This is a genomic window from Paenibacillus sp. (assembly GCF_031177825.1).
GTDB lineage: Bacteria > Bacillota > Bacilli > Paenibacillales > YIM-B00363 > Paenibacillus_AE.
This window is the reverse complement of the sequence record NZ_JAPSKE010000023.1, coordinates 1-92,899: the sequence shown is the minus strand read 5'-3', so window position 1 is coordinate 92,899 and position 92,899 is coordinate 1. Positions and strand designations below refer to the sequence as shown.

Below are 92,899 nucleotides of genomic sequence, written 5' to 3'. Positions count from 1 at the left end.
CATGTGCTAGGATAGGGGCTCACCTTTAGTGGGATACGCCGTCAGGTCTCCGCCTGGGGTCTGACGGAAGAAGACAATCAGGCTGATCGCGCGCGAAGCCGGTTCCGGGGCGTCCGCGCGATGACAATAATACCGTAACTACACTCGTAGAAGCTTGTGTGCCGTTATTTTCGGACAGGGGTTCGACTCCCCTCGGCTCCATAGGAAAGAGCAAGAAAGCCTCGCCCATCAGGGCGGGGCTTTCTTGCTGTATATGGAGCAGGGAGGAGACTCCGATGGGTCAGCAACTGGTTATTTACCCATAATCTCACTCATGTGTAAGCGCTTTATAAAGTTTTCGTCCGGCAGATTTCCATACTACATTCGCATATCCGCACAACCGGCGAAATGAATACCGGGATCGACCGATTCAGAACTGTACGGTCCTTCAAGGGACTGTCTAGAATAAAAGAATGTCATGTACATCCGATGGAATAAACCATCAACATCAAACAGAAGCCTTAGGAGTGGTTCGTATGTCCATTATTCGCGACTTGGCCAAGAACAAATATTTGTATGCGTTGGCTGCCCCCGGTTTCATTTTTATGATCGTATTCGCTTATTTGCCGCTTTGGGGACATTTGATCGCCTTCCAGAAGTTTTCGATTCACAAAGGGCTGTTGGGGAGCCCGTGGGTAGGTTTCGACAACTTCAAGTTTTTTTTCCAGGGAGACAATTGGATCAAGATTACGTGGAACACCGTCTATCTCAATGGTTTGTTTATCGTGTTCGGGATCGGGACGGCGATCGTCATCGCCCTGTGTCTGAACGAAGTCAGGAGAGCGATCCCCAAGAAAATCGTCCAGTCGTTTGTTTTTATGCCGTACTTCATCTCGTGGCTGGCGGTCAGCATGATGGTGTACATCATCTTGAACTCTACCACCGGGTTACTCAACCGGTTGTTGGGAAGCCTGGAAATAGAGCCGGTTTCCTGGTATAACGAGCCGCTGTTATGGCCGTTCATCCTAACCTTCATTTACGTATGGAAAACGTCTGGCTATTATTCCGTCATCTTCCTGGCTACGATCGCAGGCATATCCGGCGAATACTACGAGAGCGCCAGAATCGACGGAGCGACGCGACTGCAGCAAATTCGGTTCATTACGCTGCCCTTGCTCCGTCCGGTCATTCTGGTTCTGGTGCTCTTATCCGTCGGCCGGATCTTCTACGGCGATTTCGGAATGATATACGGGATCGTCGGAGATAACGGAAACTTGTTCGAGACGACGGACGTCATCGACACATACAGTTATAGGGCGCTTAGGCAGTTAGGCAACTTCGGCATGTCATCCGCCGTCGTCTTGTATCAAAGCGCGATGGGACTTGTCGCCGTATTCATTTTCAATTCGATCGCCAAAAAAATCGACAAGGATTCCGCCTTGTTCTAAGAGGGAGAGGTCTCGAGATGAAACAAGCGAAAATTTGGAAGAACAGACAGGAGATCGCCTTCGAGGCGAGCGTGTATACGTTTCTCGCGCTGTTCGCCGCGGTCTGCGTTCTGCCGTTCTGGCTTGTCGTCATGAATTCGTTCGCTTCGGAACGGAATATAAACGTCAACGGCTTCGAAATCGTCCCGAATGAATTCAGCTTGCTGGCATATGAGTTTTTGTTTGCCGGCGAACAGTTGTTCCGAAGCTACGGGGTGACGTTGTTCGTCACGGCCGTCGGCACCTCGCTCGCCGTTCTGGTAAGCGCTGCATATGCGTACGTATTGGCTCATCCGAAAATCCGAATCCGGGGGCTGCTCGGCTTCCTTACGTACTTCACGATGATATTCGGAGCGGGACTGGTCGGTTTCTACATTACGGTCGGCAAGGTATTGAACCTGCACGATTCCATTTGGGCGTTGATTTTTCCCTATTTGCTGAATCCGTTCTATGCCTTTATTCTCGTCTCCTATTTTCGCTCCTTGCCCTTTGAGCTGAACGAGGCGGCCACGATCGACGGGGCGAACGAGATGACGATCTTTTTCCGGATGATTTGGCCGGTTTCGCTTCCGGTCATCGCGACGGTCGCCTTGTTTTATGCGCTTGCTTACTGGAATGACTGGTATTTGGCGCTCCTGTTTATCGACAATCCGGACCTGCATCCGTTGCAGATCATGATCCGGCAGCTCCTATCGAATATCAACGCACAATCCTATATAGGCGGCAACGCCATGAGCTACGCCGTCGCCGTGCCGTCGACCGGGCTTCAATTGGCGACGGTCTGCGTGACGATCGGACCGATCGTCCTGCTGTATCCGATGCTTCAAAAATATTATGTGAAAGGCATTATGCTAGGTTCGGTCAAAGGATAAAATATCATTAATAGACAGGAGGGCGGGGGAAAGATTCATGCTGCATCTGTGGCCGAAGCAAACCTATTTGCGTATTTTTTTCCTCATTGCGGTTTCATTCGTAGTATTGGTCGTTCCGTTCTCTTTTTATTTGTCCGGCGTCTTCTCCAACCATGCCTATAAAGAGATCGATCGGTTCAACGAGCAACGGCTGAGGCATACGTTGCAGAATACCCAATTTTTGGCGGATAAATTGAAAGCGTACAGCTTACATATCTATTGGGATCCCTATATTCAAAAATGGTTCCAGTCGCCCGATGACCTGAACAGAGGAACCGTGCAAAACGAAGCATTGATCGCGTTGACCAAATATATTACCAATGAACCGTTTATTTACTCCGCTTACTTAGTGAACATTCAAACCGAGTCCGTGATCGACTACCGTTCGAGAAAATACGCATTCGACGAGTTTTTCGATGCGGACATATTGAGCATGATCGGGAGCCGCTCAAGCCGGTTCCTTCAATTTTTCCCTCACGAATCGAACGGTCATCCGGTCTTCGCGTTAATCGTCCCCTCATCCCAATACAACCGGTATGACGGTTATCTGGTTGTCTTGTTGGATCGCCTTTCTCTGGAGAAGTACTTGCTGCAAAACAACGATGAAGAAGGAATCGAAACGGTCGTCTCCGACGCGGAGGGGCGGATTATTCTCGGGACGCAGAACGAGGGGTTGCAGAGCGCATTGAAACCGGCCGGCCCGACGAAGCCATCCGGCCAGTATGACGCCTCGATTGCGGGCCGGACGTGGTCCGTCAATTTCGTCCGGGTTCCGTCGACGGAAAACTGGACGATTTATTACATGACGGAGAAAAGTCGCTTAACGGCCGAGTTGGGCAATATCCAGCGGACCATTCTATGGGGGTCCGTTCTGCTATTGGCGCTTCTGCTGGCGGTGAGCTTCTGGAACGCTAGGATTACGTTCCGTCCTTACAGCGCGCTTGTCGAAAAAATCAAAAACAAGTGGCCGGAAGACTTCGACGTTCCCGACGCTTCCGAATATATGGTGCTGGAGAAAGGTATCCATCAACTGACCGAAAAGGTAGCCCATTTGCGCAGCGCCATCCACCGCCATAAAAGCGTCATCAAGGCCGAATCGATCCGGCAATGGCTGCTGCAAGGGAAGCTGATGGCGGTCAACCGGCAGGAGTTGGCCGAGGAGACGGCATTGTTGACGTATAGCAGATTTTACGTTGCGATATTCCGGATCGACCATTACAAGGCGTTTTGCGAGGCCTACAATTTCGATTCCAGAAAATTGTTCATATATGCAATGCAAAATATCGCGGCGGAAATCTTGTCCGGTGGGGACGGCTGCGCGGAATACGCGGATATCGGTTCGGACCATCTCGCTTTCGTCATCGGCAGCGAGGACGAGACGCCGGACCGGCTCGCGGAATTGCTTGCCGAAGCGGTGGAACAAATCCGCAAATTTTTGAAAATCGACGCAATCGCATCCGTCAGCGCTCCCAAAACGGGGAAGGAAGATTTTCGGGAGGTGTACGACCGCACGTACGAGCTGACGATGTTGAAATTTTTGTCGGGCGATTCGAAAATTTACCGCGAGGAAGACCTGGAATCCTACTCGGACTTCCTGCATTCCTCCGACGAGGATTTGACGCTCGCCTCTTTGATCGAATCCGTCCGATTCGGAAGGATGGAGCAAGTCGAGCGTCAGGTCGCGGACCTGATCCGCCATCTGCAAAGCCTGTCTTACGATAAATGCAGGTTTCAATTGCAAATTGTGTTTTACAATTTGTACCGGGCATTCGGTCACTTGACGTCCGTCGAGTCTTTGACGGACATTCAAAGCTTGATCCAAAAATTCAGCACGCTTTCCGAGCTCCGATCCTGGTTGGAAGAGGAGCTGAAGTCGATCATCGGTCATCTCAACCGCAATCTGAACCAACCATACAACATTAAGGATGAACATGTTAAAGAAATCGTCGGCTATATCAACACCCGTCTGAACGATCCGAATTTGTCCGCGAACGACATCGCCGACCATGTCTCCTTGTCCGTCGGATATATGAGGCAATTGTTCAAGGAGACGCTTCAGATGACCGTATCGGATTATATCTTGACCTCGAGGATCGATTACGTCAAAGAGCTGATGAAGACAAGCTCCTATTCCGTAACCGAGATCGCCGAATCGGCTGGATTTTTGAGCAAAAGCCACTTCTTTACGACCTTTAAGAAAATGACCGGGATGACGCCGAACGAATACCGAAAATACTTGTAGTTCTATTTCTTCAGGTCCGGGTTCTATATTTACAGGTTGCGAATCGGGTACCGGAATTCGGGAAGCCAGAACTAGGCAACGAATTTCGTATCCCTTTATGATGGGAGCTGACGGAAGCCGGACCGCGGCGCGGATCCTGGCGGATGTCAAAGATTCAGAACATGCGTCTATCAGAAAGGGAGGATGAAGTTGAGACATCGAATGGGAAAGGCTTGGTTGCTGCTGGTCGTCTTGATGTTGGTATTGTCCGCTTGCGCTGCCGATCAAGGAGGGGGGAGCGCAAGTTCCGGGGAAACGTCGAAGCCGGCGGAAGACCCGGGCGCCGCCGAGAACGAACCGCTGGAACCCGTCACGTTGAAGATCATGATTCCCGGCGACAGGCCGAAGAGCATGGATGCGGTCGTTGCGGAAGCCGAGAAGCGGATGGCAGGTACGCTGAACGTCAAGTTGGACGTTCAGTTCATTCCTTGGTCGGACATCGATCAAAAGACGAAGCTGGTTCTTTCGACGGGTCAAGAAGCGGATTTGATCTTCGACGCGCCTTGGCTTCACTTGAATGAAATGGTCGAATTTTACGAACCGCTCGATCAACTGCTGCAGCAGTACGGTCCCGACGTGCTAAATACGAGACCGGCGAATATGTGGGAAGCGAACAAAATCAGCGGCAACATCGTCGGCATCCCGCTGGGCGCGTTCCAATCCGGCACGCCGTCCAGCAACCATACGTATTTGGTGAGAAAAGATATTCGCGAGAAGTTGGGGATCGCTCCGATCCGATCGTACGAGGATCTTGTGAAGTTCATGTATGCCGTGAAGGAGAAGGAGCCCTCCATCATTCCTTTTTCGACTTCGAATTCGGCGGCCAGCATGAGCGAAGCCACATTCCGATTCCAATACGATTATGAGACGCATCTGAGAACGACGCACGCGCTCGGTCAAAGCCTTGTGCTTCACTACAAGAACAACGACGGCAAAGTGTACAATTTGTTCGACGAGATGGATCCGAAATTCTGGGAATATGTGACGAACGCCAGAACGTTGTACCTAGATAAAATCATCGATCCGGATATGATGGCGACCAAAGGAAACCACCAATTGTTGAAAGCCGGCAAGCAGGCCGTCGGCTCCATTCCCGACTTCGGCGTTCCGACCGATATTCAGGCGGAGCTGGAGAAGAACGTTCCCGGCGCCGTGCTGGAGGCGGTCACGTTCTATCAATTCGAACCGGGCAAAAACATCTCCAACTTCGTTCAGGGCAATTTCATTTGCGTGCCGGTCGCGAGCAAAAACAAGGAACGGGCCATTCAGTTCTTGAACTGGGCCCATCAGAAGGAAAATTACGAGCTTCTCGCTTACGGCATCCAAGGGGTCGATTGGGAAGAGGCGGGGGATAAGCTGTACAAGCCGCTCGGAGACGGGTATCGCTGGTTTCCGTATGCCTGGATTTGGAACCCGACGCACGACCGGTTGAACGCTTCCCAAGGCGAAGACGCCATCAAAGCGAATCAGTTCATTATGAACGGCGACAATTTCGTCGCGGACATCTTGACCGGGTTTTCGTTCGACAGCACTCCCGTCGCCAACGAACTGGCGCAATACAATTCATTGGAAGCCAAGTACTACATCATCTTGGTGAACGGAGTCGGGGATCCGGATCAAGTGTGGAACGATTTCAAAGGCGAAGCGGCTTCTTACGTGAAGAAAATACAACAAGAGCTGGAAAAGCAAATCAGTGAATTTTTAGCGAAGAAATAAGGAACGAACCTTTCGGGATGCGGCTCTTCCGTTCGTATCCCGAAAGTTTTTAATGCGTAGAGAAGGCGGTATAAACATGCATCAGGTGGTTGTAATAGGTAACGATTTATATCAAATTCGGATCGAAGGCAAGAAGGAGGCTCTATGGACATACGAGCTTCTCGGGACGAAAGAAATGTGGTCGATCCGGCCGCCTTCCTTTGAAATCGACGGCCGCGTTTGCGAGGCGGAACTCATCCTCCAGATCGAGGAACCGGAAAAGCCGCGCCAGCTTGGCAACGGCTGTTGGGAGTATCGGTGTCGCGGCGTGTTTCTGGAAGACGACCGGTTATCGCTTGAGATCGTCTTTCGAATCGCACCGGGAAATCCGGTCGTTCGATTTGCGTATCGGATACGTGCGCAGACGGCAAGATTCCTTACCAAAAGCGATCAACGGGACCGAATTTTATATTCGAGCGTAGATTTCGGGAGATTCGATCGATTTCAAGAGATTCGTTTTTCGGATTTTCATGAACTTACGCACCATTACTGCATGACGGAAACTTTATTGCATCAAGGACAATTCGAGAACGGGCAGATGTTTGCCGGACCGATGACCGTCGCTTCGAACGACCGGATTGCCGCCTTCCTAGCCTACGAACACGGTTCGCAATCCACGGACCTCTATGCGGGATTTCAAGCGGACAGCTCCAAGACCCTTGTCTTGCGCGCCGTGAAGGGTTCCTACTGCCACGGCGATCCGATCCATGCGGGCGACGGATATCGAACCCTTTGGATGCAGTTTGGGGCCGTTGAAGGAGAAGTTTCGGATTTGGCCCGGCAATACAGAAATTTCGTGCTCCGATATTTCAGCGAAAGCCGCTCGTCGCGGAAGCCGTACATTTTCTACAATACGTGGAACTTTCAGGAGCGGAACCGGTATTGGAACCGTAATAAATATTTGGATTCCATGAACCTTGATCGTATTTTGAGCGAGATCGACGCGGCGCACCGGATGGGCATCGAAGTATACGTTATCGACACCGGTTGGTTCGTCAAAACCGGCGATTGGGAAGTGAATGCGGAACGATTCCCGGACGGATTGGCTCAGGTAAAAGAGAAGCTCGACGCCTATGGAATGAAGCTCGGACTTTGGTTCGATCCGAAAGCGGTCGCCTTAACCAGCCGGGCGTACGAGCAATACGCGGATTGCGAAGTGTCGTGGGATGGGATAAAGGAAGAGGCGCATCCGATCTGGGAAACGGAAGCCAGCGTACGGATGTGTCTCGTTAGCCCCTACGGCCAGGCGTTTGCGGATAAACTGATCGAGTTGAGCAGAAAGCTTGGCGTCGTTTATTTTAAATGGGACGCGATCAGCCAATACGGCTGCAACGATCCCGGTCACGATCACGGCGGTCCCGATGCGAGCCCGGAAGAGAGAGGACAGCGCTTTTCGTTTGAACTTTGCTTGAAGCTGGTCGACATCGCGAACCGGATTACCGAAGCGATTCCGGAGGCCATCATCGATTTCGACGTCACGGAGGGGTATCGTTGCGTCGGGCTTTCCTTCCTTGGGGCGGGCAAATATTTTCTGATCAACAACGGTCCGTATTTCCCGAATTTCGACCTTCCGAGGAGCGACGAGGGCGAGTTCTACAACTACAACGTGTTCTTTCAACCGGGTCCGGCCCGCAGCATGCTCTGCCGCACTCCGCTGCGTTACGACAACTGGCTGCCTTCCGTTCTGTTCCTGACCCATTATTTTCCGGACGATCCCGGGCCTAACCAAAACATCAGCGTCGCGTCCCTCATTCTCGGCCACAACGGCATCTGGGGAGATCTATTGTCCGTGTCGGAAGAAGGCGTCCGACGGATCGCGCAGTTGCTTGGTCTATATAAGCAGGTAAGGGAAGATATCACGTCCAGCTATCCGGTATTTTACGGGGAAGCGGGCCGAAATCCCGAAGTTTACGAAAAAATTAATGAAGCGAACGGCCGCGGCGTTGCGGTCCTGTTCGCCAACTCGTTCGGCAAGCCGTTCGATCAAGCGCGTCCGGTCAAGCATACTTACATCACGAAGCATGCGGCGGATGTTAATGTCTGGCATCCGTCCAACGTCAGCGTGACGTTCGATTCAGCCGGAAGGGCCGTGATCGAAGCCGAATTTCATGACGTCGACGCAGCGATTGTTTTTTTCGGCGTAAAGAACGGAGCCGATTTTTCAACCTGAACTGCGTCCCTTAGAGAGCGGGAGCGGACCGAGTACGACAAAGATCGTTACGATTTCTGAACGACCGGGACCCATACTTCGACCTCTGCGTCGGCCGGATTACCGTTTAGCAATACTTCGGCAATAGGGCCCCCGTTGTATTCGTAAGGGGAATTCCCGGTAAGGATCTCCGCGAATGCTTGATCTTCAAGTTTATCGAAGGCAAGGCGGGACAACCCGCCACGGCCGCACAGAATCAGATAGTGACTTCGGGGGAACAACACCTCTTCCGTCCCGTCGCAAGGGGATTGCGAGGTCACGATCCCGGCGTAATAGAACGTGCCGCCATCCTTAACGGCTACGACGCCATACCCATACTTGCTCTCCGAGAGGGGGCGAAGCAAGTCCATCTTACCGCTCTGAAGGACGGACTTGAAAAACTCGGTTTTGGGGACGGAATATCGGTCGGCATGTATGACTGCCTCTTCGCCTAGCAGCGTTGGATACCCTATGAAACGAAATGCATCTTTTTCTTCTACTCTGTAATTGCTCATCTGGTTGGTTCCTCCTTACTTCGGTTGAGTTTCATTGTCAAGCAGTGCAAGTTTGAGATTGCTGATACGTACGGGATCGGAGATCAAGTCGACTTTGGCGATCCTTCCCTGGCGGAAGGCGTATTGAAGCACGTATTGCAAGCGTCCTCGAGGGGCTACGATCACGCCGACGGAGCCGTTAACCAAAGCGGGTTGCGAAGCTTGGATACGCCCGGCAACCTGTCGGGCTAGATGGTGCGCCCCATGAGCGACGCGCAATCCTTCGCTCCGGCGGTCGTCCCGAAGCACGACATCCGGGTCGAGTACGGTCAGCAGCCTGTGGAAGTCGGCATCGCGCGAAGCTGCGAGAAAAGCTTCGATCAGCTCGCGTTGGGAAGCCAGCGCGGGTTTGTCTTCTTCCGGGGGATCTCCTCTCACGCGGCGGCGTGCACGGCTGGCAAGCTGCCTAGCGGCCGCCTCGGATTTACCCAGGATTGGAGCAATCTCATTGAAGGGCATGGCGAAAATGTCGTGCAGGACAAAAGTGACGCGCTCGGACGGATTCAGAGTGCTAAGCACCACCAGCATGGCGAGTCCCACCGAATCCGCCAGTAAGGCCTCGCCTTCCGGATCGCTGTGCGGATGATGCATCGTTGCACGGGGCGAGTACGCTTCCATCGACTCCTCGTGCCGGGATTTGCGGGCTCGAAGCATGTCGAGGCAAATTCGGGAGACAACGGTGGTCAGCCATCCGCCTAGATTCTCTATTGCGTTGGAATCCGACTGGCTAAGGCGCAGCCAAGCCTCTTGAACCGCATCCTCCGCCTCGTTCCAGGATCCCAACAATCGGTAGGCTACCGCGAGAAGATGGTTGCGATTCCCTTCGAATTGTTCCGCGATACGCTCCTGTGCGTTCATCATTCCGCTTCCTCTTTCATGTTCGAATTTTGTATCCATTCTATTGACGTATGGGAAATGAACAATGTGACAGGATAGGTTTGCAGCGGAGCCGAGCGACCGCCGCTTGGCAGACGCCGCCGCATTGCATATTTACGCTTTTACGAGAAACTTACCGATATTTTTGCCGCGAAATAAATCGACGAACGCTTTCGGCGCATTCTCGAACCCATCGATAATGTGCTCTTCCAGTTTCACTTTATTCTCTTTATACCACCGGCTCAGAAGATCCAGCGCCTCCGGAAAACGCGATTCGTATTGGGTGAAAGCGAACCCCTGCATCAGCGCGTTGTTTTTCACCAACTGCATGCCGACCCTTGGTCCCGACTCCGGCGTCGAGGAATGATACTGGGAAATTTGCCCGCAAATCGGGATTCGCGCGCCTGGATTGATGTAACCAATGACCGCATCGGACACGGCGCCTCCGACGTTATCGAAGTAAACGTCCACGCCTTCGGGCGCGGCTTGCCGCACCGCGGCGATCAGATCGGGAGACGTTCGATAATTGATCGTTTCGTCAAACCCGAGCTCCTTCTTCAGATACGCGTTCTTCTCGTCGGAACCGGCGATGCCGATCACCTTCGCGCCGTACAGCTTTGCGATTTGCCCTGCGATCATGCCGACGGCTCCGGCCGCGCCGGACACAACCACCGTTTCGCCAGGCTTCGGCTTTCCAATCTCGATCATTCCGAAATAAGCCGTTAACCCGGATATGCCGAACAATCCGAGCGAAGTGGAAACCGGCCCAAGTTCCGGATTCACTTTCGTCAGGCGACCGGCGTGGACCGCCGCATGCGTCTGCCACCCCCAACCGCCCGAAACATAGTCGCCTTCGCGGTAAGCGCTGCTTCTGGAGGACAATACTTCCCCGGCGGCCAGAACTCCGAAGACGCCGCCGAGCGGAACGGAAGGCCCTACGAAATCTGCTTCGTTCATCATGTTCCTCAGGAAAGGGTCGATGGATAGGTACAACGTCTTCACCAGCACTTCCTCTTCCGCTAGGGTGGGCAGATCGTTCTCGACCACAGCAAAATCGGTTACAGCCGGGGCTCCTGCCGGCCTTTTTTGCAATACAATCTTTTTATACGTCATGGGACTCGAGCTCCTTTAATTGAGGTTTATTGACATTGTACAGGGGGATTATTAGGATGGTAAGAGAGCAAAAGGTTTGGATCTAGTCCGTTTCGTTGGATCTAATTACTATTAGTAAGCAGGTGAAAGCGTGAGGGAACAGGAGCAACATCCCGACATCTGCGAAGTTCTCCAAATTCTCGGCTCCAAATGGGTCGTGTTAGTGCTCGGCGAACTGTCTGCGGGTCCGAAGCGGTTCAAACAACTTCAAAGAGATGTAGCGATCGTAAAAACCCAGTCGTTAACGAGTACGCTCCGTCATATGGAACATAACGGACTAGTACGCCGCGAGGTGTTTCCGACGGTCCCGGTGACCGTAGAATATTCGCTTACGGCGAAAGGGAGCGAGTTTCTGGAGGCTTTAAAGGGACTGGAAACATGGGTGGAGAAGTGGACGGCTCGAGTGCAATAAAGATTGGATAAAAAGCACGCCCCAAGCGATAACCTGACGATTCAGGTTCGCTTGGGGCTTTCTCTTTTCGTATTTCGCTTTACGCGCTCAACGCGGCATCCGTCTTCGCTGTCGCCTGATTCAGCTTCTCGGCCCAGATGCAATAACCCATGCCTACATAAGCGATGCCCCAGAACGCCGCGAAATATTTGTTGTCCTCGATCGGAAGGAAGAGGCTGAGCAGCATCAGAACGAGCAAGGCCGGGACCCAGCGAGGGAAGACGTTGGCCCGGAACGTCAAAATCGCGAATACGAGCGAGCCCAGCATCATGCCGATCATGTTGATCATGCGGGTGACGTCGACCAAGACGCCCTCCGGCATCGGACCGTCGGCGCCGAAGGCGAACGTCGCCCACACCATCGCGGTCGTCACGATGTTCGCGACGATGATCGCGAGCGTCGTAATGAAGCCGGTAACGCCCGTTTCGCGAGATTGCACCATATAGGCGGCGATGGTGCCGACGGACATCAGCACGCAGGCGATGAAACCGCACGTCAGCTCTTGCGGACTGTCCGTGCCCCAGACGATCGCGGTCGGCGTCATGCCGATGCGCGCGATGCCCGCCAAGATGCAAATCATGCCCAACCATTTGATCGCTTGCTGTAGATTCATTATTATCATCCTCCGATTCGATTTCGCGAGGTTCGCCTCGCTTCATGAGTTCATCATAAGGCGCGGGAATTCCCGCGAACTAGAGAAGGGCATTCCCGAAATCGCGGGAAAGGAGGGGCCATTTTCGGGAAGAGGGAAGGAAGAGCGCGGGAAAAGGCGATCCATCCATATCCAATCCGCAGGCGCGGGGCTATAATTAGCTATAACCATCAATCAGGAAGGCGTGGAAGGGATGGCATGGCATGCTAGAAACAAGAAGGATTGGAAAACGGCAAGCCTGCAGCTGCTCGTCCTAGCGTTCTGCGCAGTCGCGGTAGCGATGTATATCGGAGGTATTCCAAAGTATTACGCGGCCTTAACGGAAACCTGTCTCGTTCAAGGCTGCGGCACCATCGTGCCCGCGATGACGATTCCGGCGGAAGGGCTCGCCTTAGAAGGCTACGCCCTACTATTCGTGCTGATCGATTGCGCGTTTACATTCGTGTTCTATGCGACGTCCGCAGTCATGCTGTGGAAAGGAGGGGCGCGCCAACCGATGGGGCTCTTGGCCGTCATGGCGATGGTTTCCTTCGGCACGTCTTTCCCGTCGCTGGCGGCGGTCGCCTCGCAGGGGAGCGCGTTCGCGGAGCAGTGGTTTATGCTGGTCGCGATGGCGGGCTGGATGTCGTTGTCGTTGTTTTTCTTCTTGTTTCCCGACGGATTTTTCGTGCCGAAGTGGACGCGATACGCATTCCTCCTCATCGTCGCCGTGGACGTGCTTCAATTTCTGAATCGAGGCCGAATCTGGGACGTGCTGCAGGTGCCTGAGTACGTTCAATTGCTGTGGTACGTCGGTTCTACAGGCATCCTTATCTATTCGCAGGTCTACCGCTTCAAGAAGGTGTCCCCGCCGATCGAGAGGCAGCGAACGAAGTGGGTCGTATACGGCGTCTCGATCGGCGTCGTCGGCTTTATCGCCATGAGCGTCTTGTTCGACCCGGCCATCAACGACGGGACCGTCATGACCTATGTCTATTTGAACGGGATCCTGAACCTATCGCTAACCGCCATTCCGATTACGCTGACGATGGCGGTGCTGCGCAAGCGGCTGTGGAACATCGACCCTCTGGTGAACCGGACGCTCGTCTATGCGGCGTTATCCGTCTGCGTCGTCCTGTTGTATACCGTGGCCGTACTCTACTTGGGCCAACTGTTCCGGACGAAGGACAACTTCGTCGTGTCCCTTCTGGCGACCGCCGTGGTCGCCGTAGCGTTCGCGCCGCTCAAAGAGTGGCTGCAGCGGCAAATCCACCGGCTGATGAAGGGCCGACACGACGATCCGTACGCCGTACTGCTCGAGCTGGGCGATCAGCTGATCCGGCCGCTGGCGCCGGAGGCGATGCTGGACGCCGTCGTCCGAACGGTGAAGGAGGCGCTGCGCCTGCCGTATGCGGGCATCTCGATCGGCGTCGGGAGCGGCGGACCGGAGAAGACGATCGCTTCCGCGGGAGATCTCGCGAACGAGCTTCACGCCTACCCCGTCATCCATAGAGGAGAAGAGCTCGGCACGCTCTATATCGCGAGCCGCTCCCCGGGGGAAGCGTTCTCGCCGGAGGACGCCAAGTTTCTCGACGTACTGCTGCGCCAAGCCGGTCCGATCGTCGAGAACGTCAACATGACGCTGGGGATGAAGCTGTTGGCGAAAGACCTGCAGGAATCTCGCGAGAAGCTGGTGTTGGCCCGGGAAGAAGAACGCCGGCAAATTCGGAAAAACCTGCACGACGACCTCGCCCCGAGACTGGCCGCGCTGGCGCTGAATGCGGCGACGGCCCGAAAATACGTGGAGAAGCAGCCTTCCACCGCCATCGAAATGCTGGAAGACCTCCGGCAAGTCATTCGATCTACCGTAGGCGAAATTCGGACGATGGTCCATGATTTGCGCCCGCCCGCCCTAGACGAACTGGGACTCATGGGGGCGATCCGCGAGAGGGTCCATGAGCTGTCGAAGCCCGCGCTGCTGCTGGCCGAGGAAGCGGGAACCGAGCCGCTGCGCATCGAGCTCCGCGCGCCTAACCCGCTGCCGGCGCTGCCCGCCGCGGTGGAGGTGGCGGCGTACCGCATCGTCGTGGAGTCGGTCGTGAACGTGATCAAGCATGCGCGAGCGACGTTGTGCACGGTAATGTTAGAGGTTGTGGCGGAGGGTCGTTTGACGGTCGAGATCGCGGACAACGGCGTCGTCGGCGGCGGCGCCTTGGCGACGGCTTCCGCCGCGGCCGGCGGCAAAGGCGGCCTCGGTCAGCAATCGATCCGGGAGCGGGCCGCCGAGTTGGGCGGTCATTGTACGATCGAGCGATCGGAAGAGGGCGGCACGCGGGTGACGGCCGTGCTGCCGTTTTGAATAAAGGAAAGGGGAGCTTCCATGTGAAAATCGTCATCGCCGACGACCATCCGCTGTTTCGGAGCGGCGTTCGCAATTTGCTCGGAACGACGGACGACTTGGAGGTCGTGGGAGAAGCTTCGTCCGGCGACGAGGCGTTGGATCTGGCCGCCGCGCTGCAGCCGGACGTCATCTTGATGGATATCCGGATGCCCGGCTTGAACGGAATCGAGGCGACCCGGCTCATTAAGGAACGGTACCCGCGCGTGGAAGTGCTGGTGCTCACCATGTTCCAGGACGACCAATCCGTGTTTACGGCGATGCGCGCCGGAGCGAAGGGCTACGTGCTGAAGGATGCCGACGAGCCGGAATTGCTGCAATCGATTCGGATGGTCGGCAACGGCGGGGCGGTGTTCAGCGCGGACATCGCGTCGCGGATGATTCACTATTTCGCGGCGCCCAGGGCGGCCGTCAAGCCGGAGCATCCGGCGCTCGCCGAGCTGTCCAAGCGGGAGATGGAAATCTTGGAGCGCATCGCCGAAGGGGAGACGAACGCGCAGATCGCCGCGCGCCTCTTCATCAGCGCCAAGACGGTGGCGAACAATATTTCCACGATCTTGAACAAGCTGCAGGTCGCGGATCGGAACGAAGCGAGACGACTATTGAAGGAGTCGCGGGACCCGTAATCATACGCGATAACCCAACGCGTTCGCCAACCGCGCCAGGCCGCCTAAGAACACCTTCTGGACAACGACCGGCGGCCCCTGAATATATCCGTCGATACTCTCCCAAGCCGCTCCCAACCACAATGGATTCGACGGAACGCCCTTCCTGTTCAGCTTCCCCTCGCATTCTAACTTATGAATGATCTCGAACATATACCAATGTCGTCCCGGGGGACGAACTTCATGGAGCGCAATCAATCGGGTGTCGCTTGCGTTCCAGAATTGGTGAACCTGGTTCGGGGCGATGGCGACCTCGTCTCCCGGTTCCGCAAACTGCTCCTTGCCGTCGATCACGAACCGCATACGCCCCTCCTTCACCGCGAATTTTTCTGTTAGAACCGGATGCCAGTGCGGCCCGTTCATCGCGCCTTGCCGAAAGATTCGATGTTCGACCAACAGGTATGGCCCTTGTTCATCCGTGCCGGCGTCGAGTAACGTAACTGTCCGGCCGTCGGGATGAACGAGCTTCTTTCCGCTCATGAACTGTTCCCCTCCGTCCTTTTAAACATCCAATGTTATCCGTATCCCCATCATAACCCTTTCTGAACGATGTGACGCTCTTTTTTCTACGACTGACCAATGGACTAACAAGTATTTTCCACATGCCTGTCAAGTTTTGTTTCGCACCCTCGAATACCTCGAAAACGGAACATCCCAAGCCGACTGTCCGACAGGCGGGCTTGGGATGTTCCTTCTCCGGCGCGGATCCGCTTCACCGAAACCGCTCCGCCAGCTCGCGGAACCGTTCGGCTCTCGCGAAACATTCTTCCAGGTAAATCGCTTCGTCTTCCAACCCGCTTCGACGCAATACCGATTCTAGCGTGACGTATCCGTCATAGCCGGTATCGACCAGCACCCGGGCGATACCCGTCCAATCGACCGAGCCGGAGAACGGCACCCAGTGCGCGTCGCCGCGGCCGTCATTATCCGTCAGATGCACGCTCAGCAGCCGATCGGCGAAGCGCTCAAGGAACCCGACACGCTCCCCCGTCCCCCGAAAAGCGCAATTGGCATGACCGGAATCGTAGCACAATCCGAGGAAATCTGCGTCGTACCGCTCGAACAGCCTCTCGAACTGCTCCGTTTCCTTCCGGAAGTCCGTCTGCACCAAATTTTCGACTGCGATCCTGACGTCCTTGCCGATACAATAGGGCCGAAGCTCGTCCAGCGAACGAAACACACGGTCGTACAGGTCGTCCAGACGCGGTGAATTCCACAACGCCGTCGGAATCGGCATGTGCAGGACGATAACGCGTGCGCCGCAGCGGGCGGCCAGGTCGACGCGATTTTTGATCAGTTCGACTCCGGCTTTCCGCTCGTACTCGTTGAAAGACATATAGTCCTTCCGGATCCCCTTGCTCGCATGCAGATCGCCCATGACGAGCCCGTAGGTCGACAGCCAGTCGGCGATTTGCTCGATCTCGGATGGCGCATACATATAGTCGCCGTTCCAATCATGAATCCACTGAATGCTGTCGAAGCCCGCCGCCTTGATGCTCCGCAGGCAATGCTCCTCCCGGCCCGTATCCCCCAAATAGCTCGTGTTCAATGAAAGCTTCACTTCGCGCCTCCCGACGAATCGCGGCGGCGCCGAGGCGCCGCCGCTCGTTCCTGTATTATTGGCTGCTGAAGCGATCGTAAGCGGCTTGATAGATGGCGAGCATCTTGTCGAGCCCCATCCGGTTCAGCGTGTCCATATATTCGTCCCATTCGTTCTCGACGTTCCCGTCGATGATCCACTTGGCGTGCATCTTGTTGACGTACGCGTCGACATCGGTAAAGTACCGGATGCGCTCATCGTTTTCCTCCGCCGTGAAGAACAGGTCGGGGTAAATGTCCGGTATCAGATACGGCTGGTACAGCTTGTCGATATCCGTTTTCATCAGGCTGCCCGGTACCGTCTGGCGCACCCGCTTCTCCGCCAATTCCAGCGTGCGGATGAACACCGACTTCGAGGCCGGCGCGGTGGAGTGCCGGAATTCGTTCCCGTTCATCCCTTCCGGCGCCGGGGTGTTTTCGATCGTGCCGTCCGGATGCACGAGGAGGTTGATGCCGACCGGGCCTTCCACCGCCTCCAGTCCGACCATCGGGTCATAGCTGCGGTCGATCCAGCGCATCGTGACCTCGGGGTGCTCGTTCGCGGACGTGATCGCGAACGCGCCCTTGCTCAAGATGCCGACCGGGTACCGGTTCCAGAGCTGGTGGCCTTCCGGCCCCTTGAGCGGGAGCATCACTTCGTAATCATGCGGTTCCGTGCCGAAGACGTCGTAATGGTCCCAACCGATAAATACGCCGACGAGCGACTCCTTGATTTTCGAGAAATAAACGTTCTTGTCGTGCGTCAAGCTCTCGACATCGAGGAGGCCTTCCGCGTAGAGCCGGTGAAAGTATTGGATCCCCTCCTTGTAAGAGGACTGCGCCGCGGTGTACAATACCCGGTCCCCGTCCATTCCGATATGATTCGGCCGATCCGTCATGCCGAAGGCGCCGAAGAACGAATAGATGCCGTAATTTTGGTGGCCGAAGTACGAAAACGGAATTTCGTCGCCGGCGTCGCCGTTGCCGTTCATATCGTTGTCCCGAAACGCCTTCAACACCTCGTAAAATTCCTCCGTCGTCGTCGGCACGGACAGCCCAAGCTGATCGAGCCACTTCCGGTTAATGAACAAGGCGTCGCGGGAATCCGGGTAGCCCTCGTCGATCGTCGGCAGCGCATAAATGTGTCCGTCCGGCGCGGTCAACTCTTGGCGGAAGCTCGGATTGTCTTCGAACACCTTCTTCAAATTCGGCGCATACTGGTCGATCAGGTCCTCCAGCGGGATCAGCAGCCCCTGCGCGCCGTATTTCAACACGTCCTCGCCGGACAGGATATGATGGCCGTAGAAAGCGTCCGGCAGATCGCCGCTGGCGAAGATGAGGTTTTTCTTCTCGTTCCAGCTCGAATCCGGGTTCATGCTCCATTCGATATGAACGTTCGTCGCTTCTTCGTACTGCTGGAAGAAGGGCAGTTCTCCAAAGTCCTTGGATACCGCGCCCTTGGCGCCGGCGAAGCGCAGCGTCAGCTTGTCGTCGACGATCGGGTAGCCGGTCGGGCGGAATCCCGCCGGAGCCGGCGAAGCCGAAGGAGTCGGTTCGGCGGTCGCGCCCGCGGCGTCGTTCGCGCCGGTCCCTCGCTCGGTGCCGGACTCCGTCGCGCAGGCGGACAACAGCAGCGTCGTCGCCAGCGCGAAGCCGGCCGCGGCGCGATTGCGTTTACGTGTAAACATCATATCCAAAGCCCTCCGTTCGATTTTCTAACGTGTCAACCTTTCAACGATCCGATCATGACGCCCTTGACGAAGTACTTTTGCAGGAAAGGATACAGCGCCAGCATCGGGAGGCTCGCCACGACGATCATGCCGAATTTCATGACCTCTACGATCCGCTGCTGGTCGGCGGATGACGCCATGTCCGACGTCATGACGTCCGACACCTCGCTGGCGATCAACAGGTTGCGCAGGACGATCTGCAGCGGCATCAGCTCGTCCCGGTTCAGGTAGATTAACGCCTGAAAATAAGAGTTCCAGTGCCCCACCGCGCTGAACAGCGTCAGGACGGCTACGATCGGCATCGACAGCGGTAACGCGATGCGCAGGAAAAACAACGTGTTCGGACAGCCGTCCACCGCGGCCGCTTCCAACAGCTCCTTCGGTATCGTGCTTTGGAAGAACGTTCTGGCGACGACGATGTTGAAGGCGGAGACGGCGTTCGGGACGACCATCGCCCACATCGTATTGACCATGCCCAGCTCCTTGACGAGCAAATAGGTCGGGATCAGCCCCCCGCCGAAAAACATCGTGAACACGATCGCGAACGTAAACACGGTGCGGCCGGGCAAGTCGCGCCGGGACAGCGCGTATCCGCCCGTCAGCGTCAGCGTGACGTTGATGGCGGTTCCGACGACGGTGTACAGCAAAGAATTCCGATAGCCGTACCAGACCGCGTCGTCGCCGAAGATGCGCTCGTAGCCTTCGAGCGTCATCTCGCGCGGGTACAACCATACCCGCCCCGCGTTCACCAAGTCCGGATCGCTGACGGAAGCGATGACGACAAAGTACAACGGGTACAGAACCGCCGCCAGCAGCAGCGTCAAGATACAATAATTCGCGGCGTCGAACCATCGGTCCGACCGGCTCCGGGCCGACATCGCGGCACCTCCCTACCACAAGCTCGCTTGCTTCATCCGGCGGGCCCATCCGTTCACCGCGACGAGCAGCGCAAAGTTAATCGCGGAATTAAACAATCCGATCGCCGCCGAATAGCTGTATTGGGCATCGAGCAGACCGACCTTGTACACGTAGGTCTGAATGATTTCCGACGAGTCGATGTTGAGCTGATTTTGCATCAAATACACCTTTTCGTATCCGACGGTCATGAAGCTGCCTACGGTTAGGATCCACAGGATGACGACAGTCGGCGCGATGCCGGGCAGATCGATATGCCGGACGCGTTGCCATTTCGAAGCGCCGTCGACGACGGCCGCTTCGTGCAGCTCCGGGTTGATCGCCGTCAGCGCCGCCAAATAAACGATCGTCGACCAGCCGGCGTTCTGCCAAACGCCCGAGAAGACGAAGATCGTCTTGAACCAATCGGGGTTCGCCATGAAAAAGACCGGCGTCCCGCCGAACATCTCGATGGCCCGATTGACAAGTCCGTTCCGCGGGGACAAAAACAAGTTCAACATTCCGACGACGACGACGACGGAGATGAAATGCGGCGCATACGTGACCGTCTGCACGAATTTCTTGAAACGTTCCGAAGCGAGTTGATTGATGAGCAACGCCAACGCGATCGGCGCCGGAAACGCGACCAGAAGCTCGTACAGGCTCAAACCCAGCGTGTTTCGCAAAAGCGTCCAAAACTGGAACGATTGAAAAAAGCGCTCGAAATGTTCCAAGCCGGCCCAAGGACTGCCCGCGACGCCCTCCGCGGCGATAAATCGCTTGAAGGCGATCTGAACGCCGTACATCGGGATATAATGAAACACGATAAAATAGAGCAGCGTCGGAAGCAGAAACAGATACAGCTCATAACTCGCCGCCACCTTCCTAGCGAGCCTGCGAACGTTGCCTCGTACGCTTCGCGCGCTCCGGTCCGTCCGCGCCGGGACTTCGCCGCTTACGATACTATCCCTCTCCTTTCTTCGCCGTTTTACATGTCGGCCGTTCTACGTGTCGGCGACTGCCGTCGGTCGAGCCATGCGCAGCCCGCCGACGCCGACATCCGAAGCATAGCGAATTGCTTCGGGGCTTGCCTATCGGCCGATGCTGCTTAGCGTATGCAGATTCTGACAAATACGATAGGCGCGGCGTATCGGTCGAATCTGAACCGATGTGCCGCGCCTGTCGTTACTCCGCTGGTTTGTACAGCCGCCGGAATTCGCCCGGCGTCACCCCGACGGACCGCTTGAAGGTGCGAATAAAACTGGAGGCGTCGTAATACCCCACTTGTTCGACGATGTCCTTTAACGGACGGTCGTCCCGGGCGAGCAGCTGCTTGGCCCGTTCGACCCGCAGCCGGTGCACGTGTTCGGAGACGTTCTTCCCCGTCTGTTCCTTCACGTACCGGCTGACGTACGATTCGGACAAGGAAAATCGCTCGGCCAGCTGGCGGACGGAAAATTCGGGATCGGCGAATCGTTCCTCGATATACGCCAGCATCGACGCGATCAGCGGCGCTTCGGCCTTCCCGCGTTCGATTAGCCTGCATAGGTCAATGCATGCCGCCATCACCCGTTCGGTCAGTTCCTCCACCGTGTCGAAGCGCATCAGCGACAATACGTTCGGCAACCGTTCCGTCGCCCCGGGCAAGGCGTTCATCTCGGCCACCGTCTTCAATACCGTGTTGACGATGTCGAAACAGAGACAGCGCGCCGCGAACAGCGTCGCGCTCCGGTCGCGGATCGCCGCCGCGATGCCCCCGAGCACGTCGGCGATTCGTTCGGCGTCGCCCTGCCGGATCAGCGTCTCGAGCCGCGACAGCTCCTGCGTCGGATACGAAACGGCGCCCGATTCGCCATCCGACACGTCCTGGAAATGGATGATTTTTCCGTTCCCCCGGATCAACTTGAAATCCGCCGCCGTCGACGCTTCAAGGTACGACTTGCCGATCCGTCCGATGTCCGGATACGCGTTTCCGACGCCGACGGTGGTCGCGATGCCGCGCTCATCGCGCAGCGAGCGGTGCAGCTCCTCCACCCAACCGGCAAGCTCGCCGTCGTCCAGCGACGTCGACACGAGGAACGGAATGCGGCGGTCGTCCAGATCGTCTTTCCCATACGCTTCGATCCATGCCGACGCGCTCCCGGCCACAAGGCTGCGGAGCGTCGCTTTGTGCGCCGCCGCACGTTCCGCCGCCAAGTCGAACATGACGACCAAAAACCGCGGATGGGAGAACGATACGCCGTACTCCCTTCCCCGATCGTTGAACGCCGACACGTCCGAAACCTCCCCCCTGAGCACCTGCAAGAGCAGATGCTCCTGAATCGCGGATCGGTTATTCTGCAGCTTCTGCCCGAGCTCCTGATTCGACTGCCCCATCCGATCGATCAGCGATCGAACCGTATCGAGCTCGTCGGCTTTGCGGTCGGACAAGCCCCAGCGCGCGTCCGCCCACCGCACGAGCTCGCGGATCGGGTGGTAATTGACATAAACCAAACCGTAAATGATCAGTCCGCCGATCAGCACGATCAGCATCAAGTTGAGAAGCCACCGGTCGCGCATCTCATGAACGGGCTTCATCACCTCGGCGACCGGAAGCATCGTCACATACGTCCACCCCGTCAACTTGGAACGAATATGCGATATATAATGGTCCGTCCCGTCGACGGAACGAATATGAAAGCTCGGCCCCGCCGCGTCCGGAAGCAGCTCGGCCGCGTCCGGCAAGCCGCCGGCGGGCTTCAGCGAAGCGACGACGTTGCCGTTTTGGTCGAGGACAACCGTATTGCCGCTTCGATCGATCCGCTCCGGCGGCAGCAGCGCGTCTTCGGGAATAAGAAACAGCAACGTTCCGTACGGATTGTTGCTCTTGTAGGGAATGGGTACGAGGTAGGTCACCAACCGGCTCCGATCGTTCCGAAGACGGACCTCTTCCGCCGGCCGGAACGCCGGTCTCGAGGAGGATTCGATCGCTTGCCGAAACTGCGCTTCGTCCCAATCCCGGTACCGGTAAATTTCGTTAATGAAGCGTTGCGTTTTGTAAGTGCTTACAGAGGAGTATAAATAATCTCCGCCGCGAATATACAGGAGCATCTCGTGCACAAACTCGTTCGCCATTTTGTAATTCAGCAGCGCTTTCGCCCGATACGCTTGATAAAAACTGCGTTCAAGCGAATACGGCGTCAATTCGGGGTTCGCCGCGACCTCCGCGGCGATCTTGTTCATCTGGATTAGCTTGGCGTCGATCTGTTCTTGCCATTGGAGAACTCGGTTCTGGTGGCTGACCGTCACTTCGTCGTGGATCAGATTTACCGTCTGCTCGTAACCGGAAATCCCGAGGAACAAAATCGGCACGAGCAGGACGGCCACGAACGAGGCGACATATTTGTAGAAGATGGGGACTGCTGCTTTCAGCTTCATGATCACACTCCCTTTCCAAACCGTGCGGCTTGTACAGAAGCATTGTACCATTTCTAAATCAGCGGGAGATTAACGGAGTGTTGACCGGATGTAAAAGACGCGGAACAGCGTGCCTCGCATCGCCCGTCCTGTCCGCTTGCCGGCAAGTCGGTCAAGCGTAAAAAACTACGACAAGCCAATGAACGCATAACACTTAGATTCAGCCGCTTTTAGGTACTTTTGCGGGTCGCGACGGAAGGGGAATGCGCTCGAGCATGGAATCAGTACATAAGACATAGGCACGGTTGCAGGGGCACATACGACATGGGCGTAAACAATAAGATGAAGCGGTTTTCGGAAAAGGTGATGGACGCGGCCTTCGCGCGATTTTCGGAGGATCAAGAAGAGTATCGCAAGGTGATGCTTTTATTTTTCTATTTATTTTTCGTAGCGTCGGCTTCGACGGTGGGGCGTACGGCGGCGGATGCGCTGTTTCTATCTCAGTTCGATGCGTCGCTGTTATCCAAGATGTACTTGCCGCAGTCCGCGGCGCTTATCTTGGCCGGCGTCGCCTTCCAACGGTACGCGCTGCGCATTCGCATCGACCGATTCCTCTATGGATTGATCCCGTCCTTGGCGCTGCTCGTCCTCGGTTCAAGGATCGGGGTGGCGTTGGGGCTGGGATGGGTGATACCGGTCATGTACGTCGGATACGATGTGTTCAACTTCCTCATGATCGTATGTTTCTGGCAATTCGCCACGGCGCTGCTCGATCAGCGGAAGGTGAAACGCACGATCGGTCTCGTCGGCAGCGGCGGCATCGTGGGCGGCATCGTGAGCGGGTTCGGGCTGAAGCTGATCGTTCCGGCGGTCGGTACGGCGAACTTGATACTGTTCTATGCGGCGCTGCGAGCGTTGGCTCTGGTCGCGGTATTCGCTTTGATTCGGCGGACGCGCGATCCGGCGGACACGTTCGCGTCGGCGGGCAAGCCGGCGCAGCCGCCTTCGTCTTCGAAGGGGATAGCGCGCCAAGAACGGCAGGCGGAAGGGTTGTTCCAGTCGGTGCCGCATCTCAAGTACGTCGCGATCATGTCGGCGGCGTTGATTCTCGTATTAACGTTCATCGATTACCAATTTAAGATCATCTTGCGAGGCGAGCTGCACAACGACGCTTTGGCGGGCTTCATGGGCAGCTTCTACGGGTTCGCGGGGCTGCTGGCGTTAGCGGTGCAGATGTTCGTCGCCGGCAGAGTGCTGACGCGGTTCGGCGTCACGACGGCGATTCTCGTCTTTCCCGTCGTCCTGATGACGGGAAGCCTGGGCGTGCTGCTGCTGCCCATGTTGGCGACGGCGGTCCTTGTCAAGGGCAGCGACAAGGTCGTCGGCGACACGATTAACTCCTCGGTCAATCAGCTCATCATGTTTCCGATCCCGCCGCAGTGGCGAAGTCGCGCGAAGAGCTTCCTGGACGGCATCGTTCGCAACGGAGCGAAGGGGCTGGCGGGACTATGCCTCATCGCGTTGTCGCCGGTTCTGTCTGTGAGAGATTTCAGCTATGTCGTCATCGGCTTGCTCGTCGTCTGTATCGCGGCGGCGATTAAGGTCAAGGGCGCTTATTTGAAAACGCTCCTAGCCGCCATGCAAGCGGGCGGCGCCAAATTCGAAGATGCCGAGCTCGATTTCATGGACCCCGCGAGCTTGAACTTGTTGACGACGGCGCTGCGGAGCCAGGATCAGCAGCAGGCGCTTTACGCGTTCCGAGTGCTCCGCGGCATCGACGGATTCGACCTCGCGCCGCACATTCCGGGGCTCCTCCGCCATCCGTCGCTACGGGAGCGGTTGCGGCCGCGTTCCTCCAGCGCGCGATCGGGGAATTCAAGCGGGTCGGGTTTACGAAGAGAAGGACAGGGACGGTTTTCGCCAAGTGGGATAGCGCCTTGTATTCGCCGCTGTGTCTGTTTCTCGGCATCGGCGTAGCGATCGTTACGCTCGCTTAAGCGGAGGATCATCCATTTTCCAAAGGGAGGTTGAAGCGGATGTCGGAGACGAAGAGTATATTGGAATGGACGTTGGTGTCGGAATGTCCGATCCCGAAAGACGTGACGGAAATTCTGGTGGCCGGAGAAAGCGCGGTCGCGGCGTATAAGACTTTCCGGGACGTGGCGATCTTCACGAACAAGCGGTTGATCGTACGCGACGCTCAAGGTTTGACCGGCAAGAAGGTGGAGATCTATTCCTTGCCGTATTCATCCATCCATATGTGGTCCACGGAAAACGCCGGCGGGTTCCTCGATTTTAACGCGGAGGTCGAGCTATGGACGCGAGCGGGGCATATCAAAGTCAGGCTGCAAAAAGGGGTGGACATCCGCAAGTTCGACATGCTGATCGCTAATGCGTTATTGCGAGATTAACGGCGGCTGCACACCAGTTCATTACGGTAGGCGGGGAAGGGATGTCTTTATGGACGTCCTTTTTTTGCGACCCGACGAGGGCTTGTAAAGAACGCGACGGTCCGAGGCGGCCCGTACTTTTTCGAAGCGCTTAGAATAGGAGTCCGGCCGCTCTAATACATGTAAGGTAGTATGGCATGACGGAGGGGGCGGGATGCGTGTCGCGAAACGACGGGAGCTCGGGGGAGCCGGACGCCTATACGGAGGCGACGTTCCAAGCGGTGGCCGATGCGGTGCTTCCGCCCACGTTCAGACGGAAGGAGGCGACCTGGGAAATCGTCGCGGGCGCGAACCAGTTGTGCGTCGATCGGTATGTGATCGCGGAGCTGGATCATTCGCAATTTCCCCCTATTCAAGCGACGAACGGCGAGCGGCTGTCCCGGTCGACGGCCCGACTGTTGGATTGGGGCGCCGAACGGCTTATGGGGAGCGTTCCGACGTCCTTGTCCCCCGGGAGCTTTCCGGGCGGGGGACCGTTCTCCGCCTTGTCGCGCCTTGGCCGGCTGCAGACGCTGGACCTGCTGGATCGAGTCGAGCTTTCGCCGGATGAGCTGCCCGCCCCGTTTTCCGAAAATCCGGCCTTAGTTCGCATCATCGTAAACTCGTTACACCAGCTCACGTTCTTCGGCTATTACTCGGAATGGTCGGGTTGCGGCGCGGCGGGCTGGCGGCTTGTCGGGTATCCCGGCCCCTCCTTCGGCTACCGGGATCTCCGAGGGTTCCCGTCGAAGGATTCGCGGATCGAGGGGGGGGATACGGATGGCTGATCCGGATGTCATCGTGATCGGCTCGGGCGGCGGCGGCGGCGTGATTGCCAAGGAGCTCGGGGAAGCGGGGCTGCAGGTGCTCGTGTTGGAGGCGGGACCCTGGTACGGCAATTCGCAGTGGCCGGAGCCCAATGCGGAGCGGGGAGGGCGGCAGAGCGCGGACCCCGCGGATTTGAACATCCATCTCCTTCGGGCCCAGTACGATAAGCGGGAAGGAGAGATGAACAACCTGATTGCCGGCAAGCTGCGTTGGGGCCCCGCGGATCGAAGCCGGGCGCCCTGGTTTCGGAACTTCGCGCAGCGAGGATTCGCCTGGCAAAACTCCGGCGTAGGCGGGACCACGCAGTCCTATTTCGCCAATTCGCCTCGCGCCATCCCCTCGACGATCGACGGCATCTGGCCGCTGTCCTACAGGGAGTTGATTCCTTATTACGAAAAGGTCGAGAGCACCCTCCCCGTCGCCTTCGCGCCGACGACCGCCAAAGAAGAGTTGTTCTATCATGGCGCGCGGATGGCTGGGTGGCGTCTGAACCCTACGCTGGACGTGACGGCTCCCGGGTACCGTCCGCAGCCGAACGCCATTCTTCCGCCGAATCCCAACCTGATGAATTCAACCTACACGACAGAGCGGCTGTCTTGGATGGAGGGTTGCACCCTAGCGGGGCATTGCGTCAACGGATGCCCGCACGGACCTTCGGTGGATAAGGTCGCGAAGCGTTCGACCCTTGTGAGCTATGTGCCTTTGGCGTTGAACACGGGCCGGGTCGCCATACGCCCCAATGCGTTCGCCGTGCGGATTTTGACGGAGGCGCATCCGGCGGAAGGCTTGCGCGCTGTCGGCGTTCGCGTTCGGGATACGTGGACGGGAGAGACGGAGGAGCTTCGGTCCGCGATCGTAGTGATGGCCGCCGGAGCGATCGAGAGTCCGCGGCTGTGGTTGAACTCGGGATTGCCCGACAATCCGTGGGTCGGCAGGGGGCTGGTGAATCATTACATCGATTGGGTCGCGGGGATGTTCGACGAGAGGGAGCTGCTGTCCATTCTTGGCAGTCCGGAGATCGATCCCTTCGTCGGACATTCGTCGGGCGGCCGGTTGGATTACCCCGGGCTCGGGTCCTTGTTGGTGTCCGGAATGAGCCCCGGGCTGGTCGCATCGATGAGCTTCGGGTTAAGCGAATCCGGATATGCGGTCTCGGACCGAAGGGGACGCGTCGTCGGACCCGAGCTGCAGCATTGGATGGAGCATTACCGGAGGACGCTGAGCATCGCGATCCTTACCGACGATGAAGTGGACTTCCGGAACGGGGTCTCGGTCGATCCGGTGCTGAAAGACGAACACGGGCCCGTCCCGGTCGTGAGCTACGTGCCCGATCGGCGAAGCATCGGAAAACGGGAACGGCTGGCGGCAATCGCGGCGGACATCCTGCGGAGAGCAGGCGCGAGGAAGGTTCACCGGGCGGATTGGCCGGCCGCACTGATGATCCACATGGAAAGCACCATGCGGATGGGATTCGTCGTCGACGAATACGGAGAAGCGTATCAGACGAAGCGATTGTTCATCGCCGACAACAGCGTGCATTATAACGGGATCGGCGGAGCGAATCCGACGCTCACGACGCAGGCGCTCGCCACTCGGACGGCGGAGCGGCTGGCGGCGAAATATTTTCGGTAAGGGATGTGCCTTGATTTCGTGCGCCGCTGTTGGTATGATGAAGTACTACCGAAACTTTGCGCGGAGGTGCGTTCGCGATGGCGAAGAAGAACGACGACAAGCTGCTAGCCCAAAACCGCAAATCGTCGCACGACTACTTCATCGAGGACACCTATGAAGCGGGGATCGTTCTAACCGGCACGGAGATCAAGTCGCTGCGCGGCGGGAAGGCGAACATCTCGGACGCGTTCGCCACGATACGCAACGGGGAAGCGTTCATCCACAACATGCACATCTCGCCGTTCGAGCAGGGCAACCGGTTCAATCCGTCGGACCCGACGCGGGCGCGCAAGCTGCTCCTTCATAAGAAGGAAATCGCGAAGCTGCTCGGTTTGTCGAAGCAAGAGGGCTACACGATCGTGCCGCTGAAGGTGTATCTCAAGAACGGCTTCGCCAAGATGCTGATCGGTCTGGGCAAGGGCAAGAAAAACTACGACAAGCGCGAATCGGCCGCCAAGAAGGACGCGCAGCGCGACATTCAGCGGGCGCTGAAGGAACGCCAGAAGGTGGCTCGATAGATCTTGCCAGGGATCGCGTTCCGCCGCTCGTCCTGCGCGAAGCGGCGGTTCATGATAGAATTGCTTTATGCACGGGGCCGTTTATGGATTCGACGGGAATAGTTCGAGCATGAGTAGCGAGTAGCGGGGCCGCGTCCGCTTCATCAACGCTAAAGCCATAATAAATGGCAAAGCACAACCTTCTTACGCAGTAGCAGCTTAATAACCTGCTCTCGTGCTTCTACCTAGCATCGCCCATGTGCTAGGATAGGGGCTCACCTTTAGTGGGATACGCCGTCAGGTCTCCGCCTGGGGTCTGACGGAAGAAGACAATCAGGCTGATCGCGCGCGAAGCCGGTTCCGGGGCGTCCGCGCGATGACAACAATACCGTAACTACACTCGTAGAAGCTTGTGTGCCGTTATTTTCGGACAGGGGTTCGACTCCCCTCGGCTCCATAGTAGAAGAAGGGCCCGGCCGATTAGGCCGGGCCCTTCTTCTACGTACAGGAGATCGTGTGCGAAAGAAACCATAGCCCGAAAACAATGCAAACTGGGGGCTCGACCAAAAGTCGGGCCCCTTCTTCGCGGCGAAGTCCGCGAGACCATTTGATTTGAACCGCCTCTTCAGCAAAATAATCTAGGGGGATTTCTAATTGCCCTGGCCCTGCAGCAGCGCTTTCACATGATCAAGCGACTGTTTGACGCTGACATACCCGTCGATATTTATTCGATCTTGCTCCACAACGACCCATTCATAATTGGAGGCTTGAGCCTTCGCGAGAATGCCGCTCAAATCCAGGATCCCAGTCCCAAGCTCGGTCATTTCTTTACTTTCCCTGCTTACCATATCTTTCAGATGAACGGTCTTGCAGCGCGGGCCAAATTGTTGCATTACATCAACCGGGTTGCGACCGGCATGGGTTGTCCAGAACATGTCGATCTCGAAATTCAATTCATTGGCGGACGTTGCTTCTTTCAACGTCTCCAGAATTGGTTTGTCGCCGAAGTCGTTCATAAACTCATGGTAATGGTTATGATACAGCAAGTCCATGCCTGCAGCCCGGATTTTAGGGGCTATTTCCTTCACAATCCCGATCAGAGCCTGCACATGCTCCTCAGACGTCATCTCATAATAAGGGATCACAATATAAGAGGAGCCAATGGTTTGGTTGTAAGTAACTACCTCATCGAGATGGTTCAGCAGTTCCTCGATTCGAGTATGGCTTCCCATGGAAGCCAGTTGCAGACTATCCAGCGTCGCCTTCAACTCTTCTGCAGGAATACCATGGAAACCTGCGAACTCTACGCCATCATAGCCTGCCTCGCGAACTTTTCTCAGTTTCCCTGCGAAATCTTCCTTATCGTAATCGCGCAGTGTGTACAATTGTAATGCTACTTTCAAGTTGGTCACAGGGGATTCGCCTCGCTCTTGTAGTAATGTGATTGCTCCATACTTTCATATGAATTGCCCAATCATATCATATTTTAAAGAATCCAACCGTGATAAGCGGTTCTCAGCAAACAACAAGTCATTATTTTGATTGCATAGGACATTATATTTACAGAGATTTAACACTTTAATCTGCTAAAATAACTTCATTCATAAACAATAGGGGTGTTTTTACAAATGAAACGTGCAATGTCCTCTTTGCTTTTCCTTGTGATGAGCGTTACCTTGATCACGGCTTGCGGAAGCCCAAGTAACAATGCCACGAACGGGGAAGAGGGTCGAAATTCAACGGATGGCGCTGTTCAAGCCGGAGATTTACGGGAAAAAGAGCTTGTCAAACTTGATGTAGTCATGATGTCCGCCGACAAGGAAGACAAACAGTTGGTTGTGGAGGAAATAAACAAAATTACAAGAGAGAAATTAAATGTTGAAGTGAATTTGACATTTATCTCTTACGGCAACTATGTACAGCAAACAACGATGATGCTGTCATCCGGCAAAGGGGTTGACCTGCTGCCCATCTACATGACTCCGCTGGCCACGATGGCTAACAACGGACAAATCATTCCGTTGACCGAGCTGATCGACAAGTACGGTCAAGATATGGTGAAAGCGATTGGTGAGGAGTATCTTGAAGCGGGGCGTATCGGTGACGACATCTACGGGATTACAACGGGTCGTGACTTGGCCAAGGCTTATGGCTTTGAAATGAGAAAAGACTTGGCGGATAAGTACAACATTGACTACGAAAATATTAAGACACTGGATCAACTGGAAGAAGCGCTGATGATCATTCGTGAGAACGAACCGGACGTGATCCCGGTAGTTCCTTCCAACGGTGAACTGGTACGTAACTGGGGTTGGGATGCGCTAGGCGACGACATGACGAACCTTGGCGTATTGATGGATTTCGGGAAAGAGTTGAAGGTTGTCAATCTTTATGAAACTGAATTTTATAAGGACTTTATTACTCGCATGCACAAATGGTACAACAACGGTCTTATTATGAAAGATGCAATCAATAACACGGAAAATGTAGGCACGATGATGAAGGCAGGCAGCGCGTTCGGCGGATTCATGAACTTGAAGCCCGGATTCGATGTTCAGGAAACAAGAAACTATGGAATAGAGATCGTTGTATCCGAGATTATTCCGGCCTACAAAACAACATCCGATGTGCAAATGGCTACATGGGCGATCAGCAACGGCTCGAAACATCCGGAAGCTGCCATGAAGCTGTTGAACCTGATGTACACAGATCCGGAGTTGACGAATCTGATGATCTATGGCATTCAGGACAAGCACTACGTTGTAGTAGGCGATGCATCTAATGGTCAATCGATCGTTGATTATCCGGAAGGTTTGGATGCCACGACTACTGGCTATAGACCGAGCGGGGGTTGGTTGTGGCCGAACCAAACGATCGGTCATGTATGGGCAGGCAATCCCGCTAACTATTGGGAAGAGCAAACGGAATTCAACAATACAGCAATTGAATCCGCTGCATATGGTTTCACATTTGACTCAAGCAAAGTGCGCAACCAAATGACGGCAAGCTCCAATGTCGTGGCGAAGTACCACGAAGCGTTAATGACGGGGATGCTTGATCCTGAGAAAACGTTGCCAGTGTTCTTGAAGGAATTAGAAGCTGCAGGCATCAATGACATTATTGCAGAGAAGCAAGCTCAACTGGATCAGTGGGCTGCCGCTCAGAACAAGTAATTCATTGTCTTGCGGTAATGAGGAAGGTGAACATCAATAAACGCTGCGCTTAGCACCAACAAACGGAAGCACAAATATAAACGGTTTATTCCTCTGTATATGATGATGATCCCGGGTCTGATATACTTGCTGATCAATAACTATGTACCTATGGCAGGGATCATCATTGCCTTCAAGCATGTAAACTGGAATGCAGGCATTCTCAACAGTCCATTTGCAGGCTTGAGCAATTTTGAATACCTGTTTAAGACGAAAGAGGCCTGGGTTATTACTCGTAATACGCTAGGTTACAATACACTGTTTATCGTTCTGGGGACAGTCATTTCGATCGGTGTTGCCATCCTGCTGAATGAAATTCGGTCGAATTTTTGGAAGAAGACTTACCAGACGATTATTTTGTTGCCGTATTTGATTTCTATGATTATTGTCAGCTATTTGGTGTTCGCTATGCTCAGCACAGAATCCGGATTCGTTAACAATAGCATCTTGGAGCCGTTACGTTTGAGTGGAATAACCTGGTATACCGAGCCCAAATACTGGCCATACATTTTGACGATTGTGCATATCTGGAAAGTGTTTGGTTACAGCTGCATAATCTATTACGCAACATTGGTCGGCATAGACCGCGGGTATTATGAAGCGGCGGTTATTGACGGAGCGAACCGTTGGCAACAGATGGTGAACATTACATTACCCGCTTTGAAGCCAACGGTAATTACGCTCGTATTGCTGCAGGTCGGTACGATCTTTTACTCCGACTTCGGTTTGTTCTATCAGGTTCCGATGGATTCAGGTCCGCTGTATGATGTAACCAATACAATCGACACCTATGTCTACCGTGGTCTGATTAAGCTGAACGATTTGGGAATGTCCTCCGCAGCAGGTGTATATCAGTCCCTCGTCGGTTTTACCCTTGTGTATATTGCGAACCGACTTGTGACCAGATTTAGCAAAGAGAATGCTCTATTCTAAGTAAAGGTGAATCGACAATGGTTGATAATGGAAAGGCGTTCCAAGTTTTTGCGAACATGACAATGCTCGCTTTTACGATCTTTTGTTTATTTCCGTTTGTACTGCTTGTCGTTTCCTCATTTACAGATGAGAGCACACTCATTCGCGACGGATATTCGTTATTCCCGGCAAAGCTTGGTTTTGAGAGTTATGCGTACATGTTTCAGCGGGCAGATACGATTGCAAGAGCATACCTCATAACGATCGTTGTAACGGTTGTAGGTACGCTTACTAGCATGCTGCTTACGGTGCTGCTCTCCTACCCGCTATCGAGACGGGATTTGCCGCATCGCAACACATTTGCTTTTCTTGTATTTTTCACCATGCTCTTCAACGGCGGACTTGTGCCTACGTATATTATGTGGACACGATATTTAAATATTGATAACACGATTTGGGCGCTCATCATCCCGGCATTGCTGCTGAACGCTTTCTATGTGATAATGATGCGTACGTACTTTATGACTAGCATCCCGGAAGAAGTCATTGAGTCGGGGCGGATCGACGGTGCGGGGGAGTTCCAAATTCTGGCTCGGTTGGTGCTTCCAATGTCGGTGCCAATGATCGCTACATTGTCTCTGCTAATAGGGTTGAATTATTGGAACGACTGGCGGAACGGGTTCTATTACTTGACCGATTCGAGTTTGTTCAGTATTCAGAACATGCTCAATACGATGCTTCAGGATGTCCAATTTCTGGCCAGCGGCGGAGCTGGCGGGAATGCCGGGGAAATTGCGGCTACAATGCCGAGCGTAGGTATCAAAATGGCAATTGCCGTAGTAGGCGCTGTACCTATTTTAATTGTATATCCATTTTTCCAGAGATATTTTGTCAAAGGTATCACGGTTGGAGCAGTCAAAGGTTAATGTTAAGCACAAAAAAAGGCCCCCATGGAGAATGCTCTCCATAGGTGGCCTTTGCTGTAATTTGAACTTATTCATCTCAAGGGGATTCATCCATGAAAAAGAAGGTCAGTGCATCATTCCAAATGAATGTATTGCGCAACTTATTACTGATTACGCTTCCATTGATTGGCTTACTGTCGGTATATAATTTCTACTCTTACTACACATTTAACGCCAAATTTGTGGAGTCTAATCAACAGTCGCTTGCGTTATACGCACGGAATATGCAGATTGATCTGAATGCGCTGGACACGCTATTGACTCATATTACGGTGGCGGATCACAATTTTCGCATAATTAGTCATCCCGCCGATGAACTTCAAGCTCATGTGGCAGCTCATGAAATTATGATTCAATTTAAATCGGCGCTCAACTCCTACAAGATGGCAGATGCATTTTTTGTATACAGCGAGGGCAATCAAACGTATCGCGATATTTTTACATCGGGTTATCCCTATGAATTGAAAGAAGCGATCCGACGGAAAATGCATGATTTGGCCAAAACGAACGATAATTTTTACTATAAAAGCTGGTTGACTTACGAGGTCCAAGGTAAAAACTATTTATTCAGACTGCTGGGCAAGGATGGAACTTATGCAGCTATTATGGTGGATCTTGAGCGTGTCTATTCAACGGATCTGGTGCATGACGGCGTCAAGGTGATCCACGCTACAATGGATCAGGTTGCGTTGACGAATCGGCAGTTTGTAGAAGAACAGGATCTTTGGAACAATGACAATTATGTTGTAGTCAGCGCCCCAATTGAGAACAGTGATATTCAATTGGTGTTCGCCGTTCCCAAGCCTAATGTATTCAAAGGTGTGTTCGCAATCCTGTTTTCCTTGTCTCTGCTGGCGGTCGTACTCGTCTTTACTCGCCTTATCAAGTTGAACCGTTCCTTATTGTTGCCATGGCTGCGGCTGGTGAACAGAATTGGCAAGGGCTCCGATCCTCAGCTGCGCGAAGAATATTGGATTGAAGAATTCCAGCAAGTAGATGCTGCTTTTACTCATATGTCGAATGAAATTCAACAATTGAAAATTGTAGCTTACGAGGAGGAAATTCGGCGGCAGAAAGCAGAACTGCAACATTTGCAGCTCCAGATTCGCCCCCACTTCTTTCTCAACTGCTTGAAAAGCTTATACGGCATGGCGCAACAGCAAAGCTTTGAGCGGATGCAGCAGATGATCCTAGCCATATCCAATCATTTGCGCTACAACTTTAGAGACAACTTGCAGCTAGTATCGCTTTCTCAAGAGAAGGAGCATGTGCAAAACTATATACGTATTCAGCATATCGCCCATCATATTCCGCCAATATGCGAATGGCATATCGATTCGGCATTGATGGATTTTGCCTTGCCGCCGTTGTCTATTCAAACCTTCGTAGAGAATAGTGTGAAATATACAATGAGACCGGATAGGCAACTGCATATCCATGTGAAAGCCACTATACTGGAGAGTGAGGATGGCAACTACGCAGACATTACGATTCAAGATAATGGAGACGGATTCGACACTTCGATTCTAGAAGAACTGAATCACGGAGATGCAACCATATACACCGACATTCATGTTGGATTAAGTAATTTGCGTCATCGGATATCCCTGCTTTACGGCGATAAGGCATGGCTCGTTTTCTTTAATACGGAAAGGGGAGCCGCCGCCGAAATGATCTTGCCGCTTCGTTCCAGACTGCAAGGGGAGGACGGGACAGAATGAATGTGCTAGTCGTGGATGACCAATACGATGTTGTACAAGGTGTCTTGACAGGTGTGGACTGGCAGAAGCTTGACATAACCGATGTCTTCCACGCCTATAGCGCGGATGAAGCGAGAAGGCTGCTCCGAGAGAAGGAGATACACATTCTGCTCTGCGACATCGAGATGCCAAGGGAAAATGGTTTGGAGTTGTACAAGCGAGTGAAGGAAGACTATCCGGGCCTACAGTGTATCTTTCTTTCCGCCCATTCCGAATTTGAATATGCGAAGGAAGCGATTCAGCTCGGCAGCTTTGACTACATTGTCCAACCAGCCAGCTACGAGGATGTTCATGCGTCAATCAAACGTGCCGTACTGCAAATTCAAGCAAACACTAAGCGGCAGGAGCTTTATGAATACGGTGCATATTGGAGGGGAAATGAACAGTTTCTGCTGGAAAATTACATTCGCGGCTTTCTGCTTAACGCAGGCCACTCCTATCGGCAGCTTCAGCGCGATTTGAACAATCTTAACATTCGCTTTTCTGCCCAAACATTATTTCGCTCGGTGCTCATTCAGTTTACGAAGCCGAGTGAACAGGAGGACAAAGACGTATTAAAGCGCGAAGTCGTTCAGTTGATGGAACCGTATCGCTTGAAGGTTTTGATCGCCCAGTTGGATGACATGAATTATTTGGCGATTCTATATACAGAGGGTTCATTCGACGCTCCGGTTGAAAGCTTGCTCAAGCAATTGATCGTGCGCATTCAGACGAAGCGTTCCTGCTCTATCGTTTGCTATTTATCGGATATTGGGCTGGCTGACATGCTAAAGCAGCAATATCGGACGCTCTGTCAGATGCGTCAGCACAATGTTGCCTTATACAGCAAAGTATTTGCGAGGCAAAATATGAATCACCACAAGGAAGGCTCCCACGGGGGGCCCGATATGCAGGAATGGGTGATGCTTATAGCCAACGGCGGCAGTAGGAAAGTGCGTAACGAAATTCACAATTATTTGGCTCGGCAGAAACAAATAGGTGTGGTTCATGCCGAATTTCTGGCGCGGTTCCATCAGGATTTCATTCAGCTATTCTTGACAATCGCCAAGCAGATGAAGCTGGATGCCAGCGAGGTTTTCTTCGCGCGCTACCCTTACTCTGAATACATTCAAGCCTACACTTCACTCGACAAGATGCTTGATCTGGTCAATTTCGTAATGGATTATGTGGAGGAGCACGCATCTGATGTGAACCATGTACCGGATCCTATTGAGCGCGCAATTGCATACATCGACCAAAATATTGAGAAAAGCTGCAGCCGTGCGGAAATTGCCGAAGCGATCTACATTAATCCGGAATACTTGTCACGACTGTTCAAGAAGGTAAAGGGGATATCACTTAATGACTATATAACGATGAAGAAAACGGAAATCGCCAAGTCTCTGTTGAGGAATACGAATATTCCCGTCAATCTCATCGCATCTAAAGTCGGCTACTCCAACTTCTCATACTTCTCGCAAGTATTTAAAAAATATTGCGGCTTTGCACCGCTGGAATACCGGCAACGGAAGGGATCGTGAGCGATTATGGCAGAACAATTCAATGCCCGTTGCGGAACATGAGCTCATACATCGAGCACTGGCACTGATGCTTGCGGAACTTGAAGAGTTGACCTCAGGTCTGAAGTAAGCTAAAGACGCCAAGACGCCGAATACCTGCGTTATTGCAGGTATTCGGAGGGGAATGAACTGTATTTATGCAGGCGAGCGGACCGCCGCCGCCGTCTCCAAGGAAAGGGCGACGCGATCGTGTACGGGCGTACCCTTGCAGGTTCGTAGAAAGGTTGAAAGAAACCGCGATAAACTTCAAAATCCGCAGAAAAACCACAATGATGTTCTTAATAAAGAACAATGCTGTGGTTTTTCTGCGTTTTCCGCCGTTGTTTAAATGTCGGTCGACTGTTAGAGTAATGTGGCGCGATACAATTTGTATCGATTTTTCAGGATCGGACGGAAAGGCTGAATTATTTTTTCATGACGGGAGTGATCGACATTTATCGCAAGATGGTATTGATGTTGTTATCGTGCCTGCTGCTGCTCGGCGTAATGCCCCAGGCGGCGAACGCAAGCACGGGAGTACTAGGTCAGTGGATCATGTGGAGTCAGGAGGGGAATGACTACACCACGTTCGGCGGCAACGCCAACATTACGATCTATAACGGGAAGATGCAGATGATTCCGCATTGCCCGGTAGGCTTTCCCGACGGATTGACCACATGGACCGACTTGTTCATCGTGAAGAGCGGCAGCGTCCATCCGCTGACCTCCGACGGCAAAGAGCTGAAGGATGCAGGGGGCGGCAAGCCGAACAGCGTCATGAGTTTGTCGACAGGCCTCTTCATTTCCGAGACGATCGGGTTCACCGGACCGGAGGGGAAGATTCCTCCCGGCGAGTACGCCATCGTATTCGACGAATGCCAAGACGGCAAGTACAATGCCCTCGTCGACGGGGTCATCGATCCCGCCTTCAAGGTAGAGTTCACGACCGGCGTCGTTCCGCCGCTCGATCTGACGCAGCTGAAGGAAGATGCAGGGAAGTTGGCGGAGCGTTGGGGAAAGTATAAGAAGCACGCGGAAAAGTTGTTCAAACTCGCGAAGGCGGCGGACGCCGGCCGAAACCCGAACGAAAAGTTCGTGGACTTCCTCATGCGCAGCGGCCTCCAAGATCCGAGAACGATGGCCTTGCTTCAGCTCGCCAATCAGGCGAAGCATTATCAGGGCATCAAAGACGACCCGCCGGATCCGGACTATAAGCATATTACTCCGTTGGGAGAGCGGGTTGTACTCGATTTTCAAGATCATACGCCTCTAGAAGTTTCCATGCAATCTCTCGCGAACGAAGTCGCTAAAGAGCAAGCGATCACCCGCCAAATGTGGACGCTGTTGGAGCGTTATCAAGGCGCGCAAGCGATGGGCGACGTGAATTGGGCGTTAACGCACGGCAAGGCGCTAAGCGACAACGTCAACTTGCTGCTGGATCAGCTGCAGCTGACGAACTTCAGCGTCTCGCGCTTCAACCAAGTATTCGCCGAGCATACGGCGGCGCTGAACGAGAAGGCCGCGGCCTTGGTCGAATTGCAAGCGCGGGTGGCGGGCTCGGGCTTCACCGAGGAAGAGGGGCGGCACTTCGCCTCGCTCGGCATGACCCCGGACGACATCGAGCAGTTCAAAGCCGAATTCCTTGCCATGGACTTCGAATTTACGAAAGCGGCGATGTTGGCGGAAGGATCGGGCGTCATCGATGACAACAACGCGTTCGGCGCGAATCTGGTCGACTTCGGCAGCCATGTCGTCGACCTCGTGAACCAGCTTCTGCAGGACCCGACGGTCGCGGACGACGATCCGTTCGCGAACGCGGGAGGTCCGTACGCCGGCAACGAGGGTCAGGTCATCGCGTTCAACGGCGGCGGCTCGAGAGGGGACGCCCCGCTGACGGCGTACGAGTGGGACCTGGACAGCGACGGGGCGTTCGACGACGCGCAAGGCGTCGTCGCGACGTATACGTATCACCGGCCGTTCTACGGGCTCATAGGGCTGAGGGTCACGGACGGCAACGGCAAGCAGGCGGTCCACTACGCTCAGATCGCCGTCGCGGAAGTGAACCGGATGCCGGCCCTGGTCGAGCGGACGCCCGCCGGGCGCCAAGTCGAGCAGCGCGTCGGCGAGGAGACGTCTTATCGAATCCAGGCGCTGGATTTGGATAACGACCCGATCCGCATCGAATGGTTCGTGAACGGCGCGACGACGGGACAGACGGGAGAGACGTTCGCGTATCGTCCGACCGCGGTGGGCCTCCATGCCGTCGAGGCGCTCGTCTCCGATTCGAATCCGCTCGGGGGAACGTTCCTTGTCAGTTGGATCGTCAAGGCGGCGCAGCGACAGCCGCCGGCCGCCGTCAGCCTCGCCCCGGCGAACGCGACGCTGGAGCTCGGCGCGGTCCATACGCTGCAGGCGACGGTGCTCGACGCGCAAGGCCAGCCGGTCGTCGGCACGCCGGCGACGCTCGAGGTGACCGGCGCGCATCCGGCGACGCTCGCGGCGACGACGGACGATAACGGCGTAGCGACGTTCCAGTACGCCGGCACGCAAGAGGGCGACGATCAGGCCGTCGCAAAAGTCGGCGCGCTGTCGTCGAATCCGGCTACGGTCGCATGGAGCACGGCGGACGTGACGCCGCCCGCGACGACGGCGGTATTATCGCCGTCCGCGCCCGACGGGACGGGAGGTTATTATCGATCCCCGGTCACCGTCACGCTTCAAGCTTCCGACGGCGGCAGCGGCGTCGCCAAGACGGAGTATCAGGTCAACGGGGGAGCGTGGACCGTCTATGCGTCCCCGGTTACGTTCGGCGCGGACGGATCGTACACCGTCGCCTATCGAAGCGCGGACTATGCGGGCAACGTCGAGACCGCGAAGCAGGTCTCGTTCCTGATCGGCGCGTCCGAATTGCCTCAAGCGTTCTTCAACCCGGTGACGGCGGGCAAGAACGTCGCTCTGCTGGAGGAGCGGGCGACGATCGAGGCCGTCTCGAGCAATTACGACTCGGGGCACAGCGCGGAGAACATGTTAAAGTTCAATTACCATAGCCCATGGGCCACGAAGACGGGAACCGATCAATGGGTGAAGATCGGGCTCTCGGACGGCGGGACGTATGTGATCGACCGCATCCAAATCCGGCCTCGTCCCTCCTTCGCCGACCAACGGGTGAAGGCGTTCGAGGTCGCGATTTCGAAAGACGGCTTGGACGACGACGATTTCACGACCGTGATCGAGGGTACGTTGGCCGATAACGGCGAGCTTCAAGAATTCATGCTCCCGAAGCCGATGGAAGCGAAGTACATTTTATTTAGACCCCTCTCGTCCCAAGGGGGAGGCGGCGTTATCTCCACGCAGCAATTCAAGGCGAAGACCGGCCAGATCGGCGGGGACACGGTGACGTTCCGGAATCTGTCGACGGATAAGAACGACGATATCGTCTCCTGGTCATGGGATTTCGGGGACGGAAGTCCGGTCAGCGCGGAGAAGGAGCCGACGCATACGTTCCCGGGGCCGGGCACCTATCCGGTGACGTTGACCGTCACGGACGCGGAGGGACGGTCCGACAGCTTTACCTTGGAGCAAACGGTCGAACCCGTCGACTTCGAGTTCGTTCCGCGCAATCCGAAGGAAGGCGAGTCGGTCACGCTCGTCAACACGACGGCGGGCGGCGATCAAGGCTTGATCAAGAGCAGCACGTGGACGTTCGGCGATAACTCTTACACGGACTACGGAATGACGGTTTCGCACTATTACCATGACAGCAATACGTACCTAGCGACGTTGACGATCGAGACGAAAGACGGGAAGACATACCAGGTGAAGAAGCCGATAACGCCTGAGAACGTCGCGCCCTTCGTCGATGCGGGGACCGACGTGACGGTGCTCGGCGGCCAGAGATACCGAGGCAACGCTCGAATCATGGACGCGAGCCGCGACGATCGCCATTCCTGCTTATGGGACTTCGGCGACGGCGCGACGTCGACCGCGTGCCAATTCGATCACGCGTACCCCGTTATGGCTAAGGACGCCCCGGACATCGTCTATGCGGCGACGCTGACCGTAACGGACGATGACGGCGGGGTAGGCCAAGACACCATGCATATTACCGCTCGGGCGGAGCAGACGCCACGGCAGATCGCCTTCTACACGTTCGACGGCAATTTCCTCGATTCTTCGGGGAACGGGAACCACGGGACGCCGTCGGTCGGCAATCCGACCTTCGTCGAAGGGTTGATCGGCCAGGCCGCGAAGTTCGACGGTAGAAGCGGGGTGCTCGTAGAAGACAGCGATTCGCTGGATTTGGCCACGTCCTTCAGCTTCTCCATGTGGATCTATAAGGAGAACGGCGGTACCGGGGGCTACGCTCCGATTCTGTCGAAGGGCCATACGGAAAATTACGGGCCGTATTCGTTCCTGCACGACGGCTGGGGCGCTTCGCCCGGGATGCGTCTGAAGAGCGGCGACCGGCCGGGGTATACGCATCTGTTCCCGAACACGCCGATGCCGAACAAGGAATGGTATATGTCTACCGTCACCTGGGACGGATCGACGGCGAAGTATTACATTAACGGGGAATACAAAACCTCCATTCCTTGGAAGGGCGTCTTCGCCAATACGGACGGGAAGCTGACGATCGGGTTCGATCCGCCGGGAGCGACGGAATATTTCAACGGCATGATGGACGATTTCCGCATGTATAACTACCCTCTGACCGAGGAAGAGATCGAGCAGCTGTATGAGCTGAAGGATCCTCCGGAACCGGTCGACACGCTGCCGCCGACGACGACGGCCGTAGTCGATTCGGTGTACGGACCGAACCCCGCGAACGGGTGGCACCGGTCCGACATTACGCTGACGCTTACGGCGGCGGACGCGGGAGCGGGCGCGGCGGCGGAGGAATACGTCTCCGGCGTCAAGTCGACCGAATACCGCGTGAACGGCGGCGCGTGGAACGTGTATACGGGGCCGATCCTGCTTGCGCAAGACGGGATCGCTATGTACGAGTACCGAAGCGTCGACAACGCGGGCAATGTAGAAGCCTCGCAGTTTGCGGAGCTGAAGCTGGACCGGACGGCGCCGGTCACGCTGTACCATTTCGATCCGATCTTCGCCACGAGCAAGCAAGGCAAGCAATACATCAGCGGGTTCGTCACGACGCTGCAAGCGTCCGACGCGCAAGGCGGGTCCGGGACGAAGACGACGCATTACCGCGTCAACGGCGGCGCATGGATGACGTACGCCGCTCCGTTCACGGCGCAAGCCGGCGTCACGAAAACAGTGGAGTATTACAGCGAGGATCAAGCGGGCAATGTCGAAGGGCCGATAAACAAGATGGATTTCGCGACCGGCGTCTTCACCGGCGCAGGATCTTATTAACCGAGCGGAGGAATAAGCGTATGGAAGGGAAGGAACATCAAGCCGTCTCGCAGCCGAAACGAACGTGGACCCGCCCGGAGCTGCAGTCGCTCGAAGCTCGTGAGACGACGGCGGAGTATTGCGAATACGTTTGGAACGGGCATTTCTGGCAAGAGCAATGTTGGTTCGAAAGTTAATCGAAGACGTAAGGCGCCCCGGCCATTCGGCCGGGGTCTTCTTCGTTTCCTAGGCAGGATTGCGCATTTCCCGGACCGGTGCAACCTTTCGAAAACGACCCCCGTCTGAATGATTGTCAACGTTGACAGACAATGGCACGCACACCAATTTGGATAGGGGATATATCGATAATGAAAAATAAAAAATTAGTCGCCGTTATGACCGTGGCCGGTTTGTTGGCTACTACGGCTTCCGTCGGAGCGCAGTCGTTGTTCGAGAAAGTATCCGGCATTCTGAATCATGAAGTCTCCGTCGTCGTGAACGGCGAGAAGACGTCCATCGTTCCCGTCTATATCGACGGCAAGGCGTATCTTCCGCTGCGGGACGCGGCGGCCGGTTTGGGCTACGAAGTGAGCTACGACGCCGGCAAGAACGAAATCGCCATTACCGGCAACGCGGAGGAAGAAGAGGTCGAATATATGACGGGCACCGGAGTGATCGCGGACATCGCGGAGATGGAAGACGGACGATTCCGGATCGAGTTCCTCGGGCACGGCTCGAACCGATGGGTCATCTTGTACGCGGACGAAGAGACGACGATCGTCGACGAAGCCGGCAAGGCTGTATCCGCGGCGGATTTGAAGGAAGGCACGCAGATCGTCGTCGAATACGGTCCGGTCATGGCGTTGAGCTTCCCGGGACAATCCCACGCCGCCAAGATTACCGTCGGCGCCGAGCGATTGGTGAAGGAGGACGTCATTCAATCGGTCGAACGTACGGACGACGGCTGGCAGGTGAAGTTCGGCGAGACGAAGGACGGCCAAGCCGCGACGACGTTGACGTTGAACGCCGGCAAGGAAACGGCCGTCATGACCGCGCAAGGCGAATCGGTCGAATGGGAAGATCTGAAAGCCGGGACGAAGGTCCGAGCGTACTACGGTCCGATCATGACGAAGAGCCTTCCGCCGCAGAGCCCGTTGTTTTATCTCGTCGTTCTTGGAGATGAAGAGTCTGCGCCCGGCAAGATGACGCCGGAGGCGGCGCAGGAATACCGCGACCTCGCGTGGGCGCAAGTGGCGGAACAAGCGGCACAAATTACGACGAAGCCGGAGGAAGCGATCGTATCCATCGTATCGGCGAAGGATTCGGGCGTGCTGGCGACCACGGAGGAGCAGAAGCAGCTGCTCGCTGACATTCAAGCGGCGAACGGCAATCTGGTGACGGTGACGTATCAAACCGAGCAAGACGAGCTTCTCGGGCCGCTGACCGTCGCGTTCGATTTCGAAACGAAAGCGTTCGTCGGCTTTTACGCCAGACGGTAATGGAACTTACACCGAATAGAGGGCTGTCCAAGGTCCGGCGATGCCGGCCGCGGGCGGCCCTCGTTCTTTGGCGGGAGGCATGGTATACTGAAGAGGTTCCGATCGAGAAGGAACCGGAGAGGTTGACCCATTTGTATACATTTCAAGATTGGAATTTAAAGGTGAAAGAGACGTTCAACGCGACCAGCAACGAAGAAGTGTTAACCGTGACGGAGGCGGGCAAGTCGCTGGGACTCTCCAAGGATCACATGAAATCCTATGTCGATAAGCATAAACTCACGAAGGTTTCCATCTCGCGAAGCATTCATCGGTATTTGTTGTTAAAGAGCGAAATCGATAACATCTTGGCGACGAAATAAATACGGTTTTGGGGAATAGGAGCATTCCGCCGTTGTCCGGCGGAGATGCTTCTTTTTTCTTAGGAAATCCCCCTACGCCGAACGGGGATCGTGCTATAATTCTTTGACGATTTTAATCGACCCATATTTGGAACGTTTTGTTCTAATTCGAAAGGGAGGGTTTCCGTGAAAAAGTTTCTGATCCTTACGCAAATCGCGTATGCGATCTTCCTGCCTTTCTGGTTCTTAATATGGGGGATTTCCTTCATGGGCTTCGATTCCGGCTTCAACTGGCTAGCCGTCGGCATCGTGACCGCAATCGGACTGTATCCGGTGGCCGGGCTCGTCTGCTCCATCTTGGCTTGGGTGCTTCGAACTCGTAAGGCGCGAGCGGCGGTCGTCGTGAACCTGATTCCGATGCTGTGGTTGCTCGGGATCGGCGTGCCGGTTCTCCTCATCAACCTCTTCCCGTAGCGGCGAGACAAGCGTACAATCCGATTCGTTTCTCTATTCATATAAATATAGAAACAGAGGATCGGAGGTGGATACGCGTTGAGAAACCATGGGAAGAAGAAGATTACCGTCGGAGTCGAAGATACCCGGACGGTCCGAATCCCGCTGAAGCCCGGACTAAGCGTACTGCAATGCATCAGCGGGAATGCGGAAGTGCTGGAATGCACCCATGATCGTACGTCGATTTCGATTACGGGACTTCGACCGGGAGTTACGACCGTGTGCGTGATCATTGGCGCGAACGGTCGGCCGGCGATGCAGCTCGTCTATGCGGTGCGAGTAGTAGAACAAGACGAAGAATGACGAAAAATGACGAAAGTTAATTGAAACCCTATTATCGTTGTGATACTATACTTGTATTCTCTTTGAAGGTCCGTAGCTCAATGGCAGAGCAACCGGCTCTTAACCGGTAGGTTGTGGGTTCGACCCCCACCGGGCCTATAGGGTTTCACGCATATGCTCGTCGATTCTCCCACGCGGAGGACGGCGAGTTTTTCTTTTTGAATAGTATGTTTACGTAAACGTATATGTAGACAATATCGTAAACGCACACATCAACATTTACAAAAACGTAGGTGAATCTATGTTTTTGTGGTATTTTTAAGGAAGAGATTTTCCTTACCGGCAGGAGGCAGAAGGCATGGCAGCTAAGATCATTACGTTCGGTATTCAAAAAGGCGGCTCCAGCAAAACGACGACCTCGGGCGTAACGGCCTATCTATTAAGCCAGAACTATAAAGTGTTGGCGATCGACCTAGACTCCCAGGGCAACCTGACGGAGCTGCTCACCCAACAAGATATCTACGATTTCCACGGCGCGACGATCTTCGAAGCTTTGAAGGAGAAAGACGCGAAACCCTATGTCCGCCGCATCTCCGACTCCTTGCATTTGATCCCGGCGGAGGATCATCTGGCGCGCTTCCCTTCGTGGCTCTACGAGCAATACCGCGGCAATCGTTCCTTGGTTCTGAAAGAAGCGCTGGAAAACGTGCAGGACGAGTACGATTACATCATCATCGACACGCCGCCGGCGCTCGGCGACCAGACGATCAATGCGTTGTCGGCTTCGCACGCGGTCGTAGCGATGTTCGAGACGAGCAAGTTTTGTTACTCCGCGCTGGGGAGATTCTTGGAAACCTGCGTGCATGTCCAAGAGCTCGTAAACAAGGAGCTGAAGATCGGCGGCATCCTGCGCTGCATGATCGACACGAGACGGACGGACAACAAAGCGTTGGTCGAGCTGGTGGAGGAGGAGTATAAGGAAATTTGCTTCGAAACGATTCTGACGCGAAGCGCGGCGACCGGAAGGTTATCCATCAACGGATTCCAGGATAATCCCGAGCTGAAGAAAGCCGTGAACCAATACCACGGGTTCGTAAAGGAGTTGTTGGAACGTGTCTAACGCGATGGAACGCATTAAAAATAAGATTCGAAACTCGAGCGGCGCGAGCGTTCATACGCAGCTGATCGATACGAGCGGAGCGGACGCCGAGCCGAAAGCTGAAAGTTACGTAAACGTATACGAAAACGAAAACAAACACGTATCCGAGCATGCAATCGAAAACGTAAACGTAAACGCAAATGCAGCGGTTGATCATGCAGCGTCTCAGGGCGGACCGCAGAAGCGGGAAAAACGCAAGAAATTTGAGGAGCTTTACAAGCGAGACACCTTCTGGATCCGGAACGAGCTCAAAGAGAAGTTAGACGCTTATTGCCAAGGAGAACGAGGGGAAAAGACGAGGATTGTCAACGAAGCGTTGAAGGATTACCTCGAGAAGCTTCCGTAAGTACATACTACAAGTAGGAAAAGGAGCCCCGCCGGGAGAATGGCGGGGCTCTTTTTCGATTAAGGCATTACAACGAGCGTCGGCGCTTCGCGGGATTGGGTGGCCTGTTCGTAATCGAACGCCATCCCGAGCAAGCTGGCTTCGCTCCACAGCTTCCCGACGAAGACGATCGCGAAGGGGGAACCGCTGTCGTAGTAGCCCGACGGCACCGTCACCAACGGCACGCCGGCGACGTTAATTTCGGAAACCGTCGTCGCGCCGATATTGTCCTCGGTGCTTAAGAGCGGCGATTCCTTGAACATCTGCGGGTATACGAGCGCGTCCAGATCGTATTTATCCATCGTCTCGTTGATGTATTCTAAGTATTTCGTACGCACCTCCACGAATTTCGACAAATCCGCGACGCCGTCCGGATCCGGCAGATTGCCTTCGTAGCGGTTAAAGATGGAAGGATTTTCTCCCGTTTTCTCCAGAAGCTCCTCTACCGAATGAATCGCGGCGTCGGGACCTAACCGCTCTAAGTAATCTTCCATATCGTAAATCACGGACTCGATGCCCACGGAGCCGTTCGCCTTCACGTATTCGGCGAAGCCGGTGTCGGCGAAAGGATCGGGGATGACGGTGGCGCCCTGCTTTTCCAATTCCTCTACCGCTTGATCGTACAGCTCCTGAGTTTCCTCCGTGAGCTCCTGATTCCGCCAACCCGGGCCGTAAAGTCCGATGCGTTCGCCCTTGAGCGCTAACTTGTTGAGTTTCGCGGTATACCCGTACTTCGGGATGTTGCCGATGGAGGCGACGGTTTTCGGATCCTCGTGACTGTAACCCGCGATCACGTCAAGCATGACCGCAGCGTCGCGCACCGTTCGGGCATGCGGTCCGATGACGTCGCGCGTGCTGCCGGCCAGCGGAACGACCCCGGCGTTCGGGACGAGTCCGAACGTCGGCTTAATGCCGACCAGCGCTTGAGCCGCGGCGGGATTCTGAATCGACCCGCCGGTTTCCTCGGCGATCCCGAGAACGGCCATATTGCCCGAGACGGCGGTCGCGGTGCCGTTGCTGCTCGCCCCCGGTACGAGCTTCGCGTCGACCGCGTTATAGGTATCTCCATCCCAGCTCGTCGTGGCTCTCGTTCCGGAGGAAGAGAAAGCGGGAATGTTCGTTCTTCCCAGAATGACCGCTCCCGCGGCTTTCAAGCGGGCCACGACCGGAGCGTCGCGTTCCGGGATCAGCTCGATGCCCCCGAGCTCCTTGGCTAACGGTTCCCAGCCCATCGTCGAAGGAAAGCCCGCCATGTCTACGGTTTCTTTGATAACGATAGGGACGCCGGCCAGCTTCCCGAGCGGCTCGCCCGACGCGCGAAGGCTAAGCCCCCGCGATGAAGGCGTCTACGATTTACATACTAGTCAGGGGATGGATGTGCGTCAATGGAAGTAACGTATATTTGTAATATAACCTAACGGAATGGTTGGCTCATTATGAAAAATAATATTAATTTCGCTAAGGAACCGCCTTTTCGCAAGGGAAAATGGAGCTTTGAGGAGTGTTTATAGAAGTGGGGGGTGATCGAGGGGGAGCAAGTGCAAAATGTTATATTACATAACATCAAATCGATGATTTATAGAATTTCACAAAGAGAAAGGCGATCGTTTTGTGAAAAATATAAAGACATCGCAAAAATGTTGTAATATAATATGACACATGACAAGGCGAACGACCTAAACATAGCAGTTTATGATTCAAAATCGGTTGACGACAGGTAGAGATTCCATTGCTTTTCTCAGAAAGGGGACGTAAAACGATGGCGACAGTCGATGCTACACCATACCCTTGGCCTTATGATGTTAGGATAGATCCCACGAAGACTGCGTTGCTCATCATCGATATGCAAATCGATTTTTGCGGCAAGGGCGGTTACGTCGAGCGGATGGGGTACGACTTATCGCTGACGGCGAGGGCCATCGGACCGATCAAGACGTTGTTGGAGCGCGTCCGGCAAATCGAGGGCTTCACGGTCATCCATACCCGAGAGGGACATAAGCCGGATCTGTCCGATCTGCCGGCGAACAAACGGTGGAGGAGCCGGCGCGCGGGAGCCGAGATCGGCTCGCTCGGCCCGAAAGGACGCATTCTCGTCCGAGGCGAGCCCGGTTGGGAAATCGTCGAGGAGCTGTCTCCGATCGAGGGGGAACCGATTATCGACAAGCCCGGCAAGGGAAGCTTCTATGCGACGGATCTGGACCTCATCCTAAAGAACAGAGGCATTACGCATCTCATGCTCACAGGAATCACGACCGACGTTTGCGTCCACACGACGATGCGGGAGGCGAACGACCGCGGGTACGAATGCTTGATCTTAGAAGATTGCACCGGCGCGACGGACGAGGGGAATCACCGGGCGGCGCTGAAGATGGTGACGATGCAGGGCGGCGTGTTCGGCAGCGTAGCGAGTTCCGCCAGCGTCTTAAAAGCGTTAGAAGAGTTTTGAAAAATATATAAAACAATCGGAGTGGTAGCTATGTGGGGAAAAGCAAATAAGAAGAAACCCGTACTGATCGCAATGTCTTTCATGCTTCTACTGTTGTCGGCTTGCGGCGGAGGCTCGAATGCGCAAACTGCGTCTCCCGCGCCGTCCGATTCGGCCGAAGTCCAAGAAGAAGCGGCTCCGAAGAGCCTGAAGAAAGTCGTCCTGCGGCTCAAGTGGGTGCATCAAGCGCAGTTCGCCGGGTTTTATGCCGCCGTGAAGAAGGGGTTCTACGAAGAAGCGGGCTTGGATGTCGAGATTCGCCCCGGCGGCTCGGATTTCCCTTCCGTGCAGATGGTCGCCTCCGGCAGCGAGGAATTCGGCGTCACGGGCGCGGACCAAATCCTGCTTGCGCGCGAGAAGGGCGTGCCGGTGACGGCGATCTCGACGATCTATCGCGAAACGCCGTTCGTGCTGTTCAGCTTGAAGGAATCGGGCATTACGAAGGTGGAGGATCTCGTCGGTCAGAAGGCGGGCGTCAAGCTCGGCGGGAACGAGGAGCTGACGTTCCGGGCGATGGTGGAAAGCGCCGGCGTCGATGCGAAATCCATCGAAGAGATGCCGATCAAGTTCGATCTGAGCCCGTTGCTCAGCGGTCAAGTGAAGGTGTGGCCGGGATACGTGATCAACGAAGTGCTCGCGGTAGAGGAGCTCGGGCATGAAGTGAATATTATTAGACCGGGCGATTACGGCATCAACTTCTACGCCGATACGCTGTTCACGACGCAGGCGTTGATCGAGAAGGATCCGGAATTGGTGAAGGGATTCGTCCAGGCATCCATGAAGGGTTGGGCGTACGCGTTGGAAAATCCGGAAGAAGCGGCGCAGTTCGGTCTCGAATATGCCGATAACCTGACGCTCGAGCACGAAGTGAACATGATGAAAGCGAGCGTTCCGCTGCTGCAGCCGGACAACTTGCCGCTCGGCAAGATGGACGAAGCGGCGTGGTCGACCTTGCAAGAGAGCTTGATGGGCCTAGGGTTCCAGAAGGCGGAGCAAGCGATGGAGGACGTGTTCACGAACGAATTTTTGGAATAGGAGGAGAGGCGCATGTTGGCGAAGGCGATCGAGTTGCAGCAAGGCGCTAACGGAATGCAAGAGGCGGCGGAGCCCCGGAATCGCGAGGTCGCGATTTCGCTGAGACGATGCTCCCTCTCCTTCGGGGCGGTCCAAGTGCTGAATAACGTATCCCTTGATATCTATAAGAACGAATTCGTCTCGATCCTCGGCCCGAGCGGCTGCGGGAAGTCGACGCTGCTCCGGCTCATGCTGGAGCTCCTGAAGCCGGATCAAGGCGGGGAAGTGGCCTACGCGTCCAAGAAGCCGAACATCGGCATCGTGTTCCAGAAGCCTGTATTGATGCCGTGGCTGACGGCCGTCCAGAACGTGGAGCTGACGTTGACGATGGGGCCGAACAAGAAGCTTTCCAAGCGGGAACGCAAGGAAAAGGCGGAGAGCGCGCTGCAGCTCGTAGGGCTGCAGGACTTCCGCGGCCACTTCCCGCATCAGCTGAGCGGAGGGATGCAGCAGCGAATCGCCATTGCGCGGGCGCTCGCCGCAGACCCGGAAATTTTGCTCATGGACGAACCGTTCGGCGCGCTCGACGAATTCACGAGGGAGAAGCTCAACTTCGACCTGCTCCGGCTGTGGGAAAACCCGAAGAGCAGCCTCAGCTCCATCGTCATGGTCACGCACTCCATTCAGGAGTCCGTCATCATGTCCGACCGCGTCGTCATGATGTCCCCGAGACCGGCCGGCGTGGATACAATCGTCCCGGTGCCGCTCCCGAGCCCGCGGGTCGTCGGGATGGAGGAGCACCCGGCGTTCTACCAGACGGTCAAGGAGCTGAGAAAGCGGGTGAAGGAACAATGAAAGACTCGTTCAAGAACGCATTGTATCCGCTGGGCTTCGCGGCCGTGTTCGTCGTCTTGTGGGAGCTCGCCGTTCGATGGTTCGACATTCCCGTTTATTTGCTGCCGGCGCCTTCGTCGGTCGTCTCGTCGATGGACGCGAACTTGGCGTCGCATATGACGGTCACGCTGCTGGAGGCGTTGGTCGGCTTTCTCATCGCTAACGTGCTGGGGCTGCTCACCGCCGTTATCTTCGTACATTCCAAGCCGATCGAAAAAGGGGCGTTCCCTCTCGCGATCGCGCTGAAGACGACCCCGTTGGTCGCCTTGGCGCCCTTGCTCGTCGTCTGGATGGGAACGGGGTATTCGTCCAAAGTCGTCGCCTCCATGTTAATTTGTTTCTTCCCGATTCTGGTCAACAGCGTCAAAGGGCTCAAGGCGATCGAGCATGAGGCGTGGGAGCTGTTCTCGACGTACAAGGGGTCGAAGTGGGACATGTTCTGGAAGCTTCGGCTGCCGACCAGTCTGCCGTACGTCTTATCCGCGCTGAAGATTTCAAGCTCCCTCGCGATCGTCGGGGCGATCGTCGGCGAATTCGTCGGCGCGAACAAGGGATTAGGGTACGTGGTGTTAGTGTCTTCTTATCATATGGATACTCCGGTTATGTTTTCCGCGATCATCGCTTCCGCCGCCTGCGGTTTGGCGTTGTTCTGGGCCATCGCTTGGCTGGAGAAGAAGGTAATCTTTTGGCAAAGGGTCGATGAGGCATGAAATGTTCGATCGTACGCATTCCGACGCGCTCCCCAAGCGACGTGTCGGCGCTGGGCGACGCGATCCGAGACGGATCGATCGAGCCGAGGGACGTCGTCGCCGTGTTGGGCAAGACGGAGGGGAACGGCTGCGTGAACGATTTTACCCGAGGGTACGCGGTTCGGTCGCTGCAAGACTTCTTCGAGAGACGGATCGGCGAAGCGGCTTCCCGCATCTCGTACGTCATGTCGGGCGGAACCGAAGGCGTCTTAAGTCCGCATTTGACGGTGATCAGTCGAACGTCGAACGGCAAGACGCCTTCGGACGGAACGAAGTCGCTCGCGATCGGCGTCCGCCATACGAGGGACTTCCGCCCCGAAGAAATCGGGCGGATGGCGCAGGCGGAGGCCGTCGCCGAAGCTGTCCGGGACGCCGTCGCGGAGGCGGGGATCGCGGACGCCGCGGACGTGCATTTCGTTCAAATCAAGTGTCCGCTGCTGACGACGGATGCGATTCGCGAAGCGTCGGCTCGCGGCGAAGCGGTCGTCACGGAGGACACGTACAAATCCATGGGTTACTCGCGAGGGGCGTCCGCGCTCGGAACGGCGCTCGCGTTAGGCGAAATCGACGGGGCGGCGTTGGTCGAATCGGACATCTGCCAAGCATGGGAGAAGTATAGCGAGGTAGCCTCCACCTCGGCCGGCAGCGAGCTGATCTGCTGCGAAGTGATCGTATTCGGGAACTCGTCGAACGCGGAGGGACCGTTCTTCGTCGATCACGGCGTCATGAAGGACGCCGTCGACGGCGACGCGCTTCGCCGATTGTTGGACGCGCACCCCGAAGCCGAGCTCGCGCAAGTGCTGGCGAAGGCGGAGGCGGACCCGACCGGCTTCGTTCGGGATCGCAGGCATACGATGCTGAACGATTCGGATATCAATCATACCCGGCATGCCCGCGCGGTCGTCGGGGGGGTTCTAGCTTACGTAAGCGGCGACCCGATGATTTACGTGTCCGGCGGCGCGGAGCACCAAGGCCCCGCGGGCGGCGGCCCGGTGGCGGCCATTTTCCGAAGAAAACAACCATAGAACCGGAGGAACGCGCGATGACGCTGATGAAAGAAACGAAGGTATTGACCGGCGAGACCATGAATTGGGACTTGATGCCGAACCATATTGAATTGTACCACCGGGAGATCGTCTCCGCGGCGGAAGCCGACGCCCTAGGCATTCGAATGAGCTCGATTCTATGGGAGAAGATCGGAGTCGGCGGCCAAGTGCTTCCTCATGTTCACGACGTCGTCGAGGTGATTCACATTACCGTCGGGAACGTGAAGCTCCTGCTCGGCAGCGGCGAGTGGAAGAGCTATCGGGCGGGGGACACGTTCCAGGTTCCTGCCGGCGTGCTCCATTCCGTCGCGAACGACGGCGATACCCCTAGCGAGCAGATCAGCATCTTCGTCCCGGTCGACCGTTCGGCTCCGGCGAATTCGTTCTTTAATACGACGTTAGTGGAAGATGTGTATTCCGTAAGAAAATAGTCGAGCCGGAGGCGGGTTCCATGGCGAATGACAATAAAATCGGCTTTACTTGCGGGGATATACCGCTCATTCCCGAGCTGAAGGAAGCGGTTCTGTTGGCGGGGGCGGGCGGGCTGCACCGTCCGATTACTCGCGTGAACGTCATGGAGGTGCCCGACGTCATCGATTGGGTGCGTCCCGGAGAATTTCTGATTACGAGCGGATTTCCGTTCCGGGACAACCCGGACGCGATCTCCGATATGATCCCCGCGCTGGCCGCGAGAGGCGTCGCCGCGCTCGGCGTTAAGACGAGACGATTCATCGATCGGATTCCGGAGCGCGCGCTCCGGGCGGCGGAGGAGCTCGGCTTCCCCATCTTCGAGTTGCCGGCGTCCACGGCCTTCTCCGATGTCGTGCGAGACATTATGGAGCGCGTCTTGGTCCAGGAGGCGCGGGAGCTGTCTCTCCTGCAGAGCCGCTTCCAAAAGCTGTCGCAGCAGCTGCTGCACGGGGCCGGCATCGAGGAGTTTCTGCAGGCGCTCGACGGGATGCTGAACAATCCCGTCATTTTGGTCGACGACCATGACAGGGTGCTGTTGTCGCCTCAGGCGGAGGTCGCCGCGAAGCGCATCGGGGACGATATGACGTGGTCCCGGCTGAGAGGGGACAGCGCGCTCGGCGTCAGCTTCATGACGGTGGGCGACCGCCGGATCCGCGTCTACGTCTCCGCCGTCAACGATCAATACACCAACTGTCTCATCCTCTTATTGGAATGGAATCAAGAGCACTCCGTCGTCGATCAGCTGACGATCGATCGGGTCGGCATTCTGGTGGGACTGGAAATGATGAACGCTAGCGCGCGGAAAGAGGTCGAGGCGAAATATATCGACCAGTTCCTCCAGGATTGGCTGACGGGGCGCATCGTGACGACGGAGGATGTCAAGATCCGGGCGGAGGCATGCGGGTGCCCTCTCGAGGAAGGACACGGCTTCCATGCGGGGACGATCCGCTGGGTGTCGGGCAAGCCGGGCTTGAAGCAGCTGCAGCAGGCGGTCAAGCGGATTCGGGTCCGGCTCGCCGGTCATCGCATTCAGGCCACCTTGCTGGAAGGCGGCTTCGCCTTCCTCGTCGCCGTCGCGCCGCAAGGGAACGCGCGCAGAGCCGTCGACGCCTTAATCGCGGAGCTAGGGGCGCTTGCGGATGCGGAGGGGTCCTTTTCGCTATGTATCGGGAATCGGGTCGACCGGGTGGATCATGTGCATCAGAGCTATCAACAAGCGAAGAAGATTCTGCACATCAGCGCCATCTGCGATGTAAGGGAGCCTTGCATCGATTACGTAAGGCTCGGCGTCTTCCGGCTGCTGTATATGCTGCCGGATGCGGAGGAGGTTCGGGAGTACCGCGACCGATACATCGTTCCTCTGCTCGAGTACGACAAGAAGAACGGCACGGCGCTGCTGGATACGCTGAAGACGTATTTCAAGCATAATCGGAACGTCAAGAAGACCGCCGCGGAGATGTTCACGCATTACAACACGGTCAACTATAGAGTCGAACGGATTTATGATTTGCTTGAGATTAACGCCGAGGTCGGCGACGAAATATTGCAGCTGCAGCTGGCGGTGAAGCTGCAAGAGATGCGGCCCGTCGAGGAGACGAGCGGCGAGAAGAGCTTGACATTATCCGGGTAGGAGAACCCGCGGGGGTGGCGAGGAATGGCGACGAAGACGGAAATACCGATCCGATTATCCATAGCGTGGCTAAGAGAGCAGTATGCGGCAGGAACCGTCACGCCTGAAGAGGTGGTGCGGGAGCTCGTTCGACGCGCGAACGAGGATGCGGAGATGAACGTCTGGATTACGCCGCCGGAGCTGGAGCGCATCGAGCCTTATCTGGCGCGTCTGCGAACGATCGATCCGGAGGAAGCGCCGCTATGGGGGATTCCGTTCGCGGCGAAGGACAATATCGACGTCTCGGGCCTGCCGACGACGGCGGCTTGCGCGGAATACGCCTACGTCCCCGAGACGCATGCGACCGTCGTGGAGCGGCTTGTCGCCGCGGGGGCGATTCCGATGGGGAAGACGAACTTGGATCAGTTCGCCACGGGGCTTGTCGGTACGAGGAGTCCGTACGGGGAGACGCACAACGCGCTGCGGCCGGACCTGATCAGCGGAGGATCGAGCTCCGGGTCGGCCGTCGCGGTCGCGAGGGGGCATGCGGCGTTCGCGCTCGGGACGGATACCGCCGGCTCCGGCCGCGTGCCCGCCGCGTTGAACGGGCTTTACGGCTGGAAGCCGAGCGTCGGGGCATGGCCGACGAGAGGCGTCGTGCCGGCCTGCGCCAGCTTGGACTGCGTGACGGCGTTCGCGCATACGTTGGAGGATGCGCTCGCGGTCGACGAGGCGGTGCGGGGGGAGGATGCGCAGGATCCATGGTCCCGCTCGATTCCGCGTTCGCCCTCGTCGCCCCCTTCCAAGCTGCTCGTTCCGAAGGGCCCGCTTGAATTCAACGGTCCTTACGCCGAAGCGTACGAAGCCGCCTGGAACGCTGCGGTCGAGCGAGCGGAAGCGACGGGGCTGCCGGTCGAGCGCATCGACGTCGAACTGTTCGCGCAGGCGGCAGAGATTCTATACGGCGGTCCGTGGGTAGCCGAGCGTTGGGCGGGGCTCGGCGATTTCATCGAGGCCCATCCCGGAACGGCATGGCCCGTAACGGAACGCGTGCTGCGCTCCGGCGCAGGCGGGACGTACGATGCGGCGTCCGTCTTCGCCGCGGCGCATCGGCTGCAGCGGTACAAGAGCGAAGCGAAGCGGCTTCTCGGCGACGGCGTGCTCGTCATGCCGACGTGCGGAGGCACGTGGACGCGGGATCAGGTGAGGAACGATCCGATCGCGACGAACAGCGTGATGGGCAAGTATACGAATCATTGCAACCTGCTCGACCTGAGCGCCGTGTCCGTTCCTTGCGGCGAGGCGGCTCCCGGGCTGCCGTTCGGCATTACGTTGTTCGCGTTATCCGGGAAGGAAGGGCGACTCGAGGCGGCGTCCCGGCGATTCGCGGTCCGAACGCCGACGACGCCGGTCGCCGTATGCGGATTGCATATGCGAGGACTTCCGCTCGAGCCGCAGATGCGTCGGTACGGGGGGAGGTTCGTTCGCGAGGATGCGACGGCCGCGAAGTACCGCATGTATAAGCTTCCGACCGAACCGGCGAAGCCGGGATTGGTGAAGGCGGAGTCGGGAGGCGCGTCGCTTCGATTGGAAATCTGGGAGCTGCCGCTCGAGACGTTCGGCGCCTTCGTCGCCGGCATTCCCGCGCCTCTCGGCATCGGCAAGGTAGAGCTGCGCGACGGAACGGAGGTGCCCGGATTCGTCTGCGAAGCGATCGGTACGGTCGGCGCGGAGGACATCACGGCGCTTGGAGGTTGGAGAGGGCTTGTAGAACAGGGCACGCAGTTCGAGATGTGTCTCGATTCGAAGGTGCACGGTCAATAATCGACAACGAAAAAGAGGAGCTGTCCCGGGTCGTTCCGGGGCAGCTCCTTTATTTGGCGCATCTTGAGCTTCCGGTGCAACCGGAGACTTATCGAACGATCTGACCGCGGATCTCGCCGTTCGGGTGCTGGGTCGTGTGCACGTTGACGTAGGCGTTGCCGCGATTGATTTCGGCGATCAGGTCGCGCAGCGGATCGCCTTGCAGCGGACCGACGAGATCGCTTCGCGTCAGCGAGCCGCAGACGACGCCTCTTCTCGTCGTGATGCCGTATTTCGACGGGCCGAAGAGGAAGGCGACGACGGGCCCGTTCTCCCCTCTGCGGCCGAGATGAATGTGCGCTTGGGTCACCCGAGCGATGTCGCGGACGACCATCCGGAAGAACAATCGGTTCCCGGCATCGTTAAGACGGAAGAAGACGTTCCCCGTCGCGACCGTGCGCACCGGCGGAACCTCGTTCCCGCCCCGTAAGAAGGCATGATACGTTTTCGGTTTCATTCGCAACCACTCCTTTATGCATCTACAAGAGCATATGCAGAGCGGCCGGAACGGCTTGTATCTCTACCTATTACAGGGGAAGATGGGCGAATGGATTCGCGAGGATGCGGACGTCAGTCGGCGCGCGCCTCGGAGGGGAGCCGGCCGAAGCGTTTTTTGTACATTTTCGAAAAGTATTCCGCGCTCATCCCGACCGAAGCCGCGGTCTGCGCGATCGTAAGCTGTAAATTGTCTTTGAGCAGGCTGTCTCCCGTCCGAAGCCGGTAGTCCTGCAAATAGCGAAGCGGCGTCGTCTTCAGCTTGCGGCGGAAGAGGCGCGTCAGCTGGCGCTGCGAATATCCGACGAAGCCGGCGAGCTCGGCGATGGCGACGGGGCGGTCGAGATGGTCGTGCAAGTACCGGATCGCCGCGTCCAGAATTCGTTCGGCGTACGCCCCGCTGTCGTCGGCCGAGGCGGCCTCGCGCGGAGGCGCTGCGTCCGGATCCATCTGCCGCTTCAGGAGCAGGCAATAGGCGAACGACCGCTCGCAGGCCGCCCATGCGTCGAACGCCGGGCCGCTGACGTCCCAGATCCGCTCCAATCCCGCTAGAGCGAGCTCGGGTTCGCGGATCGTCGCGAATCCCGGCCGTCGGCCCACGATCCATTCGGTCCAGCTTTCGGACGACGCCGCGGCGAAGGAGACGTACCCGATCCGCCACGGCTCGTCCCCCAATGGGACACATTCGTAAGGGCAGTCGGCGGGCAGCGTCAATAGCGTGCCGGCGGACAGCGTTCGCCACCCGGAACCGTCCAACGTTCGGAAGCGGCCGCTGCCGGCGAACGTCAGGAACAGCTGATGGGCGGAGAAGCCTTGCAGCCGCGCGATCGGCTGTTGATGCTCCGTCCCGACCGTGTACACGACGAAGGGCAGCTTGGCGCGGTCGTGCAGAACGGGATTGCTTCGTTGAGGCAGCAAGCGCATGAGCATGGGCGGGTTCCTCCGGTACTTATGTCCGAAATGGACAAGGGGTTGTCCGTTATGGACGGTTCATAGGTAGCTTATCGCTCTTCTATAATGAAAGCAATGCACCGAAGATGAAGAGACGAGGTGGCCTCATGAGGTTATGGTATCGATCGCCGGCGAAGGCGTGGACGGAGGCGCTGCCGGTCGGCAACGGTCGGATCGGCGCGATGGCGTTCGGCGGCGTGGAGCGGGAGCGAATCGCCTTGAACGAAGATACGCTGTGGTCGGGGTATCCGAAGGATGGGAACAATCCGGGCGCGCGCGACGCGCTGCCGCGGGTGCGCGAGCTCATCCGGCAAGAACGGTACGAAGAAGCGGACGCGCTCTGCAAGGAGATGATGGGGCCGTACACGCAGTCGTTCCTGCCGTTCGGCGATCTGACGCTGCGGTTCGAGCACGGCGACTTATGCCGGGCGTACGAGCGCGCGCTGGATTTGGAGACGGGCGTGACGACGACCGTCTACCGCATCGGGGACGTCGTCTACCGCCGCGAGACGTTCGTCTCGCATCCGGATCAGGCGCTCGTCGTGCGGCTCGAGGCGAGCATGCCCGGCGCGCTGCGCGTCCACGCCCGCTTGGACAGCCCGCTGCGCCACGCCGGGGCCGCCGTCGGCGACCGCTACATGATGGAAGGCGTCGCGCCCGAGCATGTGGCTCCGAATTACGAATCGGTCGATGATCCGATTCGCTACGGGGACGCGGAGACGACGAAGGCGATGCGGTTCTGCGGCGGGCTGCGGGCGGCGGCGGAGGACGGCGTCGTGCGGGCGGACGCGGACGGCATCCACGTGTACGGCGCGACCCGCGTCACGCTGACGTTCTGCGCGGCGACGAGCTTCGCCGGCTTCGATCGGCCGGCGGGCGGCGGCGGCGTCGACCCGAAGCGGAAGGTCGACGCCGATCTCAACCGCGTCGCGGGGAAGCCCTACGAGGCGCTCCTCGCGGCGCACGTCGCCGACCATCGCGCCTTGTTCGACCGGGTACGGCTTCGGATCGGAGACGGCGCGTCTCCCGGCGCAGAGCTGCCGACGAACGAGCGGATCGCGGCGTTCAGCGCGGACGACCCGGGGCTCGTCGAGCTGCTCTTCCACTACGGCCGTTATTTGATGATCGCCTGCTCCCGGCCCGGCACCCAAGCGGCCAACCTGCAGGGCATCTGGAACGAATCGACGCGGCCGCCGTGGAGCAGCAACTACACGCTCAACATTAACGCGCAGATGAACTACTGGCCGGCGGAGACGGGCAACCTGGCGGAATGCCACGAGCCGCTGCTGACGTTCATCGGCAATCTGGCCCGGAACGGAGCCGACACGGCCCGGATCAATTACGGCGCTCGAGGCTGGACGGCGCATCATAACTCGGACATCTGGGCGCAGAGCGCGCCCGTCGGCGGATACGGCGACGGCGACGCCTCGTGGGCGTTCTGGCCGATGGGCGGCGTCTGGCTGACGCAGCATCTGTGGGAGCACTATGCTTTCGGCGGCGACGAAGCGTATCTGAAGGATCGCGCGTATCCGGTCATGAAGGAGGCCGCGCGGTTCTGTCTCGATTGGCTGATCGACGACGGCGAAGGCCGCCTCGTTACCGCTCCCGCCACGTCGCCGGAGCATAAGTTCCGCACGGCGAACGGCGTCGCGGCCGTCAGCATGGCGTCCACGATGGATCTGTCGCTCATCCGCGAGCTGTTCGCAAGCTGCATCGAAGCGGCGACGATCCTCGGGACGGACGAGCCGTTCCGCAAGGAGCTCGCGCAGGCGCTGGAGCGGTTGTTCCCGCTGCAGATCGGGCGGGGCGGCGTCCTTCAAGAATGGTATAAAGACTTCGAGGACGAAGACGTGCATCACCGGCACGTGTCGCATCTGGTCGGCGTCTATCCCGGCCGAACGCTGGCCGAGCGGGACGCGCCGGAGCTGTTCGCGGCGGCGCGCCGTTCGCTGGAGCGCCGCGGCGACGACGGGACCGGCTGGAGCCTTGGCTGGAAGGTCGCCCTGTGGGCCAGATTCGGCGACGGCGACCGGGCGCTGAGGCTGCTGGGCAATCTGCTGCGCCTCGTGAAGGAGGACGAAGCCGAAAATTACCATCATGGCGGCGTCTACGCCAACTTGTTCGACGCGCATCCGCCGTTCCAGATCGACGGCAACTTCGCCGCGGTCGCGGGCATCGCGGAGATGCTGCTGCAATCGCATCAAGGCGTGCTGGACCCGCTGCCGGCGCTTCCCGCCGCTTGGGCGAGCGGGGAGGTTCGCGGCCTGCGCGCCCGCGGCGGCTGCGAGGTCGACCTCGCCTGGGCGGAAGGCCGCTTGACCGCGGCGACCATCCGGCCGGATCGGAGCGGCGTCGTCGCGATCGCGCGGGCCGCCGGGCTGCGGCTCGAGGTCGACGGGGCGCCCGTGGCGGTGGCGACGGGGCCGGACGGCACGCTGCGCTTCGACGCCGTTGCGGGCACCGAATATCGGTTATCGGCGGAGCGATCGTCGGCGGGCGTCTCTTCGCGCTCCTTTCCAAGGTAATTCCCTCTGTTCAGGAAGTCGGGGGACAACGTCTAAGCTGCCTCGAAGCAAAGCTTGTCCCACGCCTCCCGCAGGGAGGTTCCTTTGGCGGCGGCGTTCCAGCGGAAGCAGAATTCGTCGAGGTAGCTCTGCAAGTACTTCGTGCCGACGCCGTTGAACAGCCGGTTCATCCAGCTGCGAGCCTCAAGGATGCAATCTCGCAGCGGGCTACGGTGCATGCGATCGGAGTTGAGCCAATGCTTGTCCGCGCTTGGATCGACGTGTTCTTCGAGGATGCGCGTCATCCCGTGCGCGGTCGGTTCCTTGAACCCGCGGACAAGACGGTCCCGAGGCACGAACCCGAGCTTCAGCGCGGTCGGCTGGCCGCCCATCCCGACGGAAGCCGAGACGGACACGACGCGTTCGCAGCGGTAGTGCCGGTGGGGCAGGAAAATGAAAATATAGTTAGGCGCCAAGAAATGCAGCCCGGTATGTACGGTCCCCTGAAGCTTGTAGGCGTCTTCGATTTCTCCGATCGCTTGCCGGAATTTGCGCAGCATGAGCCACGCCGTCTTATGTTTTACGTCAATGAAGGCGGCGAGCTGCTTCGCGTTGACGCCGTTCGTAGAGGTGAGCAGCTCGATGGCGGCGGCCCACTTGGCGAGCGGCGTGCGCGTCTTGGCCATGAGAGTGCCGGAGGTTACGGACGTTTGATGGCCGCACAGGCGGCATTCGTAAAGCGGCAGTTGCCGCGTCGAAATCGTGTAATACGCCTCGTGCCCGCAGTTCGGGCAAACAAATCCGCTCGGCCATCGCCGCCGAAAGAAATACGCCACCCATTCCGCTTGGTCCATGAACGTCGCCTCCTTTTACCTATTATACCGAACATACGTTCCGTAATCAACGGAAAATTCCCAATCCCTTATCCTGAACAGGAGGAATCTCCTTGGAAAGCAACGGGGGCGAGACATGACCGGCCGCGCTTCTGAGCATGAGGAATGACCTTAGAAAGGCAGGCAAGGGAGGACACCTCCCGACGGAGTAAACGCAGGTGGGGATGGAGGGTAGCTCTTTTCATTTTCCAAGAGAAGTATGGGGACCGCCTTGCGGGGAAAAGATGGATATATTCCTGCGCAGGAGGGATCGTTTATTCATGGGGTTCGTCGTCATGTTCGTCGCGTCATGGCTGGCTATATTTATCTTCTACTTACTCCAAGAACGGTTGACCATTCTGGAAAACGCCTTCGTCTTCTTGGTCGCTCTTACGCTCGTCATCAACGTATCGTGGATCGTCACCGAGGAGTTGAAGCTCGTGGAGATTACGAAGGATGGTCTAGCCTATACGGGATACTTACTGAATCGGAGCATCGGCGCTCCGATGATCTTCGTCATCGTCATGACCGCCGTATTTCGCGCGAATGCGGCGTGGACGGCGCTCGCTTCGGCGGCGGCCGCGTTAGCCGCGTTGGTAGCCTTGAACGGAGCGGCATTGTATCTCGACATCCTCCGGTACCCCAAGTGGAATTTGGGGTATGACGCGCTCTTGTTCGCCGCGCTGCTGGCGGTCGTTTACGGGCTGCTTCGGCTGTATCGGAGAACGGTGTACGGGAGGCGTTCGTCTTGATTTTGTGGGAACAGTTCGACCGCAACGAATGGTTCGTGATCGGCATGACGGTCGTCGCTTACGCGGCCGTGTTTTTGCTGCCCCGGAGGGTACCGCTCAGCTTTATGATCCTTGGGTTGGTGTGGGGATTTACCAGCTCGACGCTGTTCGACTTTACGATCGGCGGGGGCTTGATGGATTTCTACGTCGTCAACGATTCGAACCGGTATGAAGTCACGGACCTGCTCGTTTATATCATGTTCGCGCCGTTCGGCTACTTGATCGTGAATTTTTATGAGATGCTGCGCATTCGGAAGAAGCTGTGGGTCATGCTGTATATCCTCGGCTGGACGCTCGTCGGCACGGGCGTGCAGTGGGTGTCCGAGTGGATGCATATGACGACCTACCAGAAAGGGTATCGGTTCGAATATAACATCGCTGTCTTCTTGGTCATACAGACCGTGACGGTGTGCTTTTATCGGTATTTGAAGGCGAGCGGCCGAGGCGACGATCCGGATGCGTCGGAACGCGACGCGCGAGCGCACAAGACAAGGACTTCGTAATTCTAGGGAAAAAGGAATCATGGAAGCTTGTGGCCCGGCGATGCGGCGCAAGCTTCTTTTTTTGCCGACCCGGGGGAGTGACATCCCTGGCGCACGCAGGCGCGCGTTTCGTCGAAATTCGACGGCGCGATTCGGCATAAGGATTTTCCAGTAACATCTATATTTCCTTGGGTTTTTTCGGCGAAGTTCCGGAGGTATGATGCCCTTGGAGGCGAAGGAGGGAATGTTTTGTAAGCGTTTTACATGGCGATGCGAATGCGATTGTCGACAAGGAGGGGACCGCGGCGGATGCATAACGGACGATAGAGGAGCTTTCCGTAGTTGAAGGGACGGCACGCCTGAACGAATTTACGCTAGGGGGAAAGCGGACATGTGGAAGAAGTGGAAGGGATTTTTGCCCGTGCTCTTGACGGCGGCGCTGCTGCTGCCGCAGCCGGGGGGCAAGCCGGTCGCAGTGGCCGCCGCCGTCGGGGAGACGGTCATCGCGAACGACTTCGAGACCGGGACGGACGGTTGGTTTAAGAGAGGGTCGGAGACGGTCGAGCGATCGACCGAAGCCGCGCACGAAGGGACGGGGAGCCTGAAGACGACCGGACGTACGCAAAGCTGGAACGGTCCGGGCATGTACGCAGACTCCTTAGTGAAGGGAGCCGCGTACGAATTTTCGTTGTACGCCAAGCTAGCGGACGGCTCGGGACCGGCCGCGATTCGGCTGACCGTCCACCAGGAAGGCTTGCCGTCGGGCGATCCCGAGACGTATAAGGGGATCGCCTCGGCGCAAGCGTCGGCTTCCGATTGGGTCGAGCTCAAGGGCGGCTTCGTCTTGGATCCTCGGGCTTCTAGATACCAATTGTACGTCGAATCGGACAGCCCTACGGCATCTTACTATATCGACAGCTTCCGGGCGAAGCTGGTCGGTATGCCGACGACGAGCGCGATCGTCTTGAATCAAAGCTTCGAGGACGGCCAGCTCGGCGGCTGGGGACCGCTTGCGTGGGGCGGCTCCGGGGAAGCGTCGATCGCTTCCGGCGTCGCGTCCGAAGGCGGCATGTCGCTGAGGCTGTCGAACCGTCAATCCCGAGCAAGCAGTCTCAGCCGCGACTTGAGCGGCGTGCTGCGATCGGACCGGACGTACGATCTAACGTTCAAGGTTCGCCTCGGCGAAGGGTCGGACGCGTACCACCTGACGGCGAAAATCACTTCGGGCGGCCAGGACAGCTACAACTGGATTATCGGGAATACGGCGGTCGACGCCGCGGCGTGGACGACGTTCGAGCTGAAGGGCTACGAAGTGCCGAGCCATACGACCGGCTTCCTGGTATATCTGGAGTCCGTCGACGGCTCGACCTCCACGGCGGACGTGTACCTTGACGAGTTCAAGGTCGTCGACGTCACCCCGGGCGAGGGGCCGGAAGAGCCCGGCGATCTGGATCAAAGCGGCGTGCAAGCGAGCTTCGAGGACGGGGTAGGCGGCTGGGTGCGCCGATTCGGAGACGGCATGATCGAAGCGTCATCGGCGGATAACCATACGAGCGGAGGCTCTAAGAGTCTGTTGACGACGGCCTCCGGGCAATACGACGGGCCGCTGTTGAACGTGCTCGGCAAGATGCATAAGAACCATGAATACAACCTGTCGGCTTGGGTGAAGATGGCGCCGGGCGAAGAAGCGACGCGCCTTCGGCTCAGCGTGCAATCCGGCGAGAGCGCGTTCGCGAACGTGTCCGCGAACGCGACGGTCACCGACGGAGCGTGGGTACAGCTCGCGGGCAAGTTTACGCTGCGGACGACGCCGACGGTCTTGAACGCGTACGTCGAGACGGCGGACGACAACGGCGAGCCGCGATCGTTCTATATGGACGACTTCGCCTTGTCGTACGTCGGTCCGGTCGAAGGACTGCTTCCGATCCAAACCGGCCTCGACAGCCTGAAGGACCTCTATGCGGGCTACTTCGACATCGGGGCGGCCGTCGAGCCGGCGCAGCTGACGGGCGCGGTCCATCCGCTGCTGAATAAGCATTATAACGCCATCGTCGCGGAAAACTCGATGAAGCCCGGCTCCATCAGCCCGAGCGAAGGCGCGTATAACATCGCTTCCGCGCAAACCATCGCGCAATACGCGAGAGACCATGACATGCGGCTGCGCTTCCACACGCTGCTGTGGCACTCGCAGGGCGCCGACTGGATGCTGAAGGACGCGAACGGGAACTGGCTCGCGGCGACGCCGGAAAACAAGGAGCTCGTTCTCGACCGCTTGGAAGCGTACATTACGGAAGTCGTCGCGGAGTTCGCCGACGTTGCCGACTCCTACGACGTCGTCAACGAGGTGATCGACGAAGGCCGGCCCGACGGCATGCGGGACAGCTACTGGTACCGCCTTACGGGCAAAGACTTCATCAAGACGGCGTTCCGGGCGGCGCGGGCCGCGGATCCGACCGCGAAGCTGTATATTAACGATTACAGCACGCACAATCCGCAAAAACGCGACTTCCTGTACGACCTGGTCATGGAGCTGAAGGCGGAGGGCGTGCCGATCGACGGCATCGGTCACCAGACGCATATCAACGTCAGCGGCCCGTCGATCCGACAGATCTCCGATTCGATTCGGAAATTCGCGGAAGCGGGCTTCGACAATCAGATTACCGAGCTCGACATCTCGGTGTATACGAACAACAGCGACAGCTACGACCCGATTCCGGAAGACATTCTGATCAAGCAGGGGTACAGGTACAAGGAGTTGTTCGAAGCGTTCGTCGCGCTGGACGAGGCGGGCCGAGCCGCCGGCAACCCGAACGGCTGGATCAGCAACGTGACGCTCTGGGGCATCGCGGACGATCATACCTGGCTCCATAACCGCGGCACGACGCGACAGGACGCGCCGTTCCCGTTCGATAAGCGGTACCAGGCAAAATACGCGTACTGGGGCATGGCGGAAGCCGTCAAGGAGATCGTGCCTTCCAAGCTGCCGATCGTGAAGAAAACCGGAACCGCCGCGTACGGCACGCCGATCGCGGGCGGGCAAGCGGACTTGATCTGGAGCGCCGTGCCGGCCCTGGAGACGGAGCGGGCGGGCGGCTTCGGAGCCAGCTTCAAGACGCTCTGGGACGAGGGGCATCTGTACGTGAGAGCGTTCGTCGCGGACGACGTCGCGTCGGCCGGCGACAAGCTGGAGGCGTTCGTAAACGACGGAGCCATCCGCGCGTTCGAATTCCCGCGGAGAGGGTCCGCCGCGACGGAGACGGAGGGCGGTTACATCGCGGCGTTTTCCATTCCGCTCGGCGCGACGCTGTCGCCCGGCGATCAAGTGTCCTTCGACCTCCGAGTCACGCACGAAGGCGTCCAAGACGGAACGGAGCACGGACGCAACGGCGCCATCGTCTCTTGGAGCGATCCGCGCAACCTGCAGCACCAAGATTCGAACGGCTACGGCGCTTTAACGCTGGTCGAAGCGCCGAAGATCGCGGAGACGGGCTACGGAACGCCGGTCGTCGACGGCGAACTCGACGCCGCGTGGGCGCATGCGAGCGAGCAGGCGACGACCGTCTGGGTCGAGGGAACGAGCGGATCGACCGCAACCTTCCGGACGCTGTGGGACGAACGGTACTTGTACGTCTATGCGGAAGTCGCCGACGCGCGGCTGAGCGATGCGAGCGCGAATGCGTGGGAACAGGATTCGGTGGAAATCTTCGTTGACCAAAACAACGGCAAGACGCCTTCCTACCAAGACGACGACGGACAGTACCGCATCAACTTCAAGAACGCGAAGACGGTGGGCGGCCATGCGACCCAAGACAATTACGCTTCCGCTACGAAGCTCGTCGACGGCGGGTACGTCGTGGAAGCGGCGATTCGCCTCGATACGATCGAGCCGCGGGACGGCACGGTCATCGGCTTCGACCTCCAGGTCAACAACGACGAGGACGGGGACGGGACGCGGAACAGCGTGGCGATGTGGAGCGATCCGACCGGCCAGTCGTATATGAACGCGACAAGACTCGGCGTGCTTCGGTTTACGAGCCTGCCGCAGCCGGCGTCCGTCCAAGCGAAGGCGCAAAACCATCAGGTCGTGCATCTGACATGGGCCGAGGTCGACGGGGCGATCGGGTACCACGTCTACCAAGCGACCTCGGCGGACGGTCCGTTCGTCAAGGTGACGAAGCAGCCGGTCGACGACGCGAATTTCGTCCTCAATAAGCTGACCGCCGGAACGACGTATTATTACCGCGTGACGGCGGTGCACCCGAACGGGGAATCCAGACCGTCGGCCGTCGCGTCCGCCGCGACGAAACAGAAATAGGCGATGTCGAGCGAGACGCCCTCCCGCGGGGGCGTCTTCTTCACGTCCCGCAAGAAAAGAAGCCGGTCGCTTACGCGAACCGGCCCTCGGCGGTCAAATACTTTTCCGTTAGAATCGTTAACAGCTGCACGCCGACCTCGTTATGCCCGCCTTCTGGAATGATGACGTCGGCGTATTTTTTCGACGGCTCGATGAACGCCTCGTGCATCGGCTTCACCGTATTCAAGTACTGGTCGTGGATCGACTGGATCGAGCGCCCGCGCTCCTGAATGTCGCGCAGCACGCGACGGAGAATGCGCACGTCCGGGTCCGTGTCGACGAACACCTTGATGTCGAGCAGCTGCCGCAGCTTCTCGTCGTACAGCACGTGCAGTCCTTCGATGATCGCGATCTTGTTGGGCGAAAGCCGAACGGTCCGATCCGGGAACCGGGCATGCGACGCGAAGTCGTACACCGGCGCGTCGGCGGCGAGGCCCTGCTTCAACCGCCCGAGGTGTTCGGTCAGCAAGTCGTTGTCGAACGCGAAGGGATGATCGTAGTTGATCTTCTCCCGTTCGGCGAAGCTCAGATGCGGGTTGTCCTTGTAGTAGTTGTCCTGAGAGACGAACGTCACCTTGTCCGAGCCGAGCCGTTCGATGACGGAGCGGGCGACCGTCGTTTTGCCAGAGCCGGTGCCGCCGGCGATACCGATGATAAGCATGCGTTGCTGGGAACCTCCCGGTGTAGTGCTTTAGTCGTTTGCAATTCAAGTATTGTAGCACAGTGTCGAAACTTTTTCATCACGGCCTCCCGCTGCCCCCTCATGTCTGAACGGGATCCGACCCTCATATATTTACACTGTCGTATTTTGCCCCGAAAATGCTCCGGAACAAGCCGCTCGGCGGCTCCATCCTGGCGTAAGGACGTGAGGGTATGCGGAGGTACCAACGGATCAAGTGGAGGCTGCTGCTCGCTCGAGTCGGCGCGGTCGCGGCGCTGGTCGCGCTGATCTTCTTAGGCGGTCCGCCCGTATGGCAAGCGACGCTGACCGCGCTTTCCCTAATATTCCAACTGCTGTTCGCGGTCTCCTTCATCATTGTTCCGTCCGCGGCGCTGTTCTGGTTTCTGGCCCGAGGCCGGACGTATTGGATTTTCCCCGACGAGACGGGCGCGACGCGGGACGATTACCGAGGCAACCCCGAAATCGTGGAAAACGCCGAGCGCATCGTCATGCTGCTCAAGGGCGTGAAGGATTTCAAGCGGATGGGCGGCGAGGCGATCCGCGGCTTGCTCTTGTGCGGCCCTCCCGGCACCGGAAAGTCGTATCTCGCGCAGGTGATCGCGAACGAAGCGCAGGTCCCCTTCGCGTACGCCTCGGCGCCGAGCTTCCAAACCATGTTCATCGGCGTCGGGAACCTGAAGGTGATGCGGCTATATGCGAAGGCGCGCAAGCTCGCGAAGGTGTACGGCGCCTGCATCGTCTTCATCGACGAGATCGACGCGATCGGCATGCGGCGCCAAGGCGGAGGGGGCGGCGGCGCGGGCTTCTTCGGCATGGGGGCCGGCACCGGGCTGCTGAACGAGCTGCTGCTGCAGATGGATCCGCCGAACATCGACGGCTCCAAGCGCGCCAAGCTGCTGCGAACGCTCGGCTTGCGGAGGTCGAAGGCGGAGCGCCCGGCCGTGCTCACCGTCGCGGCGACGAACCTGCCGCACGCGCTCGACCCGGCGCTGCTGCGTCCCGGCCGTTTCGACAGAAAGCTGTGGGTGGACGCGCCGGATTATGACGGACGGGTGGACATTTTCCAATATTATCTGAAGAAGGTCAAGAAGGACGACACGCTGACGGCGGAGAAGGCGGCGCTCGACACGATCGGTTACAACCCGGCGCAAATCAAGCACATCGTGAACGAATCGGTCGTCATCGCGCATCAGCGCGGCGCGGCGGCGGCCGGCTACGACGACTTCCGCGCGGCGATGGAGACGTACGAGTGGGGGTTGAAGCAGCCGCTTCGTTCCATGAGCGACGAAGAGAAGCGGAACGTGGCGTATCACGAGGCGGGGCATGCGGTGGCGCAGTATTTGCTGAAGCCGCACGAGCGCGTATGGAAGGTGACGATCATCCGCCGCGGCGGCGCGCTCGGTTTGGCGGCGACGAAACCGACGCGCGAGCGGTATAATCGAAGCGACAGCGAGTTGTTGGCGGCGATTCAAGTGTGTCTCGCGGCGCGCGCCGCGGAAGAGGAGTTTCTCGGGAAAAAGCTGAACGGGGTCGCCTCCGATCTGCAGCAGGCGACCCAGCTGGCGGGCGCGTATCTCGGCCTCGTCGGGATGGGCGACGATCTGTTCAGCTTCCGCGCGGTCGGCGCGGGCGCGGAGGCGATCCGAACGCTGCGGCCGAAAATCAACGAGCTGTTGAAGGAGCAGATGGCGCAGGCGAAGGCGCTCGTACGGGAGCGGGCGGAGTTCGTCCATGCGATCGCGGAGGAGCTGCTGCAGCGAGGCGACTTGACCGGCGAAGAGATCGAGGACATCTTCGTGCGCCTGTACGGGCATGCAAGGCCGGAGCTGCCCTTGATCGTCTCGCGCACGTCGGCCGATGCGGCCCGACAGGCGGCCCCGGCGCAAGAGCCGCTCGAGGAAGAGCCCGGGGCGCTATCCGAGCCGGGCGAGGACGAGGAAGCGGGCGGCGACGGACGCGGGGACGGAGACGAGGGCGATGCCGACGGCGGGATCGACGACGACGAGGACGGCGGAGCCGGAGCAGGCGAAGACGGGGACGGAAATGGAGATGGAGATGGAGATGGGGATGTCGGAAGGAAAGGCGAAGACGATGCTTTCGATCGAGGGTAAGCGCAGGGAGCTGCTGCACGCGTTAGGGGAGACGCCGCCGCTCGGCGCGCCGATGCGCGTCTTGTCGCGGGAGACGGAGGAGCGGGACGGGTACGCGCTGGAGCGGCTCGTTCTGGATTGAACGGGATCGAGCCGGTTCCGGCGCTGGCATCTACTACTACGTGCCTGGGCTCTTGCAGCGGTTCTCCACCGCGGACGTCAATGCGCTCGTCGCCCGCGCCCGCGGACGCATGGGACTTGCGCGTGTACGAGGCGGGACACGAGGAGACCGCGGACATGCGGAGCGCGGTGGAGACGTTTCTGCGGAATTGCATATAGCGAGGCAGCCGAAGCCGGCGGGGCGTCGACCCCGTCGGCTTTCGTATTGGAGCTTTCATGGATGACGGCACCCATTCCGACGCATGATATACCAATCTGGAAAAAAAAGACGTCATCTGCCGAGGAGACAGGACGATGTTGGATACGAAAAAGCCGGAACGATACGCGAACATGATCCCGATGGCGGAATTGGATACGACGGAGAAGCGGCTCTCGCCGTTCCCCGTATACAACCAGCTGCGTCGCACGACGCCCGTGCGGTACGACGGAAGCCGAAGCTGTTGGGACGTCTTCCGGTACGAGGACGCGTTGCGCGTTCTGAAGGATCCGGCGGGGTTTTCCTCCCGGCGGGGACTGGCCGGGGACGAGACGGAGACGATTCTGACGATGGATCCGCCGCGGCACGGCCCATTGCGGGCGCTTGTCAACAAAGCGTTCACGCCGAAGGTCGTATCGAATCTGGAGCCGCACATCCGGTCGATCGCGGACGAGTTGTTGGACGCGAAGCGCTCCGGAGGCGCTATGGATATCGTCGGCGATCTGACCGTGCCGCTGCCGGTCATCGTCATCGCCGAGCTGCTCGGCGTCCCGGCGAAGGATCGCGATCTGTTCAAGGCGTGGTCCGATGCGCTCGTGATGGGATTGGACGAGAACACCGACGAGGCGTTCGCGCGGGTGTCGGCGGAGAAGGCCCGAACGATCGCGGAGCTTCAGGCGTATTTCGCGGGCATCCTTCGGGAGCATCGGGAGCGGCCGCAGGAAGATCTGATTTCGCTGCTGATCGCCGCGGAGATCGACGGGCAGAAGCTGACGGATGCGGAAATCGTCGGGTTTTCGATGTTGCTGCTTGCGGCCGGCAACGAGACGACGACGAACTTGATCGCGAACGCGGTCCGGATTCTGACCGAGCAGCCTGACTTGCAGCCGCTGCTGCGGCGCAGCCCGGAGACGATCCCGTCCTTCGTGGAGGAGACGCTTCGGTACTATCCGCCGATTCAGGCGATCGGCAGAGTATGCGCCCAAGATGCGGAGCTCGGCGGCGAGCGCATTCGCGCTGGCGAGCAAGTCGTCGTTTGGGTCGCTTCCGCCAACCGGGACGAGTCCAAGTTCGACGATCCGGACGCCTTCGTCCCCGATCGGAAGCCGAACCAACACCTGTCGTTCGGGTCCGGCATCCACTTCTGTTTAGGGGCCCCGCTCGCTCGGCTCGAGGCGCAGATCGCGCTGCGCGCCGTCGTCGAGCGGATGGAAGAGATTCGCCGGGCCGCCGACGCGCCGATGAACCCGATTCAAAGCCCGTTCGTCTTCGGCGTGCAGTCGTTCCCCGTAACGTTCCGCGCGTCCGGCCGATAAGCGCATTCCCCGGAAGCCGTTCCGCAGCATGCATGCGGGACGGCTTTTCTACATAAAAAAGGAAGGCTTAGGCAAACTACCCAGTAACCATTTTCCACACTTTGACGATAACGGAGCCATGCGATGGACGCGACTCTAGAAGCCCCTTCCCCGGAACAAGCGGAAGCGTCGAAGGTACAGACCGAGTTCGACGACCTCGAATTGCTGATCGAACAAGCGAAGCGATCCACGGATTACCAAGAGATGCGCATTCCTTCCGCCGCGGACGAAATTACTGTCTCGTATTATGGAACGCTAGTCGACAAGGAGCTGTTGCGGAAGCGGCTGATCGAACCGCTGCAGCGCCATGCGTCGCAGTCGGACGATATCCACAGCCTTGAAGGTCTTGCGAGATGGATTCCTACGGAAGAAATCGAAGTGACCGATCAAGTGGAGATCATTCAGTCCAAGCTATTGAGAGGGCATGCGCTCGTCCGCCGGGCCGGCGAGCGGAAGCGATGCGCCTTAGTTCCGCTTGCCGGCTTGCACGGCATGAGGAAGGACAATACGACCGAGAACGAATTCAGCGTGGTCGGGCCGAACGTCGGGTTTATCGAAGATCTCGATACCAACTTGCATCTCTTGCGGATGCAGCTCAGCATTCCGCAGCTGGTCGTGAAAGAGCTGACGATCGGCTCGATGTCCAAGTCCAGAGTCGCCATCGTCTACATCGAAGGCGTGACGAACGAACGGAACGTGCAGACGGCGCGGCAACGGTTGGAAGGGATCGACTTCGACGTCATCTTCGATACGTCGCTGCTCGATCAAATGATCGCAGACGAATCGGCTACGCCCTTCCCCTTGTTCGTGACGACCGAGCGCAGGGATCGGGTCGTCTATGCGCTCATCTCCGGGCAGGTCGCGATCATTGCGGACGGCTCGCCGTATTTTATCACCGGCCCTTCGACGCTCCATGACTTCTTCATTTCTCCCGAGGATTATTTTTTGCCTTGGATTTTAGGGTCGTTCTTCCGCATCATCCGGATTATCGGGGTCGTGTTCTCCTTGTTCGCCACATCGTTCTACATCGCGATCACGACGTTCCATTACGAGGTCATCCCGCAGGATCTGCTCGGGCCGCTCATCTACTCGCGGATGAACGTGCCGTTTCCTCCCGTCTTCGAGGTCTTGTTCCTGGAGCTGACCATCGAGTTTCTGCGGGAGGCCGGAGCGCGGCTGCCGACGAAGATCGGGCAGACGCTCGGCATCGTCGGAGGCATTATCATCGGACAAGCCGCCGTGGAAGCCGCGCTCACGAGCAATATTCTGATCATCGTGGTCGCGCTGTCCGCGTTAGCCTCGTTTACGACGCCGATCTATAAGATGTCCAATACGATTCGATTTTTACGGTTTCCAATGATCGTACTGTCCTCCCTATGGGGGGCGATCGGCTTATTCATCGGCATCGGCTTCCTGCTGGTACATGTAACGAAGTTAACGTCATTGGGATCTCCGTATACCGTCCCTGTATACCCTTTGAGAGTAGGAGACTTGAACGATAGTCTGATCCGGCCGCCGTTCCCATGGACGAGCAAGCGGCCCGGATATTTGCGTCCGCGATCGCGTACGAGATACACGCCCGGAGCCGGAACGGGGGAGGACGCCGATGAGGATTAGCCGCATGAGCCGCCTAGGGATCGCGCTCGCGCTCGTGCCGCTGCTCGCGGCTTGCGGGGAGCAAGCCATCGTCAATGAAGTGAAGCTCGTGCAGACGACCGGGTTCGACTTGTCCGTGAAGGGGGAGTCGTCCGCGGTGTTGATCCCGCTCTATACGAAGAAAACCAAGGCCGACGTAGAGCTGCTTCAGGCCGATTCCGTCTCGCACTTCAACATGATTCCAAGCTTGAATATGAAATCGAGCGGAACGCTGGAGTACGGACAAGTCAACTTAGCGGTATTCGGCGAATCGTTCGCGAAGAAAGGGGTCGGTACCGTGTTGGATACGTTCTGCAAGGATCCGAAGATCTCGACGCGCATGATCCTCGCGGTAACGGAAGGGGAGGCCGTCGAGCTGTTGGAGCAGACGAAGAAGCGCAAGAATCGACGCTGTTGTCCGACATGGCGATGCAGAACGTTCGCAACGGCAATCTTCCGTCGTCGAACCTGCATTTGTCTCTGTACAACTTCTTCGGGGTAGGCCGCGACATGTATATGCCGTACTTCCGCCCGAAGAACGGAGCGCCGGAGCTCGGCGGGACGGCCTTGTTTCGGGAGGACCGGCTGGCCGCGGTGATCGGCTTTAAGGATTCGTTCCTCTTGAAGCTGCTCGTCGAAAACGGGAGGAACGGAAGTATGCTCATTCCCGTGAAAGAGCCGCGGGAAGCCCGGGATAGCTACGTAGCGATCCAGGTCATCCGATCGGAGACGAAGTTCAAGGTGAAGCGAGTCCGCCCGGTGCCCGAGATCTCGATCCGAACCGAGGTGGAGGCGTTGGCGAGGAAAGTGCCGGAACAGGTGAAGCTTGCAACGCCCGAAGGGCTGTCGGAGATGGAGCGCGAGGGGGCCTCGTATATCGAGCGAGAGATTGAAGCGCTGCTGAAGTATTTCAAGGAACGCCGCGTGGATCCCGTCGGATTCGGCGATATGGTTAGAAGCCGGGATCGGCGTTGGAACGAACGGGTATTCCAAGAACTATACCCGTCCGTCGGTACGGAAGTCACGGTAAAGTTGAACATCTTTCAGACCGGCGTCGGGGAATAACCCGGCGGACCGGGAGGGGGCAGCCATGAGCGGGAGTCGCCGGATCGGGGAGAATCGCCTGATTTCTTCGTTGTTCGTTTTTTTTCTCATCCATAGCAGCATCGTCGGCGTCGGCGTCTTAAAGTTTCAGAAAGAGATTCTAGAGCCGGCGGGGTATGACGCATGGATCTCCGTTCTCTTTGTCGGAGGGGGCATTCATGCGATCGTGTGGATGATGTATTTCGCATTGGATGCGTCGGATTCGCCGGCGGACGTCGTGCAACTGAACAAGGTCCACTTCGGCCGATGGATCGGAACCGCGGCGAATGCGGCATTCGTTCTTTATTTCGTCCTCGGCGGGTTCGTCGTATTCAGGATCTTCTTGGAAGTCATCCAGGTGTGGTTGTTCCCGAGAATCAATATTTATCCGCTCGCCGCTATCTTATTGCTGCTCGTGTATTACACAGTGTCCGGCGGCCTGCGGACGGTAACCGGGATGAGCGTATGGGGAACGGCGATACCCTACGCGCTGACCATTCCGTTGTTCGCGTTCGCATTTAAGTATATCCACCCGGCGAACCTGCTGCCCATAGGGACGCATTCGGTCGCCGACATTCTCCGTTCCGCCCGATCGATGGCCTTCCCGTACCTCGGGTTCGAGACGATGCTAGTGTTATACCCGTTCGTTAAGCGTCCGGCGGAATCGCAGCGCTGGACGCATGCCGCCGTCGGCGCCGCTACGATCATCTATCTTTTCGTCATGCTGGTCACGCTGATGTATTATTCGGAAGGCCAGCTCCATCATATCATCTGGCCGACGCTGAATATCGTGATGATGATCGAGGTGCCGGTCATGCAGCGATTGGAGTATCTCGTCATCTCCGTATGGCTGCTGAAGGCGCTCGTCAACGTGTCCGTCTGTTTGTGGGCGGCTTGCCGGGGAGCGGGACAGCTGTGGCCGATCAAGCGACGCGTCTCTTTGCCGTTGTTCCTCGGCGGGTATTTGGCGCTGGCGTTTTGGATCCGCGACCGGCAATCGATCGACTGGCTCGCTAACGTATATTCGAACGCGGGGTTCTGGATCGTATCCGGATACATCCCGCTGTTGTTTCTGATCGTCTGGTGGAAAAGGATGCGGAAAGCCCCGAAGGCCGCGTAAACGGCGGTCGTTGGGAATTTTTATGCGGTTCGAAAAGGTTGTCACCCCTATAAATATTATTTATGTGATAATTTTCACATTTATAATGCAGACCGGTCTGTAATGTAATAAACTATTCACAAGGACATCATTCATAGGAACGTCGGACGAGAACTTTTTAGTATGTGAAGAATTTCACAATGTATTCCGACGTCCGACACAACAAGGAGTGGGAGAAGAATGGAAGCAAGCGTAGCGAACAAGCAGCCGGCCGTAGCGACGCAAGAGTCCGCGCTGAGACCTGACGTACTCGAGCAGCTGTTGAAGCCGGAAGTGCAGGAAGCGTTGACGACGCTGGTCGACAACCTGCCGAAGCTGGCGGAGATGACGGCGCTTCTGACGAAGACGTACGATTTGGCGCAGAAGGTCGTTACCGACCGCGTGCTCATTCAAGATACGATCGGCGGCCTCCAAGAGGTGCTCAAGCCGATTGAAGAGAAGGCGAAATACTTCGCTTCCGCTGCGATCGAGGCGAACGACCGCGCGGAGACGGACGAGACGACGATCGGCTTGTTCGGCATGCTGAAGATGCTGAAGGATCCGGAGCTGCAGCGGATGCTTCGCTTCGGCCAAGCGTATTTGGACATACTCGGCGAACGTAAACAGCAGTCTTAAGGGGGGCGCGAAATCCATGAGCAAAAAAATCGTCATTCTCGGCGCCGGATACGGCGGCTTGTTAAGCGCGCTGTCCGCGCGGAAGCATCTGTCCGCGAGCGAAGCGCAAATTACGGTCATCAATAAATACGATTCTCACCAAATCATTACCGAGCTTCACCGTCTGGCCGCGGGCAACGTGTCCGAGAAAGCCGTCGCGCTGCCGCTTAGCAAGCTGTTCAAGGGCAAGGCGATCGACGTGAAGATCGGCTCCGTGCAGGCGGTCGACCCGGCCGGCAAGAAAGTATCGCTCGCGGACGGCTCCTCCTACGACTACGACACGCTCGTGCTCGCGCTCGGCAGCGAGACGAACTACTTCGGCATCCCGGGTCTCCAGGAGAACAGCCTGACGCTGAAGTCGGCGGCAGAGGCGAACCGCATCTTCGCGCACGTGAAGGGGAAGCTTCGCGCGTACCGCGTCTCGAAGAACAAAGCGGACGCGACGTTCGTCATCGGCGGCGGCGGCCTCACCGGCGTAGAGCTCGTAGGCGAGCTCGCGGACGAGCTCCCGGGCTACTGCCGCGAGGCGGGCGTAGACTTCAACGACGTGTCGTTGTACTTGGTCGAAGCGATGCCGACGATTCTGCCGATGTTCTCGCCGGAGCTGATCCAGCGCGCGGTGACGAGCCTCGAGCAGCGCGGCGTGCAGTTCCTCACGAGCCTGCCGATTACCGAAGTGAACGGCGGCGTCGTAACGCTGAAGGACGGCCGCACGATCGAAACCGGCACGTTGGTCTGGACCGGCGGCGTGCAAGGGCACGCGCTCGTTGCGAATTGCGGCATCGAAGTGAACCGCGGCCGCGCGTCCGTGAACGAGTACCTGCAGTCGGTATCGCATCCGGACGTATTCCTCGCGGGCGACTGCGCGGTCGTCTTCGGACCGGAAGGACGTCCGTACCCGCCGACGGCGCAATTGGCTTGGCAGATGGGCGAGCTCGTCGGCGCGAACATCGCGGCAACGTATAACGGCGGCAGTCTGCAGACGTTCCACCCGGTATTCTCCGGTACGCTGGCGAGCCTCGGTCGCAAAGACGGCATCGGCTCCATCGGGGAACACGGCATCGAGCTCAAGGGCGCTCCGGCTTCGCTGATGAAGAAGGCGAGCAACGCGCGGTACTTGTCGCATATCGAAGGATTGTTCGCGCTCGCTTATTGATTTCCGCGTTCGCGCGCGTAAGTAACGAAAGAGCGCCGAGAGGCGCTCTTTTCATTAGCGGATGCCGCACTTGTTCCGGATGAAGTGGATCTGATTTTCCAGCCGATGGATCGTATCGATCGTTTCCTTAGAGGCGTCGTTCCCGGTCTTCGACTTCCACTCCTCGAGCTCCTGCATCAGCTTAGGCAAGTCGTCGTCGGCGTTCGAGCAGTCGTAATTGCTTTCCAATTGATCCAGCATGGCGAATCCTCCCCGCGGTTATTGTACACGATTCAGGTGTTATATCCTGCGGATATAACACCTGAATCGTCTCGGTAAACGGAAGCCGTCCTTCATAGGACGGGGAACCCGTTTATCCTTGATCGGACAAAGCTATTGTTCGTGAACAGGGCGGCGGTTATTCGTGCGAAATGGTTCATCCTATAAAACTATTGACGTTTCTATTTAAATCCGATAGGATTACTTGTAATTATATGCGTGGGGGTAGAACTAGAGATGAACATCAACAAGAAGCTTCGTTACATAACGGGCGTCACGCTGGCTGCGGCCATCGCGCTTTCGGGCTGCGGACAAGCGGCCAAAACCGGCGGCAACCTCGAAGTGGACAATCTTCCGGCGGCGCTCGCCGAGAAGGGCGATATTAAACTGAACGTCATCCGCAAGATCGGCGGCGACGATCATACGGCGCAATTCCTCGCCGGGGCGAAGCAAGAAGGCGAATCGCTCGGCTTCAGCGTAGACACGTTCTCGGCGAACGGAGACACGGCGAAGTTCCTCGACGCGCTCGACCAAGCGGCGAACGGCGATTACGACGGCGTCGTCGTCTCGCACGGCGACGACCCGGCGACGGTCGACGCGGTGAAGAAGCTGACGGACAAGGGAATCCCGGTCGTGGCATTCGACTCCACAGGCGACTTGTCGGCGGTCGAAGGCGTAACGCTGACGTCGCAGGACGACGAAGCGCTTGCGCAATTCGCGCTCGACCAGCTCGTGAAGGAGCAAGGCGAAGACGCGAAGATCGTCTACCTGTGGGTCGACGGCTTCCCGCCGATGGTGCGCCGGAACACGGTTTACCAAGCGACGCTCGCGAAGTACCCGAACATCAAGGAGCTCGAACGGTTCGGCGTGGCGAACGAGAACACGTCGGTCGATACGCAGAACGCGGTCGCGGCGATGCTGTCCAAGTATCCGAAGGGCGAGATCGACGCGATCTTCGCGACGTGGGACGCGTTCGCGATCGGCGCGGCGCGCGCCTTGATCGAGGCGGGCCGGACGGAAATCAAGATTTACGGCATCGACGTCTCGAACGCCGACCTGCAAATCATGCAGGAAGAGAACAGCCCGTGGGTCGCGACGGCGGCCGTCGATCCGAAGATGATCGGCGCGGTCAACGTGCGCCTGCTCGCGAAGAAGCTCGCCGGCGAAGAGACGCCTCCGACGTACAACCTCGAAGCGGCGTTGATCGACCAAGCGACGCTGAACAAGTCGTCCGAAGCGGTCAACATGGCGACGCTCGCCGACATTATTCCGGGCTGGGGCACGACGGACGCATTCGAGGAAGATTGGATGAAATCGCTAAAAGAAGCGAACGCCAACTAACGAAAGTTCCATGTTATAATAGATTGTCTTATGCGGCGCCCTTGTCCTTCGGATAAGGGCGCCCTATCCTGTTCGGACGGTAGGTGGGTTTGTTGGGAGAATCGAAGACTAGCGTGCTTACGATGAGCCGGATTTCGATCGCCTTCCCCGGCGTGCAGGCGCTCGCGGACGTCGACTTTCGGGCCGAGGCCGGGCGAGCCCACGCGTTGATCGGGGCGAACGGCGCAGGGAAGTCCACGTTGATGAAGGTGCTGTCCGGCGCCTACGATCATTACACCGGCGACATTCGGATCGACGGCGAAGCGGTTCGCATCCGATCGCCGAAAGATGCGAAGGATGTCGGGATCCAGATCGTCTATCAAGAGGTCGATACGGCGCTCATCCCGAACCTGACGGTCGGCGAAAATATTATGCTCGAAAGCCTCGTGCACGAGATGCGAGGCAAGTCGTTCGTCGATTGGGCCGACGTTCATCGGTCGGCGCAGTCGATCCTCGAGCGGTTGGGCTTGACGCTGTCGACCAAGAAGCTGGTGCAGGAGCTGACGCTCGCCGAGAAGCAGATGACGCTCATCGCGAGAGCGGTGTCTCGGGAGTGCCGCTTCCTCGTGCTCGACGAGCCGACGGCGCCGCTCAGCAGCAGCGAGACGGACCGGCTGTTCGCGCTCGTCCGGCAGCTGAAGGCGGACGGGGTCGGCGTCATCTTCATCTCGCACCGGCTGCCCGAGCTGTATGAAATATGCGAGGACATCACGATTATGCGGGACGGGCGCCTCGTCGCGCGGGACGAGCTGCGGAACGTCACGCAGCAGCAAGTCATCGAGCAGATGCTGGGCGCGAGGCTCGAAGGGCAATTCCCGACGATGCAGCGATCGATCGGCGAGGTGCGCTTCGAAGCGAAAGGCATCCGGGACGGCGACAAGGTCAGAGGCGTCGACCTGTATATTCGCGCGGGCGAAATCGTCGGCGTCGCGGGTCTCGTCGGCGCGGGCAAGACGGAGCTGTGCCGCGCGCTGTTCGGGGCGTCGCCGACGTCGTCCGGCGACGTGACGCTCGGCGGGCGGCGGCTGCGCATCCGCTCGCCGTACGACGCGGTGCGCGCCGGCGTCGCCCTCGTGCCCGAGGAGCGCCGGCGCGAAGGCGTCTTCGTGGACGAGTCGGTGGCGGCGAACTTGACGGCCGCGACGCTCGGACGGTTCACGACCGCCGGACCGTGGATCGCCGCCGGCAAGCTGAGGGACGCCGCCCGCGGCCTCGTCGAATCGCTCGGCATCAAGACGCCGAACGAGCTCGCTCGCGTGAAGAACTTGTCCGGCGGCAACCAACAGAAGGTGGCGATCGGCAAGTGGCTGCTGGCCGACGCCGACGTCTATCTATTCGACGAGCCGACCAAGGGCGTCGACGTCGGCGCCAAGCGGGACATCTATGAATTAATCGCCGAGCTGGGGCGCCGAGGCAAGTGCGTCTTGTACGCATCCAGCGAAATGTCGGAAATCTTAGGACTGACGGACCGAACGTACGTCATGTACGACGGCGCCGTCGCGAAAGAACTGGAGACGCGCGGCACGAACGAGGAAGAGCTGCTGCTGTACAGTACGGGAGGCTTGAAGCGATGAACGCCGTCGGGCATAAATTTTTCGATTTTCTCTACAAGTATGGGACCTTGATCACCATTCTGCTGCTGATCGTCGTCTTCGGCGCATCGACGGACAACTTCCTGAACGGCGCGAATATCGTGACGATTCTGCGGTCGATCTCGATCGTGACGATCATCGCGATCGGCCTCACCGTCTCGCTCGCGGTCGGCGGCTTCGACTTGTCGATCGGCTCGACGGCGTCGCTCGCGAACGCGATCGTCATCTCGATGTTCGTCTGGTACGGGCAGAGCGTAGGGATCGGGATCGCGGTCGCGATCGTCTTCTGTCTCGTCGTCGGACTCGTGAACGCGTTCTTGGTCATCAACTTTAAGATCCAGGACATGCTGATGACGCTCGCGACGATGTTCGTCTTCCAAGGCATCGCGCTTACGTATACGCGAGGGGCGACGATCTCCGAGAACATGATTCTGCCGAGCGGCGACTATGCGACCGGCGAAATTCCGGACGCGTTCGGAGCGATCGGCAAGGTGCCGTGGATCATCGTCATCATGCTGATCGTCGTGCTGGCGGTGCATCTGTTCTTGACGTACACGAAGCATGGCCGCTACATGTACATGATCGGCGGAAACCCCGAAGCGGCCAAGCTGTCGGGCATCGCGGTCGGCAAGTACCGCCTGGCCGCCTACCTGATTTCCGCGCTGTTCGCCGGCATCGGCGGCATCGTGCTCGGCGCCCGGGTCATGAACGCCGAGGTGAACGCGGGCGCGCCGTATTTTGATGGACGCGGTCGCGGCCGCCTTCATCGGCTACTCCGTCTTCGGCGCGGGCAAGCCGAACGCGTTCGGCACGTTCGCCGGCGCGGTGCTGATCGGCATCTTGTCCAACGGCCTCATCATGCTGTCCGTGCCGTATTACGCGATGGATATCGTCAAAGGCTCCGTGCTCGCAGTCGCCCTCGCGATTACGTATTACAAAAGGGGGCATTGACATGACGGGATATATCGCATTATTGCGGGGCATTAACGTCGGCGGAAACAACATCGTGAAAATGGAGGAGCTGCGGGCCGCCCTCGCGTCGAACGGCCTCTCGCGGGTTCGCACCTACATTCAGAGCGGCAACATCGTATGCGAAACGTCCGACGGGTCGGAAGAGAAGGTGCGCGAGATCGTCGCGGAGACGCTCCGATCGATGCTGGAGAAGCCTATCGCCGTGCTCGTCCGCTCGTTCGAGGAGCTGGAACGGATCATGGCCGCTTGCCCGTATGAAGTCCATTCCTCGGAAGAGGGCAAGCAGGTGATGCTGGCGTTGCTGCAGGAAGCGATCCCGCAGGAGAAGCTGGACGCCGCGTTGGCGGGCGGACCGGGCGGGGACGCAGGGGACGACGAGTATACGGCGGGGGAGCGGGAAGTGTACTTTCGGTTCCGCCGGAAAGTGTCGGAGTCGCCGCTCGGCGATCGCATGCTGAAGCTGGGCGGCGGCGTCACGACGCGCAATTGGAACACGATGCGGAAGCTGCTGGAGATGTCGCGGGAGTAGCTGCAAAGAGAGGGGGCAAGGCGAATTCGCCTTGCCCCCTCTCGGTTCACCACAGCATCGTCGTCGGTTTCACGATCATCAGCAAAAACAACGCCACGGCCAATCCATGCGCAAGCCACATCGAACCGCCGACGCGTCGCAACGCGGCTTCCACCTGAAGCGGAACGACCGGCTCCTGCTGTTCGGAGGCGTCCCGCTTCCAGTTCAACACCGGCTTCAACTGCCGTCCGGCGACGCCGACGACCACGATCTGGACGAGAACGAACAGAACGAGCGACCCGACCAGCCACAGCTGCCCGAAGCTGCCGTACCCGTATAACGAGACGAGCAGAATGCCGCTCAGCACCGCGACCGGGCCGCCGATTTTCGGGAACCGTTCGACGATTCCCATCAGGTCGAGCGACTGCCGCAATTGGGCCGCCGATTGGTTGCCGCGCAGCAACAGGTGCATGATGAAGGTCGGACCGATGCCGACGATCGCGGACAGGACATGAACGGCGACCAGCGTTTTCAACCAAAACATATAATAGCTCCTTTCCCCGGAATCGAAGCCCCGCTTATTGAATTTGCTGCTGCTCCGAATCGGAAATGAAATACAGATGAATGTCGTAGTGCGGCGTCTCGAATCCCGGATGTCCCGCCGGTTGGAACTCGACGTCCACCTGCACGACTTCCGGCGAAGGAACGCCCTTCATTCCCTTCAAATTCACGTGATTTTTGCCTTCCTGGAAATCCTTCCAATCGATCATGTACTCGAGAAATACGAGCTTCCCCTCGTGCACGCCGTAGAACGGTCCGACCGGCAGGTCGCCCGCCTGCGGGTTGCCCCAATGCTCGCCCATCGCCGGCACCGTCTCCGACACTTGGATCGATCCTTCCGGCAGCGCCAACACGTAAATCTCGTTGCGCTCCGCGTCGTAGGTCACCTGCTGCGCGCCGACGGCCGCGGCCAAGTCCCGGATCCATGCGGTCGGTTCGCCCTGAATCATGCGCACGTTCGGGACGGTCCGTTCATTGAAGACGGCCTCTCGGTTCCCGCCCTTCAGCGCGAACGATCGATCGAACAATTCGGCGAACGCGCGTATCGACACGTAACGCTTCCCGTCCGCCGTCGTATGATCCGCGGCCGACTCCGCCTTCACGCCGTTGACGACCACCGTAAGCGTCTCGAAGTTCGCCGCTGCGGCTTGAGGCGCCGTGCCGTGAGCGGAGACGCTCCCGCTCCATGAACCGAATATCGCGACGGACGCGATCAGCCACTTTTTCATCATGTCGCTCTCCCCTTCTTCCGCTTCGGAATTAAAACACAATGCCGTATTTCGCCGCTTCCTCGATCATGGCGCGAATCTGATCGTCGCTCGGAGGCCCTTGCGGCGCCGGCGGGACGGCGTCCGGGTCGGCCGGCACGCCGTTCGCCCGGAAAAATTGTTCGAATCCGGCAGGGTAGATACCCACCAGCAGCTTCGCCTGTTCCGATTCGACCCGGTAGGCATGCCTTACGTCGCGGGGCAAAAACACGTACGTACCCGGCGTGGCCCGAATCGTCTCCTCGCCCACCTGCACAGTGATGTCCCCTTCCAGGACGTAATAATGCTCGTCTTCGTTCAAGTGCGTATGCGGCGGCGTGTCGGCCCCCTTCACGAGCAAAAACTCGATCAACGAAAATCGGTTTCCCGTGTCTTCGCCTTGCACCAAAAACGTCGCCCGCGTTCCCAACGAAAAGTACGTATTGCTCGCTTCTCTTCTTGCAAATTTTTTCAATTCAATGAACCTCCTCGAAAATGATGGATTGTCGTTCCGCCTTTTCAAGGTACCACCCTTCCGGGGCTGGTTGAATTATCCTATAATATAAAGCGACCCTATACTTCTGTATAAAAGACCCTTTAAGGGGGAACGAGCGTCATGGCCGACATCGACACCGACTTTCAAATCGACGCCTTCGAGAGGAAATTCATGGCGGGCAGACACCGGGAAGTCGACCGATTCCGCCGGCTGCTGGCCGGGGCGGCGCCCGAGAAGCGGTTGATCAATATTTACGGCATCGGAGGCATGGGCAAGAGCTTCCTCCTCGACGAATACCGCCGCATCGCCGCGGAATCCGGCTGCCGGTTTCTCTTGCTGGACAGCCGCGACTTCCTGCATACGCCGCAATCGCTATGCGCGAGGCTGGCGCGGCTGCTGGAAGACCCCGCCGCGGACGCGGGGGGGCCCGAACCCGAGGAAGAGACGTTCCAGGTTTCCGACGCGATCCGCCGAGTGAACGCCGTCGCGGCCGAACGTCCGATGTGCCTGGCCTTCGATACGTACGAAGAGATGGAAGCGCTCGATCAGTGGATTCGCGAGCAGCTCCTCCCGCGGCTCGACCCCTCGGTCTTGATTGCCGTGGCCGGACGAAACCCGCTGCAAGGCGCTTGGAGGCTGTCCCCGGCTTGGCGGCAGATGATCGCGTGGACGCCGCTTTCCGAGCTCGCGTACGAAGATGCGAAACAATACTTGGAGAACCACGGCGTCCGCGACGAAGCATCGGTCCGGGCGATTTGGAACAAGACGAAGGGCCATCCGCTGTCCTTGTCGCTCGCCGCGCACGCCGCGACGATCCGAGAGGAGACGCGGCTGCAGGACGAGGAGGTATTCCCGTTCGTCGCCGCCCAATGGCTGAGGGAGGTGCCCGGGCCCGAGCTTCGGTCGCTGGTCGAAGCCGCGGCGGTGCTAAGGCACTTCAATCAAGAAATTTTATCCTACGCGGCGGACAAGCCCGTGACAACGGAGCAGTTCCAAGAGCTCGTCTCGCTGTCGTTCGTGCGCAGAACATCCCGCGGCTGGCTGCTTCACGATCTCGTCCGAGCGGCCGTCGCCGAAGATCTTCGGGCGCGGACGCCGGAGACGTATAATGCGCTTCGGAGGCGAGGGGCCGCGTATTTTTACCGCGCCGTCGGCCGAGGCGCGGGCTCGTCCCGCGACGCCGGGTGGGAAGCCGGCGAGGCGTTTTATTATTTGGGCGATCACTTGATTCGCGAGTTTTTTTACCAAACCGCCTCCCCTCATTACTTCGAGACGCTGGACGATTCGAACGCGGCGGAAGCGGAGCGGTACTTGGCGCGGCGCAAGGCGTCCCCTAAGGAAGCACGCATCCCGTACGTCGATCCGGAGACGAACGCGCCGAAGGAGTTCGTCATTACGCCGGAGCAAAGCTTGTTCCCGGTCAAGCACTTGCACCTGGAGGAATTGCGTCGGCTGCACCGCGTGCATATCCGGCTGCTGCGGAAGCCGACGGGAGAGATGGTCGGACTGTCCGTCGTGATTCCGATTCACGAGAAGACGCTGGACTTCTTGCTGAACAAGCCGTTGTCCTCGGCGTACTTCCGCAGCTTGGACGAGCGGCAGCTGAACGCCATGCGCGTTCCCGCCGATACCGACTACGGATTGTTCGTGTACGGCATCGACGTGGCCGATTTCGGCGACTGGACGCTCCGGGCCGATGCGGGCTTGCACTTCATCACGCTGATGCTGACCGGCGGCTTTATCGCCGGCTCGCCGCCGCCGCTGCCGTTCTTCCGCGAGGTGCATCGACGGCTGGGCTGCGAGACGGCGGACGCGGTTCATACCGATTACGACGGTCGGACGCCGGCCTATACGTACTATCTGGATACTCGCGGCCCGCGTCTGCACCAGTACCTTCGGAAGATGATGACGCAGCTCGGACTCGACGGCCTCCCCGAACCCCAGCGAAAGTCCGAGCCGGACCTGTCGATGCTCACCGAAAGGGAAGCCGACATCGTCGCGCTCATCGGCAAGGGCCTCAAGAACGCGGACGTCGCGGCGAGATTGTTCGTGAGCGAAATTACCGTGAAGAAGCATCTGACCTCGATCTTCCAGAAGCTCGGCGTCACCAACCGAACGCAGCTTGTGAGCAAGCTGTTCGACCGAGAATAACGGGAACGATAACGAAAAAGAGCAGGCGGCCCGGTCGGCCGCCTGCTCTTTTTCCTATGGAAAGCCCTCTAGGATGCGATCGGCTCATTGCAGAAGCTCGCGGATCCGCTTGCGCATCGAATCCTTCGTCTGAAGACGCGACCAGAACAACCGGGCTTCCTTGAGGACAAGGTCCATCTCCTCCACCGTCATTCCGATATCGGTGAAAGGCCGGGAGCGGGGCAGCAGCTCGCGAAAGATGCCGTCATGCGCCGGACGGTACGAGGATCCCGGTTCCGCCGCTTCCGCGGCTTCGGTTACGGAGGGAATGCTTAAGGTGCGCTCCCGGATATGCCGCTGCGCCTGCTCGGAACACAGGAAGTCGGCTAACGCTTGCGCCGCATGGCGGACTTCCGATATCCGGTTCACCGCGATCCCGATCGTCATCAGCAACGAATCATTTCCTCCGCCGAAGGAGGGCAAGGGCGCAATGTCGAAGGGGACGCCGGATTCTCGCAGCGCGTTCAGCGCGAAATAGGTCGTCATAATGATCGACACCTTGCCCTGCGCGAACAATTCCTCCGCGTCCGTATCTTTGCCGGATAAATAGGTCGGGAATGCGCGGTGGTTGTAGATGATCTCTCCCCAATACGAAATGCCTTCGACGACTCGGTCGACGAATGCCTCCGCGCGTTCGCGGCGGCTCGAGAGCTTCGCGCCGTTCTGCAGCAAAAAGATCGGCCACCGATTGTTCGACAGCAGGTAGCTGTAAAATCCGAATCTTTCGTCTTCCACGGAGAGAAGGGAAGCGTCGCGCATTAAGTCGTCCCATCCGTTCGGTCGGAAGGGGAGCGGGAGATCCTTTTCCTGAAAATGTAAAGGGTTGTAGCAAAGGATCAGCGGCGAAAACAGCAACGGCCGAACATATAACGCATCCTCATGCGTGAACGCTTGCTCCAACGAGGGGTACACGGACGGACTCGGCTGTTGGGCGCAGAGCAAGGAAAGGCCCCCGCTCGCCTTGAATTGTTCGAAGTTACGTACATTGACGGTAACGGCATCGAGCAGGCCGGATTCCAAGTAGTTCGCCACGGTTTCGTGATAATTTTGAAACGACAACGGGATGGGATGAACGTAAACGGACGGATGGGCGGTATGGAAAAGTTCGAGCAAGCGGTTCATGTCCGCTTCCTGCTCCAAGGAGCGATGATATCCGAAACGGACGGTCGCTTTACGATCCCGGGCCGTATCGGCGACCTGATTGCCCACCCGGGGAAGCTTGACGATCAAGCCTTCGGATACCAACTGCTCCAAGCCCACGCGAACGAGTTTATTGCTTAGGTGGAATCGGGAGACAAGCTCCCGTTCGGACGGAAGGAATGCGCCGGGATGAAGCCTTCCGGTCATAATGTCGGCGCGCAAGGCGCCGATCATATGTTCCAACCGAATGCGGAACGTCTTGCGGCTGTGCGTGGAGCTCATACTGCCACCGTCCTTGAAAGGGATTTCGGAGACAAGCATACCGAAGAGATAGGCTGGAATCAAGAGAGAAGGCAGGGTGTTATTATTAGGGTTGCTAAATGTTGACAGCCAATGGGGCCGCCCATACAATGGAAAGTGAGTCAGATGTAAATCAATAACGAAAAGGAGAGGATTGCGATTCGTTCCCCATTTCGAAGGTTGGTCGGCGCATTGACCGCTCTCGTTGTAAGCGCTTCACTCATTCCTGCCGCCGGCGCGGAAGAGGTCCCGTCCTTACAGATCCGAAACGCCGGATTCGAAGAAGCCGCTTCCGCAGGAACGGTTCCCGGATGGGAGCAAACGTATGGCAAAGGTTTCGGCGAGATGTTCTATGAGGTCTCCTCGGCGAACCGTTTCGAAGGCGCGCAAAGCTTGCTGTTGGACGACACGAACACGGTTCGGGCGCTGGGCCTGGAATCCGAACCGATTCCGGTGACGCCGGGGACGAACTATTCCGCCTCGGCCATGATGAACATCGAGCGCGGCGTCGTGGGGCTGTATTTGCTTTACTACAACGCGAGCGGCGTTCGGGTCGGAGAAGCGTCGGCGTGGTTGGAGACGACGGGCGGGGAGTGGAAGAAGCACGGCGCTAGCGGCCTCGCCCCGACGACCGCGGCCTACGCGAGGATCCTGATTTATTCCTCCGGCGCAGGGATCGGCCGGGGATATGCGGATGCCGTAGCGCTCGAGGAGATGGAGATCGGTACGTTCGAGCGGATCGGCGGCGTCGTACAGGGCATCATCAATGCGGATTCCGACATCGGCTTCGAGGACGGAAAGCATGTAATCTATTCTGTGTTTAAGGGACGCGACGAGGTGCCGACGGTATTCGCGGTCATGGACGCGTTAACCCGGGACGTGCTGCGTACGTACCCGCTGCCCGGCGTAGAGTCGGCTTGGGGCGTGAAGGCGGCCACGGACGGCCGCGTGTATATCGGGACGCATTACGACGGAAGGCTGTACCGGTATACGCCGGGCACGCTGGAGTTCGAAAATTTGGGGCGGTTCGGGACGGAAACCCACGTATTTTCCATGACGGCCGGACCGGACGGGAAAATGTACGCCGGCACCTACCCGAGCGGCAAGCTCTATGTGTTCGATCCGGCGACGGAGGACATCGTCGATCTCGGCGTCGTGGAAGCAGGGCAGCGCTATGTCCGGTCGCTGGCCTACGACGCCGAACGGGATGCGCTGTACGCCGGCGCGGGCGGCACGTTGAGCCGGATCTATAAATACAGCCCCGACGGGACGCGGAAGGAAATTCTCGGCGGGTTAATTCCGGGGGGCGGAGATACGTACGCGTTCCCGTACGGCATGGATTTCGACGAGGACCGGCTGTTCGTGAAATTTTCGAACGGCGACTTGCTGGTCGTAAAGCCCGACGATACGATCGATTATTACGATCCGAACGGCATGGACATTCATTCGGGGCAGGTGGCTCCGATCCCGGGTCAACCGGGACGGGCGTTGTTTACGCTTGGCGGACAGCTGTATGCGTACGATTCCGCGACGCAATCCTCTACGCTTATCAAACAACTCGAATCTACGACGAATTTTCAAGACGGCGAATTCATCGACCTCGGCAGTCCGGACTGGCCGGGACTCACCTTCGTCGGCATGGGCTCTTACGGCCATGTGATCTACTACAATCTCGAGACCGGACATGCGGAGGTCGCTCCGGCGAACTACGGCGGCGCGCCGATCCTGATTCAAAGCATCCATGCGGGACCCGATAACAAGATGTACGTCGCCGGTTACATGTCGGGATTCGCTTCCTACGATCCGGCGACCGGGGAAGTGTCGGAGTCGAATCCGCTCGGGCAGATCGAATCGTCGGTCGTGCGGGGCGGTAAGTTGATTCTCGGCGCTTACGCGGGCGCGCGGATTTTGGAGTACGATCCGGCATTGCCTTTCTCCAAGACGAATCCGCGGGAGTTGTTCAACCTGCGCGGGCAGGGACAGGACCGTCCGTTCGCGATGGCGTACGATCCGGCGAACGACCGCTTGGCGGTCGGCACCGTTCCGAACACGACGTCGCTGCAGGGAGCGCTTGCGACGTACGACTTCGCAACGGGCGAGTTGAATGTATACGAAAATATCGTTCCGAACCAAAGCGTCATTTCTCTAACCTTTAAGGACGGACTCCTCTATGCCGGTACGACCGTGTATGGAGGGCTCGGCACGAGCGGTCCGACGGAAACGAACGCGAAGTTGTTCGTATTCGATCCGGCTACGAAACGGAAGGTGTTCGAGACGATCCCCGCGACGGGCCGGAAAGGCGTGACGGGGTTGACGGTCGGACCGGACGGGAACGTCTGGGGGGTGGCGGAGGACTATATATTCAAGTTGAATCCGGATACTCGCAGGTTCGATTACCGGGCCGCGAAGCTGCGCAGGTACGGCTCGTCGACCACTTGGGCATGGGCGTTCCTGCATCCGGGCGAGGACGGGAACCTGTACGGCACGTCGCGCGGGCAGTTCTTCATGGTGAAGCCGGAGACGAACGAGTATGTCTTGCTGGACGGGAGCAAGGGCAATTATTTGAACCGCGATGCGTTCGGGAGCTTCTACTTCTCGGACAGTTCGGAATTGTGGAAATACACGCCGCCGGGCTCGGACCGCGAGCCGCCGGTCACGTCGGCCGCCGTCGATCCCGCCGAACCCGACGGGTCGAACGGATGGTATCAGGGTCCGGCGACGGTGACGCTGCATGCCGCCGACGAGCAATCCAGCGTGACGGAAACGGTGTACAGCATAGATTCCGGTTCGACGTGGAGCGCATATACCGCTCCGGTCTCGTTCGGGCAGGACGGGCTCTATACGATGCTTTACCGGTCCGTCGACGCCAAGGGCAATCGGGAAGCGGCGAAGCGTCTGGAGCTCCGAAAGGATGCCGCTGCTCCGAACATTGCCGTCGAGATCGAGCCGGAAGCGGTGTACGAGACGTCCGGCGAAATTACGATCGCGGTCGCCGTCTCGGATTCCGCATCCGGCGTAGAGCCGGCATCCGTGTCCGTGAGCTTGAACGGCGAGCCGATTCGGCCCGGCGACGTCATTCCGCTGTACGCGCTCCCTGTCGGGGCGCATACGGTATCCGTGACCGCGAGCGATGTTGCGGGCAATTCGAAGCAAGAGCAAGTGGTCTTCCATACGGCGGCAAGCCCTGCGTCATTGTTGGAGCTGATCGACAGGTTCCTGGCCGGCGGTCGGATCGATAACGCCGGCATCGCCGAAAGCTTGCGGGCGAAAGCGCATGCGGGCAGTTGGCAAGCGCTCATGATGGAAGCGCAGGCGCTAAGCGGGAAACGGATTCATCCCGAGGCGGCGGATGCGTTGCTTCGCAATGCGGAAGTGTTAATGAATAGGGAGTAAGCGAACGAAACAGACGTCGACTCGGTACCCCGGTGTTCTCTACCTATGGAGAGCACCGGGTTTTTTCTTGCGAGAAGCGGGAAGGAGGGGGACGAAGAGGGCATCGAACTCTTTTACAACGTAACAGTGTTATGTTACAATTCACATCAGAGGTGGTCGTCGTGGACGAAACGGAATTGATTTCGAAGAAGGAGCTGCTCGAAGAAACGGGCATCTCGTACGGTCAATTGTATCGGTGGAAGCGGAAAAACCTGATCCCCGAGGAATGGTTTATTCGAAAGTCGACGTTTACGGGTCAGGAGACGTTTTTTCCGAGAAAGCTCATCCTGCCTAGAATCGAGAAGATCGTCCATATGAAGGACGATTTCGCGCTCGACGAGCTGGCGGGGCAGCTGACGCCGCGACTCTCGGACGTATCGGTGACGAGGGAAGAGATCGTTGAGCGTAACATTGTTTCGGAATTTGTGTTAGAGCGTTTCGCCGAGGAGTCGGCGCAGACGGTCTTTGACTTCGCTCGTCTGCTGCGATTGTTCGTCGTCGATAAGTTGATGCGAACGGGCGAGGCCGGTCTGGACGAAGGCGGCGTCGCGTTGGAGACGCTGCGCGCGCATCTCCCGTCGTATGAAGACGGAAGATGCGATCTCGTCCTGTTTCGGAAGATGGGCGTCCCCTTCGTCGTCTTGGCGCCGGCGGACGCCGCGTTGAACGCGGAGCCCGGCGCGAAGCTGGCGGCGCGGCTCGGCGTGGCGGCATGCATCGAAGAACTGCATCTGAAGCTGTTGGGAGGAGGAGCGCGATGACGGGAGACCTCAAGATCGTCGGGATGGGCACGGCCTCGGGCGGCAGCTACCGCCAAGTGTCCGTCGAAGGGACGGGGACGGTGAAGGGCGCGGTGACGTGCCGATCGTTTACGCTGAACGGAATGGGCACGGTGAACGGCGATATTCGCTGCGAAGAAGGCTTCGTCGTAAGCGGGAAGCTGACCGGAACGGGCGGCATCGACGCGGCGCGCGTCGGGATCGAGGGGCAAGTAACGCTGCAAGGACGGCTTCGAGGGGAGAGCGTCTCGTTGAACGGGTACGTGTCCGTACGCGGGGACGTCGAAGCGGAGGCGTTCGACGCGGAAGGCGGCTTCGCGATCGAAGGACTGCTGAACGCGGGCGTCGTCGATATTCGGCTGCAAGGCCGGTGCCGCGTCGCGGACGTCGGCTGCGACCGCATCGTCGTGAAGCGTTCGAGCCGAAGCGACTGGAGCCGGCTGCTGGCATTGATCGTCCCGCTGTTCCAGCCGCAGCTGCAGGCGCGAACGATCGAAGGGAACGACATCGACTTGTGCGAGACGACGGCGGACATCGTACGCGGCGACCGCGTTTCGATCGGACCGGGCTGCCGGATCGGCGAAGTCGAATACCGGACCGAACTGTTCGTCCACCCGGACGCGACGGTCGGCGCAAAGACGCAGCGGCCGTGACGGACGACGAAGGAGGAACGCGAATGACGTCGGAGAGAGGGAACGTCAAAATTACGGGAATGGGCACCGCTTCGGGCGGAGATTTCGGCTCCGTTCGAATTACGGGCGAAGCGATGATCCAAGGGGAGATGCGGTGCGAGCGGTTCGCCTGCATCGGCACGTGCAGCGTCGAGGGCGGATTGTCCGCGAAGCGGCTTCGGCTGCTCGGCGAGGCGGCGTTGGAAGGCGCGCTTACGGCGGACGATCTCCGGTTGACCGGACGGATCGAAGCGAAAGGCGGCATTCGCGCCCGGACGATGGTCGTCCGGGGGGAAGTGTCGACGGAAGGCGATCTCGAAACCGACCGGCTGAACGCGAGAGGCGCCTTCGATATCGGAGGGCTCTTGAACGCGGGGCAGGCGGATATTCGACTGTACGGGTCAAGCCGAGCGCAAGACATCGGCGGCGGAACCATCAGCGTACGGCGGCGCGGCTTCCGAGCGCTGAAACCCTGGTTTACGGGGAGCGGCGCGCCGGAGCTCGTCGCGCAGACGATCGAGGGAGACGACATCTACCTCGAGCATACGCGGGCGGACGTCGTCCGAGGGAAGCGGATCGAGCTCGGGCCCGGCTGCCGCATCCGCCGAGCGGAATACACCGAATCTCTTCGTACGCACAAGTCGGCGGAAGTCGGAGAATTTCGGAAGGAACCATAACGACGAGAGGTGTACCATGAATCATAAGCATACGAAACTCAATTGGGTCGTCGCGGGGCTGCTGCTCGGCCTCTTCGTCGGCGCCCTGGATCAGACGATCGTCTCCACGGCGATGCCGACGATCATGACGGAGCTCGGCGGGTACGAATATTATGTTT

75 protein-coding genes, 1 tRNA gene, 2 other RNA genes and 3 pseudogenes are annotated in these 92,899 nt (G+C 58.0%); 60 read left to right on the top strand and 21 right to left on the bottom strand.

The features are described 5' to 3' along the window. The 6 genes from ssrA (RIN49_RS21785) to RIN49_RS21760 form a co-directional block, all read left to right on the top strand. Positions 1 to 204, top strand: a transfer-messenger RNA (tmRNA) gene (ssrA, locus tag RIN49_RS21785); the annotation flags it as partial. Positions 205 to 515: 311 nt separating this feature from the next. Continuing rightward, positions 516 to 1,427, top strand: coding sequence for an ABC transporter permease (locus RIN49_RS21780; protein ID WP_309122256.1), 912 nt, complete (start codon positions 516 to 518; stop codon positions 1,425 to 1,427). A gap of 17 nt (positions 1,428 to 1,444) precedes the next feature. Beyond that, positions 1,445 to 2,338: a carbohydrate ABC transporter permease gene (locus RIN49_RS21775; protein WP_309122255.1), complete on the top strand. Its 894-nt coding sequence runs from the start codon at positions 1,445 to 1,447 to the stop codon at positions 2,336 to 2,338. A 37-nt stretch (positions 2,339 to 2,375) separates the two neighbouring features. Continuing rightward, positions 2,376 to 4,619: an AraC family transcriptional regulator gene (locus RIN49_RS21770; RefSeq protein WP_309122254.1), complete on the top strand. Its 2,244-nt coding sequence runs from the start codon at positions 2,376 to 2,378 to the stop codon at positions 4,617 to 4,619. 183 nt (positions 4,620 to 4,802) lie between these two features. Then, positions 4,803 to 6,374, top strand: coding sequence for an extracellular solute-binding protein (locus tag RIN49_RS21765; RefSeq protein WP_309122253.1), 1,572 nt, complete (start codon positions 4,803 to 4,805; stop codon positions 6,372 to 6,374). Between the two features lie 532 nt (positions 6,375 to 6,906). Then, positions 6,907 to 8,583, top strand: a complete 1,677-nt coding sequence (locus RIN49_RS21760; protein ID WP_309122252.1) for an alpha-galactosidase — start codon at positions 6,907 to 6,909, stop codon at positions 8,581 to 8,583. 47 nt (positions 8,584 to 8,630) lie between these two features. Here RIN49_RS21760 and RIN49_RS21755 read toward each other — a convergent pair whose 3' ends face one another. From RIN49_RS21755 to RIN49_RS21745, 3 genes are all read right to left on the bottom strand, one after another. Further along, positions 8,631 to 9,116: a GyrI-like domain-containing protein gene (locus RIN49_RS21755; protein WP_309122251.1), complete on the bottom strand. Its 486-nt coding sequence runs from the start codon at positions 9,114 to 9,116 to the stop codon at positions 8,631 to 8,633. A 15-nt stretch (positions 9,117 to 9,131) separates the two neighbouring features. After that, positions 9,132 to 10,013: a sigma-70 family RNA polymerase sigma factor gene (locus RIN49_RS21750; protein ID WP_309122259.1), complete on the bottom strand. Its 882-nt coding sequence runs from the start codon at positions 10,011 to 10,013 to the stop codon at positions 9,132 to 9,134. Between the two features lie 132 nt (positions 10,014 to 10,145). Then, positions 10,146 to 11,144, bottom strand: a complete 999-nt coding sequence (locus RIN49_RS21745; protein WP_309122250.1) for an NADP-dependent oxidoreductase — start codon at positions 11,142 to 11,144, stop codon at positions 10,146 to 10,148. A gap of 130 nt (positions 11,145 to 11,274) precedes the next feature. On the opposite strand from RIN49_RS21745, the gene RIN49_RS21740 reads away from it, so the two are divergent. After that, positions 11,275 to 11,595 (top strand): winged helix-turn-helix transcriptional regulator, encoded by a 321-nt coding sequence (locus RIN49_RS21740; protein ID WP_309122249.1) that lies wholly within the window; start codon positions 11,275 to 11,277, stop codon positions 11,593 to 11,595. Positions 11,596 to 11,674: 79 nt separating this feature from the next. On the opposite strand, the gene RIN49_RS21735 is transcribed toward RIN49_RS21740, so the two are convergent. Next, a complete protein-coding gene (locus RIN49_RS21735) occupies positions 11,675 to 12,247 on the bottom strand; it encodes a hypothetical protein (RefSeq protein ID WP_309122248.1) in 573 nt (190 codons plus the stop codon). A gap of 232 nt (positions 12,248 to 12,479) precedes the next feature. On the opposite strand from RIN49_RS21735, the gene RIN49_RS21730 reads away from it, so the two are divergent. Both RIN49_RS21730 and RIN49_RS21725 read left to right on the top strand, forming a co-directional pair. After that, positions 12,480 to 14,624: a GAF domain-containing sensor histidine kinase gene (locus tag RIN49_RS21730; RefSeq protein WP_309122247.1), complete on the top strand. Its 2,145-nt coding sequence runs from the start codon at positions 12,480 to 12,482 to the stop codon at positions 14,622 to 14,624. Between the two features lie 23 nt (positions 14,625 to 14,647). After that, positions 14,648 to 15,289 carry a response regulator gene (locus RIN49_RS21725; protein WP_309122246.1) on the top strand — a complete coding sequence of 214 codons (642 nt, stop codon included), beginning with the start codon at positions 14,648 to 14,650 and terminating at the stop codon, positions 15,287 to 15,289. Here the strand turns inward: RIN49_RS21725 and RIN49_RS21720 are convergent, their stop codons facing one another. The 6 genes from RIN49_RS21720 to RIN49_RS21695 all read right to left on the bottom strand — a co-directional run bounded on the left by RIN49_RS21720 (position 15,290) and on the right by RIN49_RS21695 (position 22,947). After that, complete coding sequence (locus RIN49_RS21720) at positions 15,290 to 15,808, bottom strand: cupin domain-containing protein (protein ID WP_309122245.1); 519 nt, start codon at positions 15,806 to 15,808, stop codon at positions 15,290 to 15,292. It abuts the gene before it with no gap. Between the two features lie 232 nt (positions 15,809 to 16,040). Beyond that, complete coding sequence (locus tag RIN49_RS21715; protein ID WP_309122244.1) at positions 16,041 to 16,889, bottom strand: sugar phosphate isomerase/epimerase family protein; 849 nt, start codon at positions 16,887 to 16,889, stop codon at positions 16,041 to 16,043. Between the two features lie 55 nt (positions 16,890 to 16,944). Then, complete coding sequence (locus tag RIN49_RS21710; protein ID WP_309122243.1) at positions 16,945 to 18,597, bottom strand: extracellular solute-binding protein; 1,653 nt, start codon at positions 18,595 to 18,597, stop codon at positions 16,945 to 16,947. 32 nt (positions 18,598 to 18,629) lie between these two features. Next, positions 18,630 to 19,514 (bottom strand): carbohydrate ABC transporter permease, encoded by an 885-nt coding sequence (locus RIN49_RS21705; RefSeq protein WP_309122242.1) that lies wholly within the window; start codon positions 19,512 to 19,514, stop codon positions 18,630 to 18,632. Between the two features lie 12 nt (positions 19,515 to 19,526). Continuing rightward, complete coding sequence (locus tag RIN49_RS21700; RefSeq protein ID WP_309122241.1) at positions 19,527 to 20,411, bottom strand: ABC transporter permease; 885 nt, start codon at positions 20,409 to 20,411, stop codon at positions 19,527 to 19,529. 304 nt (positions 20,412 to 20,715) lie between these two features. Further along, positions 20,716 to 22,947, bottom strand: coding sequence for a helix-turn-helix domain-containing protein (locus RIN49_RS21695; protein WP_309122240.1), 2,232 nt, complete (start codon positions 22,945 to 22,947; stop codon positions 20,716 to 20,718). A gap of 303 nt (positions 22,948 to 23,250) precedes the next feature. Here RIN49_RS21695 and RIN49_RS21690 point away from each other — a divergent pair. The 7 genes and pseudogenes from RIN49_RS21690 to ssrA (RIN49_RS21660) form a co-directional block, all read left to right on the top strand. Next, positions 23,251 to 24,378, top strand: a pseudogene (locus RIN49_RS21690) (Npt1/Npt2 family nucleotide transporter); the annotation flags it as partial. Positions 24,379 to 24,584: 206 nt separating this feature from the next. Next, positions 24,585 to 24,923 carry a DUF3995 domain-containing protein gene (locus RIN49_RS21685; protein WP_309122258.1) on the top strand — a complete coding sequence of 113 codons (339 nt, stop codon included), beginning with the start codon at positions 24,585 to 24,587 and terminating at the stop codon, positions 24,921 to 24,923. Positions 24,924 to 24,962: 39 nt separating this feature from the next. Further along, positions 24,963 to 25,337 carry a PH domain-containing protein gene (locus tag RIN49_RS21680; RefSeq protein WP_309122239.1) on the top strand — a complete coding sequence of 125 codons (375 nt, stop codon included), beginning with the start codon at positions 24,963 to 24,965 and terminating at the stop codon, positions 25,335 to 25,337. 197 nt (positions 25,338 to 25,534) lie between these two features. Next, positions 25,535 to 26,143 (top strand): gluconate 2-dehydrogenase subunit 3 family protein, encoded by a 609-nt coding sequence (locus tag RIN49_RS21675; RefSeq protein WP_309122238.1) that lies wholly within the window; start codon positions 25,535 to 25,537, stop codon positions 26,141 to 26,143. After that, entirely contained in the window at positions 26,136 to 27,815 is a 1,680-nt protein-coding gene (locus RIN49_RS21670) for a GMC family oxidoreductase N-terminal domain-containing protein (protein ID WP_309122237.1), read from the top strand. Before RIN49_RS21675 ends, RIN49_RS21670 begins: the two co-directional genes overlap by 8 nt. 77 nt (positions 27,816 to 27,892) lie before the next feature. Next, positions 27,893 to 28,372: an SsrA-binding protein SmpB gene (gene smpB, locus RIN49_RS21665; protein WP_309122236.1), complete on the top strand. Its 480-nt coding sequence runs from the start codon at positions 27,893 to 27,895 to the stop codon at positions 28,370 to 28,372. A 73-nt stretch (positions 28,373 to 28,445) separates the two neighbouring features. Next, positions 28,446 to 28,811: a transfer-messenger RNA gene (ssrA, locus tag RIN49_RS21660) on the top strand. Between the two features lie 190 nt (positions 28,812 to 29,001). Here the strand turns inward: ssrA (RIN49_RS21660) and RIN49_RS21655 are convergent. Next, entirely contained in the window at positions 29,002 to 29,763 is a 762-nt protein-coding gene (locus tag RIN49_RS21655; RefSeq protein ID WP_309122235.1) for a sugar phosphate isomerase/epimerase family protein, read from the bottom strand. 216 nt (positions 29,764 to 29,979) lie between these two features. Here RIN49_RS21655 and RIN49_RS21650 point away from each other — a divergent pair, with 216 nt between their 5' ends. The 14 genes from RIN49_RS21650 (at position 29,980) to RIN49_RS21585 (ending at position 46,230) form a co-directional block, all read left to right on the top strand. Beyond that, positions 29,980 to 31,524, top strand: coding sequence for an ABC transporter substrate-binding protein (locus RIN49_RS21650; RefSeq protein WP_309122234.1), 1,545 nt, complete (start codon positions 29,980 to 29,982; stop codon positions 31,522 to 31,524). 126 nt (positions 31,525 to 31,650) lie between these two features. Next, positions 31,651 to 32,496 (top strand): ABC transporter permease, encoded by an 846-nt coding sequence (locus RIN49_RS21645; RefSeq protein WP_309122233.1) that lies wholly within the window; start codon positions 31,651 to 31,653, stop codon positions 32,494 to 32,496. A 17-nt stretch (positions 32,497 to 32,513) separates the two neighbouring features. After that, positions 32,514 to 33,401, top strand: coding sequence for a carbohydrate ABC transporter permease (locus RIN49_RS21640; RefSeq protein ID WP_309122232.1), 888 nt, complete (start codon positions 32,514 to 32,516; stop codon positions 33,399 to 33,401). A gap of 92 nt (positions 33,402 to 33,493) precedes the next feature. After that, positions 33,494 to 35,161: a sensor histidine kinase gene (locus RIN49_RS21635; protein WP_309122231.1), complete on the top strand. Its 1,668-nt coding sequence runs from the start codon at positions 33,494 to 33,496 to the stop codon at positions 35,159 to 35,161. After that, entirely contained in the window at positions 35,158 to 36,720 is a 1,563-nt protein-coding gene (locus RIN49_RS21630) for a response regulator (RefSeq protein WP_309122230.1), read from the top strand. Before RIN49_RS21635 ends, RIN49_RS21630 begins: the two co-directional genes overlap by 4 nt. Positions 36,721 to 37,173: 453 nt before the next feature. Beyond that, positions 37,174 to 42,114 (top strand): OmpL47-type beta-barrel domain-containing protein, encoded by a 4,941-nt coding sequence (locus RIN49_RS21625; RefSeq protein WP_309122229.1) that lies wholly within the window; start codon positions 37,174 to 37,176, stop codon positions 42,112 to 42,114. Positions 42,115 to 42,134: 20 nt separating this feature from the next. Beyond that, positions 42,135 to 42,290: a hypothetical protein gene (locus RIN49_RS21620; protein ID WP_309122228.1), complete on the top strand. Its 156-nt coding sequence runs from the start codon at positions 42,135 to 42,137 to the stop codon at positions 42,288 to 42,290. A 171-nt stretch (positions 42,291 to 42,461) separates the two neighbouring features. Further along, positions 42,462 to 43,592, top strand: coding sequence for a stalk domain-containing protein (locus tag RIN49_RS21615; RefSeq protein WP_309122227.1), 1,131 nt, complete (start codon positions 42,462 to 42,464; stop codon positions 43,590 to 43,592). A gap of 131 nt (positions 43,593 to 43,723) precedes the next feature. After that, positions 43,724 to 43,951, top strand: a complete 228-nt coding sequence (locus tag RIN49_RS21610; RefSeq protein WP_309122226.1) for a DNA-binding protein — start codon at positions 43,724 to 43,726, stop codon at positions 43,949 to 43,951. 165 nt (positions 43,952 to 44,116) lie between these two features. Further along, positions 44,117 to 44,404 carry a hypothetical protein gene (locus tag RIN49_RS21605; protein WP_309122225.1) on the top strand — a complete coding sequence of 96 codons (288 nt, stop codon included), beginning with the start codon at positions 44,117 to 44,119 and terminating at the stop codon, positions 44,402 to 44,404. A gap of 78 nt (positions 44,405 to 44,482) precedes the next feature. Beyond that, positions 44,483 to 44,746, top strand: coding sequence for a hypothetical protein (locus RIN49_RS21600; protein WP_309122224.1), 264 nt, complete (start codon positions 44,483 to 44,485; stop codon positions 44,744 to 44,746). 66 nt (positions 44,747 to 44,812) lie between these two features. Further along, a tRNA-Lys gene (locus RIN49_RS21595) sits at positions 44,813 to 44,884 on the top strand. Between the two features lie 199 nt (positions 44,885 to 45,083). Then, positions 45,084 to 45,845 (top strand): ParA family protein, encoded by a 762-nt coding sequence (locus RIN49_RS21590; RefSeq protein WP_309122223.1) that lies wholly within the window; start codon positions 45,084 to 45,086, stop codon positions 45,843 to 45,845. Further along, positions 45,838 to 46,230 carry a hypothetical protein gene (locus RIN49_RS21585; RefSeq protein WP_309122222.1) on the top strand — a complete coding sequence of 131 codons (393 nt, stop codon included), beginning with the start codon at positions 45,838 to 45,840 and terminating at the stop codon, positions 46,228 to 46,230. Before RIN49_RS21590 ends, RIN49_RS21585 begins: the two co-directional genes overlap by 8 nt. Positions 46,231 to 46,289: 59 nt before the next feature. Here RIN49_RS21585 and RIN49_RS21580 read toward each other — a convergent pair. Beyond that, a pseudogene (locus RIN49_RS21580) lies at positions 46,290 to 47,573 on the bottom strand (amidase); the annotation flags it as partial. 455 nt (positions 47,574 to 48,028) lie between these two features. Between RIN49_RS21580 and biuH the strand changes: the two are divergent. From biuH to RIN49_RS21540, 8 genes are read left to right on the top strand one after another with little or no spacing between them, the layout of a single operon-like run. After that, positions 48,029 to 48,715, top strand: coding sequence for a biuret amidohydrolase (gene biuH, locus RIN49_RS21575; RefSeq protein ID WP_375295272.1), 687 nt, complete (start codon positions 48,029 to 48,031; stop codon positions 48,713 to 48,715). A 30-nt stretch (positions 48,716 to 48,745) separates the two neighbouring features. Beyond that, positions 48,746 to 49,789 carry an ABC transporter substrate-binding protein gene (locus RIN49_RS21570; RefSeq protein ID WP_309122220.1) on the top strand — a complete coding sequence of 348 codons (1,044 nt, stop codon included), beginning with the start codon at positions 48,746 to 48,748 and terminating at the stop codon, positions 49,787 to 49,789. A gap of 12 nt (positions 49,790 to 49,801) precedes the next feature. Further along, on the top strand, positions 49,802 to 50,623 hold the full coding sequence (locus RIN49_RS21565) for an ABC transporter ATP-binding protein (protein WP_309122219.1): 822 nt from the start codon (positions 49,802 to 49,804) through the stop codon (positions 50,621 to 50,623). Then, the gene (locus RIN49_RS21560; RefSeq protein WP_309122218.1) at positions 50,620 to 51,372 is read left to right on the top strand and encodes an ABC transporter permease; all 753 of its coding nucleotides are present in this window, start codon (positions 50,620 to 50,622) and stop codon (positions 51,370 to 51,372) included. Before RIN49_RS21565 ends, RIN49_RS21560 begins: the two co-directional genes overlap by 4 nt. Further along, a complete protein-coding gene (atzD, locus tag RIN49_RS21555) occupies positions 51,369 to 52,436 on the top strand; it encodes a cyanuric acid amidohydrolase (protein WP_309122217.1) in 1,068 nt (355 codons plus the stop codon). The genes RIN49_RS21560 and atzD overlap by 4 nt, the downstream gene beginning before the upstream one ends. Positions 52,437 to 52,453: 17 nt before the next feature. After that, positions 52,454 to 52,888 (top strand): cupin domain-containing protein, encoded by a 435-nt coding sequence (locus RIN49_RS21550; protein ID WP_309122216.1) that lies wholly within the window; start codon positions 52,454 to 52,456, stop codon positions 52,886 to 52,888. Between the two features lie 20 nt (positions 52,889 to 52,908). Beyond that, entirely contained in the window at positions 52,909 to 54,558 is a 1,650-nt protein-coding gene (locus RIN49_RS21545) for a PucR family transcriptional regulator (RefSeq protein ID WP_309122215.1), read from the top strand. A gap of 24 nt (positions 54,559 to 54,582) precedes the next feature. Beyond that, positions 54,583 to 56,361 (top strand): allophanate hydrolase, encoded by a 1,779-nt coding sequence (locus tag RIN49_RS21540; protein ID WP_309122214.1) that lies wholly within the window; start codon positions 54,583 to 54,585, stop codon positions 56,359 to 56,361. A gap of 88 nt (positions 56,362 to 56,449) precedes the next feature. On the opposite strand, the gene RIN49_RS21535 is transcribed toward RIN49_RS21540, so the two are convergent. After that, a complete protein-coding gene (locus tag RIN49_RS21535; RefSeq protein ID WP_309122213.1) occupies positions 56,450 to 56,857 on the bottom strand; it encodes a CHRD domain-containing protein in 408 nt (135 codons plus the stop codon). A 113-nt stretch (positions 56,858 to 56,970) separates the two neighbouring features. Then, positions 56,971 to 57,825, bottom strand: a complete 855-nt coding sequence (locus RIN49_RS21530; protein ID WP_309122212.1) for an AraC family transcriptional regulator — start codon at positions 57,823 to 57,825, stop codon at positions 56,971 to 56,973. A gap of 128 nt (positions 57,826 to 57,953) precedes the next feature. Here RIN49_RS21530 and RIN49_RS21525 point away from each other — a divergent pair, with 128 nt between their 5' ends. Further along, positions 57,954 to 60,371 (top strand): glycoside hydrolase family 95 protein, encoded by a 2,418-nt coding sequence (locus tag RIN49_RS21525; RefSeq protein WP_309122211.1) that lies wholly within the window; start codon positions 57,954 to 57,956, stop codon positions 60,369 to 60,371. Positions 60,372 to 60,403: 32 nt separating this feature from the next. On the opposite strand, the gene RIN49_RS21520 is transcribed toward RIN49_RS21525, so the two are convergent. After that, a complete protein-coding gene (locus RIN49_RS21520; RefSeq protein ID WP_309122210.1) occupies positions 60,404 to 61,204 on the bottom strand; it encodes a transposase in 801 nt (266 codons plus the stop codon). 299 nt (positions 61,205 to 61,503) lie between these two features. Here RIN49_RS21520 and RIN49_RS21515 point away from each other — a divergent pair, with 299 nt between their 5' ends. The 3 genes from RIN49_RS21515 (at position 61,504) to RIN49_RS21505 (ending at position 66,810) form a co-directional block, all read left to right on the top strand. After that, positions 61,504 to 61,974, top strand: a complete 471-nt coding sequence (locus tag RIN49_RS21515; RefSeq protein WP_309122209.1) for a hypothetical protein — start codon at positions 61,504 to 61,506, stop codon at positions 61,972 to 61,974. Then, the gene (locus RIN49_RS21510; protein WP_309122208.1) at positions 61,971 to 62,516 is read left to right on the top strand and encodes a hypothetical protein; all 546 of its coding nucleotides are present in this window, start codon (positions 61,971 to 61,973) and stop codon (positions 62,514 to 62,516) included. Before RIN49_RS21515 ends, RIN49_RS21510 begins: the two co-directional genes overlap by 4 nt. Before the next feature lie 370 nt (positions 62,517 to 62,886). Further along, positions 62,887 to 66,810 (top strand): endo-1,4-beta-xylanase, encoded by a 3,924-nt coding sequence (locus RIN49_RS21505; RefSeq protein ID WP_309122207.1) that lies wholly within the window; start codon positions 62,887 to 62,889, stop codon positions 66,808 to 66,810. 70 nt (positions 66,811 to 66,880) lie between these two features. On the opposite strand, the gene udk is transcribed toward RIN49_RS21505, so the two are convergent. Beyond that, positions 66,881 to 67,510 carry a uridine kinase gene (udk, locus tag RIN49_RS21500; protein ID WP_309122206.1) on the bottom strand — a complete coding sequence of 210 codons (630 nt, stop codon included), beginning with the start codon at positions 67,508 to 67,510 and terminating at the stop codon, positions 66,881 to 66,883. A 212-nt stretch (positions 67,511 to 67,722) separates the two neighbouring features. Here udk and RIN49_RS21495 point away from each other — a divergent pair, with 212 nt between their 5' ends. From RIN49_RS21495 to RIN49_RS21455, 9 genes are all read left to right on the top strand, one after another. Beyond that, positions 67,723 to 69,642, top strand: a complete 1,920-nt coding sequence (locus RIN49_RS21495) for an AAA family ATPase (protein ID WP_309122205.1) — start codon at positions 67,723 to 67,725, stop codon at positions 69,640 to 69,642. Beyond that, positions 69,623 to 69,763: a hypothetical protein gene (locus RIN49_RS21490; protein WP_309122204.1), complete on the top strand. Its 141-nt coding sequence runs from the start codon at positions 69,623 to 69,625 to the stop codon at positions 69,761 to 69,763. Before RIN49_RS21495 ends, RIN49_RS21490 begins: the two co-directional genes overlap by 20 nt. 332 nt (positions 69,764 to 70,095) lie before the next feature. Further along, positions 70,096 to 71,313: a cytochrome P450 gene (locus RIN49_RS21485; RefSeq protein WP_309122203.1), complete on the top strand. Its 1,218-nt coding sequence runs from the start codon at positions 70,096 to 70,098 to the stop codon at positions 71,311 to 71,313. Positions 71,314 to 71,436: 123 nt separating this feature from the next. Further along, complete coding sequence (locus RIN49_RS21480) at positions 71,437 to 72,969, top strand: spore germination protein (protein WP_309122202.1); 1,533 nt, start codon at positions 71,437 to 71,439, stop codon at positions 72,967 to 72,969. Further along, positions 72,959 to 73,489, top strand: a complete 531-nt coding sequence (locus RIN49_RS21475) for a Ger(x)C family spore germination protein (protein WP_309122201.1) — start codon at positions 72,959 to 72,961, stop codon at positions 73,487 to 73,489. Before RIN49_RS21480 ends, RIN49_RS21475 begins: the two co-directional genes overlap by 11 nt. Further along, positions 73,411 to 74,052 (top strand): Ger(x)C family spore germination C-terminal domain-containing protein, encoded by a 642-nt coding sequence (locus tag RIN49_RS21470; RefSeq protein ID WP_309122200.1) that lies wholly within the window; start codon positions 73,411 to 73,413, stop codon positions 74,050 to 74,052. Before RIN49_RS21475 ends, RIN49_RS21470 begins: the two co-directional genes overlap by 79 nt. Positions 74,053 to 74,077: 25 nt before the next feature. Beyond that, entirely contained in the window at positions 74,078 to 75,190 is a 1,113-nt protein-coding gene (locus RIN49_RS21465) for a GerAB/ArcD/ProY family transporter (RefSeq protein WP_309122199.1), read from the top strand. 219 nt (positions 75,191 to 75,409) lie between these two features. Then, positions 75,410 to 75,844: a DUF1641 domain-containing protein gene (locus RIN49_RS21460; protein ID WP_309122198.1), complete on the top strand. Its 435-nt coding sequence runs from the start codon at positions 75,410 to 75,412 to the stop codon at positions 75,842 to 75,844. A 16-nt stretch (positions 75,845 to 75,860) separates the two neighbouring features. Next, complete coding sequence (locus RIN49_RS21455; RefSeq protein WP_309122197.1) at positions 75,861 to 77,039, top strand: NAD(P)/FAD-dependent oxidoreductase; 1,179 nt, start codon at positions 75,861 to 75,863, stop codon at positions 77,037 to 77,039. A gap of 54 nt (positions 77,040 to 77,093) precedes the next feature. Here the strand turns inward: RIN49_RS21455 and RIN49_RS21450 are convergent, their stop codons facing one another. Then, positions 77,094 to 77,279, bottom strand: a complete 186-nt coding sequence (locus RIN49_RS21450; protein WP_309122196.1) for a DUF2524 domain-containing protein — start codon at positions 77,277 to 77,279, stop codon at positions 77,094 to 77,096. Positions 77,280 to 77,534: 255 nt separating this feature from the next. On the opposite strand from RIN49_RS21450, the gene RIN49_RS21445 reads away from it, so the two are divergent. The 4 genes and pseudogenes from RIN49_RS21445 (at position 77,535) to RIN49_RS21430 (ending at position 81,770) form a co-directional block, all read left to right on the top strand. Continuing rightward, a complete protein-coding gene (locus tag RIN49_RS21445; RefSeq protein ID WP_309122195.1) occupies positions 77,535 to 78,638 on the top strand; it encodes a sugar ABC transporter substrate-binding protein in 1,104 nt (367 codons plus the stop codon). Positions 78,639 to 78,760: 122 nt separating this feature from the next. After that, positions 78,761 to 80,251 (top strand): sugar ABC transporter ATP-binding protein, encoded by a 1,491-nt coding sequence (locus tag RIN49_RS21440; RefSeq protein WP_309122257.1) that lies wholly within the window; start codon positions 78,761 to 78,763, stop codon positions 80,249 to 80,251. Further along, positions 80,248 to 81,220 (top strand): annotated as a pseudogene (locus RIN49_RS21435) (ABC transporter permease). The gene RIN49_RS21440 and the pseudogene RIN49_RS21435 overlap by 4 nt, the downstream one beginning before the upstream one ends. Before the next feature lies 1 nt (position 81,221). Then, positions 81,222 to 81,770, top strand: a complete 549-nt coding sequence (locus RIN49_RS21430) for a DUF1697 domain-containing protein (protein ID WP_309122194.1) — start codon at positions 81,222 to 81,224, stop codon at positions 81,768 to 81,770. A 46-nt stretch (positions 81,771 to 81,816) separates the two neighbouring features. Here the strand turns inward: RIN49_RS21430 and RIN49_RS21425 are convergent, their stop codons facing one another. The 3 genes from RIN49_RS21425 to RIN49_RS21415 are packed head-to-tail and all read right to left on the bottom strand — an operon-like array spanning position 81,817 to position 83,531. Then, the gene (locus RIN49_RS21425) at positions 81,817 to 82,293 is read right to left on the bottom strand and encodes a DUF2269 family protein (protein WP_309122193.1); all 477 of its coding nucleotides are present in this window, start codon (positions 82,291 to 82,293) and stop codon (positions 81,817 to 81,819) included. A 34-nt stretch (positions 82,294 to 82,327) separates the two neighbouring features. Beyond that, positions 82,328 to 83,041 (bottom strand): hypothetical protein, encoded by a 714-nt coding sequence (locus RIN49_RS21420; protein ID WP_309122192.1) that lies wholly within the window; start codon positions 83,039 to 83,041, stop codon positions 82,328 to 82,330. Between the two features lie 28 nt (positions 83,042 to 83,069). After that, positions 83,070 to 83,531 carry a cupin domain-containing protein gene (locus tag RIN49_RS21415; RefSeq protein ID WP_309122191.1) on the bottom strand — a complete coding sequence of 154 codons (462 nt, stop codon included), beginning with the start codon at positions 83,529 to 83,531 and terminating at the stop codon, positions 83,070 to 83,072. 141 nt (positions 83,532 to 83,672) lie between these two features. Here RIN49_RS21415 and RIN49_RS21410 point away from each other — a divergent pair, with 141 nt between their 5' ends. After that, complete coding sequence (locus RIN49_RS21410; RefSeq protein ID WP_309122190.1) at positions 83,673 to 85,703, top strand: LuxR C-terminal-related transcriptional regulator; 2,031 nt, start codon at positions 83,673 to 83,675, stop codon at positions 85,701 to 85,703. A gap of 84 nt (positions 85,704 to 85,787) precedes the next feature. Here the strand turns inward: RIN49_RS21410 and RIN49_RS21405 are convergent, their stop codons facing one another. Next, positions 85,788 to 87,164, bottom strand: coding sequence for an extracellular solute-binding protein (locus RIN49_RS21405; RefSeq protein ID WP_309122189.1), 1,377 nt, complete (start codon positions 87,162 to 87,164; stop codon positions 85,788 to 85,790). A gap of 363 nt (positions 87,165 to 87,527) precedes the next feature. On the opposite strand from RIN49_RS21405, the gene RIN49_RS21400 reads away from it, so the two are divergent. The 4 genes from RIN49_RS21400 (at position 87,528) to RIN49_RS21385 (ending at position 92,741) form a co-directional block, all read left to right on the top strand. Then, positions 87,528 to 90,575, top strand: coding sequence for an OmpL47-type beta-barrel domain-containing protein (locus tag RIN49_RS21400; protein ID WP_309122188.1), 3,048 nt, complete (start codon positions 87,528 to 87,530; stop codon positions 90,573 to 90,575). A gap of 161 nt (positions 90,576 to 90,736) precedes the next feature. Further along, entirely contained in the window at positions 90,737 to 91,375 is a 639-nt protein-coding gene (locus tag RIN49_RS21395; protein WP_309122187.1) for a YhbD family protein, read from the top strand. Then, on the top strand, positions 91,372 to 92,046 hold the full coding sequence (locus RIN49_RS21390; RefSeq protein WP_309122186.1) for a polymer-forming cytoskeletal protein: 675 nt from the start codon (positions 91,372 to 91,374) through the stop codon (positions 92,044 to 92,046). Before RIN49_RS21395 ends, RIN49_RS21390 begins: the two co-directional genes overlap by 4 nt. Before the next feature lie 23 nt (positions 92,047 to 92,069). After that, on the top strand, positions 92,070 to 92,741 hold the full coding sequence (locus RIN49_RS21385; RefSeq protein WP_309122185.1) for a hypothetical protein: 672 nt from the start codon (positions 92,070 to 92,072) through the stop codon (positions 92,739 to 92,741). Positions 92,742 to 92,899: the final 158 nt, after the last annotated feature.

Bases quoted from the DNA above. Each gene is read 5' to 3' on its own strand.
- RIN49_RS21640 (WP_309122232.1), top strand. From the start codon at position 32,514: ATGGTTGATAATGGAAAGGCGTTCCAAGTTTTTGCGAACATGACAATG.
- RIN49_RS21680 (WP_309122239.1), top strand. From the start codon at position 24,963: ATGTCGGAGACGAAGAGTATATTGGAATGGACGTTGGTGTCGGAATGT.
- RIN49_RS21705 (WP_309122242.1), bottom strand. From the start codon at position 19,514: ATGTCGGCCCGGAGCCGGTCGGACCGATGGTTCGACGCCGCGAATTAT.
- RIN49_RS21730 (WP_309122247.1), top strand. From the start codon at position 12,480: ATGGCATGGCATGCTAGAAACAAGAAGGATTGGAAAACGGCAAGCCTG.
- biuH (WP_375295272.1), top strand. From the start codon at position 48,029: ATGGCGACAGTCGATGCTACACCATACCCTTGGCCTTATGATGTTAGG.
- RIN49_RS21520 (WP_309122210.1), bottom strand. From the start codon at position 61,204: ATGGACCAAGCGGAATGGGTGGCGTATTTCTTTCGGCGGCGATGGCCG.
- RIN49_RS21570 (WP_309122220.1), top strand. From the start codon at position 48,746: ATGTGGGGAAAAGCAAATAAGAAGAAACCCGTACTGATCGCAATGTCT.
- RIN49_RS21615 (WP_309122227.1), top strand. From the start codon at position 42,462: ATGAAAAATAAAAAATTAGTCGCCGTTATGACCGTGGCCGGTTTGTTG.
- smpB (WP_309122236.1), top strand. From the start codon at position 27,893: ATGGCGAAGAAGAACGACGACAAGCTGCTAGCCCAAAACCGCAAATCG.
- RIN49_RS21630 (WP_309122230.1), top strand. From the start codon at position 35,158: ATGAATGTGCTAGTCGTGGATGACCAATACGATGTTGTACAAGGTGTC.
- RIN49_RS21540 (WP_309122214.1), top strand. From the start codon at position 54,583: ATGGCGACGAAGACGGAAATACCGATCCGATTATCCATAGCGTGGCTA.
- RIN49_RS21425 (WP_309122193.1), bottom strand. From the start codon at position 82,293: ATGTTTTGGTTGAAAACGCTGGTCGCCGTTCATGTCCTGTCCGCGATC.
- RIN49_RS21460 (WP_309122198.1), top strand. From the start codon at position 75,410: ATGGAAGCAAGCGTAGCGAACAAGCAGCCGGCCGTAGCGACGCAAGAG.
- RIN49_RS21780 (WP_309122256.1), top strand. From the start codon at position 516: ATGTCCATTATTCGCGACTTGGCCAAGAACAAATATTTGTATGCGTTG.
- RIN49_RS21550 (WP_309122216.1), top strand. From the start codon at position 52,454: ATGACGCTGATGAAAGAAACGAAGGTATTGACCGGCGAGACCATGAAT.
- RIN49_RS21440 (WP_309122257.1), top strand. From the start codon at position 78,761: ATGAGCCGGATTTCGATCGCCTTCCCCGGCGTGCAGGCGCTCGCGGAC.
- RIN49_RS21750 (WP_309122259.1), bottom strand. From the start codon at position 10,013: ATGAACGCACAGGAGCGTATCGCGGAACAATTCGAAGGGAATCGCAAC.
- RIN49_RS21515 (WP_309122209.1), top strand. From the start codon at position 61,504: ATGGGGTTCGTCGTCATGTTCGTCGCGTCATGGCTGGCTATATTTATC.
- RIN49_RS21720 (WP_309122245.1), bottom strand. From the start codon at position 15,808: ATGAGCGGAAAGAAGCTCGTTCATCCCGACGGCCGGACAGTTACGTTA.
- RIN49_RS21390 (WP_309122186.1), top strand. From the start codon at position 91,372: ATGACGGGAGACCTCAAGATCGTCGGGATGGGCACGGCCTCGGGCGGC.
- RIN49_RS21525 (WP_309122211.1), top strand. From the start codon at position 57,954: ATGAGGTTATGGTATCGATCGCCGGCGAAGGCGTGGACGGAGGCGCTG.
- RIN49_RS21590 (WP_309122223.1), top strand. From the start codon at position 45,084: ATGGCAGCTAAGATCATTACGTTCGGTATTCAAAAAGGCGGCTCCAGC.
- RIN49_RS21770 (WP_309122254.1), top strand. From the start codon at position 2,376: ATGCTGCATCTGTGGCCGAAGCAAACCTATTTGCGTATTTTTTTCCTC.
- RIN49_RS21650 (WP_309122234.1), top strand. From the start codon at position 29,980: ATGAAACGTGCAATGTCCTCTTTGCTTTTCCTTGTGATGAGCGTTACC.
- RIN49_RS21620 (WP_309122228.1), top strand. From the start codon at position 42,135: ATGGAAGGGAAGGAACATCAAGCCGTCTCGCAGCCGAAACGAACGTGG.
- RIN49_RS21470 (WP_309122200.1), top strand. From the start codon at position 73,411: ATGGCGATGCAGAACGTTCGCAACGGCAATCTTCCGTCGTCGAACCTG.
- RIN49_RS21560 (WP_309122218.1), top strand. From the start codon at position 50,620: ATGAAAGACTCGTTCAAGAACGCATTGTATCCGCTGGGCTTCGCGGCC.
- RIN49_RS21635 (WP_309122231.1), top strand. From the start codon at position 33,494: ATGAAAAAGAAGGTCAGTGCATCATTCCAAATGAATGTATTGCGCAAC.
- RIN49_RS21625 (WP_309122229.1), top strand. From the start codon at position 37,174: ATGACGGGAGTGATCGACATTTATCGCAAGATGGTATTGATGTTGTTA.
- RIN49_RS21545 (WP_309122215.1), top strand. From the start codon at position 52,909: ATGGCGAATGACAATAAAATCGGCTTTACTTGCGGGGATATACCGCTC.
- RIN49_RS21735 (WP_309122248.1), bottom strand. From the start codon at position 12,247: ATGAATCTACAGCAAGCGATCAAATGGTTGGGCATGATTTGCATCTTG.
- RIN49_RS21400 (WP_309122188.1), top strand. From the start codon at position 87,528: ATGTTCTATGAGGTCTCCTCGGCGAACCGTTTCGAAGGCGCGCAAAGC.
- RIN49_RS21430 (WP_309122194.1), top strand. From the start codon at position 81,222: ATGACGGGATATATCGCATTATTGCGGGGCATTAACGTCGGCGGAAAC.
- RIN49_RS21450 (WP_309122196.1), bottom strand. From the start codon at position 77,279: ATGCTGGATCAATTGGAAAGCAATTACGACTGCTCGAACGCCGACGAC.
- RIN49_RS21765 (WP_309122253.1), top strand. From the start codon at position 4,803: ATGAAGTTGAGACATCGAATGGGAAAGGCTTGGTTGCTGCTGGTCGTC.
- RIN49_RS21485 (WP_309122203.1), top strand. From the start codon at position 70,096: ATGTTGGATACGAAAAAGCCGGAACGATACGCGAACATGATCCCGATG.
- RIN49_RS21760 (WP_309122252.1), top strand. From the start codon at position 6,907: ATGACGGAAACTTTATTGCATCAAGGACAATTCGAGAACGGGCAGATG.
- RIN49_RS21535 (WP_309122213.1), bottom strand. From the start codon at position 56,857: ATGAAACCGAAAACGTATCATGCCTTCTTACGGGGCGGGAACGAGGTT.
- RIN49_RS21385 (WP_309122185.1), top strand. From the start codon at position 92,070: ATGACGTCGGAGAGAGGGAACGTCAAAATTACGGGAATGGGCACCGCT.
- RIN49_RS21565 (WP_309122219.1), top strand. From the start codon at position 49,802: ATGTTGGCGAAGGCGATCGAGTTGCAGCAAGGCGCTAACGGAATGCAA.
- RIN49_RS21455 (WP_309122197.1), top strand. From the start codon at position 75,861: ATGAGCAAAAAAATCGTCATTCTCGGCGCCGGATACGGCGGCTTGTTA.
- RIN49_RS21465 (WP_309122199.1), top strand. From the start codon at position 74,078: ATGAGCGGGAGTCGCCGGATCGGGGAGAATCGCCTGATTTCTTCGTTG.
- atzD (WP_309122217.1), top strand. From the start codon at position 51,369: ATGAAATGTTCGATCGTACGCATTCCGACGCGCTCCCCAAGCGACGTG.
- RIN49_RS21445 (WP_309122195.1), top strand. From the start codon at position 77,535: ATGAACATCAACAAGAAGCTTCGTTACATAACGGGCGTCACGCTGGCT.
- RIN49_RS21530 (WP_309122212.1), bottom strand. From the start codon at position 57,825: ATGCTCATGCGCTTGCTGCCTCAACGAAGCAATCCCGTTCTGCACGAC.
- udk (WP_309122206.1), bottom strand. From the start codon at position 67,510: ATGCTTATCATCGGTATCGCCGGCGGCACCGGCTCTGGCAAAACGACG.
- RIN49_RS21475 (WP_309122201.1), top strand. From the start codon at position 72,959: ATGAGGATTAGCCGCATGAGCCGCCTAGGGATCGCGCTCGCGCTCGTG.
- RIN49_RS21695 (WP_309122240.1), bottom strand. From the start codon at position 22,947: ATGAAGCTGAAAGCAGCAGTCCCCATCTTCTACAAATATGTCGCCTCG.
- RIN49_RS21420 (WP_309122192.1), bottom strand. From the start codon at position 83,041: ATGATGAAAAAGTGGCTGATCGCGTCCGTCGCGATATTCGGTTCATGG.
- RIN49_RS21775 (WP_309122255.1), top strand. From the start codon at position 1,445: ATGAAACAAGCGAAAATTTGGAAGAACAGACAGGAGATCGCCTTCGAG.
- RIN49_RS21755 (WP_309122251.1), bottom strand. From the start codon at position 9,116: ATGAGCAATTACAGAGTAGAAGAAAAAGATGCATTTCGTTTCATAGGG.
- RIN49_RS21670 (WP_309122237.1), top strand. From the start codon at position 26,136: ATGGCTGATCCGGATGTCATCGTGATCGGCTCGGGCGGCGGCGGCGGC.
- RIN49_RS21490 (WP_309122204.1), top strand. From the start codon at position 69,623: ATGCTTTCGATCGAGGGTAAGCGCAGGGAGCTGCTGCACGCGTTAGGG.
- RIN49_RS21710 (WP_309122243.1), bottom strand. From the start codon at position 18,597: ATGATGTTTACACGTAAACGCAATCGCGCCGCGGCCGGCTTCGCGCTG.
- RIN49_RS21505 (WP_309122207.1), top strand. From the start codon at position 62,887: ATGTGGAAGAAGTGGAAGGGATTTTTGCCCGTGCTCTTGACGGCGGCG.
- RIN49_RS21410 (WP_309122190.1), top strand. From the start codon at position 83,673: ATGGCCGACATCGACACCGACTTTCAAATCGACGCCTTCGAGAGGAAA.
- RIN49_RS21405 (WP_309122189.1), bottom strand. From the start codon at position 87,164: ATGAGCTCCACGCACAGCCGCAAGACGTTCCGCATTCGGTTGGAACAT.
- RIN49_RS21745 (WP_309122250.1), bottom strand. From the start codon at position 11,144: ATGACGTATAAAAAGATTGTATTGCAAAAAAGGCCGGCAGGAGCCCCG.
- RIN49_RS21480 (WP_309122202.1), top strand. From the start codon at position 71,437: ATGGACGCGACTCTAGAAGCCCCTTCCCCGGAACAAGCGGAAGCGTCG.
- RIN49_RS21495 (WP_309122205.1), top strand. From the start codon at position 67,723: ATGCGGAGGTACCAACGGATCAAGTGGAGGCTGCTGCTCGCTCGAGTC.